This window comes from Scleromatobacter humisilvae, from assembly GCF_023231945.1.
GTDB classification, from domain to species: Bacteria; Pseudomonadota; Gammaproteobacteria; order Burkholderiales; family Burkholderiaceae_C; genus Scleromatobacter; species Scleromatobacter humisilvae.
This window is the reverse complement of record NZ_JAJLJH010000003.1, coordinates 169,126-280,086: the sequence shown is the minus strand read 5'-3', so window position 1 is coordinate 280,086 and position 110,961 is coordinate 169,126. Positions and strand designations below refer to the sequence as shown.

At 69.5% G+C, this 110,961-nt stretch carries 109 protein-coding genes (1 of these 109 only partly in view); 45 read left to right on the top strand and 64 right to left on the bottom strand.

The window, feature by feature from the left end:
- From map to LPC04_RS14310, 4 genes are all read right to left on the bottom strand, one after another.
- Positions 1-635 carry the 5' portion of a type I methionyl aminopeptidase gene (map, locus tag LPC04_RS14325; protein ID WP_275682928.1) on the bottom strand. 160 nt of this gene lie to the left of the window's left edge, so only the first 635 of its 795 coding nucleotides appear in the window; it begins with the start codon at positions 633-635; its stop codon lies off the left edge, out of view.
- Positions 632-901 (bottom strand): ParD-like family protein, encoded by a 270-nt coding sequence (locus tag LPC04_RS14320; protein ID WP_275682927.1) that lies wholly within the window; start codon positions 899-901, stop codon positions 632-634. The genes map and LPC04_RS14320 overlap by 4 nt, the downstream gene beginning before the upstream one ends.
- A 56-nt stretch (positions 902-957) precedes the next feature.
- Positions 958-1,965 (bottom strand): S1C family serine protease, encoded by a 1,008-nt coding sequence (locus tag LPC04_RS14315; protein ID WP_275682926.1) that lies wholly within the window; start codon positions 1,963-1,965, stop codon positions 958-960.
- 81 nt (positions 1,966-2,046) lie between these two features.
- A complete protein-coding gene (locus LPC04_RS14310; RefSeq protein ID WP_275682925.1) occupies positions 2,047-3,717 on the bottom strand; it encodes a hypothetical protein in 1,671 nt (556 codons plus the stop codon).
- Between the two features lie 175 nt (positions 3,718-3,892).
- On the opposite strand from LPC04_RS14310, the gene LPC04_RS14305 reads away from it, so the two are divergent.
- Positions 3,893-6,088 (top strand): hybrid sensor histidine kinase/response regulator, encoded by a 2,196-nt coding sequence (locus LPC04_RS14305; RefSeq protein ID WP_275682924.1) that lies wholly within the window; start codon positions 3,893-3,895, stop codon positions 6,086-6,088.
- On the opposite strand, the gene LPC04_RS14300 is transcribed toward LPC04_RS14305, so the two are convergent.
- From LPC04_RS14300 to metE, 3 genes are all read right to left on the bottom strand, one after another.
- Positions 6,085-6,624: a GNAT family N-acetyltransferase gene (locus LPC04_RS14300; protein WP_275682923.1), complete on the bottom strand. Its 540-nt coding sequence runs from the start codon at positions 6,622-6,624 to the stop codon at positions 6,085-6,087. The genes LPC04_RS14305 and LPC04_RS14300 overlap by 4 nt on opposite strands.
- Positions 6,621-7,139, bottom strand: coding sequence for an SRPBCC family protein (locus LPC04_RS14295; RefSeq protein WP_275682922.1), 519 nt, complete (start codon positions 7,137-7,139; stop codon positions 6,621-6,623). Before LPC04_RS14295 ends, LPC04_RS14300 begins: the two co-directional genes overlap by 4 nt.
- A 139-nt stretch (positions 7,140-7,278) precedes the next feature.
- Positions 7,279-9,567, bottom strand: a complete 2,289-nt coding sequence (gene metE / locus LPC04_RS14290) for a 5-methyltetrahydropteroyltriglutamate--homocysteine S-methyltransferase (RefSeq protein WP_275682921.1) — start codon at positions 9,565-9,567, stop codon at positions 7,279-7,281.
- 112 nt (positions 9,568-9,679) lie between these two features.
- On the opposite strand from metE, the gene LPC04_RS14285 reads away from it, so the two are divergent.
- Together LPC04_RS14285 and LPC04_RS14280 are read left to right on the top strand one after the other, a co-directional pair.
- On the top strand, positions 9,680-10,606 hold the full coding sequence (locus LPC04_RS14285) for a LysR family transcriptional regulator (protein WP_275682920.1): 927 nt from the start codon (positions 9,680-9,682) through the stop codon (positions 10,604-10,606).
- Positions 10,603-11,229 (top strand): phosphohydrolase, encoded by a 627-nt coding sequence (locus LPC04_RS14280; protein ID WP_275682919.1) that lies wholly within the window; start codon positions 10,603-10,605, stop codon positions 11,227-11,229. Before LPC04_RS14285 ends, LPC04_RS14280 begins: the two co-directional genes overlap by 4 nt.
- A 14-nt stretch (positions 11,230-11,243) precedes the next feature.
- Here LPC04_RS14280 and LPC04_RS14275 read toward each other — a convergent pair whose 3' ends face one another.
- Genes LPC04_RS14275 through prpC form a run of 4 tightly spaced genes read right to left on the bottom strand, consistent with a single transcriptional unit; the run spans position 11,244 to position 17,118 of the window.
- On the bottom strand, positions 11,244-12,104 hold the full coding sequence (locus LPC04_RS14275) for an isocitrate lyase/PEP mutase family protein (RefSeq protein WP_275682918.1): 861 nt from the start codon (positions 12,102-12,104) through the stop codon (positions 11,244-11,246).
- Positions 12,105-12,120: 16 nt separating this feature from the next.
- Positions 12,121-13,317: a 2-methylaconitate cis-trans isomerase PrpF gene (prpF, locus tag LPC04_RS14270; protein ID WP_275682917.1), complete on the bottom strand. Its 1,197-nt coding sequence runs from the start codon at positions 13,315-13,317 to the stop codon at positions 12,121-12,123.
- Positions 13,318-13,331: 14 nt separating this feature from the next.
- A complete protein-coding gene (gene acnD / locus LPC04_RS14265) occupies positions 13,332-15,929 on the bottom strand; it encodes a Fe/S-dependent 2-methylisocitrate dehydratase AcnD (protein ID WP_275682916.1) in 2,598 nt (865 codons plus the stop codon).
- A 31-nt stretch (positions 15,930-15,960) separates the two neighbouring features.
- On the bottom strand, positions 15,961-17,118 hold the full coding sequence (gene prpC, locus LPC04_RS14260; protein ID WP_275682915.1) for a bifunctional 2-methylcitrate synthase/citrate synthase: 1,158 nt from the start codon (positions 17,116-17,118) through the stop codon (positions 15,961-15,963).
- Between the two features lie 168 nt (positions 17,119-17,286).
- On the opposite strand from prpC, the gene LPC04_RS14255 reads away from it, so the two are divergent.
- Entirely contained in the window at positions 17,287-18,741 is a 1,455-nt protein-coding gene (locus tag LPC04_RS14255) for a short-chain fatty acyl-CoA regulator family protein (RefSeq protein WP_275682914.1), read from the top strand.
- 47 nt (positions 18,742-18,788) lie between these two features.
- The gene (locus LPC04_RS14250) at positions 18,789-19,208 is read left to right on the top strand and encodes a VOC family protein (RefSeq protein WP_275682913.1); all 420 of its coding nucleotides are present in this window, start codon (positions 18,789-18,791) and stop codon (positions 19,206-19,208) included.
- Positions 19,209-19,251: 43 nt separating this feature from the next.
- Here LPC04_RS14250 and LPC04_RS14245 read toward each other — a convergent pair whose 3' ends face one another.
- Positions 19,252-19,614 carry a translation initiation factor Sui1 gene (locus tag LPC04_RS14245; protein WP_275682912.1) on the bottom strand — a complete coding sequence of 121 codons (363 nt, stop codon included), beginning with the start codon at positions 19,612-19,614 and terminating at the stop codon, positions 19,252-19,254.
- Between the two features lie 60 nt (positions 19,615-19,674).
- Between LPC04_RS14245 and LPC04_RS14240 the strand changes: the two genes are divergently transcribed.
- The 3 genes from LPC04_RS14240 (at position 19,675) to LPC04_RS14230 (ending at position 22,166) form a co-directional block, all read left to right on the top strand.
- A complete protein-coding gene (locus LPC04_RS14240; RefSeq protein ID WP_275682911.1) occupies positions 19,675-20,190 on the top strand; it encodes a hypothetical protein in 516 nt (171 codons plus the stop codon).
- Between the two features lie 73 nt (positions 20,191-20,263).
- Positions 20,264-21,091 carry an isocitrate lyase/PEP mutase family protein gene (locus tag LPC04_RS14235; protein ID WP_275682910.1) on the top strand — a complete coding sequence of 276 codons (828 nt, stop codon included), beginning with the start codon at positions 20,264-20,266 and terminating at the stop codon, positions 21,089-21,091.
- Position 21,092: 1 nt separating this feature from the next.
- On the top strand, positions 21,093-22,166 hold the full coding sequence (locus tag LPC04_RS14230) for a PA0069 family radical SAM protein (protein ID WP_275682909.1): 1,074 nt from the start codon (positions 21,093-21,095) through the stop codon (positions 22,164-22,166).
- A 66-nt stretch (positions 22,167-22,232) separates the two neighbouring features.
- Here LPC04_RS14230 and LPC04_RS14225 read toward each other — a convergent pair whose 3' ends face one another.
- Positions 22,233-23,513: a hypothetical protein gene (locus tag LPC04_RS14225; RefSeq protein WP_275682908.1), complete on the bottom strand. Its 1,281-nt coding sequence runs from the start codon at positions 23,511-23,513 to the stop codon at positions 22,233-22,235.
- Between the two features lie 215 nt (positions 23,514-23,728).
- Here LPC04_RS14225 and LPC04_RS14220 point away from each other — a divergent pair, with 215 nt between their 5' ends.
- Positions 23,729-24,604: a helix-turn-helix domain-containing protein gene (locus LPC04_RS14220; protein WP_275682907.1), complete on the top strand. Its 876-nt coding sequence runs from the start codon at positions 23,729-23,731 to the stop codon at positions 24,602-24,604.
- Between the two features lie 27 nt (positions 24,605-24,631).
- Here LPC04_RS14220 and LPC04_RS14215 read toward each other — a convergent pair whose 3' ends face one another.
- A complete protein-coding gene (locus LPC04_RS14215; RefSeq protein ID WP_420854724.1) occupies positions 24,632-25,564 on the bottom strand; it encodes an aspartyl/asparaginyl beta-hydroxylase domain-containing protein in 933 nt (310 codons plus the stop codon).
- Positions 25,565-25,751: 187 nt separating this feature from the next.
- Here LPC04_RS14215 and dapC point away from each other — a divergent pair, with 187 nt between their 5' ends.
- The 9 genes from dapC to LPC04_RS14170 all read left to right on the top strand — a co-directional run bounded on the left by dapC (position 25,752) and on the right by LPC04_RS14170 (position 35,020).
- Positions 25,752-26,993: a succinyldiaminopimelate transaminase gene (gene dapC, locus LPC04_RS14210; RefSeq protein WP_275682906.1), complete on the top strand. Its 1,242-nt coding sequence runs from the start codon at positions 25,752-25,754 to the stop codon at positions 26,991-26,993.
- Positions 26,990-27,814: a 2,3,4,5-tetrahydropyridine-2,6-dicarboxylate N-succinyltransferase gene (gene dapD / locus LPC04_RS14205; protein ID WP_275682905.1), complete on the top strand. Its 825-nt coding sequence runs from the start codon at positions 26,990-26,992 to the stop codon at positions 27,812-27,814. The genes dapC and dapD overlap by 4 nt, the downstream gene beginning before the upstream one ends.
- A 96-nt stretch (positions 27,815-27,910) precedes the next feature.
- Positions 27,911-29,128 (top strand): PilT/PilU family type 4a pilus ATPase, encoded by a 1,218-nt coding sequence (locus LPC04_RS14200; protein ID WP_275682904.1) that lies wholly within the window; start codon positions 27,911-27,913, stop codon positions 29,126-29,128.
- On the top strand, positions 29,121-30,284 hold the full coding sequence (dapE, locus tag LPC04_RS14195) for a succinyl-diaminopimelate desuccinylase (RefSeq protein ID WP_275682903.1): 1,164 nt from the start codon (positions 29,121-29,123) through the stop codon (positions 30,282-30,284). The genes LPC04_RS14200 and dapE overlap by 8 nt, the downstream gene beginning before the upstream one ends.
- On the top strand, positions 30,281-31,171 hold the full coding sequence (gene prmB / locus LPC04_RS14190; protein ID WP_275682902.1) for a 50S ribosomal protein L3 N(5)-glutamine methyltransferase: 891 nt from the start codon (positions 30,281-30,283) through the stop codon (positions 31,169-31,171). Before dapE ends, prmB begins: the two co-directional genes overlap by 4 nt.
- Before the next feature lies 1 nt (position 31,172).
- Positions 31,173-33,254: an ABC-F family ATP-binding cassette domain-containing protein gene (locus LPC04_RS14185; protein ID WP_275682901.1), complete on the top strand. Its 2,082-nt coding sequence runs from the start codon at positions 31,173-31,175 to the stop codon at positions 33,252-33,254.
- Positions 33,255-33,389: 135 nt separating this feature from the next.
- Positions 33,390-34,076 (top strand): hypothetical protein, encoded by a 687-nt coding sequence (locus tag LPC04_RS14180; RefSeq protein WP_275682900.1) that lies wholly within the window; start codon positions 33,390-33,392, stop codon positions 34,074-34,076.
- A gap of 49 nt (positions 34,077-34,125) precedes the next feature.
- On the top strand, positions 34,126-34,749 hold the full coding sequence (locus tag LPC04_RS14175) for a tetratricopeptide repeat protein (RefSeq protein WP_275682899.1): 624 nt from the start codon (positions 34,126-34,128) through the stop codon (positions 34,747-34,749).
- A 64-nt stretch (positions 34,750-34,813) separates the two neighbouring features.
- Positions 34,814-35,020: a hypothetical protein gene (locus LPC04_RS14170; RefSeq protein WP_275682898.1), complete on the top strand. Its 207-nt coding sequence runs from the start codon at positions 34,814-34,816 to the stop codon at positions 35,018-35,020.
- Positions 35,021-35,031: 11 nt separating this feature from the next.
- On the opposite strand, the gene LPC04_RS14165 is transcribed toward LPC04_RS14170, so the two are convergent.
- The 9 genes from LPC04_RS14165 to glpD all read right to left on the bottom strand — a co-directional run bounded on the left by LPC04_RS14165 (position 35,032) and on the right by glpD (position 43,869).
- Positions 35,032-35,313, bottom strand: coding sequence for a hypothetical protein (locus LPC04_RS14165; RefSeq protein ID WP_275682897.1), 282 nt, complete (start codon positions 35,311-35,313; stop codon positions 35,032-35,034).
- Positions 35,310-36,026 carry a hypothetical protein gene (locus LPC04_RS14160; protein ID WP_275682896.1) on the bottom strand — a complete coding sequence of 239 codons (717 nt, stop codon included), beginning with the start codon at positions 36,024-36,026 and terminating at the stop codon, positions 35,310-35,312. Before LPC04_RS14160 ends, LPC04_RS14165 begins: the two co-directional genes overlap by 4 nt.
- 199 nt (positions 36,027-36,225) lie before the next feature.
- On the bottom strand, positions 36,226-37,959 hold the full coding sequence (locus LPC04_RS14155; protein WP_275682895.1) for an ABC transporter substrate-binding protein: 1,734 nt from the start codon (positions 37,957-37,959) through the stop codon (positions 36,226-36,228).
- A 166-nt stretch (positions 37,960-38,125) separates the two neighbouring features.
- A complete protein-coding gene (locus tag LPC04_RS14150; protein WP_275682894.1) occupies positions 38,126-38,434 on the bottom strand; it encodes a DUF2160 domain-containing protein in 309 nt (102 codons plus the stop codon).
- A complete protein-coding gene (locus LPC04_RS14145) occupies positions 38,434-39,246 on the bottom strand; it encodes a carbohydrate ABC transporter permease (RefSeq protein ID WP_275682893.1) in 813 nt (270 codons plus the stop codon). Before LPC04_RS14145 ends, LPC04_RS14150 begins: the two co-directional genes overlap by 1 nt.
- Positions 39,239-40,123 carry a carbohydrate ABC transporter permease gene (locus LPC04_RS14140; RefSeq protein WP_275682892.1) on the bottom strand — a complete coding sequence of 295 codons (885 nt, stop codon included), beginning with the start codon at positions 40,121-40,123 and terminating at the stop codon, positions 39,239-39,241. Before LPC04_RS14140 ends, LPC04_RS14145 begins: the two co-directional genes overlap by 8 nt.
- The gene (locus LPC04_RS14135) at positions 40,120-41,232 is read right to left on the bottom strand and encodes an ABC transporter ATP-binding protein (RefSeq protein ID WP_275682891.1); all 1,113 of its coding nucleotides are present in this window, start codon (positions 41,230-41,232) and stop codon (positions 40,120-40,122) included. Before LPC04_RS14135 ends, LPC04_RS14140 begins: the two co-directional genes overlap by 4 nt.
- Position 41,233: 1 nt before the next feature.
- The gene (locus tag LPC04_RS14130) at positions 41,234-42,298 is read right to left on the bottom strand and encodes an ABC transporter ATP-binding protein (RefSeq protein ID WP_275682890.1); all 1,065 of its coding nucleotides are present in this window, start codon (positions 42,296-42,298) and stop codon (positions 41,234-41,236) included.
- Positions 42,289-43,869: a glycerol-3-phosphate dehydrogenase gene (gene glpD, locus LPC04_RS14125; protein ID WP_275682889.1), complete on the bottom strand. Its 1,581-nt coding sequence runs from the start codon at positions 43,867-43,869 to the stop codon at positions 42,289-42,291. The genes LPC04_RS14130 and glpD overlap by 10 nt, the downstream gene beginning before the upstream one ends.
- 140 nt (positions 43,870-44,009) lie before the next feature.
- Between glpD and LPC04_RS14120 the strand changes: the two genes are divergently transcribed.
- From LPC04_RS14120 to LPC04_RS14110, 3 genes are all read left to right on the top strand, one after another.
- A complete protein-coding gene (locus LPC04_RS14120; RefSeq protein WP_275682888.1) occupies positions 44,010-44,789 on the top strand; it encodes a DeoR/GlpR family DNA-binding transcription regulator in 780 nt (259 codons plus the stop codon).
- A gap of 180 nt (positions 44,790-44,969) precedes the next feature.
- The gene (glpK, locus tag LPC04_RS14115; protein WP_275682887.1) at positions 44,970-46,469 is read left to right on the top strand and encodes a glycerol kinase GlpK; all 1,500 of its coding nucleotides are present in this window, start codon (positions 44,970-44,972) and stop codon (positions 46,467-46,469) included.
- A 76-nt stretch (positions 46,470-46,545) separates the two neighbouring features.
- Positions 46,546-47,055 (top strand): DUF1993 domain-containing protein, encoded by a 510-nt coding sequence (locus LPC04_RS14110; RefSeq protein ID WP_275682886.1) that lies wholly within the window; start codon positions 46,546-46,548, stop codon positions 47,053-47,055.
- 4 nt (positions 47,056-47,059) lie between these two features.
- Here the strand turns inward: LPC04_RS14110 and LPC04_RS14105 are convergent, their stop codons facing one another.
- Positions 47,060-47,770: a tRNA-uridine aminocarboxypropyltransferase gene (locus LPC04_RS14105; protein ID WP_275682885.1), complete on the bottom strand. Its 711-nt coding sequence runs from the start codon at positions 47,768-47,770 to the stop codon at positions 47,060-47,062.
- A 33-nt stretch (positions 47,771-47,803) separates the two neighbouring features.
- The gene (locus tag LPC04_RS14100; RefSeq protein WP_275682884.1) at positions 47,804-48,808 is read right to left on the bottom strand and encodes a zinc-dependent alcohol dehydrogenase family protein; all 1,005 of its coding nucleotides are present in this window, start codon (positions 48,806-48,808) and stop codon (positions 47,804-47,806) included.
- 109 nt (positions 48,809-48,917) lie between these two features.
- On the opposite strand from LPC04_RS14100, the gene LPC04_RS14095 reads away from it, so the two are divergent.
- Positions 48,918-49,763 carry a LysR family transcriptional regulator gene (locus tag LPC04_RS14095; RefSeq protein WP_275682883.1) on the top strand — a complete coding sequence of 282 codons (846 nt, stop codon included), beginning with the start codon at positions 48,918-48,920 and terminating at the stop codon, positions 49,761-49,763.
- A 128-nt stretch (positions 49,764-49,891) separates the two neighbouring features.
- Positions 49,892-50,977, top strand: a complete 1,086-nt coding sequence (locus LPC04_RS14090; protein ID WP_275682882.1) for a beta/gamma crystallin-related protein — start codon at positions 49,892-49,894, stop codon at positions 50,975-50,977.
- On the opposite strand, the gene LPC04_RS14085 is transcribed toward LPC04_RS14090, so the two are convergent.
- On the bottom strand, positions 50,974-52,161 hold the full coding sequence (locus LPC04_RS14085; RefSeq protein WP_275682881.1) for a GGDEF domain-containing protein: 1,188 nt from the start codon (positions 52,159-52,161) through the stop codon (positions 50,974-50,976). The genes LPC04_RS14090 and LPC04_RS14085 overlap by 4 nt on opposite strands.
- Before the next feature lie 134 nt (positions 52,162-52,295).
- Between LPC04_RS14085 and LPC04_RS14080 the strand changes: the two genes are divergently transcribed.
- Positions 52,296-52,805, top strand: coding sequence for a methyltransferase domain-containing protein (locus LPC04_RS14080; protein WP_275682880.1), 510 nt, complete (start codon positions 52,296-52,298; stop codon positions 52,803-52,805).
- A 3-nt stretch (positions 52,806-52,808) separates the two neighbouring features.
- Here the strand turns inward: LPC04_RS14080 and LPC04_RS14075 are convergent, their stop codons facing one another.
- The 4 genes from LPC04_RS14075 to minC are packed head-to-tail and all read right to left on the bottom strand — an operon-like array spanning position 52,809 to position 55,602.
- Positions 52,809-53,726 (bottom strand): CHAD domain-containing protein, encoded by a 918-nt coding sequence (locus LPC04_RS14075; RefSeq protein ID WP_275682879.1) that lies wholly within the window; start codon positions 53,724-53,726, stop codon positions 52,809-52,811.
- 45 nt (positions 53,727-53,771) lie between these two features.
- Positions 53,772-54,029, bottom strand: a complete 258-nt coding sequence (gene minE, locus LPC04_RS14070) for a cell division topological specificity factor MinE (protein WP_275682878.1) — start codon at positions 54,027-54,029, stop codon at positions 53,772-53,774.
- Positions 54,029-54,847 (bottom strand): septum site-determining protein MinD, encoded by an 819-nt coding sequence (gene minD / locus LPC04_RS14065; protein ID WP_275682877.1) that lies wholly within the window; start codon positions 54,845-54,847, stop codon positions 54,029-54,031. Before minD ends, minE begins: the two co-directional genes overlap by 1 nt.
- A 14-nt stretch (positions 54,848-54,861) precedes the next feature.
- Complete coding sequence (gene minC / locus LPC04_RS14060; protein ID WP_275682876.1) at positions 54,862-55,602, bottom strand: septum site-determining protein MinC; 741 nt, start codon at positions 55,600-55,602, stop codon at positions 54,862-54,864.
- Between the two features lie 97 nt (positions 55,603-55,699).
- Here minC and LPC04_RS14055 point away from each other — a divergent pair, with 97 nt between their 5' ends.
- The 3 genes from LPC04_RS14055 (at position 55,700) to pssA (ending at position 57,279) form a co-directional block, all read left to right on the top strand.
- Positions 55,700-56,056: a hypothetical protein gene (locus LPC04_RS14055; RefSeq protein WP_275682875.1), complete on the top strand. Its 357-nt coding sequence runs from the start codon at positions 55,700-55,702 to the stop codon at positions 56,054-56,056.
- Positions 56,057-56,130: 74 nt separating this feature from the next.
- The gene (locus tag LPC04_RS14050; protein ID WP_275682874.1) at positions 56,131-56,625 is read left to right on the top strand and encodes a DUF3237 domain-containing protein; all 495 of its coding nucleotides are present in this window, start codon (positions 56,131-56,133) and stop codon (positions 56,623-56,625) included.
- 36 nt (positions 56,626-56,661) lie between these two features.
- The gene (gene pssA, locus LPC04_RS14045; protein ID WP_275682873.1) at positions 56,662-57,279 is read left to right on the top strand and encodes a CDP-diacylglycerol--serine O-phosphatidyltransferase; all 618 of its coding nucleotides are present in this window, start codon (positions 56,662-56,664) and stop codon (positions 57,277-57,279) included.
- 330 nt (positions 57,280-57,609) lie between these two features.
- Here the strand turns inward: pssA and LPC04_RS14040 are convergent, their stop codons facing one another.
- Together LPC04_RS14040 and LPC04_RS14035 are read right to left on the bottom strand one after the other, a co-directional pair.
- Positions 57,610-58,086, bottom strand: coding sequence for an SRPBCC domain-containing protein (locus LPC04_RS14040; protein WP_275682872.1), 477 nt, complete (start codon positions 58,084-58,086; stop codon positions 57,610-57,612).
- Positions 58,083-58,487 carry an ArsR/SmtB family transcription factor gene (locus LPC04_RS14035; RefSeq protein ID WP_275682871.1) on the bottom strand — a complete coding sequence of 135 codons (405 nt, stop codon included), beginning with the start codon at positions 58,485-58,487 and terminating at the stop codon, positions 58,083-58,085. The genes LPC04_RS14040 and LPC04_RS14035 overlap by 4 nt, the downstream gene beginning before the upstream one ends.
- A gap of 116 nt (positions 58,488-58,603) precedes the next feature.
- On the opposite strand from LPC04_RS14035, the gene LPC04_RS14030 reads away from it, so the two are divergent.
- The 3 genes from LPC04_RS14030 (at position 58,604) to LPC04_RS14020 (ending at position 60,568) form a co-directional block, all read left to right on the top strand.
- Complete coding sequence (locus LPC04_RS14030) at positions 58,604-59,089, top strand: MarR family winged helix-turn-helix transcriptional regulator (RefSeq protein WP_275682870.1); 486 nt, start codon at positions 58,604-58,606, stop codon at positions 59,087-59,089.
- Positions 59,090-59,144: 55 nt separating this feature from the next.
- Positions 59,145-59,585, top strand: a complete 441-nt coding sequence (locus LPC04_RS14025; protein WP_275682869.1) for an organic hydroperoxide resistance protein — start codon at positions 59,145-59,147, stop codon at positions 59,583-59,585.
- Positions 59,586-59,692: 107 nt separating this feature from the next.
- On the top strand, positions 59,693-60,568 hold the full coding sequence (locus LPC04_RS14020; protein WP_275682868.1) for a hypothetical protein: 876 nt from the start codon (positions 59,693-59,695) through the stop codon (positions 60,566-60,568).
- Here the strand turns inward: LPC04_RS14020 and LPC04_RS14015 are convergent, their stop codons facing one another.
- Together LPC04_RS14015 and LPC04_RS14010 are read right to left on the bottom strand one after the other, a co-directional pair.
- Entirely contained in the window at positions 60,569-61,450 is an 882-nt protein-coding gene (locus tag LPC04_RS14015; protein ID WP_275682867.1) for a hypothetical protein, read from the bottom strand.
- A gap of 2 nt (positions 61,451-61,452) precedes the next feature.
- Positions 61,453-62,376, bottom strand: a complete 924-nt coding sequence (locus LPC04_RS14010; protein ID WP_275682866.1) for an asparaginase — start codon at positions 62,374-62,376, stop codon at positions 61,453-61,455.
- 99 nt (positions 62,377-62,475) lie between these two features.
- Here LPC04_RS14010 and lexA point away from each other — a divergent pair, with 99 nt between their 5' ends.
- The 4 genes from lexA to LPC04_RS13990 all read left to right on the top strand — a co-directional run bounded on the left by lexA (position 62,476) and on the right by LPC04_RS13990 (position 65,501).
- A complete protein-coding gene (gene lexA, locus LPC04_RS14005; protein WP_275682865.1) occupies positions 62,476-63,156 on the top strand; it encodes a transcriptional repressor LexA in 681 nt (226 codons plus the stop codon).
- A gap of 104 nt (positions 63,157-63,260) precedes the next feature.
- Positions 63,261-63,560, top strand: coding sequence for a helix-hairpin-helix domain-containing protein (locus LPC04_RS14000; protein ID WP_275682864.1), 300 nt, complete (start codon positions 63,261-63,263; stop codon positions 63,558-63,560).
- A 73-nt stretch (positions 63,561-63,633) separates the two neighbouring features.
- The gene (locus LPC04_RS13995; RefSeq protein WP_275682863.1) at positions 63,634-63,924 is read left to right on the top strand and encodes a hypothetical protein; all 291 of its coding nucleotides are present in this window, start codon (positions 63,634-63,636) and stop codon (positions 63,922-63,924) included.
- A gap of 56 nt (positions 63,925-63,980) precedes the next feature.
- A complete protein-coding gene (locus LPC04_RS13990) occupies positions 63,981-65,501 on the top strand; it encodes an amidase (RefSeq protein WP_275682862.1) in 1,521 nt (506 codons plus the stop codon).
- On the opposite strand, the gene LPC04_RS13985 is transcribed toward LPC04_RS13990, so the two are convergent.
- Positions 65,496-65,945, bottom strand: a complete 450-nt coding sequence (locus tag LPC04_RS13985) for a hypothetical protein (RefSeq protein ID WP_275682861.1) — start codon at positions 65,943-65,945, stop codon at positions 65,496-65,498. The genes LPC04_RS13990 and LPC04_RS13985 overlap by 6 nt on opposite strands.
- A gap of 209 nt (positions 65,946-66,154) precedes the next feature.
- On the opposite strand from LPC04_RS13985, the gene LPC04_RS13980 reads away from it, so the two are divergent.
- Positions 66,155-68,794, top strand: a complete 2,640-nt coding sequence (locus tag LPC04_RS13980; protein ID WP_275682860.1) for a glycoside hydrolase family 3 protein — start codon at positions 66,155-66,157, stop codon at positions 68,792-68,794.
- On the opposite strand, the gene LPC04_RS13975 is transcribed toward LPC04_RS13980, so the two are convergent.
- Entirely contained in the window at positions 68,778-71,249 is a 2,472-nt protein-coding gene (locus LPC04_RS13975; RefSeq protein WP_275682859.1) for a serine/threonine protein kinase, read from the bottom strand. The two genes, LPC04_RS13980 and LPC04_RS13975, sit on opposite strands and share 17 nt — an antisense overlap.
- A 61-nt stretch (positions 71,250-71,310) precedes the next feature.
- Complete coding sequence (locus LPC04_RS13970; protein ID WP_275682858.1) at positions 71,311-73,086, bottom strand: HDOD domain-containing protein; 1,776 nt, start codon at positions 73,084-73,086, stop codon at positions 71,311-71,313.
- Between the two features lie 290 nt (positions 73,087-73,376).
- Here LPC04_RS13970 and trxA point away from each other — a divergent pair, with 290 nt between their 5' ends.
- From trxA to LPC04_RS13950, 4 genes are all read left to right on the top strand, one after another.
- Entirely contained in the window at positions 73,377-73,721 is a 345-nt protein-coding gene (trxA, locus tag LPC04_RS13965; RefSeq protein ID WP_275682857.1) for a thioredoxin TrxA, read from the top strand.
- A gap of 385 nt (positions 73,722-74,106) precedes the next feature.
- Positions 74,107-75,369 (top strand): transcription termination factor Rho, encoded by a 1,263-nt coding sequence (gene rho / locus LPC04_RS13960; RefSeq protein WP_275682856.1) that lies wholly within the window; start codon positions 74,107-74,109, stop codon positions 75,367-75,369.
- A 213-nt stretch (positions 75,370-75,582) separates the two neighbouring features.
- Positions 75,583-75,864, top strand: a complete 282-nt coding sequence (locus LPC04_RS13955; RefSeq protein ID WP_275682855.1) for a type B 50S ribosomal protein L31 — start codon at positions 75,583-75,585, stop codon at positions 75,862-75,864.
- 208 nt (positions 75,865-76,072) lie between these two features.
- Positions 76,073-77,770, top strand: a complete 1,698-nt coding sequence (locus LPC04_RS13950; protein WP_275682854.1) for an ArnT family glycosyltransferase — start codon at positions 76,073-76,075, stop codon at positions 77,768-77,770.
- 30 nt (positions 77,771-77,800) lie between these two features.
- On the opposite strand, the gene LPC04_RS13945 is transcribed toward LPC04_RS13950, so the two are convergent.
- Positions 77,801-78,079 (bottom strand): VF530 family protein, encoded by a 279-nt coding sequence (locus LPC04_RS13945; protein WP_275682853.1) that lies wholly within the window; start codon positions 78,077-78,079, stop codon positions 77,801-77,803.
- 100 nt (positions 78,080-78,179) lie between these two features.
- On the opposite strand from LPC04_RS13945, the gene LPC04_RS13940 reads away from it, so the two are divergent.
- Positions 78,180-79,313, top strand: coding sequence for a hypothetical protein (locus LPC04_RS13940; protein WP_275682852.1), 1,134 nt, complete (start codon positions 78,180-78,182; stop codon positions 79,311-79,313).
- 9 nt (positions 79,314-79,322) lie between these two features.
- Here the strand turns inward: LPC04_RS13940 and LPC04_RS13935 are convergent, their stop codons facing one another.
- The 3 genes from LPC04_RS13935 to LPC04_RS13925 all read right to left on the bottom strand — a co-directional run bounded on the left by LPC04_RS13935 (position 79,323) and on the right by LPC04_RS13925 (position 81,736).
- Positions 79,323-79,874, bottom strand: a complete 552-nt coding sequence (locus LPC04_RS13935) for a hypothetical protein (protein ID WP_275682851.1) — start codon at positions 79,872-79,874, stop codon at positions 79,323-79,325.
- 478 nt (positions 79,875-80,352) lie between these two features.
- Positions 80,353-81,279 (bottom strand): SPFH domain-containing protein, encoded by a 927-nt coding sequence (locus LPC04_RS13930; protein ID WP_275682850.1) that lies wholly within the window; start codon positions 81,277-81,279, stop codon positions 80,353-80,355.
- A 25-nt stretch (positions 81,280-81,304) separates the two neighbouring features.
- Positions 81,305-81,736, bottom strand: a complete 432-nt coding sequence (locus tag LPC04_RS13925) for an NfeD family protein (RefSeq protein WP_275682849.1) — start codon at positions 81,734-81,736, stop codon at positions 81,305-81,307.
- Positions 81,737-81,823: 87 nt separating this feature from the next.
- On the opposite strand from LPC04_RS13925, the gene LPC04_RS13920 reads away from it, so the two are divergent.
- Positions 81,824-82,324, top strand: a complete 501-nt coding sequence (locus LPC04_RS13920; RefSeq protein WP_275682848.1) for a hypothetical protein — start codon at positions 81,824-81,826, stop codon at positions 82,322-82,324.
- Here LPC04_RS13920 and LPC04_RS13915 read toward each other — a convergent pair.
- Positions 82,309-82,797, bottom strand: a complete 489-nt coding sequence (locus LPC04_RS13915) for a DUF1203 domain-containing protein (RefSeq protein WP_275682847.1) — start codon at positions 82,795-82,797, stop codon at positions 82,309-82,311. The genes LPC04_RS13920 and LPC04_RS13915 overlap by 16 nt on opposite strands.
- A gap of 133 nt (positions 82,798-82,930) precedes the next feature.
- Between LPC04_RS13915 and LPC04_RS13910 the strand changes: the two genes are divergently transcribed.
- A complete protein-coding gene (locus LPC04_RS13910; protein ID WP_275682846.1) occupies positions 82,931-83,659 on the top strand; it encodes a hypothetical protein in 729 nt (242 codons plus the stop codon).
- 6 nt (positions 83,660-83,665) lie between these two features.
- On the opposite strand, the gene LPC04_RS13905 is transcribed toward LPC04_RS13910, so the two are convergent.
- The 12 genes from LPC04_RS13905 to LPC04_RS13850 form a co-directional block, all read right to left on the bottom strand.
- The gene (locus LPC04_RS13905; RefSeq protein ID WP_275682845.1) at positions 83,666-84,190 is read right to left on the bottom strand and encodes a GNAT family N-acetyltransferase; all 525 of its coding nucleotides are present in this window, start codon (positions 84,188-84,190) and stop codon (positions 83,666-83,668) included.
- A gap of 74 nt (positions 84,191-84,264) precedes the next feature.
- Positions 84,265-85,617 (bottom strand): phosphate regulon sensor histidine kinase PhoR, encoded by a 1,353-nt coding sequence (gene phoR, locus LPC04_RS13900; RefSeq protein WP_275682844.1) that lies wholly within the window; start codon positions 85,615-85,617, stop codon positions 84,265-84,267.
- A gap of 28 nt (positions 85,618-85,645) precedes the next feature.
- The gene (phoB, locus tag LPC04_RS13895) at positions 85,646-86,347 is read right to left on the bottom strand and encodes a phosphate regulon transcriptional regulator PhoB (protein WP_275682843.1); all 702 of its coding nucleotides are present in this window, start codon (positions 86,345-86,347) and stop codon (positions 85,646-85,648) included.
- Positions 86,348-86,467: 120 nt separating this feature from the next.
- The gene (gene phoU / locus LPC04_RS13890; RefSeq protein ID WP_275682842.1) at positions 86,468-87,175 is read right to left on the bottom strand and encodes a phosphate signaling complex protein PhoU; all 708 of its coding nucleotides are present in this window, start codon (positions 87,173-87,175) and stop codon (positions 86,468-86,470) included.
- Positions 87,176-87,254: 79 nt separating this feature from the next.
- Positions 87,255-88,040 carry a phosphate ABC transporter ATP-binding protein PstB gene (pstB, locus tag LPC04_RS13885; protein ID WP_275682841.1) on the bottom strand — a complete coding sequence of 262 codons (786 nt, stop codon included), beginning with the start codon at positions 88,038-88,040 and terminating at the stop codon, positions 87,255-87,257.
- Between the two features lie 8 nt (positions 88,041-88,048).
- Positions 88,049-88,918, bottom strand: coding sequence for a phosphate ABC transporter permease PstA (gene pstA, locus LPC04_RS13880; protein WP_275682840.1), 870 nt, complete (start codon positions 88,916-88,918; stop codon positions 88,049-88,051).
- Positions 88,915-89,919 carry a phosphate ABC transporter permease subunit PstC gene (gene pstC, locus LPC04_RS13875; RefSeq protein WP_275682839.1) on the bottom strand — a complete coding sequence of 335 codons (1,005 nt, stop codon included), beginning with the start codon at positions 89,917-89,919 and terminating at the stop codon, positions 88,915-88,917. The genes pstA and pstC overlap by 4 nt, the downstream gene beginning before the upstream one ends.
- Before the next feature lie 81 nt (positions 89,920-90,000).
- Positions 90,001-91,047, bottom strand: a complete 1,047-nt coding sequence (pstS, locus tag LPC04_RS13870; protein WP_275682838.1) for a phosphate ABC transporter substrate-binding protein PstS — start codon at positions 91,045-91,047, stop codon at positions 90,001-90,003.
- A gap of 198 nt (positions 91,048-91,245) precedes the next feature.
- Positions 91,246-92,580 (bottom strand): phosphoglucosamine mutase, encoded by a 1,335-nt coding sequence (gene glmM, locus LPC04_RS13865; protein WP_275682837.1) that lies wholly within the window; start codon positions 92,578-92,580, stop codon positions 91,246-91,248.
- 76 nt (positions 92,581-92,656) lie between these two features.
- On the bottom strand, positions 92,657-93,490 hold the full coding sequence (gene folP / locus LPC04_RS13860) for a dihydropteroate synthase (protein ID WP_275682836.1): 834 nt from the start codon (positions 93,488-93,490) through the stop codon (positions 92,657-92,659).
- 79 nt (positions 93,491-93,569) lie between these two features.
- Positions 93,570-95,468 carry an ATP-dependent zinc metalloprotease FtsH gene (gene ftsH / locus LPC04_RS13855; protein ID WP_275682835.1) on the bottom strand — a complete coding sequence of 633 codons (1,899 nt, stop codon included), beginning with the start codon at positions 95,466-95,468 and terminating at the stop codon, positions 93,570-93,572.
- 169 nt (positions 95,469-95,637) lie between these two features.
- Entirely contained in the window at positions 95,638-96,306 is a 669-nt protein-coding gene (locus LPC04_RS13850; protein WP_275682834.1) for an RlmE family RNA methyltransferase, read from the bottom strand.
- A 20-nt stretch (positions 96,307-96,326) separates the two neighbouring features.
- On the opposite strand from LPC04_RS13850, the gene LPC04_RS13845 reads away from it, so the two are divergent.
- The gene (locus LPC04_RS13845) at positions 96,327-96,794 is read left to right on the top strand and encodes a YhbY family RNA-binding protein (RefSeq protein ID WP_275682833.1); all 468 of its coding nucleotides are present in this window, start codon (positions 96,327-96,329) and stop codon (positions 96,792-96,794) included.
- Positions 96,795-96,811: 17 nt separating this feature from the next.
- Here the strand turns inward: LPC04_RS13845 and LPC04_RS13840 are convergent, their stop codons facing one another.
- The 4 genes from LPC04_RS13840 to carA form a co-directional block, all read right to left on the bottom strand.
- Entirely contained in the window at positions 96,812-97,252 is a 441-nt protein-coding gene (locus tag LPC04_RS13840) for a DUF4149 domain-containing protein (protein ID WP_275682832.1), read from the bottom strand.
- Positions 97,253-97,272: 20 nt separating this feature from the next.
- Positions 97,273-97,749 carry a transcription elongation factor GreA gene (gene greA / locus LPC04_RS13835; RefSeq protein ID WP_275682831.1) on the bottom strand — a complete coding sequence of 159 codons (477 nt, stop codon included), beginning with the start codon at positions 97,747-97,749 and terminating at the stop codon, positions 97,273-97,275.
- Between the two features lie 109 nt (positions 97,750-97,858).
- Positions 97,859-101,134, bottom strand: coding sequence for a carbamoyl-phosphate synthase large subunit (gene carB, locus LPC04_RS13830; RefSeq protein WP_275682830.1), 3,276 nt, complete (start codon positions 101,132-101,134; stop codon positions 97,859-97,861).
- An 11-nt stretch (positions 101,135-101,145) separates the two neighbouring features.
- Positions 101,146-102,309: a glutamine-hydrolyzing carbamoyl-phosphate synthase small subunit gene (carA, locus tag LPC04_RS13825; protein WP_275682829.1), complete on the bottom strand. Its 1,164-nt coding sequence runs from the start codon at positions 102,307-102,309 to the stop codon at positions 101,146-101,148.
- A gap of 332 nt (positions 102,310-102,641) precedes the next feature.
- Between carA and LPC04_RS13820 the strand changes: the two genes are divergently transcribed.
- A complete protein-coding gene (locus LPC04_RS13820; protein ID WP_275682828.1) occupies positions 102,642-103,340 on the top strand; it encodes a Bax inhibitor-1 family protein in 699 nt (232 codons plus the stop codon).
- Between the two features lie 61 nt (positions 103,341-103,401).
- Here the strand turns inward: LPC04_RS13820 and rlmD are convergent, their stop codons facing one another.
- From rlmD to surE, 6 genes are all read right to left on the bottom strand, one after another.
- On the bottom strand, positions 103,402-104,913 hold the full coding sequence (rlmD, locus tag LPC04_RS13815; RefSeq protein ID WP_275682827.1) for a 23S rRNA (uracil(1939)-C(5))-methyltransferase RlmD: 1,512 nt from the start codon (positions 104,911-104,913) through the stop codon (positions 103,402-103,404).
- Positions 104,914-104,994: 81 nt separating this feature from the next.
- Positions 104,995-106,542: a methyl-accepting chemotaxis protein gene (locus LPC04_RS13810; RefSeq protein ID WP_275682826.1), complete on the bottom strand. Its 1,548-nt coding sequence runs from the start codon at positions 106,540-106,542 to the stop codon at positions 104,995-104,997.
- Between the two features lie 121 nt (positions 106,543-106,663).
- The gene (locus tag LPC04_RS13805) at positions 106,664-107,026 is read right to left on the bottom strand and encodes an energy transducer TonB (RefSeq protein ID WP_275682825.1); all 363 of its coding nucleotides are present in this window, start codon (positions 107,024-107,026) and stop codon (positions 106,664-106,666) included.
- Positions 107,027-107,312: 286 nt separating this feature from the next.
- On the bottom strand, positions 107,313-108,230 hold the full coding sequence (locus LPC04_RS13800) for a peptidoglycan DD-metalloendopeptidase family protein (RefSeq protein ID WP_420854723.1): 918 nt from the start codon (positions 108,228-108,230) through the stop codon (positions 107,313-107,315).
- Between the two features lie 18 nt (positions 108,231-108,248).
- Positions 108,249-109,070, bottom strand: coding sequence for a protein-L-isoaspartate(D-aspartate) O-methyltransferase (locus LPC04_RS13795; RefSeq protein WP_275682823.1), 822 nt, complete (start codon positions 109,068-109,070; stop codon positions 108,249-108,251).
- Positions 109,067-109,840, bottom strand: coding sequence for a 5'/3'-nucleotidase SurE (gene surE, locus LPC04_RS13790; protein ID WP_275682822.1), 774 nt, complete (start codon positions 109,838-109,840; stop codon positions 109,067-109,069). Before surE ends, LPC04_RS13795 begins: the two co-directional genes overlap by 4 nt.
- 97 nt (positions 109,841-109,937) lie before the next feature.
- Between surE and LPC04_RS13785 the strand changes: the two genes are divergently transcribed.
- Complete coding sequence (locus LPC04_RS13785; RefSeq protein WP_275682821.1) at positions 109,938-110,933, top strand: NADPH:quinone oxidoreductase family protein; 996 nt, start codon at positions 109,938-109,940, stop codon at positions 110,931-110,933.
- Positions 110,934-110,961 lie beyond the last annotated feature (28 nt).

The following is a 110,961-nucleotide window of genomic DNA, read 5'->3' as shown; positions in this document are numbered from 1 at the left end:
CCGGCGTTGACCATGGGCTCGATCGTGAACACCATGCCCTCGCGCAGGGTCATGCCCTCGCCGCGGCGGCCGAAGTGGCAGACCTGCGGCTCGTCGTGGTAGATCTGGCCGATGCCGTGGCCGCAGTAGTCGCGCACGATGGAGAAGCCGGCCTTCTCCGCGACCTGCTGGATCGCCGCGCCGACGTCGCCCAGCGTCGCGCCCGGGCGCACCGTGCGGATGCCCGCGCGCATCGCCTCGTAGGTGGTGTCGACCAGCCGCTTCGCGAGCACGCTGGGCGCGCCCACGAAGTACATGCGGCTGGTGTCGCCGAACCAGCCGTCCTTGATGACGGCCACGTCGATGTTGACGATGTCGCCGTCCTTGAGCACCTTGTCGCCGGGGATGCCGTGGCAGACGACGTGGTTGACCGACGCGCACACCGTCTTCGGATAGCCGTGGTAGCCGATGTTGGCGGGAACAGCCTTCTGCACATTCACGATGTGGTCGTGGCACAGCTTGTCGAGCTCGTCGGTGGTGACGCCGGCCTTCACGTGGGGCGTGATCATCTGCAGTACCTCGGCGGCGAGCGCGCCCGCGGCGCGGGACAGCGCGATCTGCTCGGGCGTCTTGATGAGGTTCGCGCCGCGCCTCATCGGGCCGCCTTGCGGATGGCCTTGCGGGCCGTGACGGACGCCGCCGTCGCCGCCTCCGGCTTGACGAACGACAGCTCCGCCGCGCCCGTGCGCGCGCCCCGCAGCATCAGCTGGCAGATGTCGCCGTAGGTCAGCTCGGGGTGCAGCTCGGACAGCATGCCCACGCGCAGCCAGTGCTCGGCCTGCGCGTTGATCGAGCGGCTCAGCGCGTCGCTGGCGTCGCGCAGGTTGTCGTGCATGAGGTCGGAAATCTTGACGATGCCCATGTCGGGGCTCCTTATACGATCCATATACAGATCGTATATTACCCCACGAGCTTGCGTCAGGACCGGACGACCTCCAATGGACGCACCGTCAGGTACACCGGCACCGGCTGGCGCACGCCGCGGATCACCTTGAGCACGCAATCGCGGTTGACGCGGCTCGCGTCCAGCGTCTGGTGCAGCGCGTCGACCGTCGGGATCGCCACGCCGTCCAGCCCGACGATGACGTCGCCCTCGCGCACGCCCACCTGCGCCGCGGGGCTGCCGGGCTCGACGCTCATCACGCGCACGCCGGTCGATTGCGGCAGCTCGTAGGTGAGCACCACGCGGCGATGCAGCTCCTGCGTCTGCCCTGCGACGCCGAGATAGCCGCGCCGGACGCGCCCATGCTGCAGCAGCTGCGGGATCACCCAGTGCGCGATGTCGACCGCCACCGCGAAGCAGATCGCCTGCGCGCCGCGGATGATGGCGGTGTTGATGCCGATGACCTCGCCGTTGGAATCGAGCAGCGGGCCGCCCGAGTTGCCGGGGTTCAGCGCCGCGTCGGTCTGGATGACGTCGGGGATCAGGCGGCCGGTGCTGGTGCGCATGCTGCGGCCCAGCGCGCTGACGATGCCCGCGGTGACCGTGTGCTCGAAGCCCAGCGGGTTGCCGATGGCGATCGCGATCTGCCCGCGCCGGAGGCCGGCCGAGCGGCCCAGCGGCGCATGCGCGAGCGAGCCGCGCGACAGGCCGTCGATGCTCAGCACGGCAAGATCGGTGTCGGGATCGTCGCCGACCCAGCGCGCGTCGAACTCGCGGCCGTCGGCCAGCGAGACCTGGTGGCGCAGCTCGGGCCGCGCGCCGGATTTTCCATGGACGGGCGGCTTGCCCGCGCGCACCACGTGCGAGTTCGTCAGCACGTAGCCGTCCGGCGTGAACAGGAAGCCCGAGCCGCCGCCCAGGCGATCGTCGGCGCCGCCCGAGCCGTGCAGCCGCACCGCGGCCACGCTGGGCCCCAGGCGCTCCACCACCTCGCTCACCGTGCGCGAGTAGGCGTCCTGCAGGAAGGCATCGTTGGCACCCATGTCGTTCTCCTTCGAGCGCCAAGCTGCGGGCCGGGCCGGCCGATTTCAAGGGCGGCCGGCCCGGTTCCCCCTCCCTGCGACTCAGGACGGCTTGGTCACCGACAGGTAGATCACGTGCTTGGCCGGGTCGGCGCTCACGCTCGCGTTGATGCCGCTGCCCGTCATCGGCAGCTGCACCAGCGCGTTGCAGCCGCGCGCGCTGCCGTCGGCCTGCTGGCAGGCGTTCACGACGCGATGGCGCAGGCCGGCCGCCGGGTCGTTGAACGTCACCGTGTCGGTGTGGCCGTCGGAGCCGAACTTGCGCGTCTCGGTGGCGCTGGCCGCATCGACCGCGAGCGCGGTGTTGGTGTCGGCCGCGAATGCGCTCACGCTGGTTGGCGTGACGTCCACTTCCCAATACACGCCAGTCGTGCCGACCGTGGGCAGCGAGAGCGCGGCCTGCGGCGCCATCACCAGCACCGACTGGTCCGTGGTCGCGATGCTCCAGGTGTGGCCGTTGCCGTCGCGGTAGGCGAAGACGCGCGCGTCGACGGTGGGCTGGGCGTCGGTCTCGTCGTAGTAGTCGAAGCCGCCGGCGGCGTCGACCTGCAGGTGCGCGTGCAGGTCGGTGGCCGCGGCGCAGCCGCCGTAGCCGCCCGGGCATTGCTGCGCGGCGACGTGCTTGCCGTTCGCGTCGAAGGTCTCGGAGCCGAAGTCGCCCGAATCGATCGCCGTGCCGGCCCAGGTCACGCGGTTGAAGGTGCCGGCCAGCGCCGCCATGTCCAGCGTCTGCTCGGGCATCGTCATGCCGAAGTCGGGGTCGATGCCGTTGCCGCCCTGGCGCCACACGCCCATGCCCGACCTGGAGACGGCGAACTGCGTGTTGTACGGGTCGTCGATCGCGTAGAGGCACGGCTCGATCTGCGTCAGGTGCTGCGTCACGCCGTTGATGACCGCGGTCAGCGCGCGCGCATCGATGGTGACGATGCTGTCGGAGTGGTCGCCGAAGTCGATCGAGCGATGCTTGCCGCTCTTGAGCGACGGGCAGTCGGCGTTGGCGACGGCCAGCAGCGTGACGATCGTGGACTGGCCGGTGCTCGTGCCCACGCCGGCGGAGGTGGCGACCGCGGTGGTCAATTGCGCCAGCGTGGTGCCGGCGTCGCTCAACGAGGTCGACAGGTGCTGCAGCGCGGCGTCGTAGCCCGAGCCGCTGCCCGGCTGCAGCGGATCCGAGACCACGTTCGTGACGCCCGAGACGTCGACGTTCGCCTTGGCGAGCGACTGCAGCAGCGTCGCCTGCGACTGCTGCAGCGATGTCGCGCTGACGGCCGACGTGGCGCCGAAGTTCGACGCGTAGGTGCTCGGCGACGTGCCGGCGAACTGCGCGACGAGCAGCTCCGTCAGCGGCGTGACCTGGACGGTGGTGTCGGCCGCGCTCGTGCCCGGCGCGATGGCGTGCAGCACGGTGGCGCCGTCGGCGCTGGTGGCGGTCACGACGCACGGCAGCTGCCCGTCCTCGAGCTTCTGCGTGAAGACGCCCGAGGTGTCGGCCGTCGTGCTGCCGCTGCCGCGCGCGCAGCTCACCGCGACCGTCGAACCGGCGAGCGCCGCCCCCGACGCGACGGTGCCCGAGACCTGCATCGGCGTGGCCGCCGGCGGGGTGAGCGGAGCCACGGGGCCGTCGCCGTCGCTGCCGCCGCACGCGGCGAGCGCGAGGACGGACAGGGACGCGAGACGCGTGCGGAGCGATGGGTGGAACCTGCGATGTGTCATGGGCCTCTCCAGATGAAGTTCTTGTTCCCGGCTCGCGCAACGAGCGCGGCTACCGGGGCAAGTGGATTCTTCGGGCAGGCGATCCGCGTGTAATCATTCATGTGAATGACGTGCGCGTGGCCGCGACGTGCGGGCGCGTCGAGCCGGGATGGCCCGGGACGGTCACAATCGGCCGATGTCCGGCCCGCCACCCGCCCCCGCCCTGCCGACGCCGCACGCCCGGGCCCTGGTCGCGGCCACGGCGGCCGTCATCCTGCTGACGTGGGTCGCCCTCGCGTTCGCCGGCTGGCGCGGGCGCGAGGACGCGGTCGACGACTGGCGCTTCTTCCTGGCCAACCTGTCCGAGATGGCCGCGCAGCACGCGGACCAGACGCTTGCCGCCGCCGACGCCGTGCTCGAGCGCGTGGTCGACGACGTCAACAAGACCGCGCCGGTGGACGAGCCCGACCTCGTCCTCAAGGCCGGCACGCGCGAGATGTTCGAGCTGCTCAAGCGCCGCCAGGGCGACCTGCCGCAGATCGACGTGCTGTCCATCCTGGGTGCCGATGGCCGGCTGCTCAACTTCTCGCGCACGTTCCCGACGCCGCCGGTCAGCCTCAACGACCGCGACTACCTCCGGGCGCACCTGGCCGATGACTCGCTCAAGATGTTCCTGTCGGCGCCGGTCAGGAACCGCGGCACCGGGCGCTGGACGTTCTATCTCGCGCGCAAGCTGCGCAGCGTCGACGGTCACGCGATCGGCATCGCGCTGGTGGGCATCCAGTGCGAATACTTCCAGCGCTTCTACCAGTCCATCGATTCGGCGCGCGAAGGCGTGTCGGTGTCGCTGCTGCGCCGCGACGGCCTGCTGCTGGCGCGCCAGCCGCCCGTGGACGACTACATCGGCAAGAGCTTTGCCGGCGGCCCGATGTTCCAGCTGCTGTCGCAGGCGGGCGGCGTGGCGCCGCGCACCGCGCTGATCAAGGGGCCGCGCGTCGTCGACCCGGCCGACACGGGCACGCGCCTTGTCGCGCCGACGATCTCGCGCAGCTATCCGACCGTCGTCGACATCGTGGCCACGCAGGACCTGATCCTCGCCCACTGGCGCCGCACGATGGCGTGGATGGTCGTGGTCGCGCTCGCGTTCGACGGCGTGCTGGCGGCGCTCGCGTTCTGGATCTCGCGCCTGCTGCAGCGCCGGCGCGAGATCCTGCAGCAGCTCAAGTCCGCGCTCACCGCCGCCGATGCCGCGAACCAGGCCAAGACCTCGTTCCTCGCCAACATGAGCCACGAGATCCGCACGCCGATGAACGGCATCCTCGGCATGACCGAGCTGCTGCTGCAGACGCCGCTGGAGCCGCGCCAGCGCGAGCTGGCCGCGTCGGCCTACGCGTCCGGGCAGACCATGCTGCACGTGCTCAACGACGTGCTCGACGTCTCCAAGATCGAGGCCGGCAAGGTCCAGCTGGAGCTGGTGGACTTCGACTTCGTGCAATTGCTCGCCGACGAGCTCGCCCTCTTCCGCGCGACCGCCGCGGCCAACGGCATCGAGCTGTCCAGCGAGTTCGACCGCGGCTTGCCCGCGCGTGCCAACGGCGACCCGACGCGGCTGCGCCAGGTGCTCATCAACCTGCTGAACAACGCGATCAAGTTCACCGAGCGCGGTGGCCAGGTGCGGCTCGCGGCGTGGCGGGCGGGCGGCGACGCCGCGTCGCACCGGCTCGTGATCGAGGTGCGCGACGACGGCATCGGCATCAGCGAGGCCGCGCAGCGCCGCCTGTTCGAGCCGTTCACGCAGGCCGACGAGTCGACGACGCGGCGCTTCGGCGGCACCGGGCTCGGGCTGGCGATCAGCAAGGAGCTCGTCACGCTGATGGGCGGCGAACTCGGCGTGGAGAGCGCGCCCGGCGCCGGCTCGACCTTCCGCATCGAGCTGACGCTGGCCGCGGCGGCGGCTGCGCGCGACGCCGAGCCGCTCGCGGACGCGGTCGACGGCGAGGACCGCCGCCTCGCCGGCCTGCACCTGCTCGTCGCGGAGGACAACCCGGTCAACCTGCAGGTGGTCGTCGCGATGCTCGAGGGCATGGGCGCGCGCGTGTCCTGCGCCCCCGACGGCACGCAGGCCGTCGCGCAGTGCCGCAACGGCCACTTCGACGCGCTGCTGCTGGACATCCAGATGCCCGGCATGGACGGCTACGAGGCCGCGCGCCGCATCCGCGCCGAGGGCGCGCGCCGCCTGCCCGTCATCGCGGTGACCGCCAACGCGATGTCCACCGACCGCGACCTCGCGTTGGCCGCCGGCATGAACGACCACCTGCCCAAGCCGCTGACGCGCGATGCGCTGGCGGCGATGGTGTTGAAGTGGACGCGGCCGGAGCCGGCGGCGTCCTAGCCGGTCATTGCGGCGGCGCCATCGCGATGCCGCTCGAACAGCAGGCGGTCGAACCACTGCCCGCCCAGCTCGAAGCTGCGGCGCGAGTGGCCGAACTGCGTGAAGCCGTTGCGCTCGAGCACGCGGATCGAGCCCTGGTTCTGGGGCCGCGCGACGGCCTCGATGCGTCCGAGCCCGTGCGTGCCGAAGGCCTCGGCCAGGCACAGCGCCACCGCGCGCGACGCGATGCCGCGGCCGCCGTCATGCTCGCCGATGCGATAGCCCAGCTCGGCGCATTGGTAGTGCGTGCGTCGCACGGCGGTGAGATTGATGCGGCCGACGATGCGGCCGTCCTCGACGACCAGGTACTGGAACGCCTGGTCGTTGGCCCGTGCTGCCTCGGCCGCGGCGATCGCCGCAGCGACGCCCCGTTCGCTGTAGAAGCCCGGGTCGCGCGCGTTGACCCAGCGTTCGAAGTAGGCGCGGTGTTCCAGCTCGAATCGCAGCAGCGCCGCGGCGTCGGCGGCCACGACCGGGCGGATCGCGACGCCGCTCAAGTCGCCGATCCGAAGTGGCCGGCCTTGGCGTGCTCGACGAGCTGGTCGAGCGCCTTGCCCCAGCCCGCGTGGAAGCCCATCTGCTCGTGCGCCTGGCGCGACGGCACGTCGCCGTGGCGCACGAGGGCGGTGTACTTCGTGCCGCCGGCGACGTCCTCCAGCGCGATGATGGCCGACATCATGAACGGCACCGCCGCGAACAGCGCCTTGGCCTGCGGCCGGAAGCCCGGGCCCATCACGCCGGTCCACACGAGCAGTTCCTTGTCGACGACCTGCAGGAAGCAGCCGGTGTTCGTGAAGCCCGGGCCTTCGGGGCCCTGCATCGTCGTCTGGAAGATGCCGCCGGGCTGGAGGTCGATCTTGCAGTCGGTGGTCTTCCAGGGCAGCGGGCAGAACCACTTCACGAGATGCCCGGGCTCGGTCCAGGCGCGCCAGACGAGGGCGCGGGGGACGTCGACGACGCGTTCGAGCACGAGGTCGAGTTCGGGGTCGGCTTTCAGCGCGGCGTGCGGCATGGTTGGGTCCGGCGAGACGGCTTTGTCGAGTCAGGGTCGCAGTCTAGCTTCACGGCGGCGACGGGTGGCGCCTGCGGCACTTCTTTGCCGGCCGCGCAGCGCACGGCAACCGGCGCCGCACACCACGCACACGAAACGATCAGGCCGCGCGCAACGCCCTCGCCGCCGCCACCATGTTCGTCAACGCCGGAATCACCTCCTCCCAAGCCCGCGTCTTCAACCCGCAGTCCGGATTGACCCAAAGTCGCGAGGCAGGAATGCGCTCCGCCGCCTTGCGCATCAGCTGCTCGATGTGCGCCTGCGTCGGGATGTTGGGCGAATGGATGTCGTAGACCCCCGGCCCGATCTCGTTCGGGTACTTGAAGTGGTCGAACGCGTCGAGCAGCTCCATGTCCGAGCGCGAGGTCTCGATCGTGATGACGTCGGCGTCCATCCCGGCGATGGACTCGATGATGTCGTTGAACTCCGAATAGCACATGTGCGTGTGGATCTGCGTCTCGTCGCGCACGCCGTTGGCCGTGATGCGGAACGACTCGACGGCCCAGTCGAGGTAGGTCTTCCACTGCGACTTGCGCAGCGGCAGGCCTTCGCGCAGCGCGGCCTCGTCGATCTGGATCACGCGCACGCCCGCGCGCTCGAGGTCCAGCACCTCCTCGCGGATCGCCAGCGCCAGCTGGAAGCATGATCGCGAGCGCGGCTGGTCGTCGCGCACGAAGGACCAGTTCAGGATCGTCACCGGGCCGGTGAGCATGCCCTTCATCGGCTTGGCGGTCAGCGACTGCGCGTAGCGGATCCACTCGACCGTCATCGCCTTCGGGCGCGAGATGTCGCCGAACAGGATCGGCGGCTTGACGCAGCGCGAGCCGTAGGACTGCACCCAGCCGAACTCGCTGAACGCGTAGCCATCGAGCTGCTCGCCGAAGTATTCGACCATGTCGTTGCGCTCGGCCTCGCCGTGCACCAGCACGTCCAGGCCCAGCGCCTCCTGCTCCTTGACGCTGCGCGCGATCTCGCGCTGCATCGCCAGCTTGTAGCCGGCCTGGTCGAGGCGCCCAGCCCTGAACTCGCTGCGCGCGTGGCGGATCTCGGCGGTCTGCGGGAACGAGCCGATGGTCGTCGTCGGATACGCCGGCAGCTTCAGCAGCGCGGCCTGCGTGGCCGCGCGCTGCTCGTAGACGCTGTGGCGGCGTCCGAGGTCCAGCGTCAGCCCGGCGACGGCGGCCTGCACCGCCGGGTCGTGCACGCGCGGCGACACGCGCCGCGAATCCACCGCAGCCTGGTTCGCGGCCAGCGCGTCGCGCGCCCAGTCGCGGCCCATGTTCAGCGCCGTCGCCAGCACCTCGAGTTCATGCAGCTTCTGGAGCGCGAAGGCGAGCCAGGACTTCAGCTCGGCGTCCAGCTTCTTCTCGCTGCCCAGGTCGACGGGCACGTGCAGCAGCGAGCACGACGGCGCGATCCACAGGCGGTCGCCGAGGCGGTCGCGCAGCGGCTCGAGCCAGTCGAGCAGCCGATTCAGGTCGGTCTTCCAGATGTTGCGGCCGTTGATCACGCCCAGCGACAGCACCTTGTGCGTCGGCAGCATGTTGAGCAGCGGGACGACGTCCTCGCGGCCGTTGACGGCGTCGACGTGCAGGCCCGCGACCGGCAGGTTGGCCGCCAGGTACATGTTCTCCTGCAGCGGGCCGAAGTAGGTCGCCACCAGCAGCTTGACGCCGCAGCTCTTGAGCTGGTGGTAGGCCGCGTTGAAGGCGTGCTGCCAGTCGGCGTCGAGCTCGGTGACGAGCAGCGGCTCGTCGACCTGCACCCATTCGACGCCTTGCGCCCCGAGTTCGGCAAGCAGCTGCGCGTAGACGGGCAGCAGGCGCGGCAGCAGCGCGAGCCTGTCGGACTCGTCCTTGGCCTTGCCGAGCGCGAGGTAGGTGACCGGGCCGACGATGACGGGCTTGGCCTTGACGCCCTGCGCCTTCGCCTCGGCGAGCTGTTCCAGCAGGCGCGAAGAGTCCAACTGGAACTCGGTGCCCGCACTGAACTCGGGCACGATGTAGTGGTAGTTGGTGTCGAACCACTTGGTCATCTCGCCGGCGGCCACACCGCCGCCGCAGCATCCGGCGTGGTCGACGCCGTGCGCCGAGCGGCCGCGCGCGACGCGGAAATAGTTGTCGAGGGAGTCGCCGTGGAAGCCGCGCACGCGCCCGGGCAGGTTGCCGAGCGTGAAGCTCATGTCCAGCATCTGGTCGTAGAACGCGAAGTCGCCGACGGGCACCCAGTCGAGGTTGGCCTGGTTGATCCAGTGGCGCTGGCGCAGCTGCGCGCCGAGCGACTTCAGCTCGCTGAGCGACGACTGGCCCTTCCAGTAGGACTCGAGGCCGAACTTCAGTTCGCGCTTCGCGCCGATGCGGGGAAAGCCCAGGTTGTGCGTGGTGACCATGAGGATTGTTCGTTCGAAGTGAGGCGGAAGACCGCCATCGTAGGGACGGACATGCATGACGTAAAATGGTCATTTCTCAGGGATCGATCGATTCCGCTCATGGATCTCCATCATGCTTGAACGCATCCACCTGGCCATCGTCCAGCAGGTCGACAAGCTCGGCTCGCTGACCGCCGCGGCCGAGGCGCTGCACCTGACGCAGTCGGCGCTGAGCCATTCGGTCAAGAAGCTGGAGCAGCAGCTGGGCACCGACATCTGGCTGCGCGAGGGCCGCAGCCTGCGCCTGACGCAGGCCGGCGAGTACCTGCTGCAGGTCGCCAACCGCGTGCTGCCCCAACTCGAACTGGCCGAGACGCGCATCGGCCAGTACGCCGAGGGCGAGCGCGGCAGCCTGCGCATCGGCATGGAGTGCCACCCGTGCTACCAGTGGCTGCTGAAGATCGTCTCGCCCTACCTCGCGCGCTGGCCGGACGTCGACGTCGACGTCAAGCAGAAGTTCCAGTTCGGCGGCATCGGCGCGCTGTTCGGCTACGAGATCGACCTGCTCGTCACGCCCGATCCGCTGTACAAGCCGGGGCTGCGCTTCACGCCGGTGTTCGACTACGAGCAGGTGCTCGTCGTGAGCCGCGGCCATGTGTTGGCGAACGTGGCGTACGTCAAGCCCGAGCAGCTGACGAAGGAGGTTCTGATCACCTACCCCGTCGCGATCGACCGGCTCGACATCTACACGCAGTTCCTGATGCCCGCGGGCATCACGCCGCGGCGCCAGAAGTCCATCGAGACGACGGACATCATGCTGCAGATGGTCGCGAGCGAACGCGGCGTCGCGGCGCTGCCGCGCTGGCTGGCCGAGGAATACGCCGCCAGGATGCCCGTGGTGCCGCTGCGCCTGGGGCGCACCGGCATCGCCAAGCAGATCTTCCTCGGCTGCCGCGAGGCCGACGTCGACATCGACTACCTGAAGGCCTTCGTGGGCATCGCGCGCGAGCCCGTGCCCGCGCGCGCGTCACGCGCGCGGCGCAAGGAGGCCGCGCGATGAGCACCGACCGCGCCCCGCGTGCCTGGATCCGCCTGCCCTCGGGCGCCGCGCTCGACCTGATCAACCCGTCGCCGCAGGCGTGGACGGACGAGGACCTGGCCAAGCGCCTGGCGCGCACGTTCCGCTGGGGCGGCGAGTCGACCTGGGATTGGCCGCTGTCGGTCGCGCAGCATTCGTTGATGGTGCTGGCGCTGCGCCGGCAATGGGCCGACGTGCCCCTGACGGCCGGCGAGCAACTGGCCGAACTGCTGCACGACGCCGAAGAGGGCTTCCTCGGCTTCGACTGCATCTCGCCACTCAAACGCGTGTTGGGGCAGCCGTTCAGCGACGTGGCAAATCGCCTGATGCACGCGGTCTCGCTGCGCTACGCCCTGCCCGATTGGACGCCGGAGACGCACCGCATCCACAAGCGCGCGGACAGCATCGCCGCGGCCTCGGAGGCGGTGCATTGCACGGGCTGGTCGCGCGAGGAAGTGCGCGACGTGCTGGAGATCGAGTTCCCGGTGCTGGACGTCGACCCGCTGCAATCAATCCATGGCGGCGCGGCGTGGGCGCCGTGGCCGTCGGATGTGGCGGCGGCGAGGTTCCTCGACGAACTGGATCGTCTGACGAGGGAGCGCTGACCCCGCCGGTTCGCTCAGGTGTACTTCTTCTCCAGCGCATCCCAAGCCGGCTTGCCCACCAGCCGCTGCCGTTCCGCGAACGGCGCGACGAGGTTCGGATCCTCGTCGACGCGCCTGGTGTCGCGCAGCACGGTCAACGCCTTCTGCATGCCGGCCAGCGCGCCCTGCAGCGCCGCGTTGGCATACAGCACGATGCCGTAGCCCAGCGTGCCGAGCTCCTCGGCGCCGAAGATCGGCGTCTTGCCGCCGATGACCATGTTCATCAGCTGCGGCGGGCCCAGGCGCTGCGGCAGCGCGCGGATCTCCTCGGCCTTGGTCACGGCCTCGACGAACAGGATGTCGGCGCCCGCTTCCGCGAAACGCTGCGCGCGTTCGACGGCGGCCTCGAAGCCGTGCGTGGCGGCGGCGTCGGTGCGGGCCATGATCAGGAAGTCGGGGTCGGTGCGCGCGTCGACGGCGGCCTTGATCTTGCTGACCGCCTCCTCGGTGGAGATCACTTCCTTGCCCGAGAAGTGGCCGCAGCGCTTGGGCGCGACCTGGTCTTCGAGCTGGATGCAGTCGGCGCCGGCGCGCTCGAGGATGCGCACCGAGTGGTAGGTGTTGAGCGCGTTGCCGAAGCCAGTGTCCATGTCGACCAGCAGCGGCAGGCCGACCGCGTCGCGGATGCGGCTCGTGGCCTCGGCGATCTCGGCCAGGCCCATGAAGCCCTGATCGGGCAGGCCGAGGTTCATGTTGGTGACGCCGGCGCCGGTGACGTAGATCGCCTCGAAGCCGAGGTCTTCGATCACGCGCGCGGACAGCGCGTTGAAGGCGCCCGGCACGATCGCGCCGCGGCGCGCGTTGACGAGGGCTTTGAGGGTCTTGCGAGTGGACATCGAGGGATCCTGAAACTTAGAAACTGTCGCCCGGGATGCGGACGTTGCCTTCCATGAGCACGCGCGCGCTGCGGCTCATCAAGGCCTTGGCGACCTTCCATTGGCCGTCGACCTGCACGGCCTCCGCGCCGACGCGCAAGGTGCCCGACGGATGGCCGAAGCGCACCGCGGTGCGGTCCGAGCCGCCGCCGGCCGCGAGGTTGACCAGCGTGCCGGGGATCGCCGCCGCCGTGCCGATCGCGACCGCCGCCGTGCCCATCATCGCGTGGTGCAGCTTGCCCATGGACATTGCGCGCACCAGCAGGTCGATGTCCTTCGCGGCCACCTTCTTGCCGCTGGACGCGACGTAGTCGGCCGGCTTCGCGACGAACGCGATCTTGGGCGTGTGCGCGCGCGTGCGCGCCTCGACGAGTTGCTGGATCAGGCCCATGCGCAGCGCGCCGTGCGCACGCAGCGTCTCGAACATCGCGAGCGCCCTGGCGTCCTCGTTGATCGCGCCTTGCAGCTCGGTGCCGGTGTAGCCGATGGCCTCGGCATTGACGAAGATCGTCGGGATGCCGGCGTTGATCATCGTGGCCTGCAGCTTGCCGATGCCCGGCACGTCGAGCTCGTCGACGACGTTGCCGGTCGGGAACATCGCGCCGCCCGCGCCGTCGCCCTCGTCGGCCGCGGGGTCGAGGAATTCCAGCGGCACCTCGGCGGCCGGGAAGGTCACGCCGTCCAGCTCGAAGTCGCCGGTCTCCTGCACTTCGCCGTGCGCCATCGTCACGTGCGCGATGATGGTCTTGGAGATGTTGGCCTGCCAGATCCGCACGACGACTTCGCCGTCCTGCGGGATGCGCGCCGCATCGATGAGGCCGCTCGAGATCGCGAACGGCCCGACGGCCGCGGACAGGTTGCCGCAGTTGCCGCTCCAGTCGACGAAGGCCTGGTCGATGGCGACCTGGCCGAACAGGTAGTCGACGTCGTGGTCGGGCCGCGTGCTGCGCGACACGATCACCGTCTTGCTGGTCGACGACGTCGCGCCACCCATGCCGTCGATCTGCTTGGCGTACGGATCGGGGCTGCCGATCACGCGCATCAGCAGCTTGTCGCGCGCGGGGCCGGGCTGCTGCGCGGACAGCGGCAGGTCCTCCAGGCGGAAGAACACGCCCTTGCTGGTGCCGCCGCGCATGTAGGTCGCGGGGATCTTGATCTGCGGAACGTGGGACATCTGTTGGGTGTTCCTTAGACTGCTTCGGCGGCAGAGGCGAGGAAGTCCTGCGCGAAGCGCTGCAGCACGCCGCCGGCTTCGTAGATCGACACTTCCTCGGCGGTGTCGAGGCGGCAGGTGACCGGCACCTCGAGCTTCTCGCCGCTCCTGCGATGGATGACCAGCGTGAGCGTCGCGCGCGGGCTGCGCTCGCCGACGACGTCGAACACCTCGGTGCCGTCGATGCCCAGCGTCAGGCGGTTGACGCCCGGCTTGAACTCCAGCGGCAGCACGCCCATGCCGACGAGGTTGGTGCGGTGGATGCGCTCGAAGCCCTCGGCCACGATCGCCTCGACGCCCGCGAGGCGCACGCCCTTGGCCGCCCAGTCGCGCGACGAGCCCTGGCCGTAGTCGGCGCCGGCGACGATGATCAGCGGCTGCTTGCGCTGCATGTAGGTCTCGATGCCTTCCCACATGCGCACGACCTGGCCCTCGGGCTCCAGGCGCGTCAGCGAGCCCTTCTTCACCTTGCCGTCGACGACGGCCATCTCGTTGACCAGCTGCGGGTTTGCGAAGGTGGCGCGCTGCGCGGTCAGGTGATCGCCGCGGTGCGTGGCGTAGGAGTTGAAGTCCTCCTCCGGCAGGCCCATCTTCGTGAGGTACTGGCCTGCGGCGCTGTCGGCCAGGATCGCGTTGGACGGCGACAGGTGGTCGGTGGTGATGTTGTCCGGCAGCACCGCCAGCGGGCGCAGGCCGCGCAGCGTGCGCTCGCCGGCCAGCGCGCCTTCCCAGTACGGCGGGCGGCGGATGTAGGTCGATTGCGGGCGCCAGTCGTACAGCGGGCTGATCTGTTCGCCGGAGTCGACCTGCAGCTTGAACATCGGGTCGTAGACCTGGCGGAAGTGCGAGGGCTTGACGCTGCTCGCGACGATGGCGTCGATCTCCTCGTCGGTCGGCCAGATGTCCTTCAGCGTGACGGGCTGGCCGTTCGCATCGGTGCCGAGCACGTCCTTCTCGATGTCGAAGCGCACGGTGCCCGCGATCGCGTACGCGATGACCAGCGGCGGCGACGCGAGGAAGGCCTGCTTGGCGTACGGGTGGATGCGGCCGTCGAAGTTGCGGTTGCCCGAGAGCACCGCGGTCGCGTAGAGGTCGCGGTCGATGATCTCCTGCTGGATCTTCGGGTCGAGCGCGCCCGACATGCCGTTGCAGGTCGTGCACGCGAAGGCGACGATGCCGAAGCCCAGCTTCTCCAGCTCGGCCAGCAGGCCGGCCTCCTCGAGATACAGCTGCACCGCCTTCGAGCCCGGCGCCAGCGACGACTTGACCCACGGCTTGCGCACGAGTCCGCGCGCGTTCGCGTTGCGCGCGAGCAGGCCCGCGGCGATCACGTTGCGCGGGTTGCTGGTGTTGGTGCAGCTCGTGATGGCCGCGATGATGACGGCGCCGTCGGGCATCTGCCCGGGCGTCTCCGTCCATGGGCCGGCGATTCCGCGCGCCGCGAGGTCGGACGTCGGCAGCCGCTTGTGCGGGTTGGACGGGCCGGCCATGTTGCGCACCACCGTCGACAGGTCGAAGCGCAGCGTGCGTTCGTACGCCGCGGTCTTGAGCGCATCGGCCCACAGGCCGGCCTGCTTGGCGTAGATCTCGACCAGCTTGACCTGCTCGGCATCGCGGCCGGTCAGGCGCAGGTAGTCCAGCGTCTGGTCGTCGATGAAGAACATCGCGGCCGTGGCGCCGAACTCGGGCGTCATGTTGGAGATGGTGGCGCGGTCGCCGAGTGTCAGCGCCGCGGCGCCCTCGCCGAAGAACTCGAGGTACGCGCCGACGACCTTCTCCTTGCGCAGGAACTCGGTGATCGCCAGCACGATGTCGGTGGCCGTGATGCCCGGCTGCGGCTTGCCGGTCAGCTCGCAGCCGACGATGTCGGGCAACCGCATCCACGATGCGCGACCCAGCATCACGTTCTCGGCTTCGAGGCCGCCGACCCCGATCGCGATGACGCCCAGCGCGTCGACGTGCGGCGTGTGCGAGTCGGTACCCACCAAGGTATCCGGGAACGCGACGCCGTCCTTCGCGTGCACGACCGGCGACATCCGCTCGAGGTTGATCTGGTGCATGATCCCGTTGCCCGGCGGGATCACCTCGACGTTCTTGAACGCCTTCTTGGTCCACTCGATGAAGTGGAAGCGATCCTCGTTGCGGCGGTCCTCGATCGCGCGGTTCTTCTCGAACGCATCGGGATCGAAGCCGGCGAACTCCACCGCCAGCGAGTGGTCGACGATCAGCTGCGTCTGCACCACCGGGTTGACCTTGGCGGGATCGCCGCCCATGTCGGCGATGGCGTCGCGCAGGCCGGCGAGGTCGACCAGCGCGGTCTGGCCGAGGATGTCGTGGCAGACGACGCGCGCCGGGAACCACGGGAAGTCGAGGTCGCGGCGGCGTTCGATCAGCTGCGTCAGCGACACGGCGAGCATGTCCGGGGCGCAGCGGCGCACCAGGTTCTCGGCGTGCACGCGGGAGGTGTAGGGCAGCTTGTCCCACGCGCCGGCTTGCAGCGCGTCGACGGCCTCGCGGGCGTCGAAATAATCCAGCGCGGTGCCGGGCAGGTTCTTGCGGTAGTCGGTGTTCATGCGGCCTCTTCGCGCTGGCGGGTCAGGACGTTTACTTGCGGTCCTTGAGGGCGACGAACGGCTGGTCCTCGGGGCCGGTGTAGTTCGCGCTCGGGCGGATGATCTTGTTGTCGATGCGTTGCTCGATGATGTGCGCCGCCCAGCCGCTGGTGCGCGAGATCACGAACAGCGGCGTGAACATCGCGGTGGGCACGCCCATCATGTGGTAGCTGACGGCGCTGAACCAGTCGAGGTTGGGGAACATCTTCTTGGCGTCCGCCATCACGGTCTCGAGGCGCTCGGCGATGTCGAACATCTTGGTGGAACCGGCGTCCTTCGACAGCGATTTGGCCACACCCTTGATCACCACGTTGCGCGGATCGCTGACCGTGTAGACCGGGTGGCCGAAGCCGATGACGACCTCCTTGGCCTCGACGCGGCGGCGGATGTCGGCCTCGGCCTCGTCCGGGTTGTCGTAGCGCTTCTGGATCTCGAACGCGACTTCGTTCGCGCCGCCGTGCTTGGGGCCGCGCAGCGCGCCGATGCCGCCGGTGATGGCCGAGTAGACGTCGCTGCCCGTGCCGGCCACGACGCGGCAGGCGAAGGTCGACGCGTTGAACTCGTGCTCGGCGTACAGGTTGAGCGAGGTGTGCATCGCGCGTTCCCACGCGGCGCTGGGCTTCCTGCCGTGCAGCAGGTGCAGGAAATGCGCGCCGATCGAGTCGTCGTCGGTCTCGACGTCGATGCGCTTGCCGTTCTGGCTGTAGTGGAACCAGTAGAGCAGCATCGAGCCGAGCGACGCCATCAGGCGGTCGGCGATGTCGCGCGCGCCGGGCGTGTTGTGGTCGTCCTTCTCGGGCAGCACGCAGCCGAGCACCGAGACGCCGGTGCGCATCACGTCCATCGGATGCGCGGAGGCCGGCAGCTGCTCCAGCGCGGCCTTGACGGCGGCGGGCAGGCCGCGCAGCGACTTCAGCTTGTCCTTGTAGCCGCGCAGCTCGGCCGCGTTGGGCAGCTTGCCGTGCACCAGCAGGTGGGCGACCTCCTCGAACTCGGTCTGCTCGGCCAGCTCGAGGATGTCGTAGCCGCGGTAATGCAGGTCGTTGCCGCTGCGGCCCACCGTGCACAGCGCCGTGTTGCCGGCGGTCACGCCGGAGAGGGCGACGGATTTCTTGGGCTTGAAGGTCGGGGCGGTCTGGGTGTCGGCCATGAATCTCTTTCGGGAAGCAGTTCGAGGGGGCGCGAGCGATTGTCTCGGGGATCGCGGCGCGAGGGTGCGGCCATGATATTTGCAATCTTCGCAGTCAGGTATTGCTTTGCCGCAGCAATGATTGCGAACATGATGTCGAAAGTTGCAACGTTTGCGAAGCCGGCCGCCATGCGCAAGACCTTTCTGGGCATCAAGCTCAAGACCCTGCGCGAGCAGCGCGGCCTGACGCAGGCGGCGCTGGCGCAGCTGCTGGGCTTGTCGCCCAGCTACCTCAACCAGCTCGAGAACAACCAGCGGCCGCTCAGCGTGCCGGTGCTGCTGCGGCTGCAGTCGTCGCTGGGCGTCGACCTGCAGCTGTTCTCGGAGGACGACGAGGCGCGGCTGACAGCGCAGCTGCAAGACGTCGTCGCGCAGGCGCCCGACGGCGGCGCCGTCTCGCTCGCGGAGCTGCGCGCGATGGCCCAACAGATGCCGGCGCTGGCGCAGGTGCTGATCCGGCTGCACCGCCGCGGCCGCGACGCGCAGGATCGCCTCGACACGCTCGCCGCCAGCCTGGGCGAACGCGCCGGCGAACTTGCGCAGGCCGCGCGCCAGCCGCACGAGGAGGTGCGCCACTTCTTCTACGAGCGGCAGAACCACATCACGGCGCTCGACGAGCGTGCCGAGGCGCTGGCCACCGCCGTGATGGCGCTGAAGCTGCGCCCGCCCGCGGCGGCGGTCGCGTCCTCGGACGACCCGCGCGCACTCGCGACGCGCCTCGAGGCGTGGCTGCTCGACAAGCACGGCGTGCGCACCACCGACCTCGCCGCCGACTCCGGCATGCTGCGGCGCTTCGATGCATCGCAGAAGCGCGTGGCCATCAATGACGCCGTCGAGCCGGCGCAGCGCGCGTTCCAGCTGGCCACGCAGCTCGCGTACCTTGAGGCGGCCGCCACCATCGACGAGCTCGTCGCGCAGGGCGACTTCAGTGGCCCCGAGCCGCGCTCGCTCGCACGCATCGGCCTGGCGAGCTACTTCGCCGGCGCGCTGGTGCTGCCCTACGGCCGCTTCCTGGCCGCGGCCGAGAGCCTGCGCTACGACATCGAGCTGCTCGCGCAGCGCTTCGGCGTCAGCTTCGAGACGGTGTGCCATCGCCTGTCGACGCTGCAGCGCCCCGACGCCCGCGGCGTCCCGTTCTTCTTCGTGCGCGTCGACCGCGCGGGCAACATCTCCAAGCGCCAGTCGGCCACCGACTTCCACTTCTCGCACTCGGGGGGCACCTGTCCGCTGTGGAACGTCTACGAGGCCTTCGCGCAGCCGCACAAGGTGCTGACGCAGGTCGCGCGCATGCCCGACGGCCGCACCTACCTGTGGATCGCGCGCTGCATCGCGCGCACGACCGGCGGCTACGGCTCGCCGGAGCGCACTTTCGCGATCGGGCTGGGCTGCGACGTGCGGCACGCGTCGCGGCTGGTCTACGCCAAGGGGCTCGCGCTGTCCGACCCGGAGGCCGCGACACCGATCGGCGCGGGCTGCAAGGTCTGCGACCGCGAGGGCTGTCCGCAGCGCGCGTTCCCGGCACTCGGCAAGCGGCTGCGCATCGACGAGAACGAGCGCTCGCGCGAGCCGTACGCCGCGAACTGAGCGGCGCGCTTGGCATACTTCGACATCGCAGCAACGAGGATCCCGCCGTGGCCCTCCCCTTTTCCGCCGGCGCCGTCGTCTACGCCAAGGACATCCACCGCCTCGCCCGCTTCTACGCCGCCGTCGCCGACCTCGAGGTGATGCACGAGGTCGACGACCACATCGTGCTCGAGTCCGAGAGCGTCGAGATCGTCATCGTCGCGATCCCCGCGGACGTCGCGTCGCGCATCGTCATCAAGACGCCGCCCGACAAGCGCGAGGCCACCGCGTTCAAGCTCGTCTTCGCCGTGCCCAGCCTCGCGCAGGCACGCGAGGCCGCGAAGGCCAACGAGGGCGAGATCTACCCGAGCGGCAAGGAGTGGAGCTTCCAGGGGCTGCGCACCTGCGACGGCGTCGACCCGGAGGGCAACGTGATCCAGTTGCGCGAGCTGCCGGTCGATGCGGGGCTCGGGGACGTGGAGGACTGAGCGTCGCGCGCGCACGCGTCACGCGCGCCCGCGCGAGAGGCCGTCAGCCGCCCGCCTTCTTGACGTTCCTGAAGCCCAGCGTCTGCAGCAGCGCCATCACGCGATCGCGGTGGTCACCCTGCAGCTCGACGACGCCCTCCTTGGCCGTGCCGCCCACGCCGCACGCGGCCTTGAGCTTCTTGCCGAGCACGGTCAGCTCCGGGTCGGCCAGGCCCAGTCCGCGCACCACCGTCACGCCCTTGCCGCCGCGGCCCTTGGTCTCGAAGAAGACGCGCACGACGCCGTCGGTGGGCGGCGCGACGGCCTTCCTGCAGGCGCATTGCGCGATCGGCTGGCGGCAGTCGGGACACATGCGGCCGGCGTCGGTCGAATAGACGAGGCCGCCGTTCGGGTTCACGGATTTCATGCGCGTATTGGAACCGATCCGGCGCGCGGCCCGGCCGTGGCCAGATGTGAAAATCGCTGCATGACGACCCCGATCCGCATCCTGGCCACGACGCTTGCACTGGCCGCCACCTCCACCGCCCACGCCGTCCAGCCGCTGGCGCAGCACGACGTCGTCCTGCTGCAGAAGGGCGAGATCATCGAGCAGCGCGTCGACGGCGGCGCCGACGCGATGGCGGCCTACCTGAAGACGCTCGGCGCGGCCGAGACCGAGACGATGCGCGCCAACCCGTCGCAGATCCCGTCGGCGGGCTTCATCGTCGTGGCGGTGCGTCCGGGCAACCAGACGCGCACCTGGTTCGACTTCAAGCCCGCGCTGGCGGAGGCGACCATGACCGCGCTGCGCCGCACGGTCGAGACGACGCCGACGATGACCGTCAAGAGCGGCGAGATCGTCTTCGCGCTGCGCGTCAGCGTGTGGAGCGACAAGCCGCCGACGGCCTACGCGCCGGCGCCGCAGGAATGGAAGGACGCGACCAAGGGCATGAAGCCGAAGCCGGACGTCGACACGCTGGTCGACATGGTCTGGCCGCAGTGATTCGCTGGGCGGCGAAGCGTCGAGGCGCGGCCTGCGTTAGGCTGACGGCAGACATTCGCCGGAGACTTCGCCCATGACGCCCTCGCCTTCCGACATCGCCGCCCGCCGCCGCGCCTTCCGCGAGCTGCACGCCGCGGGCTGTTTCGTCATTCCGAATCCGTGGGACGCGGGCAGCGCGCGCTATCTCGCGTCGCTCGGCTTCAAGGCGCTGGCGACGACCAGCTCGGGCTTCGCGTGGTCGCACGCGCACGCCGACGGCGCGATGCCGCGCGACGCCGTGCTGGCGCACCTGCGCGAGATCGTGGCGGCCACCGACTTGCCGGTCAACGCCGACTTCGAGAGCGGCTACGGCGCGACGCCGCGCGACGTCGCCGGGAGCGTGGCACTGGCCGTGGCCACCGGGGTGGCGGGGCTGTCGATCGAGGATTCGACGGGCGACGCCGCGCAGCCGATCCACGATCTCGACGTGGCCGTCGCGCGCCTGCGCGCCGCGCGCGAGGCCATCGATGCCAGCGGCGGCGACACGCTGCTGGTCGGCCGCGCCGAGAACTTCCTGCACGGCCGGCCCGACCTCGCCGACACCATCGCCCGCCTGCGCGCCTATGCCGAGGCCGGCGCCGACTGCCTCTACGCGCCCGGCCTCAAGACGCGCGCGGACATCGCCGAGGTCGTGGCCGCCGTCGCGCCCAAGCCCGTCAACCTGCTCGTGGGCGGCACCAGCGACCTCACGCTGGCCGACATCGCCGCGCTCGGCGTGCGCCGGGTCAGCGTCGGCGGCGGCCTGGCGCGCAGCGCGTGGGGCGGCTTCATGCGCGCCGCCCGGTCGATCGCGGAGCAAGGCGTGTTCGACGGCTTCGCCGGCGCGGCCAGCGGCGCCGAGCTCAACGCGCTGTTCGGCTGAAATGCCCGACGCGCCCAAGCCTGCCGAGCACCCGGTCGTCTTCGTCAAGGGGCGCGGCGCCGGCTCGAACCGGCCGTCGCGCTATGTCCGCGACGAGTGGGACGCCGCGGCGGACTTCGACCCGTCGGTGCAGAAGACCGAGGTCACCGAGCGCGACGCGAAGTCCATCCTCAACAAGAACCAGTCGCCCGACCTCTCGTTCGACCACACGATCAACCCGTACCAGGGCTGCGAGCACGGCTGCGTCTACTGCTTCGCGCGGCCCACGCACGCGTACCTCAACCTGTCGCCGGGCCTGGACTTCGAGACCAGGCTGTTCGCCAAGGTCAACGCGGCGGAGGTGCTGCGCAAGGAATTGAGCCGCAAGGGCTTCGACCCGGGCGTCGTGGCGCTCGGCGCGTCGACCGACGCCTACCAGCCGATCGACCGCAAGTACGCGATCGCGCGCCAGGTGCTGGAGGTGCTGGCGGAGTTCGACGTCGCCGTCGGCATCACGACCAAGTCGGCGCTCGTCACGCGCGACCTCGACATCCTCGCGCCGATGGCGAAGAAGGGGCTCGTGCGCGTGCACATGTCGGTGCCGACGCTGGATCACGAGCTGTCGCGCCGGCTCGACCCGCGCGCCAATTCGCCGACCCGCCGGCTGCAGGCCATCGAGGAACTCACCGAGGCCGGCGTGCCGGTGGCGGTCTACATCGCGCCGGTGATCCCGCTGCTCAACGAGGACGAGATCGAAGCGATCCTGGAGGCCTGTGCGGCCCGCGGCGCGACGCAGGCGCTCTACACGATCCTGCGCCTGCCGCGCGAGGTGCGCGACCTGTTCGCCGAGTGGCTGCGGCGCTGGTATCCGGACAAGGCCGCGGACGTCTGGCGCGTGATCCAGACCCTGCACGAGGGCCGCGACTACGATCCCAGCTTCGTCAAGCGGATGATCGGCACGGGTGCCCGGGCCGAGGCGCTCGGCCAGCGCTTCGACGCCGCGGCCGCGCGCCTGGGCCTGACGTTTCCAGGCAGGACGTTGAACACCTCGCTGTTCGGATCCGGCCGGCAAGGGCCGCAGGCGAGCCTGTTTTGAGCCGGGGCTCGCGCGGCGTTCGCGTCCGCCCCGCAAGCCTGGCCGCATCGTGGCGCGCCCCGTCGATCAGCCACCCGGCGACGACCCCATCGCCGCCGCCGACCATCCCGCGCCGGGCCAGCCGCGGTAGTCGCGCAGGGGCGGCGTCTCCGTCTTGTCGATGCGCGAGCGGCGCTGGCCGAACTTGCCCGCGCGCGCGAGCACGCACACGGGGCATTCGATGATGCCGATCTTCTCGTCGTGCGCGAGGTGCACGACGCCGCACTTGGCGCAGTGGCCGAGATGGGTGTCGCTGCCCTCGCGCATCGGCGTGAACACGTCCTTGAGCATGCGGCTCAGCGAGACCCCGCACTCGGGGTCGTAGGTGCAGGCGTAGTAGTCGTAGGCCCACACCATGGCCTCGAAGGCCTCGACGCCCGCGTCGACCAGCCGGCGTTGCAGGCAGAAGATGGCCGTGGCGCAGAGGCGGCGGTGCGCGCTGCCCCACAGGTCGCGGTGGTCGCGCGTGCGGTCGCGCGGGGCGCCCTTGTCGCGCTTGGGCTTGGGGTGCAGCGCCTCGGCGATGCCGCGCAACTGCGCGGCGCGCACGTCGCTGGTGGCCAGCATGCGGTCCTCGACCTCCGTGGGCCGCATCTGGTGGCGCAGCATCGCCAGGATCAGGTTGGACGTGCCGGGCATCAGGAACGTGGCCGGCGGACGCCCGGAGCGCTTGCTGACCTCCGCGCGCTCGGCCAAGCGATACGCCGCGCCTTCCAGCTGCACGGCGTGGCGGATCAGCGCGAACTCCTGCTCGCAGCACTGCGTGAGCGCCAGCAGGCCGCGCAGGTTGTGCTCGACGCCGTCGTCGTCGGCGCGCAGCAGTCGGTCGATCAGCGCGTCGCTGAGCCGAGGCACCGCCAGCAGCGTTCCCGGGTTGCCGCCCCACTCGAGGAAGGCGAAGGCCGGCAGCTCCTGGAGCGCGCGGATGACCTCGCGGTCGGTGATGTCGCAGACCAGCGCCGCGCTGGCCGGATCGTCGGCGTAGCGCACGAACGTGGCCAGCGCCAGCCGGTTGATGCGCTTGACAAGCGGCCGGTAGACCTCGTGGTCGGGCGTGAGCATCGGCCGCCGCTCGGGCAGCCGGCGGACGAGCCGCTCGGTGAGCGCCGGGCGCCACAGCGCGACGGGCGTGGTGGCCAGGTCGTCGAGCTGCGCGTCGGGCATGGCGGCCAGCCGCATCGCCACGCCCAGCGGCACGCCGAACAGCTCGACCGCGTGCTGCGGATTGCGTCGAGCCACCTCGACCAGGCCTTCGATCAGTTCCTCGTTGAGCGTCTTCTGGTCGCTGGGCCCTTTGGCAACACCCATTTGTGTCATGTCTTTCCCCTCTCCAGTGTTTTGTTCGCGCCCTCGCCGGAATCCATTTGTCGTGATCGATCACAACATTCAGGATTCGATGGCTTGTTTGTTGGCGTTGAAAGACTGTGACACACAAGTTTTGCCACATCAATCCGAACTTTGTGGGCATTTTGCTGTGTTTGGCGCTAGACTGGACGCTCCCCCTAGCTTGGCAAACGGAGCCCATGGACGACATCGCGCAAACCCGCCCGCCGGCCGAGGCCGAGGCATCGACGGAGCCGGCCATCAGCCTCGGCGTCCGGCGCTTCCTGGTGGCACACGGGGTGAAGGAGCACAACCACGCCTCCGAGATCGCACGCATCATCAACGTCGATCGCTCGCAGTCGTACCGGCGCCTGAAGGGCGACGTGTCGTGGAGCCACACCGATCTGCGGGCCGTGGCCCATCATTTCGGCGCGCCCGACGACCACCTGCTGCCGCGCGACGATCTCGCGCGCTACGCCCACGCGGCCGGCGAGGCGGTGCCCGCGGTGATCCGCGTGGCGCACCTGCCGCCCACCGGGCTGCTGGTGCCGGGCGCGGAGCTGGCGCCGGGCGACAGCAGCGACCTGGTGGCGATCCGCAACGGCAGCTCGTGGGAAGTGCACGTCACCGGCGACGAACCCTTCGGCGCCAAGCGTCACGCGATCGAAGCGCTGACCATCCGCAGCCACCCGCACCTGCGCGTCGCGGTGCTGGAGGACGACACCCGTGCCGCCGAGGCGCTGGTCGAGGCCTTCCGTCCACTGGGCATCGTCGCCACGCCCTACGCCGACGCGGCCTCGCTGGAGGACGCCATCGCGCAGCGCCGCTTCGACGCCTACGTGCTCGACTGGCTGCTGACCGACGGCACCGCGGTGGGCATCGTCGAGGAGATCCGGCGCCACAACGCGCACATCCCGATCCTGGTCGTCACGGGGGCGCTGATGGCCAATTCGGCCATGGAGCAGAGCCTGCTGGAGCTGTCCGCCCAGTGGAATTTCTCGACGCTGGACAAGCCCGTCCGGCCGATGAACCTCGCCAACGCGCTCAAGCAGATGGTGAGTGCGTCGCGCGCCTGAGGCCGGACGCGAAGGACATCGCGAGGTCTACAGCAGCCAGGAGAAGAAGATCAGGTACAGGCCGCCGATGATCGCGACCCACTTCGACACGTAGTACGTGCGCCGGTGGTTGGCCTTGAGCTTCTTGGTCTGCAGGCGCACCTTGTAGGCGACCTGGAAGAAGCGGTTGATGCCGCCCACGTGCTCGCCGACCTCGTTGGGCGCTGCGGACGCCGCCATGATGTTGTTCGCGAACCAGCGGTTGATCGCGGCCAGGATGCGGCCGTGCAGCGGGCGCTCGACGTCGCAGAACAGGATCACGCGCTGCTGGTCGGTGGTGTTGGCGGCGTGGTGGATGAAGGTCTCGTCGAAGACGACGGCCTCGCCGTCCTTCCAGAAGTAGCGCTGGCCGTCGACCTCGATGTAGCAGTCCGGCGAGTTCGGCGTGAACAGGCCCAGGTGGTAGCGCAGCGAGCCGGCGTACGGGTCGCGGTGGCGCACCAGCTTGCCCTCGGGCGGCAGCGACGCGAACATCGCGCCCTTGACCGACGGGATCTTGTTGAGCAACTCCACCGTGCGCGGGCAGGACGCCTTCGCCGACGCCAGTTCCTCGCCGTACCACTTCAGGTAGAAGCGCTTCCAGCCCGAGCGGAAGAACGAGTTGAAGCCCATGTCGTTGTAGCCGGTGGCCACGCCGATGCGGCCGGCCTCGTTGAGGCTCAGCGCCTCCTCGCGGATTTCCTGCCAGTGCGCCTGCAGCACCGCGAGCTCGGGGAAGGCGGTCACCGGCGCGTAGGGCGTGGCCTTCACGCGCGAGAACAACACCATCAGCATGTTGTAGGGCGCCAGCAGCACCGTGTAGTCGGTGAAGGCCTTCATCAGGCCGAAGCGGGCGCGCCCCCGCAGGTGCACGAACAGGGCGGACCCCATCAGCAGCACGAAGATGCCGACGCGGAGCGCGATGGAGAACGGATGAGTCATCGGTGGGGCGGCGCTGCGCGAGCACAGCATCAGGAGGAACCCTGTATTTTGCCGGGTTCCCGCCGGCTTGTCCTTGGCCGTGTCATCTAGCTGAAGAAGTCATGCTCGACCGTGGATCCCCCGTCGCCGAAGGCTGGCCTGCCGAGTTCCAAAGCGGACACTGGCCTCCACGCTCGATAATCGGGCCATGAATCCGCTGCTAGGCAAGCTCCACCCCTACCCGTTCGAACGCTGGCGACTGCTGACGAAGGACATCGTCCCGTCGCCCGCCCACCGCCCCATCAGCCTGGGCCTGGGAGAGCCGCGCCATCCGACGCCGCAGCTGATCAAGGACGCCATCACCAGCCACCTGGCCGGCCTGGCCTCGTATCCGAGCACGCTGGGCGATGCCGGCCTGCGCCAGGCGATGGCCGACTGGGCGCACGGCCGCTACGGCGTCGCGCTCGATCCGGCGACGCAGCTGCTGCCGGTCATCGGCTCGCGCGAGGCCCTGTTCGCGTTCGCGCAGACCGTGGTCGATCCGACGTGGCGCGGGCGCCCGGGCGCCGACCTTGCAAAGGACGCGCCCATCGTCCTGTGCCCCAATCCGTTCTACCAGATCTACGAGGGCGCGGCCCTGCTGGCCGGCGCCGAGACGGCGTTCGCCAACAGCGATCCGGCGCGCAACTTCGCGGCCGACTGGTCCGCGGTCGACGCCGCGACCTGGGCCCGCACGCAGCTGATGTTCGTCTGCTCGCCCGGCAACCCGACGGGCGCCGTGATGCCGCTGGACGAGTGGCGCACGCTGTTCGAGCTGAGCGACCGCCACGGCTTCGTCATCGCCAGTGACGAGTGCTACTCGGAGATCTACTTCGCGCCCGAGGGCCAGGCGCCGCTGGGGGCGCTGGATGCCGCGCGACAGCTCGGCCGCGCCGGCTTCCGCAACCTGCTCGTCTTCACGTCGCTGTCCAAGCGTTCCAACGTGCCGGGGCTGCGCTCGGGCTTCGTCGCGGGCGACGCGGCGCTGGTCAAGGCCTTCCTGCACTACCGCACCTACCACGGCAGCGCGATGAGCCCGGTCGTGCAGGCGGCCAGCGAGGCGGCCTGGCGCGACGAGGCGCACGTGGTCGCCAACCGCGCGCAGTACCGCCGCAAGTTCGCCCGCGTCACGCCGATGCTTTCGGCCAGGCTCGACGTGCGCCTGCCCGACGCCGGCTTCTACCTCTGGGCGGGCATTCCGTCGCATTTGCACGGCGGCGACGACATCGCGTTCGCGCGGGGGCTGCTGGCTCAATACAATGTGACGGTATTGCCCGGCAGCCTGCTCGCCCGCGAATCGCGCGGCATCAATCCCGGCGCCGGCCGCGTTCGCCTCGCGCTGGTGGCCGACACCGACGAGTGCACCGAAGCCGCCGAACGCATCCTCGCCTACATCCAGAGCCTCTCATGACCTCCAGCCTGCAATCCCTGATCGACGCCGCGTGGGAAGACCGCGCCAAGTTCTCGCCCGCCGACGCGCCCGCGGACGTGCGCGCCGCCGTCACCTCGGTGATCGACGACCTGAACGCCGGCAAGCTGCGCGTGGCCGAACGCCAGGCGGTGGGCCAATGGACGGTGCACCAGTGGATCAAGAAGGCCGTGCTGCTGTCGTTCCGCCTGAACGACAACCGGGCGATGCACGCGGGCGGCCTGCAGTTCTTCGACAAGGTCGAGCCCAAGTTCGCGAAGCTCGACGAGGCCGAGCTGCGCGCCACCGGCGTGCGCATCGTGCCGCCGGCGGTCGCCCGCCACGGCTCGTTCATCGGCCGCAACGCGGTGCTGATGCCGTCGTACGTCAACATCGGCGCCTACGTCGACGAGGGCACGATGGTCGACACCTGGGTCACCGTGGGCTCCTGCGCGCAGATCGGCAAGAACGTGCACCTGTCCGGCGGCGTGGGCATCGGCGGCGTGCTGGAGCCGCTGCAGGCCAACCCGACCATCATCGAGGACAACTGCTTCATCGGCGCGCGCTCCGAGATCGTCGAGGGCGTGATCGTCGAGGAAGGCTCGGTCGTCTCGATGGGCGTCTACATCTCGCAGAGCACCAAGATCTTCGATCGCGCCACCGGCGAGGTCACGTACGGCCGCATCCCGGCGGGGTCGGTGGTCGTCAGCGGCTCGCTGCCGGCGGCCGACGGCTCGCACAGCCTCTACTGCGCCGTCATCGTCAAGCGCGTGACGGCCGAGACGCGCGCCAAGACAAGCATCAACGAGCTGCTGCGCGCTTGACGCAGCCGCCGGCAGGCCGATAGACGAAGTTGGGAGCCGCGACCCGCGGCGACGAATCGAACCCGCGCCGCACCACGGCGCCACCAGGAGAGCTCGATGGACGGCGGAAACATGGAACGCGTGCTGCATCTGATGGCCGACAAGGGCGCATCGGATGTCTACCTGACGGCCAACTCGCCGATCCAGCTGAAGATCAACGGGCAGCTGGTGCCGGTGTCCGACCAGATCCTGACGCCGGGCCAGCCGCGCGCGCTGCTGGCCGAACTGCTGACGCCCGTGCAGCTGGAAGAGCTCGACCAGACCGGCGAGCTGAACCTGGGCATCGGCATCCGCGCGGTCGGCAGCTTCCGCCTGTCGGCATTCAAGCAGCGCGCGTCGATCGCGGCGGTGATCCGCTGCATCCCGCACAAGATCCCGTCGATGGACACGCTGAACCTGCCGCCCGTGCTGGCGTCGCTGGCGCTCGAGCGCCGCGGCCTGGTGCTGATGGTGGGCGCGACCGGCAACGGCAAGAGCACGTCGCTGGCGTCGATGATCGAGTGGCGCAACACGCAGCTGTCGGGCCACATCCTCACCATCGAGGAGCCGATCGAATTCCTGTTCTCCAACAAGCGCTCGATCATCAACCAGCGCGAGGTCGGCCGCGACACCGCCTCGCTGCACATCGCGCTGAAGAACGCGCTGCGCCAGGCGCCCGACTGCATCATGATCGGCGAGATCCGGGATCGCGAGACGATGTCGATGGCGATCTCGTACGCGCTGTCGGGCCACCTGGTGCTCGCCACGCTGCACGCCAACAACAGCTCGCATACCCTTGGCCGTATCCTGTCGTTCTACACGCCGGAAGCCCGTCCCGCGCTGCTGGGCGACCTGGCCGCGGCGCTCAAGGCGATCGTCTCGCAGCGCCTGCTGCGCTCCACAGCCGGCGGCCGCGTGCCGGCCGTCGAGGTGCTGCTGAACAGCCGCTTCATCGCCGAGCTGATCGAGAACGGCGACATCACCGGCGTGCGCGAGGCGATGGACAAGTCGCTGGCAGAGGGCTCGCAGATGTTCGAGGCGGACATCGCCCGCCTGATCGGCATGGGGCTGGTCACGCAGGAAGAAGGCCTGCTGGGCGCCGATTCGCCCACCAACCTGCTGTGGCGGCTGCAGAACGACATGGCGCCGGTGTCGCGCATCCAGGCCGTCAAGGCCGAGTCCGACGCGCCCTCGTTCACCGAGATCACGCTGGACGTGCTGCCCGAGGCCCCGCCCGCCGCTCCGCGCCAGCGCCTGGCCGGCACCGAGCACCTGCACCGATCGAAGCATGGGTGACGCCACGCTCCTCCTGCTCGAGCAGCTGATCGCCCGCGCGTCCGTGACGCCGGACGACGCCGGCTGCCAGGCGCTGATCGCGCAACGGCTGGAGGCCATCGGCTTCGTGTGCGAGCACCTGCCGTTCGGGCCGGACGACGCGCGCGTCGACAACCTGTGGGCCGTGCGCCCGGGCGCGCGCCCGGGGCCGACGCTCGTGCTCGCGGGCCACACCGACGTCGTGCCCACCGGCCCGCACGAGCAGTGGCACAGCGCGCCCTTCGTGCCGACCTACCGCGAAGGCCGGCTGTACGGACGCGGCACCGCCGACATGAAGACCTCGCTGGCTGCGATGGTGGTCGCCGCGGAGGAATTCGTCGCCGCCCATCCGGCCCACGCCGGCCGCCTCGCCTTCCTGCTCACGAGCGACGAGGAAGGCCCGTCCGTCGACGGCACCGTGCGCGTGGTCGACACGCTCGAGGCGCGCGGCGAGAAGCTCGATTGCTGCATCGTCGGCGAGCCGACCTGCGTCGACACGCTGGGCGACATGATCAAGAACGGCCGCCGCGGCAGCCTGTCCGCGAAGTTGACGGTGATCGGCGTGCAGGGCCACGTCGCCTATCCGCACCTGGCGCGCAACCCGATCCACGTCGCCGCCCCCGCGATCGCCGAGCTCGCCGCCACGTCTTGGGATGCCGGCAACGACCATTTCCCGCCGACCAGCTTCCAGATCTCCAACATGCGCGCGGGCACCGGCGCGACCAACGTCATCCCGGGCGAGGCGCAGATCGACCTCAACTTCCGCTTCTCGACGGAGTCGACGCCGGAGTCGTTGAAGGCGCGCGTCGCCGAGATCCTGGGCCGCCACGGCGTCGAGCACCGCGTCGCCTGGACGCTCGGCGGCTCGCCCTTCCTCACGCGGCCCGCCACGCTGAGCGCCGCGCTCGTGCAGGCGATTCGCGAGGAGACCGACGTCGAGGCCGAGCTGTCGACCACCGGAGGCACTTCCGACGGCCGTTTCATTTCCCGCATCTGCCCCCAAGTGGTGGAGTTCGGCCCTGTCAACGCCACGATCCACAAGATCGACGAACATGTGGCCGTGGACGCCGTCCCCCGCCTGAAGAACATCTACAAACGCACCATGGAGCGCCTGCTGGCGTCCGAAACGCCATCATGAAGCTCATCGACTATCTCACCCGGGCAAGCGCCCGCCTCGACGAGGCGGGCGTTTCGTTTGGGCACGGCACCACGAATTCGCACGACGAGGCCGCCTGGCTCGTGCTGTGGCGCCTCGGCCTGCCGCTGGACGACCTCGACAGCGTCGCTGACCGCGCGCTCAAGAAGTCCGAAGTCGCCACGCTGGACGCGCTGATCGCCCAGCGCATCGAGACGCGCAAGCCCGCCGCCTACCTCACCGGCGAGGCCTGGCTGCAGGGCGTGCCGTTCACCGTCGACGAGCGCGTGATCGTGCCGCGTTCGCTGATTGCCGAGGTGCTGGCCGAGGGCGTGATCGACGCCTGGATGCCCGTCGAGATCCATCGCGTGCTCGACCTGTGCACCGGCAACGGCAGCCTGGCCGTGCTCGCCGCGATGGCCTGGCCGGACGTGGCCGTCGATGCGGCCGACCTGTCGCCCGACGCGCTCGCCGTGGCCAAGGTCAACGTCGAGCGCCACGAACTGGCCAGGCGCATCACGCTGCTGCAGGGCAACGGCCTGGCCGCGGTGCGGCGCGATCGCCGCTACGACGTGATCCTGTGCAACCCGCCCTACGTCAACGCGGCCTCGATGGCGGCGCTGCCGGCGGAATTCCGCGCCGAGCCCGAGATGGCGCTGGCCGGAGGCGCCGACGGCATGGACTTCATCCGCACGCTGCTGGCCGGCGCCGTCGCTCACATGACGCCCGACGCGGTGCTGGTGCTGGAAATCGGCAACGAGCGCGAGCATTTCGATGCCGCCTTCCCCGAGCTCGACGTCGTCTGGCTGCCCACCCAACTGACCGACGACGCCGTGCTGCTCGTCACCCGCGCCATGCTGGCCGCGGGTCTACCGAAATCCCCGACCTGACATGATCACGCTCCGAAACCTGCAGCTGCGCCGCGGCACCAAGATCGTCCTCGATGGCGTCAACGTCAACGTCAATCCGGGCGAGAAGGTGGGCCTGGTCGGACGCAACGGCGCGGGCAAGTCCAGCCTGTTCGCGCTGCTGGCCGGACGCCTGCAGGCTGACCAGGGCGACTTCGAGATCCCCGCGCGCTGGCGCCTCGGCGAAGTCGCGCAGCACATGCCCGAGACCGACGACTCGGCCACCGACTTCGTGCTCGAGGGCGACCTTCCGCTGATGGAGGCGCAGCGCCAGCTGGCCGCCGCCGAGGCCGCCGAGGACGGCGAGGCGATGGCGCACGCGCACATGATGATCGGCGAGGCCGGCGGCTTCGACGCGCGCGCCCGCGCGCAGGCGCTGCTACTGGGCCTCGGCTTCAAGGCGGCCCAGGTCGACGAGCCCGTCAACAGCTTCTCCGGCGGCTGGCGCATGCGCCTGCAGCTGGCGCGCGCGCTGATGTGCCCGGCCGACCTGCTGCTGCTCGACGAACCGACCAACCACCTGGACCTGGACGCGCTCGTCTGGCTCGAGGCCTGGCTGCAGCGCTTCCAGGGCACCATCGTGATGATCAGCCACGATCGCGAGTTCCTCGACGCGATCACCGGCGTGACGATCCATCTCGACGAAGGCACGCTGACGCGCTACGGCGGCAACTACTCGACGTTCGAGGAGATGCGCGCCGAACGCATGTCGCAGCAACAGGCCGCGCACGGCCGCCAGCAGGAGCGCGTGGCGCAGCTGCAGCGCTTCATCGACCGCTTCAAGGCCAAGGCCAGCAAGGCCAAGCAGGCACAGAGCCGCGTGAAGGCGCTGGCGCGCATGGAACGCATCGCGCCGGTGCTGACGTCGGCGGATTTCTCGTTCGAGTTCAAGGAGCCCAGGAGCCTGCCCAATCCGATGCTCGCGATGAGCAACATGGAGGTCGGCTACCTGGTGCAGGACGACGTGGATCCGGACACGGAGCCGGTGCGCAAGGTGATCGTGCGCAACATCAACAAGAGCGTGCTGGCCGGCCAGCGCATCGGCATCCTGGGCGCCAACGGCCAGGGCAAGTCGACGCTGGTCAAGACGATCTCGCGCAGCATTGCCGCGCTCGGCGGCGAGGTGACCGAGGGCAAGGGCCTGTCGATCGGCTACTTCGCGCAGCAGGAGATGGACGTCGTGCACGCCGACGACACGCCGCTGCAGCACATGGTTCGCCTCGCGAAGACGGTCGGCCCCGAAGGCCGCGAGCAGGAGCTGCGCGACTTCCTCGGCCAGTTCCGCTTCGTCGGCGACATGGTGCACCAGGTCATCGGCACGCTGTCCGGCGGCGAGAAGGCGCGCCTCGTGCTGGCCTCGCTGGTGTGGCAGCGGCCCAACCTGCTGCTGATGGACGAACCGACCAACCACCTGGACCTGACCACCCGCGAGGCGCTGTCGATGGCGCTCAACGAGTTCGAGGGCACGGTGATGCTCGTGAGCCACGACCGCGCGCTGCTGCGCGAGGTGTGCGACGAGTTCTGGCTGGTGTCGCACGGCGCCGTGCTGCCGTTCGACGGCGACCTCGACGACTACCAGAAGTGGCTGCTCGAGACCTCGCGCGCCATCGCTCGCGGCCAGCCCGCGCCGCCGCTGCCGGGCAATCTCGCCAGCCTGCTGCCGGGCGCCTCGGCACCGGCCCCGACGCCGGCCAGGCCCGCCAAGGCCGACAAGAAGGCCGAGGCCGCGCCGGTGCCCGTCGCGAAGCCGGCACCGGCCGTCGCCAACACCAGGCCCGGCGCCGCGCGCAACGACGATCGCAAGCAGTCGGCGCAGCAGCGCTCGCAGGTCGCCGCGCAGACGCGCCCGCTGCGCGTCGAGGTGCAGCAGATCGACACGCGCATGGAGAAGCTCGCCGCCGAGAAGGCCGAGCTCGAGGCGAGCATGGCCACGGGCAAGCTGTCCGGCGCCGAGATCGCCGACGCGGGCCGGCGCCTGGCGCACGTGGGCGCGGAAGTTGCCAAGCTGGAAGAGCGCTGGCTGGAACTCACGGAGCAGATCGAGGCGCTGCAGGCGGGGGCTTGACCCGCGGCGCGAGGCCGCGCCACCGCCGGGCAACGAGTCCCTGGAAACGCTGCCGCGGGGTCGACGAACGATTGGTTTCAGTTCGCTTCCTGGCTGGCCGACAATGACACGACCAACTGCCCGGCCACGCCCTCGATGAAACGACTCCAACGCCTGCTGCCTGCCGCGATGCTCGGGGTCCTGCTTTGCGCCGGAGCCCAGCAGGTACCGCAGGGCCCGGGGCCGACGTATCGCATCATCGGCCCCGACGGCAAGGTCACCTACTCCGACCGCATGCCCACCGACCCGCAGGTGCGAACGCGCGAGCTGGGCCGCACGGTCACCGCCCCGCTGCTGGCGCCGTCGACCGCGCCGTTCGACCTGCACCCCGCCACCGCGCTGCCGCCGCCCGCGCGCCCGGTGGGTGGCGATGCGCCGCCGGTGGACATCAGCGGCAAGCCGTTCCCGCCGGGGCTGCCGGAGGCGGTGCTCGACGTCCTCGTGCACCAGTTCTTCATGCAGACCCTCACCGAGACCTGCGACCGTCTGCGCCCCGCCTTCGCCGAGCGCTATCGCGGCGGCGTGCGCAACTGGCGCGACCGCAACGCCGACATCCTCGCCAAGAGCAACCACATCAGCTTCACGCGCTTCACGGGCGAGCAGCGCGACACGCTGCGCGCGACCGCCCGCGTGCGCATGGCGCAGCTGCTGCCTGCCGCCGACGCATCGGCCGAAGACCGGATGACATGGTGCGACCGCATGAGCACCGACCTCGCCCGCCGCCAGTTCGAGCTCGTGGGCGACATGCGCGTCGCGCCGATCCTCTACTTCGACGCGCCGTAGCCAAGTCGGCTTGCGACCGCATGGCCGCGTGGGGCGCTACGATCCACGCATGGCCACCCCGCACATCGCCGATCTCGTCACCCTTGCCGTCCGGCTCGTCAACGCGAACCAGCCGCAGCGCGCGCGCATCGTGTGCGAGCAGGCCGTTGCCGCCTGGCCGCCGCACCCGGCCGTGCACCAGCTGCTCGCCGTGCTGGACATGCAGGCCGGCCAGCCCGCGGGCGCGCTGTCGCACGCGGCGCTGAGCCTGAAGCTGCGGCCCGACCATGTGCCCACGTTGCTGGTGCTGGGCGACGCCGCGCTCGCACAGCGCGACCTGCCCGCGGCCTCCAAGGCGCTGGAGCGCGCCGTGGCGCTCGCGCCCGAGAACGCCGATGCGTGTTTCAAGGTGTCGCTGGTGCGCCAGGACCTGCGCGACCTCGACGGCGCCATCGCCGCGCTGGAGCGCGCGATCGCCCTTCAACCGGAACGCGTCGACGCGCTGGTCAACCTCGGCATCGTGCTGCAGGAGGCCGGCCGCATCGACGACGCCCTGCGCGCGTACGGGCGCGCGTACCGCCTGCGCGCGCAGACCTTCGGACGCATCGCGCACGCGCTCGCGACGCCCGGCGCGGGCCGGCTGTGGCTGAACCTGGACGACCTGCGCGCGGAACTCGCGGCAACGCCGGCCTGACCTCCCCGCGCCCGCGCCGTCCTGGCCGTCGATCGGCGAGGCGCAGGCCGCGGTGCTGGGCGCGATGCCCGATTCGATCCTGTTCAGGAGCCTCTCGCCGTCGCCGCGCGGCGACCGGCTGCAGGAGCATGCCGACAACGCCCGCGCCGTGGCGCAGTTCCTGGAGCGACTGGCCAGGGATGGCGCGTTCGCCGCATATCCCGCCACGGCCGACCGGGTGCCGCTGCGCGCGGACGGCTCCTTCGAGCTGGAGCTGACCCCGCACAAGTAGAGACGGCTCCGCTACGGCCGAGGCTTGCAGCGAAAGTCGATCTCGGCCGACGGCGCCTGGCCGGGCGGCGGTGCGGCGGCGACGGTCTTGATCACGTCGACACCCGCGCCACGCTCGTTGCAGAACGCCGTGGCCTGCGACGTCGCGCGCAGGCGCTCGTCCTCCACGCGGCCGTTGACGTCGTTGCTGCGCACGACGGTCATGTAGGCGCCGTCGCCGATGGGCGTGACGTTCGAGAGGACGGCGCAGCCCCCGCAGGCCAGCATGGCGACGATGACGAACGTTCCTCTCATGCTCGGCCGCGGCCTTCCTTGTCGCGAAAGCCTTTGCGGTACACGCCCGGCCCGGCCATGATCTTCGAGGCCACGTCGGCGTAGCCTGCGATGCGCTCGTCCGACATCGGTTCGAACGCCAGCGCCGGCGCCTCGCGCGGCACGACGCAGCATTGCGCGATCGGCGTGCCGCGCGGCAGCACGCCGCTGAAGCCTTCGTCCAGCCAGACGGCCGGGAAGTTGATGCCGACATCGTTGAAGCGGTCGGCGTCGACGAGTCCCGTGACCGTGCGGAACGGCAGGTCGTCGCGATTGGCCGGATGCATCGCGAGCAGCGACCAGCCCGGCTCGAGCTCGATGGTCCAGAAGCTGTTGAACTTCAGTGCCGACTGCACGCCGTGCGCCAGCGGCGAGCCGGCGACCTGCTCGGGCACGTGGAAGCTCAGCGGCGCGCGCGGATGGCCCGGCACGCTCAGCTCGGGCAGCGGCCAGTCCCAGCTGAAGCGCATGCCGGGAGCGACCGCCACGTCGCACGGCAGCACCAGCATGACGCCGTGGCGCATCGCGTCGACGAACGGCGGGCATTGCTTGACGGTGCGGATCTCGCGGCCATGCACGGCCGACTCCACGCGCGGCGCCATCGCGCGCAGCCAGCCGGGCAAGGCGGCGCGAGCGGGCACGGGCCGCGGCAGCAGGTCGATCAGCGCGGGGTCGCAGCGAAAGATGATCTTCATGGGTCGCCAAGAATAACGCCCCGGAAGCCTTGCGGCGACCGGGGCGTCGAAGAGTCCGGCCAAGCAACCGGACTGAGGAGACAACTGTGCCAAGGTCGCGCGCACCGCATGCTTCGCGCAGCCGCCGCGCTCGGCCGCTCCGGAGCAAGGATGCGCGCCCCCTCGGGGGCCGTCCGCGGCAACCCGCGGACGGGGGCCACTACCTGACCTTGCCGGCCTTCCAGGCGTTCAGCAGCGTGTCGTACGCGATCGTCTCGCCCTTGGGCTTCTCGTTGGACAGCTTGGCCCAGGGCGCTTCCTTCGTGCCCAGCCACTTCGACGGCGCGCTCTTCGGATTGAGCTTGGGCGCGCAATGCGCCATGCCGGCGCGCTGCAGGCGGGCCATCACGTCGTCCATCTCGTTGGCGAGGTTGTCCATCGCCTGCTGCGGCGTCTTCTCGCCGGTGACGGCCACGGCGACGTTCTTCCACCAGAGCTGCGCGAGCTTCGGGTAGTCGGGCACGTTGTTGCCGGTGGGCGTCCAGGCGACGCGCGCGGGGCTGCGGTAGAACTCGATCAGGCCGCCGTACTTGGCCGCGTTCTTGGTGAAGTAGTCGGCGTGGATGTCCGAGTCGCGGATGAAGGTCAGGCCGGTGATCGACTTCTTCAGCGACACCGTCTTCGACGTCACGAACTGCGCATACAGCCAGGCGGCGATCTCGCGGTTCGGATCGGCGGCTTTCAGGAACGTCCACGAGCCGACGTCCTGGTAGCCGTTCTGCATGCCCTGCTTCCAGTACGGGCCGTTGGGGCCGGGCGCCATGCGCCACTTCGGCGAGCCGTCGGCGTTGACCACCGGCAGGCCCGGCTTGATCATGTCCGCGGTGAACGCCGTGTACCAGAAGATCTGCTGCGCGATCTGGCCCTGCGCGGGCACCGGGCCGGCTTCGCCGAAGGTCATGCCGGTGGCTTCCTTCGGGGCGTAGGCCTTCATCCAGTCGATGTACTTCGTGAGCGCATAGACCGCGGCCGGCGAGTTCGCACCGCCACCCCGCTCGACGGAGGCGCCCACCGGCGTGCACTTGTCGTCGGCGACGCGGATGCCCCATTCGTCCACGGGCAGCCCGTTGGGGATGCCGACGTCGGCTTCGCCGGCCATCGACAGCCACGCATCGGTGAAGCGCCAGCCCAGCGACGGATCCTTCTTGCCGTAGTCCATGTGGCCGTAGATCGGGTGGCCGTCGATGGTCTTGACGTCCTCGCTGAAGAACTTGGCGATGTCCTCGTAGGCGCTCCAGTTCAGCGGCACGCCCAGGTCATAGCCGTACTTGGCCTTGAACTTGTCCTTCAGGTCCTGGCGCGCGAACAGGTCGGCGCGGAACCAGTAGAGGTTGGCGAACTGCTGGTCGGGCAGCTGGTACATCTTGCCGTCCGGCGCCGTCGTGAAGCTGGTGCCGATGAAGTCCTTCAGGTCCAGGCCCGGGTTCGTGTAGTCCTTCCACGCGCCGGTGATCTGGTCGGAGATCGCCCACGCGGTGCCGTAGCGGTAGTGGGTGCCGATGTGGTCCGAGTCGTTGATCCAGCCGTCGTAGATCGACTTGCCGGACTGCATCGAGGTCTGCAGCTTCTCGACGACGTCGCCTTCCTGCATGATCTCGTGCTTGACCTTGATGCCGGTGATCTCCTCGAAGGCCTTGGTCAGCGTCTTCGACTCGTACTCGTGCACCGTGAGCGTCTCGGACACCACCGAGATCTGCGTCACGCCCTTCGCCTTCAACTTGGCGGCGGCGTCGATGAACCATTTCATCTCGGCCATCTGCTGATCCTTGTTCAGCGTCGACGGCTGGAATTCGGAGTCGATCCACTTCTTCGCCTCGGCTTCGCCGGCCCATGCGCCATGGCCCATGGCCAGCGCAGCGGCAGCAAAGGCCACGGCATGCATGCGTTGTTTCATCTTGGTCTCCTGTGTGCCTTCCCGTTTTCTCCCACGACTCCGGCTGGGAAGGATTAGCCGGCGCCTCAAATCCGATATGCGCGCTAGCCGGTGAGCGCTCGGCCGCTCCGGAGCGAGCCGGCCAGCCCCTCGGGGGCGCCGAGTGAAGCGAGCGGGGTTGTCATGTCTAGCCCTTGCGCATGATCAAGGCGAGCAGAAGCATCGACGCGACCAGCGCGATCCAGATCGACGGCTCCTCCGACAGGTTGAACCACGCCATCGCCTTCTCGCTGAACGCGACGAAGCCGAGGTTGACCCAGGCGGCGGCCATCAGGCCGATGAACAGGCGGTCGCCGCGCGTCGTGGCGATCGGCAGCCAGCCGCGGCGCAGCGTCGTCGGGGACTTGATCTCCCACACAGTCATGACGACCAGCATCAGTGCGATGCACGTGAAGAACACCGCGACGGGAAGCGTCCATGCCATCCACTCGAACATCACACTCTCCCCATCGCGAAGCCCTTGGCGATGTAATTCCTGACGAACCAGATCACGATCGCGCCCGGAACGATGGTGATCACGCCGGCGGCCGCGAGCGTGCCCCAGTCCATGCCCGAGGCCGACACCGTGCGCGTCATCACCGCCACGATGGGCAGCGCGTTGACGCTGGTCAGCGTGCGCGCCATCAGCAGCTCGACCCAGCTGAACATGAAGCAGAAGAACGCCGCCACGCCGATGCCGGCCTTGATCAGCGGCACGAAGATCGTCAGGAAGAAGCGCGGGAACGAGTAGCCATCGATGTAGGCCGTCTCGTCGATCTCGCGCGGGATGCCGCTCATGAAGCCTTCCAGGATCCAGACGGCCAGGGGGACGTTGAACAGCAGGTGCGCGAGCGCCACCGCGATGTGCGTATCCATCAGGCCCAGCGTGGTGTAGAGCTGGAAGAACGGCAGCAGGAACACGGCCGGCGGCGTCATCCGGTTGGTGAGCAGCCAGAAGAACACGTGCTTGTCGCCGAGGAACGAGTAGCGCGAGAACGCGTAGGCCGCGGGCAGCGCCACGGTCAGCGAGATCACCACGTTGATGGCCACGTACTCGAGCGAGTTGATGTAGCCCGAGTACCAGGACTCGTCGGTGAAGATCAGCTTGTAGTGCTCGAACGTGAAGTGCTTGGGAAACAGGCTGAAGGCCGCCAGGATCTCCTCGTTCGTCTTGAACGACATGTTGATCATCCAGTAGACCGGGAGGATCGCGAAGACCAGGTAGGCCAGCAGGAACAGCGTCCGCTTCTTGAAGCGCTTGTCATCCATGAGCGGTCTCCCCTTCGCTGACGGTTCCGACGCGCTGCATCCACGTGTAGAGGATGAAGCACAGCAGCAGGATGATGAGGAAGTAGATCAGCGAGAACGCCGCGGCCGGGCCGAGGTCGAACTGGCCGACGGCCTTCTGCGTGAGGTACTGCGACAGGAAGGTGGTCGAGTTGCCGGGGCCGCCGCCGGTGAGCACGAAGGGCTCCGTGTAGATCATGAAGCTGTCCATGAAGCGCAGCAGCACCGCGATCATCAGCACGCCGCGCATCTTGGGGAGCTGGATGTAGCGGAACACCGCGAACTTGCTGGCGCCGTCGATGCTGGCCGCCTGGTAGTAGGCGTCGGGGATCGCGCGCAGGCCGGCGTAGCACAGCAGCGCCACCAGCGGCGTCCAGTGCCAGACGTCCATCGTCAGCACCGTGAGCCACGCGTCGCGCGGGTTGCCGGTGTAGTCGTAGGCCAGGCCCAGGCCCTTGAGCGTGGCGCCCAGCAGGCCGATGTCGGTGCGGCCGTAGATCTGCCAGATGGTGCCCACCACGTTCCACGGGATCAGCAGCGAGATCGCCACCAGCACCAGCACCAGCGACGCGCGCCAGCCCTTGGCGGGCATGGCCAGCGCCAGGCCGATGCCCAGCGGGATCTCGACCAGCAGCACCGACAGCGAATAGACGATCTGGCGCACCAGCGCCTCGTGCAGGTCGTCGTCGCGCATCACCGACTTGAACCAGTCGGTGCCGACGAAGACGCGGCGATCGGGCGAAATGATGTCCTGCACCGAGTAGTTCACCACCGTCATCAACGGCAGGATGGCCGAGAACGCCACGCAGACCACCACGGGCAGGATCATCAGCCAGGCCTTCTGGTTGACGGGCTTCATGCGGCGACTCCTCGTGCAGGTTGGCCGCCGGACTCGATCAGCAGCTCGTTCTCGTACAGGCAGGTGTGCGGGCCGTTGACCTGCAGCCACGTCGTCTCGCCGGCGCGCGGGATCGCCTGGTGCGGATGCAGCCGCGCGCGGATCTGCGTGCCGTCGGCGGCGTGCGTGGTCAGCAGCCAGTAGGTGCCGATGTCCTGCGCCTGGTCGACGGTGACGGGCACCGCGCCGGGGGTGTCGGGCACGGCGATCGTCACGTACTCGGGCCGCACGCCCAGCAGCGTCGCGGCCTGCGCGACGCCCGCGGCGGCGCGGCCGACGACGGTGCGGCCCGCGACCTCCAGCCCCTGCTCGCTCCAGCGCGCGGCCAGCAGGTTCATGCCCGGCGAGCCGATGAAGTGGCCGACGAAGGTATGGCGCGGGCGCTCGAACAGGTCGGACGCGCTGCCCACCTGCACCGCGCGGCCGCGGGTCATCACGATCACCTGGTCGGCGAAGGTCAGCGCCTCGACCTGGTCGTGCGTCACGTAGATCAGCGTCAGCTTCAACTCGTGGTGGATCTGCTTGAGCTTGCGGCGCAGCTGCCACTTCAGGTGCGGGTCGATCACGGTCAGCGGCTCGTCGAACAGCACGGCGCTGACGTCCTCGCGCACGAGGCCGCGGCCCAGCGAGATCTTCTGCTTGGCGTCTGCGGCCAGGCCGGCGGCGCGGGCGTCGAGCTGGTGGCTCATCTCCAGCATCTCGGCGATGCGGCCGACGCGCTCCTTGATGCGCTCCGGCGCGACGCCGCGATTGCGCAGCGGGAACGCGAGGTTCTGCGCCACGGTCATCGTGTCGTAGATCACCGGGAACTGGAACACCTGCGCGATGTTGCGCTGCTGCGGCGTGCGCGCGGTGACGTCGACGCCGTCGTATTTCACGCCGCCCTGCGAGGGCTTGACGAGGCCGGAGACGATGTTGAGCAGCGTCGTCTTGCCGCAACCCGACGGGCCCAGCAGCGCGTAGGCGCCGCCGTCCTCGAAGGTCATCTTCAGCGGCAGCAGCGCGTAGTCGTCGTCCGTCTTCGGATCGGGCTTGTAGGCGTGGGCGAGGTCGAGATCGATTCTTGACATGTCAGTGCCCTCCCGGAGCGACGAGGAGGTTGCCGTCGGCGCCGAACACGAAGACCTGACGCGGCGGCAGATGCAGCGTGATCGTCGAGCCGAGCGCGAACACGTGCACGCCGGTCAGCTGCGCGACGAGCTCGCCGACGGCGGTCTTGACGTGCACGAAGGTGTCGGAGCCCGAGATCTCGGCGAGTTCGACGACGCCCGGCAACGCGAGGTCGCCCGCGCGCTCGCGCACGCCCAGCGCGCCCGCGCGCATGCCAACGGTCACTGCGCCCGATGTGCCTGCCGGCAACGCGCAGGCGAGCACGACGCCGCCGGGCAACGCGACGCCGTTGGGCGAGGCGTCGCCCGCGACGAGGTTCATCGGTGGATCGCTGAACGCGCGCGCCACGCGGATCGACTTCGGCCGGTGGAACACCTCGGCCGTCGGCCCGTACTGCAGCAGCTCGCCCGCGTCCATCACGGCGGTGTAGCCGCCCAGCAGCAAGGCCTCGGTCGGCTCGGTGGTGGCATAGACGACGGTGGAGCGGCCCGCGGCGAACAGCGCGGACAACTCGTCGCGCAGCTCCTCGCGCAGCTTGTAGTCGAGGTTGACGAGCGGCTCGTCGAACAGCATCAGCGGCGCGTTCTTCGCAAGCGCGCGGGCCAGTGCGACGCGCTGCTGCTGGCCGCCCGACAACTCGCCCGGCATGCGCTTCAGGAAGGGCTCGATGCGCAGCTTCCGCGCGATCTCCAGCACGCGCGCCTCGATGTTCGCCTCCTTGCGCAGCTTCAGCGGCGAGGCGATGTTGTCGGCCACCGTCATCGACGTGTAGTTGATGAACTGCTGGTAGACCATCGCCACGTTGCGCTCGCGCACCGATGTGTCCGTCACGTCCACGCCGTCGACCTTCACGCGCCCCGCATGCGGCTTGTCGAGCCCGGCCATCACGCGCATCAGCGTCGTCTTGCCGGCCTGCGTTGCGCCCAGCAGCACGGTGATCGCGTTGGGCACGAGCACCAGGTCGAGCGGATACAGCAGGCTCTGCGCCCCCGCGCGTTGTTCGATGCGTTCGAGCATCAGTTCCATGAAGTCTCCGGAGTCGGTGTGACGGCCGCGCCGTCCCAGTGCTCGGCGCACCAGGCGGCGACGGCGGCGCGCTCTTCGGCGCTGTAGTGCAGGCCCAGCTTGCTGCGGCGCCACAGCACGTCGTCGGCACCGCGGGCCCATTCGTGGTCGTGCAGGTAGCGCAGCTCGCAGTCGTAGAGGCCCGGCGCGACCTGCGCGCCCGGCGTGTCGCCGATGACGCGGTCGATGCGCGAGCCATAGGCCCGCGCGAGGCGGTGCAGCACCGCGGCGTCGAACTGCGGATAGCGCCGGCGCACGGTCTGCTCGAAGCGTTCGAAGTCGGTGTCGGGCCGGCGCGCGGGGCCGATCCACTTGTTCAGGTCGCCGCCGGGCAGGAAGGCGCCGTGCGTCCACGCGCCGCGCGCGGCGTCGACGCCCAACGGCTGCATCAGCAGGTCGGCCGCGTCCTCCGCGAGCTTGCGGAAAGTGGTGATCTTGCCGCCCCACACGGTCAGCAGCGGGGCCTGCGCGGTGTCGAGTTCGAGCGAGTAGTCGCGCGTGACGGCCGACGGGTCGCCCGACTCGTCATCGAGCAGCGGGCGCACGCCGGAGTACGTCCACACGACGTCGGACTTCGCGATGGGCTTCGCGAAATAGCGGCTCGCCTGCTCGCACAGGTAGTCGATCTCCGACTCGTCGATCCTCGCGGCGCCGATCGGGCCGTGGTGCTCGACGTCGGTGGTGCCGATCAGCGTGAAGTCGTGCTCGTACGGGATCGCGAAGATGATGCGCTTGTCCGGGTTCTGGAAGATGTAGGCGTGGCCGTGGTCGAACAGCCTGGGCACGACGATGTGGCTGCCCTTGACCAGCCGCAAGGCCTTCGGATGACTGAGATGCGCGTGCTCCGACAGGAACTGCGCGGCCCACGGACCGGCGGCGTTGACGAGCGCGCGTGCGTTGAGCGTGTGGAAGGCACCGCTCGCGCTGTCGAGCGTCACCTGCCAGGCGTCCGCCGACCGCTGCGCGTCGCGGCAACGCCAGCGCGTGAGCACCGTGGCACCGCGCTCCATCGCGTCGATCGCGTTGAGCGCCACCAGCCGCGCGTCGTCCACCCAGCCGTCCGAATAGACGAAGCCCTTGGTGAAGCGCGGCTGCAGCGGCGCGCCGGAGGGGTGGCGGCGCAGGTCGACGGTGCGCGAGCCGGGCAGCACCTCGCGCCGCGCCAGGTGGTCGTACAGGAACAGGCCGATGCGGATCATCCACACCGGACGCATGCCCGGGTCGTGCGGCATCACGAAGCGCAGCGGCCACATGATGTGCGGCGCGCTGCGCAGCAGCACCTCGCGCTCGGCCAGTGCCTTGCGCACCAGCGAGAACTCGTTGTATTCGAGGTAGCGCAGGCCGCCGTGGATCAGCTTGGTGGAGGACGAGGACGTCGCCTGCGCCAGGTCGTCCTTCTCGCACAGCACCACCTTCAAGCCGCGGCCGGCGAGGTCGCGCGCGATGCCGGCGCCGTTGATGCCGCCGCCCACCACCAGCACGTCGCACTGGGACGGAATGGCGCTCGACGGGCGTTGGACGGGGCTTGGCACAGCTTGCACGGCTCTTTCTTGGCGCTGACTTTTCAGCAAGGTTCTGTTCGATCGGGAGCGATTCTGTTCGTTTCGTTTTCGTTTGACGTCAAGGTAAACCCTCGAATGGATTCGTATGTGATCGTTTAGATTCGCTCGCCATGAACCCCTCACCGCGCCAGCTCGAGCTGATCGAGGAAGTGCGCCGCCTGCAGAACGTGACGGTCGAGGCGCTCGCCGAGCGCTTCGGCGTGACGCTGCAGACGGTGCGGCGCGACATCCGCCAACTCACCGACGCCGGCCTGCTGACCCGCTTCCACGGCGGCGTGCGCATGCCCGGCTCGACCACCGAGAACATCGAGTACCGCAAGCGCCAGCAGCTCAACGCGCAGGCCAAGCAACGCATCGCGCAGCACGTGGCGCGACGCGTGCCGCACGGCTCGTCGCTGCTGATCAACATCGGCACCACCACCGAGGCGATCGCCCGCGCGCTGCTGCACCACAAGGGCCTGCGCGTGATCACGAACAACCTCAACGTGGCCGCGATCCTGTCCGACAACGCGGACTGCGAGGTCATCGTCGCGGGCGGCGTGGTGCGAGCCAAGGACAAGGGCATCATCGGCGAGGTGACGGTCGACTTCATCGAGCAGTTCAAGGTGGACATCGGCCTGATCGGCATCTCCGGCATCGAGTCCGACGGCACGCTGCGCGACTTCGACTACCGCGAGGTGAAGGTGGCGCGTGCGATCCTGGCGCACTCGCGCGAGGTCTGGGTCGCCACCGACCACAGCAAGTTCAACCGGCCCGCGATGGTGGAGATGGCGCGCTTCGACCAGGTCGAGATGCTGTTCACCGACGGCCCGCCGCCCGACCCGTTTCCCGCGCTGCTGTCGCAGGCCGGCGTGACGCTGGTCAACTGCAACGAAGTATTGGAGCCGTGAGTTGAGAATTCGTTGAAGAATCCCGCCCAAAACGCCCGCATCCGTCGTTGCGCCCGCTCGCGAGGCGCCCCGGCATCGTGTCGCGGGCGCGCCTAGTCTGCGAACGTCTTGGACGGGATTCGGCACCGCTTCGTCTTCGCTCAAGACCTCTTCAACGAATTTCCAACTCACGCCTCCACCATGACGAAGACCCATCTGCTGGCCCTCGACCAGGGCACCTCCAGCTCGCGCAGCATCGTGTTCGATGCGCAGGGCCGCATCCTCGCGATGGCCCAGCGCGAGTTCCGCCAGATCTATCCGCAGCCCGGCTGGGTGGAGCACGATCCGAAGGAGATCCTCGAGTCGCAGCTCGCCACCGCGCGCGAGGCGCTGGCCAAGGCCGGCCTCACCGCCGCGGACATCGCCTCCATCGGCATCACCAACCAGCGCGAGACGACGCTGGTGTGGAACCGCGCGACGGGCGAGCCGGTCTACAACGCGATCGTCTGGCAGGACCGCCGCGCCGAACCCACCTGCGCGTCGCTGCGCGAGCAGGGCCTCGAGGCGACGTTCCGCGCGAAGACGGGGCTGATCGTCGACGCCTACTTCTCCGGCACCAAGCTCAAGTGGATCCTCGACAACGTCGACGGCGCGCGCGCCGCGGCGGCGCGCGGGGAGCTCGCGTTCGGCACCGTCGACACCTGGCTGATGTGGCACCTGACCGGCGGCCGCGTGCACGCGACGGACGTCAGCAACGCGTCGCGCACGCTGATGCTGGACGTGCACGCCAACACGTGGAGCGACGAGCTGCTCGCGATCCTCGACGTGCCGCGCGCGCTGCTGCCGGACGTGCATCCGTCGAGCCACGACTACGGCGCGACGCTGCCCGAGCTGCTCGGCGCGGCCATCCCGATCGGCGGCGTCGCGGGCGACCAGCAGAGCGCCCTGTTCGGCCAGGCCTGCTTCCGGCCCGGCCTGGCGAAGAACACCTACGGCACCGGCTGCTTCATGCTGATGCACACCGGCGCGACGTTCCAGAGCTCCACCAACGGCCTGATCACGACCAGCGCCGCGCAGCTCCATGCGACGCCGGAGTTCGCGCTCGAGGGCAGCGTGTTCATCGGCGGCGCCGTCGTGCAATGGCTGCGCGACGGCCTGCGCGCGATCCAGGGCTCGGGCGAGGTGCAGCGCCTCGCCGAGAGCGTGCCCAGCTCGGGCGGCGTGATGTTCGTGCCGGCCTTCACGGGCCTGGGCGCGCCGTACTGGGACGCGGACGCGCGCGGCGCGATCGTCGGCCTGACGCGCGGCAGCACGGTGGCGCACATCGCGCGCGCCGCGCTCGAGAGCATCGCGTTCCAGAGCGCGGCCTTGCTGGGCGCGATGAGCCGCGACGCCGTCGCCGCCGGCGCCGCGCCGGTGGCCGAACTGCGCGTGGACGGCGGCGCCTGCGTCAACGACCTGCTGATGCAGTTCCAGGCCGACCTGCTGGGCATCCCGGTCGTGCGGCCCAAGGTGATCGAGACCACCGCGCTCGGCGCCGCCTACCTCGCCGGCCTGTCGTGCGGGCTCTACCGCAACCTCGACGAGCTCGCCGCGCAGTGGCAGGTCGAGCGGCGCTTCCTGCCGACGATGTCGCGCGAGCAGGCCGGCGCGCTGATGGCCGACTGGGAGCACGCGGTGCGGCAGGCGACGGCGCGCTGACGCGCAGCGGCGACAATGGCGGCATCCGGCGCGTGCCTTCGAGGCCCGCGCCGTTTTTCACTCCCGAGGAACCGCCATGACCAGCCCGATGTACACCCACTCCGTCCCCGTCTTCAAGCAACTGCTGACGGCCATGAAGTCGATCCTGGCGACGACCAGCGCCCAGGTGGCTGCGAAGTCGATGGACGCGGACGCGTTCCTGCAGGCGCGCCTGTTCCCCGACATGTTCCCGCTGGTCAAGCAGGTGCAGATCGCCTGCGACTTCGCGCGCGGCATCTCGGCGCGCCTCGCGGGCGTCGACGTCCCGGCGCACGAGTCCACCGAGACGAGCTTCGCCGACCTCGACGCGCTGATCGCGAAGACGCTGGCCTTCATCGACGGCCTGGACGCCGCGGCCTTTGACGGCAGCGAAGGCAAGGAGATCGTGCTGCGACCCGGCACGCCGAAGGAGAAGAAGCTGAGCGGCCAGGCCTACCTGTCCAACTACGGCCTGCCGCAGTTCTTCTTCCACGCCACGACGACGTACGCGATCCTGCGCCACAACGGCGTCGCGATCGGCAAGAAGGACTACATGGGCGCGTACTGAGGCGTCAGAGCCCGCGCAGGCGCCGGTGCGCCTCGCATTGCGGATCCACCGGCAACTGGTTGCGCGCCTGCACGTAGTGGTGCGTGAAGACGTCCAGCCACGCGCCCAGCACGGCCGCTGCGCGCGCCTCGCCCGCGAGCTCCAGGCACAGCGCGGCCACCTCGCTGGTGCAGAAGTGATCGTCGCGGCGCGAGCGCCGCAGCACGTAGCGCGACACCTGCTCGGGCCGCAGGCTCAGGACCGGGAAGCGATCCAGAGCCGGGCTCTTGCGGAACATCTTGCGCGCCTCGCTCCACGTGGCGTCGAGCAGGACGAACAGCGGCCGCTTGCCGGCGTCGACCGCCACGTCGTGCACGACTCGCGCGGGCGCCGCGTACTCGCCCGGGAACACGACGAACGGCTGCCACTGCGGATCGCCGAGCAGGGCGAGCAGCGCCGGATCCGTCTCGGTGCGCGCCCAGCCGAAGGCAAAGGTGTCGGGCACGACGTCGGCGACCAGCCAGCCGGTGTTGGTGGGCTTGAGCGGCTCGATGTCGGCCATCAGCAGGCAGACGCCCGCGCGCGTGGGCACGCTCGCGCGTGACGCGCACAGGCAGTGCGTGCGCGCGAGCCGGCAGCCCTCGCACTTCTCGCGCGTCGAGCCGCCGCGGGCGAGGAAGGGCTTGGCGCTGCGGGCGAGGCGGGCGGCGCGAAGTTCGGAGACGGCGTGGGGCATGCGGGCCAGTGTCGCACCCGGCGCCCCGCTCGCTCACGCGTGCACGTCGACGACGACCTTGCCGCGCGCGCTGCCGCTCGTGACTGCCCGGTGGGCGTCGCCCGCCGAGCCCAGGTCGAAGCGGCGCTCGTCCATCCGCGGCAGCAGCTTGCCCGCCTCGACCAGCTTCGCCGCCTCGGCAAGGATGTGGCCGTGGTTCGCGCGCCCGCGGCCCGTGAGCATCGGGATCAGCGTGAACACGCCCGAGTACGTGGCCGCGCGGAACGACAGCGGCGCCAGCGCATGCGTGCCCCAGCCCAGGCAGCTGACGACGTGGCCGCCGTACATGCGCGCCGCCTTGAACGAAGCGTCGAGCACGGCGCCGCCCACGGTGTCGTAGACGATGTCGAAACCGGCGCCGTCCGTATACCGCTCCACGTATTGGTCGACGGTGGTCGCCGCATGGTCGATCGGCGTCGCGCCGAGGCCGCGGATCGCGTCCGACTGCGCGGCGGAGCCCGTCGCGAAGACCTCGGCGCCGAAGGCCGCCGCGATCTGCACCGCCACGTGGCCGACGCCGCCCGCGCCGCCGTGCACCAGCACCTTCTGCCCGGCGCGCACCTGGGCGCGGTCGACCAGGCCTTCCCACGCGGTGATGACGATCAGCGGCAACGCGGCCGCCTCGCGCATGGACAGGTTCGCCGGCTTGAGCGCCAGCAGGTCGGCGTCGACCGCGGCGTATTCCGCCAGCGTGCCCTGCAGGCCGCCGATGCCGCCGGCCAGGCCGTAGACCTCGTCGCCGACGCGAAAGCGCGTGACGCCGGGGCCGACGCGTTCGACGACGCCGGCGAGATCCATGCCCAGCACGGCGGGCAGCGGATGGCGCGCGTGGGCGGCGGCGCCGGCGCGGATCTTGGTGTCCAGCGGATTCACGCCGCTGGCGTGGATGCGCACCAGCACCTCGCCCTCGCGTGCGACGGGTCGCTCGACTTGCGCGTCGGTGAAGTCGGCGTTGACGTCGCGGACGATCAGGGCGCGCATCGAGGCTGGGTTGGTCATGTCGGTCTCCGGTGGATGGTGGGTGGATGGCTCCATTGTTTGAATTTCACTTGTGAATGTAAATCGACACAATAGAATGCCACGCATTCACTTTTGAATGACCTGAACCATGGAGTGGAGCGACGTCCGCATCTTCCTGGCCGTGGCGCGCGCGGGCTCGCTCGGCGGCGCCGCGCGCCTGACGGGCCAGTCGCAGCCGACGATGGGCCGGCGGTTGCGCGTGCTGGAACGCGAGGCGGGCCAGGCGCTGTTCCAGCGCGGCGCGCAGGGCTTCGTGCTCACCGACGAAGGCGCCGCGGTGCTGGCGCACGCCGAGCGCATGGAGGAGGAAGCGCTCGGCTTCGAGCGCCGCCTCGCCGGCCAGCCGGGCGAGATGGAGGGCATGCTGCGCGTGTCGTCGTCCGACTGGTTCGGCGTGCACGTCCTCACGCCGATCTTCGCGGGCTTCGCGGCACGCCACCCCAAGGTCACGATCGAGCTGATCACCGATTCGCGCCTGTTCAGCCTGGCGCGGCGCGAGGCCGATCTCGTGTTCCGCATCCGGCGCTTCGAGGAGGCCGGCGTCGTGCAGCGCAAGGCCGTGCACATCGACTACCGCGTCTACCGCGCGGTCGGCACGACGCACGGCGAGACGCGCGACGACGTCCCGCTGATCACGCTCGACACCGCGTACCAGGACTTCCCGGACGTGGCGTGGATGCGCAAGAAGCGGCCCACGGCGCGCATCGCGTTCGGCAGCAACAGCCGCGAGGCGCAGGCGCGCATGTGCGCCGCGGGGATCGGCCTCGCGGTGCTGCCCGCGCCGCTGGGCGACGCGATGCCCGGGCTCGAGGCGGTCGACCTCGGCGACGCGCCGCCGGGGCGCGACGTCTGGGTCGGCTTCCACCAGGACATGCGGCGCCTCGGCCGCCTGCGCACGCTGGTCGACGAGACCATCGCCGCGCTGGCACGCTGACGTTCGCGAACGCGACGGAAACCTGCCGTTACCGAATACGCTGTCCCGCCGATCGCGCGCTCGCGCGTTGAACACTCAGGGCGCCGCGCAACGACGCGACGCCAGCCCACGAACAACCGAGGAGAGTCATGAGATCCATCCTTCCACGCGCGCTCGCGCTCGCCGCCATCGTCGCCGCGGGCCAGGCGTCCGCCGCCATCACGCTGTTCAGCCACGACGGCTTCCACGGCAAGCGCGTCACGCTCGTGCAGCCCGCGCACGACTTCCGCGACTTCGACTTCAACGACCGCGCTTCCTCGGTGATCGTCGAGGGCGAGCCGTGGGAGGTCTGCCAGGACGTCGGCTTCCGCAACCGCTGCGCGATCCTCGTGCCGGGCAGCTACCCCGACCTCGCCGCGGTCGGCCTGGGCGACACGCTCTCGTCGGCCCGTCCCGCGCGCCGCGAGCCGCCGCCTCCGCCGCCCGTCCCGGTCGCGCCGCCGCAGAACGGCGACATCGTGTTCTTCGAGCATCCCGGCTTCCACGGCCGCGATCTCGGCACCACGGGCGAGATCGACAACCTGATGCGCTACGGCTTCAACGACCGCGCCTCGTCGGTGATCGTGTTCGAGGGCCGCTGGGAGGTCTGCGAGAACGCCGGCTTCAATGGCCGCTGCATGATCCTGCGCCCCGGCCGCTACCCCGACCTGCGCGCGATGGGCCTGAACGACAGCATCTCGTCGGTGCGCCGCGTCCATCGCGAGGCGCAATACGACGACAACCGCTATGCGCCGCCGCCGCTGCCGGTCTACGACTGGCGCCGCCGTCCGCAGGAATACGTCGAGGCGGTGCCGATCGAATCCGTGCACGTCGTGTACGCGGCGCCGCAGCAGCAGTGCTGGGTCGAGCAGTCGGCCGCGCCCGCGAACGCGCGCACGGGCGGCGCGGTCGTCGGCGGGCTGATCGGCGGCATCCTGGGCCACCAGATCGGCGACCGCGGCAGCCGCGACGGCGCCACCATCGCGGGTGCCGTCGGCGGCGCGGTGATCGGCTCGCAGCTCGCGCGCGGTGCCGAGCAGCCGCAGGACGTCACGCGCTGCACCAGCGTGCCGCCGCAAGGCCCCGACCACTACGACGTCTCGTACTGGTACCACGGCGTGCACCACCACGTGCAGACGACGCAGGCGCCCGGCCCGACGATCGTCGTCAACGCGGACGGCGAGCCGCGGATCTAGGCGGACAGCGCGTCGCGCCCGTGCACCGTCGTGCGGGCGCGACCGGCCTCCTTGGCCAGGTACATCGCCTGGTCGGCCCGCTCGATGGCCACGTGGCTGTGCTCGTCCGGCGCGCACTCGGTGACGCCGGCCGAGAAGCTGATCCGCAGCCCGGGCAGCACGTGGTCGAACGACATGCGCGCCACCGCGTCGCGCAGGCGATCGACCAGCACCGCGGCCGCCGCGGCGCTGGTATCCGGCAGCAACAGCAGGAACTCCTCGCCGCCCCAGCGGCCCGCGGCGTCCGACTCGCGCAGGCCGCCGCGCAGCGCATCGGCGAAGGCGCACAGCACGGCGTCGCCCACCGCGTGGCCGTGCTGGTCGTTGATCGCCTTGAAGTGGTCGAGGTCGATCAGCACCACGCTCAGCGGCCGGCCCGAGCGCAGGCAGCGCACCTGCTCGGCCGCCAGCGCCTCGATGACGTGGCGCCGGTTGCTCAGGCGGGTCAGCTCGTCGACCTGCGCCAGCTCGCGGATCGTCGCGAGCGCCTGCTGCAGCTCGCCCTTGCGCTGCGCGAGCCGCATGCGAAGCGTGCCCATGCGCATCGACACCACCGCGGCGGCCACCAGCACGATGGCGGCGAAGGCGAAGTTGAGCATCTCGATGCGCGGCGGAAACAGGTCGGGGCGCGTCGCGATCTTCCAGCCCATCGTCGCCGCCAGCAGCGCGAGGCCGAACGCGCACAGGCCCAGCGTCTGCCGATCGCGCAGCACGAACATGCCCCACATGAGATTGAGCACCATGATGGCGATGACCGCGCCGCGCATCGGCGGGTCGATGGCATAGCCATACACGGTCGCCAGGCTGCTGAACGTGATCTGCGGGAACGTCATCGACGGGTCGCTGCCCAGGCGCCGGCTCAGCCCCGTGCGGATCAGCGCGTAGAAGCCGAGGATGCCGCTGAGGCCGATGGCCGACCACGTGGCGGCATCGCGCGCGTCCATCAGGCCCATGCGCGCCTGCCAGTTGACGACCAGCGCGAACAACGCGTAGACGAGGACCGACAGCAGCGTCAACGTCAGCGGGCCGCGGCGCTCGGGGACGTCGCCGAACAGCAGGCGGGACAGCGGCCCGACGGCGGCGGCCTTGCGCGCCGGCGACGTCGCGGCGCGGATCGGGTCGGTGGGCGTGGGCGGGGTCGACATGTTGGGGCTGTCTGGCGCCGATTATGCGGGTTGCCGCATGTCAGCCCGACGGCACGGCGGAGCCGGCGATAGACTCGACTGCGCGCGGGCCCGTCCGCCGGGTTGGCCGCGATCGCTACCGACGAGGACACCGCATGGTCGAGACGAGCATCGAATTCTGGCGCCGCATGGCCTCGCAATTCGGCGGCCCGGTGCTGGCGCTGTGCTGCGGCGCCGGCGCGCTTGCGATCCCGATCGCGGCGATGAGCCTGTCGGTCACCGGCGTCGACCGCGATGCCGCCGCACTCGCGAGGGCCGCGGCCAACGACGTCGACGTGCGCTGGGTCGAGGCCGACGTGCGCAACCTCGCGCTGCCGCGCCGTTTCGGCCTCGTGATCCTGGCCGACGGCGCGTTCCATGCCTTCCTCGCGGCCGGCGAGCAGGACGCGCTGCTCGCAGCGGTGCGCCGCCACCTTGCGCCCGAAGGCGTGTTCGGTTTCGACATCGAGCAGCGCGCCGGTCAGCCGCTGGCCGAGGACGTCGAGCACCTGCTGGAGATCGCCGGCTTCGAGATCGCCGCGCAATACGGCGACTGGGACTTCGGCCGCGTGCGTCGCACCAGCGAGCGCGTGATCACGCTGTGCCGCCTCGCGGCCGCGGCCTGATCCTCACCAGAAGGTCCTGGCGCGGCGCAAGCGTCGCAGCGACTTGCGCGCCTTGCGCGTCGACGCCTCGGCCTTCGCGCGCAGCCAGCGGGCCGCGAAACCGGCGCCGGGATCCGTCCTCGCGGCCGAGGCGAAGCGCTGCGCGGCGAGCGTGAGGTCGATATGCCTGCCCAGGCGTTCCTGCGCGCGCGAGGCCTTGGCCATCCACGCGTCGACGGCGTCGCGATCGAACGCCGGCGCCGCGAACTCCGCGAGATAGCGCAGGCGCTTGAGGCGCTTGCGCGCGCGGTGCTGGCGCGCGAACGACAGCTCGTCGAAGCGACGCGCGGCGCGCGTCACCTGGCGCGTCAGCCTGCGCAGTTGTCGCTTCAGGCGTGCCATGCCGGAACCCGCATCGCCGCGCGTGGGCTCGTCAGGTTCGGTACAGGACTGCATTTGCCGCAGCACGGACTGGAAACCGTCGCCGCGCACGAGCGCGCGCAAGCGCCGCGCGTCCTCCTCGGAGGGCCCGTCCAGCTCCGCGACGGGCGCGCCAGCCTCACGAAGCCGGGGCGCGAGCGTCGTGGCCCGCACGTGCTTGTCGCGCACGTCGCCCAGCGCCTCGAAGACTGGCAGGATCGCCGACCCCCAGCCGGACGGCAGGCAGGCCGCGAAGGGCCGCATGCCGCGCGCGGCCGAGCGCAGCCGGCGCAGGCCGACGCGCAACTGGTGCACGTGCTCGGGATCGTCGCTGCCGCGCGCGATCCCGGCGGCGTTGGGCACGATCTGGGCGAGGCAGTTCGCGAGCATCGCGCGCAGCATCGCCTCGCCGTCCATCGCGCGCGCCTGCCTCGCGCTCCACGCGGGCGCGCTCGCCTTGACCGCGGGCGCGAGGCGGCCGCGGCGGCCGGCGTCCCCATGCTTGATCTCGCGAACCTTCATGCATCCCCCGCGGCAACAGGCGTGCCCCCAACGGCGCCGCCGCGATCAGCGGCCCGGGTCGGGCAGCTCGATCTTGACCTCGAGCACCTCGAGATCTTCCTGGCGCTCGAGATTGACCTTGATGTCGTCAGGATTGATGGACACGTACTTCGAGATCACCGCGATCAGCTCGCGCTGCAGCGCCGGCAGGTAGTCGGCCTTCGAGCGGCCGCCGCGCTCGTGCGCGAGGATGATCTGCAGGCGCTCCTTGGCGACCGACGCGGTCTTCTTCTTCTCGCCGAGCAGGAAGGAGAACAAGGACATCACTTGCTACCTCCGAACAGCCGCTTGAAGAAGCCCGGCTTCATCGCGTCGACGAAGCGCATCGGCTTGTCCTCGCCGAGGAAGCGGGCGACGAGGTCGGTGTAGGCCTCGGCCACGTCCGATTCCTTCAGGTGGATCGCCGGCAGGCCCTGGTTGGAGGCCTGCAGCACGCTCTCCGACTCGGGGATCACGCCCATCAGCGGGATGCGCAGGATCTCCTGGATGTCGGACACCGACAGCATCTGCCCGTCCTCGACGCGCGACGGGTTGTAGCGCGTGATGACCAGGTGCTCCTTGATCGGCTCCGCGCCGTCGATCGCGCGTTTCGTCTTGCTGCCCAGCATGCCGATGATGCGGTCGGAGTCGCGCACCGACGAGACCTCGGGGTTGGTCACGACCAGCGCCTCGTCGGCGAAGTGCATCGCCAGCAGCGCGCCCGTCTCGATGCCGGCCGGCGAGTCGCAGACGATGTACTCGAAGCCCATCTCGGCGAGCTCCTTGAGCACGCGCTCGACGCCGTCCTTGGTCAGCGCTTCCTTGTCGCGCGTCTGCGAGGCCGGCAGCACGAACAGGTTCTCGCACTGCTTGTCCTTGATCAGCGTCTGGTGCAGGTTGGCCTCGTTGTTGATCACGTTGATCAGGTCGTAGACCACGCGGCGCTCGCAGCCCATGATCAGGTCGAGGTTGCGCAGGCCGACGTCGAAGTCGATCACGGCCGTCTTGTGGCCGCGCAGCGCGAGGCCGGACGAGAAGCTCGCGCTGGTGGTGGTCTTGCCGACCCCGCCCTTGCCGGAGGTGACGACGACGATCTTTGCCATTTGAATTGCAGTCCTTAGATTTTCAGGGGTGTCATGACGAGGACGCCGTCGACCAGCCGCACCTGCGCGGGCTTGCCGGCCACGTCCTTGGGCAGCGGCGTCTCCGTGGTGCGGTAGACGCCGGCGATGGCGATGAGTTCGGCCTCGAGGCAGGTCGTGAAGATACGGGCCTCGGTATTGCCGCGCGATCCGGCGACGACCTTGCCGCGCAGCGGTCCGAGCACGGTGACGTTGCCGTCGGCCAGCACCTCGGCGCCGGCGTTGACGGCCGCGTGCACGACCAGGTCGCCGCCCTTGGCATAGGCCTGCTGGCCGGAGCGCAGCGGCTTGTCGACGATCAGCGTGGGCACGTGCACCGGCACCTCGCGCACGACTTCGACTTCGCGGACGACTTCCACTTCGACGGTGCGCGGCTTCAGCGGCGGCGCGGCGTCGGGCGCGGCGGCCAGACCCGCGGCGAGCGCGTCGGCCATCTGCTCCGCGCTGCCGCCGGTGACCAGCGACGGGCGCATGCGGTGCTTGCGCAGCGCGGCGACGATGTCGTCGAACGCGATGGGCTCCTCGCGCTCGCGCACGGGCGCGAGATCGATCACGACCGGGTCGTCGTCGAAGAAATTGGGCGTCTCGCCCAGGCGCTGCTGCAGTTCCTCGGCGAGGACGGCGGCGTCGGCCTGGTGCAGCAGCACGGTGACCAGCGGCAGGCTGGTGTCCTTCAATTCGAACGCAAACGGAATCACTGTCGAGTCGGCAACCATCGGCCTGCGGAAACGCGCAAAGCGGCGGAGTGTACCGGGTCGGCATGTCCGCCCTGTAACCGACGGGCCTGATCCGCTTGCGCCATGATGCGGCCCCATGAAGAAAGCCGCTCCCGCCGCGCCCGAGCGATGGCGCATCGATGCCGGCGACGGCGACGTCGCCACGCTCGTGATTCCGCCCGACTCGTTTCGAACGAGACATTTCGAGATCGACTGCCGCCTCGTCGTCGCGGCGCTCGGCGCGGGCGCGCAGCACGCGATGCGCGTCGACGTCGACGGCGGCCTCGAATGGACGCGCAGCGCCCCGACCCACAACCCGGGCCACACCGACTCGATGGACTACCACTTCCGCCGCGAGCTGCCGGTGGGCCAGCCGCTGCGCATCGTCGTCAAGACGCAGGCCCGCCAGGCACGCCGCGTGCGGCTGCTGATCGAGGCCGAGGAACAGGGCTGAAGCCCCTGGCGCGGCCGCGGAACGAGGGCGCGCGTATCGTCGAGCACGACCTCATTCGACCGGAGTGCTTGCCGATGCCCGCCCCCATCACCGATTCCCTGCCGCCCGGCCTGCGCGAGCTGCGCACGCGTCCGCTGCTGGCCGTCCGCCTCGACGTGCGCGGCCCGATGCCCGTCATCGCCACGCCCGGCGCCGGCCGCCGCATCGGCGTCGTCACCGGCGGATCGTTCGATGGCGAGAGGCTGTCGGGCGTCGTGATGGACGGCGGCAGCGACTGGCAGACGCTCAAGGCCGACGGCAGCGTCTTGCTCGATGTCCGCCTGATCCTCAAGACCCGCGACGACGCCTTCGTCGCGATGACCTACCGCGGCATCCGCCACGGCACGCCCGACGTAATCGCGCGCGTGGATCGCGGCGAGGTGGTCGACCCGTCCGAGATCTACTTCCGCACCATCGTCCAGTTCGAGACGGCCGCGCCGCAATACAACTGGCTCAACCACGTGGTGGCGGTCGGCGTAGGACAACGGCGCGCGGACGGGCCGGTCTACAGCGTGTTCGAGGTGCTCTGAATTCCTCGCCGCGCCGGACTGCACTATCCTGCGCCCATGGACAAACCGAAACCGTTCTCGATGATCCGCGAGTTCCACCTCGCGGACTGGTTCACGCTCGCCAACGCGTTCTGCGGCGTCGGCGCCCTCTTCTCCGTGATGACGTTCCTGCAGACCGGCGACGTGCGCCACATCTGGTTCGCGTGCTGGCTGATCCCCGCGGCGCTCGTCTTCGACGTGCTCGACGGCCGCGTCGCGCGCTGGCGCCAGCAGAGCTCCGAGCTGGGCCGCGAACTCGACTCGCTGGCCGACGTCATCTCCTTCGGCGTCGCCCCCGCCGCGATCGCCTACGGCTGCGGCATGCAGGGCCTGTGGGATCGCATCGTGCTCGTGTTCTTCGTCGTCTGCGGCGTGTCGCGCCTGGCGCGCTACAACATCACCGCCGAGAAGAACTCCGAAGGCGGCGACAAGGTCAAGTTCTTCGAGGGCACGCCGATCCCGACGTCGCTGCTGCTGGTCATCGTGCTGGGCATCGCGGCCTGGCAAGGCAGCGTGGGCGACGCGCTGTGGGGCGGCGTCATGAACATCGGCGGCTTCCGCTTCCATCCGCTGGTGCTGATGTTCGCGGTGTCCGGCTCGTTGATGATCTCGCGGATCCGGATTCCGAAGCTCTAGACAAGGGCGACGTGTCGTTCCCTGGCTGGGGTCGCTCCCCGGCTGGGGTCAGGTCTTGCCTTTTGCCCGCAGGTTGGGGTCACGCAGGTTGGGGTCAGGTCTTGCCTTTTGCCTCCATTTCGCGCGCTCCTTCCACAGGGAAAATCGCCGCAACGTGACGCTTGGGGCCGCCCGAAACGCATGTCGTCAAGGCCATTGCCTTCACGCGCATTTGGGCACTCGCCACGAGCAGGATGGCAGGCAAAAGGCAAGACCTGACCCCAACCTGCGGGCAAAAGGCAAGACCTGACCCCGATCGGAGACCCCGATCGGACCCCGATCGAAGTCGACTCAAAGCACGCCGGCAATGCGCTCCAGATGCGCCGAGGTCCCCCGCTTGCGCGACAACGTGCCGTCGCGGCCGTCGGTGCCGTCGACGAACGTCACCTGCTCCGTGAAGCGCAGCCGCGTGCCTTCCGGATCGCCGATGAATTCGACCGTCGCGATCGACACCGAATGGTGGCGGCCGCTCAGGAGCATGTCGTAGACGTAGACCAGCCGCGCCTGTGGCTCGACGAGGTGGTAGCGGGCGCTGAACAGCGTCTCGAGGCCGTTGCTCGCGAAGCGGCCATGCAGGATCTCGCTGCCGCCGACGCGCATGTCCAGCGTTCGCTCGACCTCGCTCCAGCCCTCGGGGCCGATGAACCAGCGCGCCTTGGTCGCGGGGTCGGCCCAGGCGGTCCAGACATCCGCCGGCGAGGCGTCGTAGACGCGGTTGATCGAGAAGTCGCCATGCGTCGTGATCGGCGCGTTGAGCGGTGAAGTCATGTCGGTTTCCTTTGGCGACGCGGAGTCGCGGGGGTGGTCTTCGTCGGATCGATGCAAGCCGCGGCGCGCGCCCGCTCGGCCTTCTGCTGCGCCAGCACCTCGCCCAGGCGGTCGAGATTGCCTTCCCACATCGCGCGCCGCTGCGACAGCCAGGTCTCGGCCTGCGACAGCACGTCGCGGTCGAGGTGGCAGCTGCGCACGCGGCCCGTCTTCTGCGTGCGGATGAGCCCGCTTGCCTCGAGCAGCTGGATGTGCTGCACGACCGCCGCGAGCGACATCGCGAAGGGCTTCGCCAGTTCGCTCACCGACGCGTCGCCCTGAGACAGGCGGTCGACGATGGCGCGGCGGGAGGGATCGGACAGCGCCTGGAAGACGCGATCCAGCGTTTGATGCTGAAGCATGTGCTTTAGCTTATGCGCGGCCCGGAAGATAGTCAAGTAATTACTTTAGTATTTGCGCCCAAGCCGAATACCCATTTCGATTGTGCACAATTGATTAGTGCGCTACATTTCATCCCATGCCCCGCGCCAAGACCCCAACCCCGACCGCTGCCGACACCCGCGCCGACGCCTGGCTCGCGCTCGACAAGCAGCTGTGCTTCGCGCTGTACTCAGCCTCGCTGGCGATGACCAAGGTCTACAAGCCGCTGCTCGCGCCGCTGGGCCTGACCTACCCGCAATACCTGGTCATGCTCGCGCTGTGGGAAGAGGATGCGCAGTCGGTCAGCGGCCTGGGCGACAAGCTCGCGCTCGACTCCGGCACGCTGACGCCGCTGCTCAAGCGCCTCGAGGCGCAGGGCCAGCTCAGCCGCGAGCGCGACGCCGACGACGAGCGCCGCGTCATCGTGCGCCTGACCGATGCCGGCCGCAAGCTGAAGATCGCGGCACGCGCCGTGCCGCCCGCCATCGGCCGCGCGAGCGGCTGCGAGCTCGGCGAGATCGTCGAGCTCACCCGTCAACTCACCACGGTGCGCGACTCGCTCGCGCGCCACACGCAGCACTGACTGCACTTCCCCCTTGCGACCCGACGGTCGCCTCAACCCACCCAAGGAGCACACCATGGCCTCGCCCGAAAAGATCCTCTACACCGCCACCGCCACCGCCACCGGCGGCCGTTCCGGCACCGCCAAGTCGTCCGACGGCGTCCTCGACGTCACGCTGACCACGCCCAAGGAACTCGGCGGCGACGGCAAGACCGGCACCAACCCGGAACAGCTGTTCGCGGCCGGCTACTCGGCCTGCTTCATCGGCGCGATGAAGGCCGTCGCCTCCGGCATGACGGGCGCTCCGAAGGTCGCGCTGCCGGCCGAGGTGTCGATCACGTCGGACGTGGGCATCGGCCAGATCCCCGGCGGCTTCGGCATCAAGGTCGACATGCGCATCTCGATCCCGGGCATGGACAAGGCCGCCGCCCAGGCGCTGGTCGACGCCGCGCACAAGGTGTGCCCGTACTCGAACGCGACCCGCGGCAACATCGACGTCTCGCTGACGGTGGTCTGAACCCCGCTGCGCCGAGTGCGCAGTAAGTCACCGAACAGGCCCGCCCGCGCGCGGGCCTGCGCGCATTCCCACGCGGCTGCGCCGTGGGCGTCCCCTATCATCGCGCCGTGATCGTTCGCCGGCCCTTTCTCGTTACCACTACGCTGGCGGCCGCCATGGTGGTGGTCGCGCTGGTGTATGGCGTGGACCACGGCGCCACCGCCGCGTCCGTCGCGGCGCCGGCACCCGTGGCGACGCCGCCGACGCCCGACGCCGCGCCCCTGCCCGCGACGCCGGCCCAGGTTGTCGCGCTCGCGCCGCCGGCGCCCGCGTCGGCCGCGCATCGGCCCGATCCCTACGAATCGCTCGCGCAGAAGGTCGACCGGCTCAGCCGCTCCGCCAACCCGGTCGACGCGTTCGCGGCCTACCAGCTCGTCACCGCCTGCGTCTGGGCGCGCGACCACGAAGGCTGGATGGCGCACCACATCCTGCCCAGCGACCGCGAACTGCTGCCGACGACGCAGCAGGCCTGCGGCGACATCGCCTCCGACCAGATCCAGAGCCGCCTGCGCTGGCTCGAACGCGCGGCGCTCGCCGGCGTGCACCACGCGGCCTCCGAGATGCTCAAGGAAGGCCCGGACGGCCTCGGGATCAGCGGCAACTCCGACATCGACGCGCCCGAGAACGCGTCGTGGAAGCAGCGCGTCGAGGCCGCGCTCGACGCCGGCGTGCGCACCTGCGACTCCGACTCGCTGGAAAGCCGCGTCAACAGCTACGAGAGCGGCCTGGGCGTCGCGCAGGACCGCGCCAAGGCGCTGACCTACTGGGTCGCGTACATGGAGTGCCGCCAGCGCCAGGTCGGCGGCAACAGCGCCATCCTGGCCAACGGCGACAGCGTCACGCAGCGCATGGGCACGACGCTCAGCGCCGACCAGATCGCGCAGGCGGTGCGCGACGGCCAGCGCCTCGCGCACGACGCGCAGCCGCTGCCGGGCGACCCGTAGTCAGCGCCAAGTCGCTTCTTCGTAGATCCGCGCGTAGTCGTCCACCGCGACCGGCTCGATGCCGACGCCGCGCAGGAAGAACGCCTTGCCCGCATCGAGCGCGCCGACGTGCACGTACCAGCCGTCCTTGCGCCGATGGGGATACTTGCTGAAGTAGCGCGCCCGCTCGATCAGCAGCCAGCGCAGGAACACCTCGTCCTGCTCCAGCCCGAGGCCCATGAACAGCAGCGGCTTGTGCAGGAAGGGCTGCAGCCACGTGAGCGCGCCCGCCCACTTTCGGATGTCCGACGCGCCGAACAGCCGCGTGCCGGAGCTGTAGAGCCAGCCGCGCGCCTTGTTGACCGAGCCCATGTAGTCCGCCAGCCCGAGCCGGATGCTCTGCCGGTACTGCTGGAAGCCGTTGACGTGCCAGATCGCGAACGTGGCCAGCGGGTCGGCGACGTCCTGCGTGGAGAAGCACTTGAACCACGGATAGAACGCGTTGCCCCGCTCGGTGCCGCAGCGGCGCAGCGTGGCCGAACAGGCGGCGGCGAGCGTCGCCTCGAAGTTGGTCGTCAGCACCGGCACCGACCCGCGTCGCGCCCAGTCCATGATCCAGGCGTGCTGCGGCAGCGGCTTCCAGCCGGACATCAGCTTGCAGAACTCCGCCTGCAGCTTCGGCGCGCCCGATGCGCGGCCGATCGCCAGGTCGACGATGTCGTAGAACTCCGTCGGCGATACCCCTGGGGGCACCGGGCCGTGCCTCGGGTCGATGTAGTTGCGGGCCAGGCTCTGCAGCAGGCCCTCCCACGAGTTGGTCGCCGCGGGCGCGTCGAAGCGGTTGATGCCGTTGCCGATGACCAGCGCCAGGTCGCCGCGGTTCGCTTCGAGCAGCGCGCGCATCCTCAGGCCAGCAAGGCGAGCTGCAACTCGATGCGCGCCTGCACCGCACTGAGCTCGCCGGCGGCCTCGACGTCGCCGTCGCCGTGCGGCAGCACCGGCCCGAACGCGCAGCGGCTCGCGCGGCGCACGCGCACGCCCGCGTCGCGCGCCCGCGCGAGGGCCGCGTCGAGCCGATCGCTGACGGTGCCGTGGCCGGTGCCGGCGACGACGATGCCGGCGGCGCCCGAGGCGACCGCCGCGTCCACGAGGCGCCCGTCGGCGCCCGAGTGGTTCAACACGATCTCGACGCGCGGCCACGCGTCGGCGTCCGCGGCGATCCGCGCCAGGCCCAGCGGCTCGCCGGCGGGCCAGTCGCGGAACCGGCGCATCGCGCCGCCCTCGAGCCGCGCGACGGGCCCACAGTCGCTGCCGGCGAACGCGCTCGTCTGCAGCGTGTGGATCTTGCGCAGCCCCACGGCGGCCCAGAGCGCGCCCGCGAACACGAGGCCGACGCCGCGCGCGCCCGGCGTGCCGGCCACCGTCACCGCGTCGAGCAGGTTGGCCGGGCCGTCGGCCGACAGCGCGCTGGCCGGGCGCATCGCGGCGGTCAGCATCACCGGCTTGGAAGGCGCCAGCACGCGGTGGAGGAAGTAGGCGGTCTCCTCCAGCGTGTCGGTGCCATGCGTGATGACGACGCCGGCGACCTCGGGCCGCGCGACGTGGTGCGCCACGCGCCCGGCCAGGCGCTGCCAGGTGGCGATGTCCATGTTCTTGCTGTCGATGGCGGCGACGCTTTCCGACTCGAGACGATGTTCGGCGAGCGCGGGCACCGCGGCGATCAGCGCGTCCACGCCGAGCGCGCCGGCGCGGTAGCCGGTGGTGTCGGTGGCGGCGGCGGCGGTGCCGGCGATCGTCCCGCCCGTGGCGAGAATCACGACAAGCGGCATGGGGCTTTGCATTCTTGGCAACCTTGGATAAAAATACAGACCTGTATGAACAACCAGATGCCGGCGGCGAGACGCGAGTCTCCTGACGGCGAGGACGCCATGGAAGTCGAATCGCCGAAGCTCACCGCCCGCCAGCAGCAGATCCTCGATCTGGTGCAGAGCGCGATCGAACGCACCGGCGCTCCGCCGACCCGCGCCGAGATCGCGAACGAACTCGGGTTCAAGTCGGCCAACGCCGCGGAGGAACACCTCCAGGCGCTGGCCCGCAAGGGTGTCATCGAGCTGGTGGGCGGCACGTCGCGCGGCATCCGGCTGAAGTCTGACACATTGCGCGCGCTCAACGAGGCGCGCGGTAAGCAGTTCTCGCTGCCGCTGCCCAGCCTGTCGCAGCTCACGCTGCCGCTGGTCGGCCGAGTCGCGGCGGGCTCGCCCATCCTCGCGCAGGAGCACGTCGAGCAGACGTATCTGCTGGAAGCCACGATGTTCCCGCGCCGGCCCGACTACCTGCTCAAGGTCAAGGGCATGAGCATGCGCGACGCCGGCATCATCGACGGCGACCTGCTGGCGGTGCAGAAGAGCCGCGAGGCGCGCAACGGCCAGATCGTGGTGGCGCGGCTGGGCGACGAAGTCACCGTCAAGCGCTTCCGCCGCACCCGCACCACCATCGAGCTGCTGCCCGAGAACCCCGACTTCCAGCCCATCATCGTGCCCTTCGGCGATGTCGACTTCGAACTCGAAGGCATCGCGGTGGGCCTGGTGCGCAACAACATGATGAGCTGAGCATGCGGCGCGGCGGGCAAGCCCTGGCCTCGCGCGTCACGCACGCGCGCGGGCGAGGCTGACGGGCGCGTGCCATGGGGTCGCGAACGCCGTCACGCCAGGCCATGAAGTCGCCGAAGGCCGCGACGGCCGACGAGTGCCTGACGCTGGAGCAACTGCCCAACGTCGGCCCGGCGATGGCCGCCGACCTGCGGCTGCTGGGCGTGCACTCGCCGCAATCGCTCAAGGGCCGCGACGGCCTGCAGCTCTATCGCGCGTTGTGCACCACGACGGGCCAGCGCCACGATCCCTGCGTGCTCGACACGCTGCTGGCCGTCGTCGACTTCATGAACGGCGCACCGCCGGCGCCGTGGTGGGCCTACACCAAGCAGCGCAAGGCGATGGTCGGGCAATTGCGCGACTGATCGATTTCCACGGCGGCCCGGCGTAGGATGGCGACGGCCACCGCGACTCGAACAGGCGCGCTGGAAATCGCACATGAGCCACGGTTTCGGAAACGAGGTCCCCCACGCGCACGGCAACACTTCGCCGCGCCCGCACACGCGCTACCTGGTCGTCATCGACTCGGGCGGATTCATGGTCGCCCGGCTGTTCCTCGAATCGCGCGAACAGGTCGCCGAGTTCGACGCCGGCACGGAGGAAGTCGCGCAGATGATCATGCACCTGCAGCCCACCGGCGATGCCGGCGACCCGCCGTGGGATCGCGCCCTCGCCGGACACAGCGCCGCCGAACGGGCCGACGCGCGGGTCTATCAACTGGCTATCTGACGCTGCCCGGCGCGCGTGGGAACGCAGCCCGGCCACATCGGTTCAGGAGAACAGGAATGACGCTCTCGATGAGCTGGAGCGAATGGGCCGACCACGACGCGACCGCACTCGCCGAACGCGTGCGCCAGGGCGACGTGACGCCCGCCGAGCTCGCGGCCCAGGCGGCCGCCGCGATCGCGCGCGTCAACGGTGCGCTGGACGCCGTGGTGGAGGTCTTCGACGACCTCGTGGCCGATCCGCTGGCCGATGGCATGCGGCCCGAGGGCGTGTTCGCCGGCGTCCCCTACCTGATGAAGGATCTCGGGCCGACGCTCAAGGGCCGGCGGCAGGAATTCGGCTCGATGCTGATGCAGGGCCATCGCCCGGCGGACGACAGCTTCCTGACCCGCCGCATCCGCCGGGCCGGCCTGAACATCCTCGGCCGCACGACCACGCCGGAGTTCGGGGTCTGCAGCGCGGCCGAGAACCGGCTGCACGTCACGCGCAACCCCTGGAACACCGGCTTCACGACCAACGGCTCTTCCGCGGGCACGGCCGCCGTGGTGGCCGCGGGCGTGCTGCCGATGTCGCATGCGACCGACGGCGGCGGCTCGATCCGCATCCCGGCAGGCGCGACAGGCAACATCGGCCTGAAGGTGTCGCGCGGCGTGTTCTCGCTGGCGCCCGGGCTGTCGGACCTCTCCGGCCTGGTGTCGATCCAGGGCTGCCACAGCCGCTCGGTCCGCGACACGGCCGCCTTCGTCGATCATTGCCGCGGCGGCGCTCCCGGCGAGTTCATGCCGTTCTGGACGCCGGCGCAGTCCTGTTGCGACCTCATCCGAACCGACCCGAGCCCGTTGCGCATCGCGATGTCGCACGAGTGGGGCGACCATCGCGCGACACCCCATTTCGTCGCCGAGCTCGAGCGTGTCGGCCGCCTTCTCGAAGGCCTGGGGCACCACGTCGAATGGAGGCTGCCGCCGGTGGACTTCCGCGCGGCCTTCGCCGCCCAGACCACCTGCTACATCAGCAACTTCGCCCAGGTCATCGCCGGCCATCTCGCGCGCCTGGGCCTCGAGCGCCCGCCGGAAGAGCTTCTCGAGCCGATCAACATCAAGATCTGGGAGGCCGGCCTGGGCCTCTCCTACAGCGAGCGCGCCGCCATGCAAGCCGTATTCAACACCACCTCGCGAGCCTTCGGCGCGTTCTTCGAGGACTGGGACATCGTCCTGACGCCGATCACCGCCCTGCCCACGCCCAGGATCGGCGCCGTCGACTACCTCACCAGCAGCACGAATCCTTCGGTGCACGACTGGTTCGACCACCTCTGGCGGAACTTCGCCTACACCCCGCTGGCCAACCTCTGCGGCATACCGGCGATCTCGCTACCGCTGGCCATGCAGGAAAGCGGACTGCCCCTGGGCATCCAGGCACAGGCGCGGCAGGCCGACGACGGGCTGCTGCTGCAACTGGCCGCGCAGATCGAGCGGGCGCTGGGCGGCCAGTGGAACGGCGGCATGCGACCCACGGTGCATGTCCCATCCGACCGTCCGGAAGTCGCGGCGACGAGGCGTGGCCCGGCTTCTTCGCCGCTATAGCTTGCGGAGTACCGCCGCGAGCAGCCTCTGGCTCGCGTCCCAGTCGCCGGCGATGCCTGCCGAAGCGTCCCCGACCCACGCCAGCACCAGCACGTCCCCTTTGATGCCCGGCGCCTCGGCGTGGCGCTTCACGTAGAAATCGCTGGCCTCCTGGAGCTTGGCCTGGGGTGCCCACATCAGCGAGAACTTCGCGCCGCGACCCTTCGCGAGGTGTCCTGCCGCGTCCTTCAGCACATAGGTGCAGGTCGACACCGTGAGGTCTCCACGCACCGCAGGCGTCGACAGTTCCGGAGCAAATATCGAAACGGGCGCGCCGACCAGGGCCCGCACGTCGTCCAGTGTCAGCAGGTCGCACGCCGTGCGAGGCGCGGCAATCGTGGGGCCGCTGGACAACAGGAGAACGAGGACGGCGACCGACGAGGCCGAGAGACCGGAAGACGACATTTGATATTCCTCGTTCGCTCGGTGGAAAGCCGTCCGACGACTATCCGCCCGGTTTCCCGCGGGCGGCTAGGTGTCTACCCTTTGCGGCTCTCGCGCCAGCGCGCTCGCCCGCATGGGTAGTTGCACCAGTGGCGATCCCGGGCCCCCGCTCCTAAAGTCGCATTCCTGTTGGAATCGGTTCCACTCCGTCGGGAATTCAGGAAGCTTCGATGCCGCAATCCTCCCTGCGGCGCGCGCTGTCGAGCGCCGCACCGCTGTTCGCCGTGCTCGTGGCGCTCGCCGGCGCAGGCTGCGCCACTCAGCCGCGCATCTTCCCGCCGGACGCCGCCCAGGAAGCGCAGATCCGCGACATCGTCGCGCACATGACGCTGGCCCAGAAGATCGGCCAGATGACGCAGCCCGACATCCGCGCCATCACGCCCGACGAGGTGCGCCGCTTCTACATCGGCTCGGTGCTCAACGGCGGCGGCGCCTGGCCGCACGACGACAAGCACGCGCCCGTCGCCGACTGGCTGGCGATGGCCGACGCCTGGTGGGACGCGTCCATGCACACCGACATGGCGGTCAAGGTGCCGGTGATCTGGGGTACCGACGCCGTCCACGGCCACAACAACGTCTACGGCATGACGCTGTTCCCGCACAACATCGGCCTGGGCGCGGCGAACGATCCGGCGCTGGTCGAGCGCATCGGCGAGGCGGTCGCGCGGCAGGTGCGATCCACCGGCATCGACTGGACCTTCGCGCCCACCGTGGCCGTGCCGCGCGACGACCGCTGGGGCCGCACCTACGAAGGCTTCTCCGAGGATTCCGCCATCGTCGCCGCATACGCCGGACGGTATGTGACCGGGTTGCAGGGCCGCTTCGATCCCGCGGGCCGGCCGACGATCGTCGCCACCGCCAAGCACTTCATCGGCGACGGCGGCACCGACTTCGGGCTGGACCAGGGCGAGAACAAGGCCGGCTTCGACGAGCTGCTGCGCGTGCACGGCGCGGGCTACGTCTCGGCACTCGGCGCGGGCGTGCAGACGGTGATGGCGTCGTTCAACAGCTGGACCTTCACCGGCCGGGACGACAGCGGCCGCGCGCTGGCCTTCATCGATGCGAAGACCACCGGCAACGGCTATCTGCTGACCGACCTGCTGAAGACGCGCTGGGGCTTCGACGGCCTGGTCGTCACCGACTGGGACGCGATCGGGCAGGTCCGCGACGTGGACGCCAACGGCAGGACGAAGTCGTGCACGACCTCGTCCTGCCCGGCGGCCATCAACGCCGGCGTCGACATGGTGATGGTGCCGTACGCCTGGAAGGACTTCATCGCGCACACGATGGCCTCGGTGCGGGCCGGCGAGATCCCGCTGGCGCGCATCGACGACGCCGTCACCCGGATCCTGCGCGTGAAGATGCGCGCGGGGCTGTTCCGCGTCGTCGACGGCGCGAGCGTGTCGACGCGGCCGTCGGATCGCGCGGGCGCGCGGGACGCGGCGGCCGCGCACCCGCGCGCGCTCGCGCGCGAGGCGGTGCGCGAGTCGCTGGTGCTGCTGAAGAACGACCGCGGCACGCTGCCGCTGGCGCGTGCCGGCCGCGTGCTGGTCGTCGGTCGCAGCGCCGACTCGATCGCCGACCAGGCCGGCGGCTGGTCGCTCACTTGGCAAGGCACGGGCAACACGAACGCCGACTACCCCGTCGGCGACTCGGTGCTCGCCGGCGTGCGCGATGCCGTCGGTGCCGGCAACGTCGTGTACTCGGCCGACGCGCAAGGCGTCGACGTGAAGGCGTTCACGACGGTGATCGCGGTCATCGGCGAGTCGCCTTATGCCGAGGGCGCGGGCGACATCCGCCGCTCCAGCACGCTGGAGCACGCGCGCCGCCATCCGGAGGACCTGGCCGTGCTGACCCGAGTCAGCGGCCACGGCGTGCCCGTCGTCACCGTGCTGCTCAGCGGCCGGCCGCTGTGGGTCAATCGCGAAATCGACCGCAGCGACGCCTTCGTCGCCGCGTGGCTGCCGGGCACCGAAGGCAAGGGCATCACGGACGTGCTGTTCCGCCACGCCGACGGCAGCGTCGTCGATTTCAAGGGCCGGCTGTCGTACTCGTGGCCGCGCGGCGCGTGCCAGGCGACCGTCAACAAGGGCGACGCGAGCGACGACCCGCTGTTCGCCTACGGATACGGCCTCACGTATGCGGCGCCGCATGCCGCGCTGGGCCGGCTCGACGAGTCGCCGCAGCCGCAGCGCTGCGGCCCGGCGCCCGCGGCCGCCGCCGACGATCTCGTGATCTTCCGGCAGGTCGAGGGCCCCGTGCACCACCTGGCCATCGGCTCGCCGGCCAACTGGCGGATGCCGCTCGGCGACGACCTCAACGCCGTCGCGGCCAGCATCGACGGCAACATCCAGGCCGAGACGACCCAGGTCAACGTGCAGCAGGATGCGCGCCGCATCACCTTCGCCGGCGACGGCCAGTTCTCGGCGTATTCGACGACCAGCCAGGACTACAGCGGCTACGCGGGCACGCACGCGGCGCTGGTGTTCGACATCGTGGTCGACCGGCCGCCGGCAGGCTCGGTGAACGTGCGCGTCGATTGCGGCTACCCGTGCGGCGGCGCGGTCGACGTGACGAAGGCCGTGGCCGCCCTGTCCCTGCACGCAAGGGCCACGTTGAAGATCGCGCTGCAGTGCTTCGTCGACCAGGGGCTGGACATCGCGTCCGTGACCGCGCCGTTCGCGATCGACACGCGGCAGCCTTTCGTCGCGAGCTTCGCCGACATCCGCTGGCAGGTCGGCGCCGACAGGGATGCCGACGTGCTGCCCTGCACGCCCGTCGCGAAGGAGCCGGCTACGCCGCCGTCTTGAACGCCATCACCGCCTGGTTGCGCAGCGTGCGCAGCAGGCTCAGCTCGCGGTCGCCTAGCACGATGCCGCCCGGCGTCGCGCAGTCGGCGTAGATCAGCGCGAAGGGCGCGCTCTTCATCGTCATCGGCAGCAGCACGAAGCTGCGCGCGTCGGCCTCGCGCTGCAGCCACGTGGGCAGGCGCGAGCGGACGTTGTCGGCGGCGGCATCCGAGATCAGCGTGTCGGCCGCCTTCTTGCAGGCCACCGTCAGCAGGTCGACCGGGCCGTTCGGATTGACGTCGACGCGGAACTGCGCCGACAGCGCCGACGCCGGCGCGCCGAGGCCGAGGCGGCCCGTGATCATGCCGGTCTTCGGGTCGCGCAGGCCGAACACGACGCAGCGGAAGCCGAGAGCGCCGTGCATCGTCTGCAGGATCGTGCGCAGCACCTCGTTCAGCTTGAACGAGTCGCCGGCGAGCGCGCTCGTCACGCTGGAGATGCCTTCTTCCAGCGCCAGCATGCGGGCACTCGATTCCGCCGGAGCCGCAGATTGCGCGTGCGCCGCGGCCGCGCCGGGGCGCTCGGACGCCGGCATCGCGATGGTCGCGTCGTTGGGCACGGCGGCGGCCTGCGCCGGCGGCATCGGCAGCGTGGCCGGGTTGACGTTGCCGGTGGGCACCTCGAGCGCCTGGGGCAGCAGGCGGCGCGCCTGGGAGTCGGCCTTGAGGTCGATGCCCAGGGCGCTGGACATCGACTGCAGGTGCGACTGCGCGCTGCGCACCGCGGTCTCGAACTGGTCCTTGGGCAGGTTCAGCGCGCGCGCGAAGCGGTCGCCGATGGCCGAGATCCGGCTGCCGGCGGCCTCCGCCGGCGCCTGCATCAAGGCCTGCGCCAGCTCCGACGACGCCTGCACGCACCAGCGCAGCCGGTCGGCGACGGAGTCGACGGCGCGCGTCGGCGCGTCGCCCTCGGGCCGCGTGATCGCGCGGCGCAGCGAGTCGGGCAGGCCCCAGACCTTGGTCACGCCCACGCCCAGCTGTTCGTAGGACAGGCCCAGGACTTCGCCGACGGCGCGATCCTCGATGGCCTGCGACCACTCGCCGCGCTGCCACGACGGCTCGACGCGGCGGCGGATCAGCGCGGCCTCCTCGGGGAAGTAGAACTCCGTGAGCATGCGGCCCAGCTGCGACATCATGCCGGCCAGGAAAGGCTCGTCGTGCGCCTTGGCGAGCGGCGTCAGCTCGTCGCACAGCGTGCCCGTCATCATCGCCATCAGGAACATCTCCTTCAGGCGGGCGACGTGCGCCTTGTCCTGCATGTGTTCCAGCAGCACCAGCGACAGCGCCATCGTGCGGATGCCGGCCAGCCCGACCAGCGATACGGCACGGGGTACCGACGCGATCGTGCCGGCGCCGGCGTTGCGGAAGTGCGCGGTGTTGACCATGCGCAGCAGCTTGTTCGTGAGCGCCACGTCGCGCACGATCTCGTCGGTCACGCCGGCGATGCTCGCGTTCTCCGACTGCGTCACGCGCTGGATGCGCACCACCGCGTCCGACAGCGCCGGAAAGTCGCTCTTGTGGCGCATGCGGCGCAGCAGGAATTCCAGCGTCGCGCGGTCGCCGCCCTCGGCGCCGACGGGCGCCGGATCGAGCCATTCGTGCAGCGCGTTGCGGAACGCGGCGGCCGACTCGGGCCGGCGCGACGCGTCGCGCGAGACCGCGCGCATCACGAGCGCGCGCAGCGCGTCGTCGGTAGAGTCCTTGCCCGACTTGGCGTCCACCATCTCGGGCGGCCAGACCATGTCTTCCTTCTGCGTGCGCTCGAGCGCGCGATACGGGTCGCGCTCGATCAGCAGCGGGCGGCCGCAGATCATCTGGCCCAGCATCATGCCGGCCGCGAAGACATCCATCAGCGGATGCGGCGCGGCCCCGCCGATGGCCTCCGGCGCGATGTAGCCCGGCGTGCCGGCGATGCGGCCGTCGTGCTTGTCGGACAGCCGCGCCGCGATGCCGAAGTCCATCACGCGCGGGCGGCCCTGCGCGTCCAGCAGGATGTTGGACGGCTTGAGGTCGCGGTGCACGATGCCCTGCGCATGCGCGGTGGCGATCGCGTCCAGCACGTCGCGCATCAGCGTCGCGGCCTCGCGCTGCGGCAGCTTGCCGCGCTTCTTCAGCAGGTCGGTCAGCGTGGCGCCGGTGACGTACTCGAACACCATGAACGAGACGTTGCCGTCCTGGTCGGCCTCGAACACCGGCACGATGTTCGGGTGCGCGAGGCGGCTGACGGCGCGCGCCTCGTCCAGCCACTGCGCGACGGAGGCCGCGTCGGCATCGGGATTGATGACCTTGACCGCCACTTCGCGTTGCAGGCGCGGGTCGTAGCCCAGCCACACCGTGGCCTGCGCGCCGCGCCCGAGCTCGCCGCGAAGTTCGAAGCGGCCGACGCGCCGGCGCGACGGGGCGGGCAAGGCGCTCATAAAGCAACCTCCGGCCTGCGGCCTGCGGTGCGAGCTACCTTCGGAGCGGCCGGGCGTACGCTCATTCGGCGGTCCGATCCGGCTTGGTCGAGGGCGGCTGCAGCGCGTCCTGGATGTCCTTCAGCGAGATGTCGAGCGCGCGGCCGTAGCGCTGCGCGACGCGCTGCACCGCGGGCACCGCCTGGCGCGACGGCAGCGCGACGGCGTCGAGCACGTCGTTGGCGCAGCTGGCGACCAGGCGCAGCATGTCGACGTCGGAGGTCGGCGTGTGGATCGGGCCGCTGGGCGGCGCGCGCCGCACCATGTGCTGCACGCCGTCGTCCAGGCCCCAGTGGTGCATCACGGCGGAACCGAGCGCGTCGATGTCGATGCCCAGCACCGCGAAGGACGCGGCCTCGGCGCTCATGCCCTGCTCGTCCGGCTCGCCCTCCTTCTGCGCGGCCACCGGCGCCATCAGGCGGCGGATCTGCGCGGCCTCGTCGGGGAAGTGGTACTGCACGACGAGCCAGCCGAGGTTCTGCAGCGCCGTGATCAGGTAGACGACTTCCTGGTCGTAGCCCGCCGGCTGCAGCGCGCGCGCCATGTTGCCGGCGCGCTTGACGCGCAGCATCAGCGCGGTCAACGCGTTGGCCGCCTCGTCGTTCAACGGGCCGGGCCAGGCGCGCAGCGACAGCGCCGCCTGGCGCACGCCGTCCAGCCCCACCATCGCGATCGCGCGATGGATGGCCAGCACCGCGCCGCTGCCGCTGTTGCCGGCCTGCGACTGCGCGAAGTTGACCATGCGGATCAGCTCGAACGACAGCGCGAAGTCCTGCAGCACGACGCTCGAGAGCTCGTGCGTGTGGCCCGTCTCGAGCAGAGCGACGCGCGCCGCGCGGTCGGCGCCGCCCGGGCTCGCCGGCAACAGGCCGACGCTGCGCATGCGTCCGAGCAGCAGCGTGATCGGGCCGGCATCCTGGTCGCGGCTCGCCTGCAGCCAGCCGTCGAGAGCCCGCTCGAAGGTTCTCGCGCTGCGGTAGCGCTGGCGCTCCTGGCGGTCGGTGGCGCGGTTGACGATGGCGCGCAGCGGCTCGGCGATCGGATGCGGCACCGTCCACGGCAGGCGCACCATCTCGTGGCCGAACGGCGGCAGGCGGCCCACCACGGCGGCGACGTCGGCCTCGTCCAGCGGCGCGTTGCCGGCCAGCACCTGGTGCATCACCAGGCCGAAGGCCAGCACGTCGATCTCGGCGGCCAGGCGCTGCATGCGGCGCTCGTCCATCGCGGCCTGGTGGCCGTCGGCGTCCGTGGCGAGGTGCGTGAAGGCCTGCGAGAACGAATGCGCGTCGACGATCTCCAGGCCCAGCAGCCTGGCGTTGCCGTTGTCGTCGACCAGCAGCGAATACGGCTGCAGGTCGCGGTGCGCGGAGCCGGCCTCGTGCGCGAACGCGAGGCCCTGCAGGATCTGCACGCACCACTGCGTCAGCTCGAGCCCGGGCAGGCCCTTGGACGTGAGCCTCTCGCCCCAGGTGACGAATGCGCCGCGCTCGTAGACCGCATACGGCCAGCGCTCGTGCTCGCCGACGTGCAGCACGGAGGCGATCTTCGGGTGCTTCAGGCGGCTGGTGCGGCCCACGCGGGCCAGCCAGGCACCCAACGCATCGGGATCGGGCGGCTGCACGCGCGGCAGCGCGACCATCACCTCGGTGTCGCCGTTGGTGTCGAGCGCGAGCCACAGCATGGTCTGCGCGCTCTTCCCGAGCAGGCGCAGCAGCTGGTAGCGGCCGAGCATCCGCACCGCGCGGTTGGGCGTGGCGGGGCGGGCGGCAGCAGCGGTGGATGGAACGGTGGCGACCATGAACGCAGTAACGGAAGAATCGCTCGATTGGAACCCCGGACAAAGGGCCTCGACGGGCGGAAGAACGGCCAAAACGGGACGTAATTCACTGCCGGCGAGCCCTTCAGATTTCAAAAAGCTGTCAGCCGCCCCTACCAATCGATCGATCAGCCCCCATCTCGGCGATGAAGCGGGAGTTCCCGCCGGCCCCACCACGGCTGGGGCCAGGCGGATGTGTCAGAATCTTTTCACCGACCCGGGCCACCGGTTTCCCGACGAATTCCCGTCACCGGCGCCCCCAAGGAATACGCATGAGCAGCGAAGCAATCAAACATATCTCCGACGCGTCCTTCGAGGCCGACGTCCTCAAGTCCGGCACCCCGGTGCTCGTCGACTACTGGGCGGAGTGGTGCGGCCCGTGCAAGGCGATCGCCCCGATCCTCGAGGAAGTGGCCAAGGACTACGGCGCGCGCCTGCAGATCGCCAAGATGAACGTCGACGACAACCGCGACGTGCCGGCCAAGTTCGGCATCCGCGGCATCCCGACGCTGATGCTGTTCAAGGACGGCCAGCTCGCGGCGACCAAGGTCGGCGCGCTCTCCAAGTCCCAGCTGACGTCCTTCCTCGAAGGGCACCTCGGCACCACGGCCGCCTGATGTCGCTCGCGGACGACCAACTCGGGCGCCTGCGCGCGCCCCAGTTGACGTCCTTCCGCGGCGGGCCTCTATAATCAACGCCAGCCAGTGATTTCCACGGCGCCTCGCTCTGACGAGCAACGGCGCCGGCACTGAGCCAAGGTTGCGCCCCCGCGCCCAGTCTTCCGCTTCTTTCTGGCGGATCGCGGCGCGCGGTTTCGGCGATTCGTCCCAAGCCCCTACCGTTTCACGTCGCCACGACGGCCCTCGCTTCGGCCAAGGCACGCAAATCACGCGTGACCTGAGTTTCCGCAAGCCGGCTCGTCCGACGCATGCCCCGCAACAACACGGGCACGCCGGCGCGACCTGACACAGCCGCGGCTCACACCCCAGGGTGAACAAACAAATGCATCTTTCCGAACTGAAGGCCATGCACATCGGTGCACTGATCACGATGGGCGAAGCCCTCGAGATCGACAACGTGGCCCGCCTGCGCAAGCAGGAGCTGATGTTCGCGATCATGAAGAAGCGCGCCAAGGGCGGCGAACAGGTGTTCGGCGACGGCGTGCTCGAAGTGCTGCCGGACGGCTTCGGCTTCCTGCGCGCCATCGACGAGAGCTACATGGCGTCGACCGACGACATCTACCTCAGCCCCAGCCAGATCCGCCGCTTCAACCTGCACACCGGCGACATGATCGAGGGCGAAGTGCGCGTCCCCAAGGACGGCGAACGCTACTTCGCGCTGGTCAAGGTCGACCGCGTCAACGGCGTCACGCCCGAGGAGAGCAAGCACAAGATCATGTTCGAGAACCTGACGCCGCTCTTCCCGAAGGAGTGCTTCAAGCTCGAACGCGACATCCGTGGCGAAGAGAACATCACCAGCCGCATCATCGACCTGATCGCGCCGATCGGCAAAGGCCAGCGCGCCCTGCTCGTCGCCCAGCCCAAGACCGGCAAGACGGTGATGATGCAGCACATCGCGCACGCGCTGGTGGCCAACCATCCCGAGATCCACCTGATCGTGCTGCTCGTCGACGAGCGCCCGGAAGAAGTCACCGAGATGCAGCGCACCGTGCGCGGCGAGGTGATCAGCTCCACCTTCGACGAGCCGGCCGCGCGCCACGTGCAGGTCGCCGAGATGGTGATCGAGCGCGCCAAGCGCCTGGTCGAGATGAAGAAGGACGTCGTCATCCTGCTCGACTCCATCACCCGCCTGGCCCGCGCGTACAACAACGTGCTGCCGTCGTCGGGCAAGGTGCTGTCCGGCGGCGTCGACGCCAACGCGCTGCAGCGCCCCAAGCGCTTCTTCGGCGCGGCGCGCAACGTCGAGGAAGGCGGCTCGCTGACCATCATCGGCACGGCACTGATCGACACCGGCTCGAAGATGGACGAAGTCATCTACGAGGAGTTCAAGGGCACCGGCAACTGCGAGATCCACCTGGATCGCCGCATGGCCGAGAAGCGCGTCTACCCGTCCATCCAGATCAACCGCTCGGGCACGCGCCGCGAGGAGATGCTGCTCAAGCCGGAGATCCTGCAGAAGACCTGGATCCTGCGCAAGCTGCTCTATCCGATGGACGAGATCGAGGCGATGGAGTTCATGCTCGACAAGATGAAGGCGAGCAAGACCAATCTCGACTTCTTCGACATGATGCGTCGGGGCGGTTGAGGCAGCGTCTGCTTCCTTCAGTTCGAAAGGCCCGTTCGCGGGCCTTTCGTTCGTCTGGGCCTGCTTTACGCGGCGAACTAGACAATCCCAGCCGTTGCATCCTATAATCCAAGGTTTTCCGCTTTCGGAAAGTGCTGGGCATGGTGCCCACGTGGCTTCCGACGACGTCTCGGGTCGCAAGATCCCCGGCAAAGCGAGATAGAGGGCATCCCCATGAAGCAAGGCATTCACCCCAACTACCGCGAAGTCTGCTTCGTGGACCTGTCGAACGGTTTCAAGTTCGTGACGCGCTCGTGCGCCACCAGCAAGGAAACGATCAAGATGGACGACGGCAAGGAACTGCCGCTGTTCAAGCTGGAAACCACCAGCGAGACCCATCCGTTCTACACCGGCACGCAAAAGAGCGTCGACAGCCTGGGCGGTCGCGTCGAGAAGTTCCGCAACAAGTTCGCGCGCGTGGGCCTCAAGAAGTCCTCGACCGCCGCGGCGGAATAAGGCGCGGCTTCGGCCTCGTCACCTGGAAAGGCAGCTTCGGCTGCCTTTTTTGTTACCATCTCCGAGCGCCAACCCGCCTCGGCGCTGCCGCTCACTCGCCCCAAACGAAGTCCAAGGGAGCGGCGGAACCGGCTCTGCCGGGCCGCTCGCGGCCGGCCCCTCGGGGGCAGGGAGCGCCAGCGACCGTGGGGCCGTCAATTCCTCCTCCGTGAATCTGCCAACCCCCGCCCTCGTCACCCAGCGCGCGGCCCAGCGACTGCCGCGCTGGGCCCTGATGCTCCTGTGCGCCGCCTACCTGCTGCCCGGACAGTTCGGGCGCGAGCCCTGGAAGAATGCCGACATCACCGCGTTCGGCTACATGTCGTCGCTGGCCGAGGGCCGCAGCCCGTGGACGGCGCCCGCGCTGGCCGGGCTGCCGGGCGACGGCGCGCTGCTGCCCTACTGGCTGGGCGCGCTGTCGATCAAGGCCCTGCCCTTCATCGACGCCGCCAACGCCGCACGCGTGCCCTTCGCGCTGCTGCTGGCCGCCACGCTGGCGCTGATCTGGTACAGCACCCAGCACCTCGCGCGCACGGAGGCCGCGCAGCCGGTGGCGTTCGCCTTCGGCGGCGAGGCGTCGCCGCTGGACTACGCGCGCGCGCTGGCCGACGGCGCCGTGCTGGCGACGATCGCCAGCGTCGGCCTGCTGCAGCTGGGGCACGAGACGACGCCGGAGCTGGTGCAGCTGAGCGGCGTCGCGCTGTTCATGTGGGTGCTCGCCGCGGCGCCAACGCGTCCGCGCGTGGCGGCCGGTGCCGCGGTCGTGGCGCTGACGGTCGTCGCGGCCAGCGGCGCGCCCGCGATCGCGCTGGGCCTGGGCGCGAGCGGCTTCGTCATCTGCCAGTTCTCGCGCTATCCCGGCGCACTGGGGCTGCGGGCCTGGCTGGTGCTGGGCATGCTGGCCGGCGCGCTGGTCGCCTGGGAGGGGCACGCCTGGGCCTGGCGCGCGGCCTTCCACTGGAACTCCTTCTGGCAGTTGCTGCGGCTGGGCGCCTGGTTCCTGTGGCCGGGCTGGCTGCTGGCGCTGTGGACGCTGTGGCGCTGGCGCCATCACCTCACCTCGCGGCACATCGCGGTGCCCAGCGTCGGCGTGGCGGTCGCGCTGGTGGCGTCGCTGAGCATGGGCGGCTCCGACCGCGCGCTGATGCTGGCGGTGCCCGGCGTGGCCGTGCTGGCGGCTTTCGCGCTGCCGACCCTCAAGCGCTCGGCCGGCTCGGCCATCGACTGGTTCTCGGTGTTCTTCTTCACCGCGCTGGCCATCTTCATCTGGGTGTTCTACGTCGGCATGATGACCGGCACGCCCGCCAAGCCAGCACAGCGCATCGCCGCGCTGCTGCCCGGCTTCGAGCCGCACTTCTCGCCGTCGCTGCTGGTGCTGGCCGTGCTGGGCACGGCCGCATGGCTGGCGCTGGTGCGCTGGCGCACGGCACGGGTGCAGCACGCGCTGTGGAAGTCGCTGGTGCTGCCGGCCACCGGCGTGACGCTGAACCTGCTGCTGTTGCTCACGCTCGGACTGCCCGCCATCGACTACGCCCGCAGCTACCGGCCGTGGGTCTACCTCGTCGCGCAGCACGTTCCCAACGGCGTGTGCGTGGCCGCCCAGCTCCCGCGTTCGGCGCTGGCCGCGCTGGAGAACTACTCGAACTGGCGCATCGACGCACAGGGCGACGTCGCCAGGAACAGCGAGTGCCCGTACCTGCTGATCGACGAGAACCGCCACGCGCTGGTGTCGGCGCCTCCGGGCTGGACACTGGTCGCGCACCTGCACCGGCCGTCCGAGCGCGAGGAGTCGACCGCGGTGTTCAGGAAGACGACCGCGCCCACGCCGCGGCCGGCGGACTTCGGCCGCGTCGCGCTCGCGCGCTGACGCCCGCGCGCGCGGGACGCGGGCGCGCGCTCACCCGCGGCCGCGGCCCTGCTCGTCGCGCCGCTGCTCGCGCAGCATGAACAGGTAGAGCCCCTCGACCTTCTCGCGCGCCCACGGCGTCTTGCGCAGCAGCTTCAGGCTGGACTTGATGCTGGGCTCGAACGCGAAGCAGCGCAACGGGATGCGCTCGTCCAGGCCCTGCCAGCCGTAGGCGTCGACCAGCGCGGTGAGGATGGCCTCCAGCGTCATGCCGTGCAGCGGATTGCGGGGCTGCGCCGGCGACGCGGGAGGCGGGGCGGAATCGGTCATGCGCGATTGTCGCCGGCCGCGGCGGATCGGCCTCGAAGGCGTGACATTGTTGTCGGACGCCAGCCAGGCCGCGCCTTGTCGCCGTCTATAGTTTCGCAGGATGCAACGCCTCTTCCTTCGACCCGTCGCCGGCGCCCTCGCCGCCCTGATCGCCGCATCCGCCCACGCGCAGACGCTGTCCGACGCCGACCGCGCCAATCTGCAGATCCACACGGCCCACGGCAACCCGGTGCACATGGGCGACACTCTGGACCAGGTGCGCGCCGCCCTGCCCTCCGCGCCGGCGCCGCAGATCGTGCTGGGCCATCTCGGAACGCTGTGGGACCAGGTCGACGGCATCATCCTGCGGCTGTACGACAACGTGGTCACCGATGTCCTGTACGACCGCAAGTCGCAGGCGAAGCTGCCCGGGCTCGACGTCGGCATCGAGTCGCCACTGGCCGACCTCGAGCAGGCGCTGGGCGCGAGCCAGCCCGGCGTGATGCCGGGCACGCGCGCGTGGCCGCTGAACGCGAAGCATCAGCTCGTCGCCAACGTGAGCGCGACCGGCATCGTGACCAACCTCGAGGTCCAGTTCATCCCCAAGCCGACGCCGCGACCGACCACGGGCGTGATCAACTGGGCCGACTCGAGGGGCGTGCCCGCGTCGGGCGCTTCGGCGGCGCCCACGCCGGTGCTCACGGGCGACGAGCGTCGCGCGAAGCTCGACGAGCTGCTCGCGCAACGCGACGACCTCGGCCTGCTGCAGCTGATGTTCCCGCAACTCGCGCGCCAGCCCGTGCTGCCGCACGAGTTGCAGGTCGCCGATCTCGCGTGGCTCGAGGCGCATGCCGGCGAAAGCCGCCCGAGCGTCCTCTACGCGCTGTCGTGGAAGCTCATGCCCGCGGACCGCGAGCGCGCCCGCGACTTCAACGCACGCGCACGCGTCCAATGGCAGATGGCCGCGGCGCAATGCGCGCGACCCGCGCAAGGCGGCCCGCTCTGGGCCATCTTCGAAGGCGGCGCCGTGGCCGACGCCAGTCCGCTGCGTGACGAGAAGCCGGCCTGGCCGATCGCGTTCGAGCAGGCGCTGGCGTGGGATCGCGCGCTGCCCGCGCACGCCGAGGCGGACTGGTTCTGCGGCGCCGGCAACGTCAAGGCGCCGGCCGATGCCGCGGCGGCGCGCCAGGCCGCGTGGCAGCGCAGCTGGGACATCAACCATCCGAAGACCACGGCCCCGGGCATCGTGCCCTGAGCGCAGGGATCAGTTCGCGGCGGCGTTGTCGAAGATGCCGTCCTTGTGCATCGCCGCGATCACGCTGGTCAGGAACTTGTCCACGTCCGCGGCCTCGAAGCCCGACGCGCCGCCGGCCAGGGTGGTCTCGCCGCTCCAGAGCGTGTCGTGCGTGCGGCGATCGACCAGCAGCAGGCGCGCCTTCTCGTTGTGATAGCCCCGCGTGGCGGACGCGCTCGCCTGCGAGAACGTGACCACCAGCATGTAGCGGCACGCGGCGGCCGCCGGATCGACCGGCGCGCCCGGGTTCTCGTCGAGCACCGCCGCCGCCACCTGCGCGCGCGCGAACACGCGAGGCGTCACGTCCTTGGCGACCGACGTGAGCTGCTTCCATTCGACCAATGCGGCCTTCGCGGCGATGTTGGTCGAATCGAACCTGGGCGTCACGTATTCGACGGCCACCGCGGACAGCGAGGTCGGCGCGATCGAGGACTTCTGGCTGGTCGTCGCACCGATGTGCGTGCAGCCCGCGGCGAGCGCGGCGATCACCAGGGCGGAGAAACGGAACAGGGCGTGGCACATGAAGACTGGGGCGGAAGGATCGGTGGCGAGACTCTAGCGGCGACCGGCGCAGGGCGCCAGGGCAGATGTCACGCGCGGGGCCGGATCGGCCGGGATACGGCCCGGCGTATCCCGCTCGGACGGGTGCACGGCGATGCCGCCAATAAACGCGTGCCCCGACCTATCGACCGTTCAAGCCATTTCTTGAGTCCGCGGACACGAAGTCGCGAAAAGATTCCGTGACCGGATTGGCGCCGGCCATCTGCTCGATCTCGCCACGGGTCCGCGAAAACGTGACGCAATGTCCAGTGATTTCGAGACCTGCAAATCGAGCGTCACGAGTTTCCGAGTCGACCAACATGGCTTCGATGCTGGCCGGCATGGGCCTGCTGGGCGTCGCCGCCCGCCGCCGCAAGGCCTGAGCACGACTCTTCGCCGGTTGAACCCTGCCGGCGATCGAGAGGCCACCTTCGGGTGGCCTTCCTGTTGCCGGCCGGACTCAACCCGGCTTGACCGCGCTGCTCTTGATCAACGCCATCGAGGTCGCGATCAGCGACGCGACCTCCGTCATGTTGCCCGGCACGATCATCGTGTTGTTGGTCTTGGCCAGCGACTGGTAGGCATCGACCGCGCGCTCGGCCACCTTCAGCTGCACCGCCTGCTCGCCGCCCGGCGCGCGGATGGCCTCGGCGATCTTGCGGATGGCGTCGGCGGTGGCGTCGGCCACCGCGACGATGGCCGCCGCCTCGCCCTGGGCCTTGTTGATCTCGGCCTGCTTCTCGCCTTCGGAGCGCGCGATCGACGCCTCGCGCTGGCCGGTGGCGATGTTGATCTGCTCCTGGCGCCGGCCCTCGGACGCCGCGATCAGCGCGCGCTTCTCGCGCTCCGCGGTGATCTGCGCCTGCATCGCGCGCAGGATCTCGGCCGGCGGCGTCAGGTCCTTGATCTCGTAGCGCAGAACCTTCACACCCCAGTTGGACGCCGCTTCGTCGAGCGCGTTGACGACGAGGCCGTTGATCATGTCGCGTTCCTCGAAGGTCTTGTCCAGCTCCATCTTGCCGATGACGCTGCGCAGCGTCGTCTGGCACAGCTGCGTGATCGCGACGACGTAGTTGCTGGAGCCGTAGCTCGCGCGCATCGCGTCGGTGACCTGGAAGTACAGGATGCCGTCGACCTGCAGCTGCGTGTTGTCGCGCGTGATGCAGACCTGGCTCGGTACATCCAGGGGGATCTCCTTGAGCGAGTGCCGGTAGGCGACGTTGTCGACGAACGGGATCAGGATGTTGGGCCCCGGCGGCAGCACCGCGTGGAACTTGCCGAGGCGCTCGACCACCCACGCGTTCTGCTGCGGCACGACCTTGAGCAGGCGGTACAGGAAGATGATCGCGGCGATGATCAGGATGAGGGCGAGAACCTGGAATTCCATGAGGTGTGTCCTTGATCGGAGATGTTCAGGCGCGCCGCAGCGCGAGTTCGTTGTGGCGGACTTCGGCGATCACGTGCGGGCCGGGCGCGGCGGCGCCGTCGCCGATGTAGCGGACGTTCCACGCCGACCCGCGGTACGGCACGCGCGCGGTGCCGTCGGCGTTCCAGCCGTCGACGTGCACCTGCTCGCCGATGTCGAGATTGATGTTGCGATTGGCAGCCGGCTTCGGATGGCCCGGGCCGCGCTTGCGCTTGCGATCCCACGTCAGCACCGCCGCGCCGCCGACCACGACCGCGACGGCCACCTGCGCGAAGAACGAGATCTGCGCGTAGCCGGCCAGCGCGCCGAAGACGCAGCCGATGGCCAGCATCAGCACGTAGAAGGTGCCGGTGGCCAGTTCGCCCGCCACCAGCACGCCGGCGGCGATCCACCACCAGGTCGATGCACTCCAGTCCATGTCTTGTCTCCAGTCGCGGCGCGGTCCGGCCCCTTTTGAGTCGCTTCGGCGCCGGCTTGTTCCGCGCCCGACCCGTATCATGCACGCATGGATTCGAATATCGAGAACGGCGCTGTCGACGGCAGCGCGGACGAGCCCGTGCACGAGCCGCGGCTGTGGGTCGACAACGGCTGGACGGCCAGGGTCATCAAGAACGAGGACGACGACGGCTGGGCCGTCGCGATGACGCGCGACGGCGAGCGAGAGCCCGCGCTGGTCGGCCCGTGGACGATGGGCCGCGACAAGAAGAACCCGAAGCCGCTGGACGTCAACGCCTTCAACACGCTGGTGAAGACGGCCTCGGAAGTGATCCGCCGCCACGAGCAGGCGCTGCACGCCGCGATGCACAAGCAGTTCCAGGTCGGCACCGACTCGGGTCGCGTGCTGGTGACGCTGGACATCGTGCCCGATGAGTTCGACCCGCACGCGCTCCTCGCCGCGCAGGACGAATTCGGCGAGCAGATCGCACAGGTCAAGGTGCGGCCGGACTTCAAGCTGACGATGGCCAGCGCGACGGCCTGGATCGAGTCCGGCTACGCCAGGCCCTGACCGGCGACGCGCTCGACGCGGCAGGAGAAGCAGCCGCGCTTGGCGTTGTGCAGGTGGACGAAAGCGACCGCCGGATCGGCGATGAAGCGCGCGAGGACGCCGCGCACGTCGCTGCCGTCGCAGACGTCGGCCGCGATCATCATGTCGTCCGCATCGTAGGCGCGCGCGGACATCCAGCGCCGGGTGACGTACGGCGGGATCTCGCCCGGCTCAAGCACCGCGCGCCGCGCGCCCTTGCGCACGAAGACCGGCCCGCTGGCGCGGTACGGCGAGCGCGTGAGCAGGTGGTCGAACGGCAGCAGCAGCAACTCGTCGCCGACCTCGGCGTCGGCCAGCGACACGCGGCACGGGAAGCCGAAGGCCTCGTCGGCGACGACGCGGCGCGCGCCGAGGGCGTGCAGCTCGTCGTCGCTCATCGCGAAGAAGGGCTCGAAGTTCTCGGCGCTGAGGCCGACCAGTCGGAACGAGGACATGGTGTGGAATGCGGCAGTGAAGATGGCCTCAGTGTCGGCCGCGCCCCGGGGGCCGTCCCGCCGCTTTCGGACATCGAATTCGGCGCCGGCCATCTGCCAGAATCGCTCACCTTCTCGCCTCGAACGACACGCCATGCACGTGGAACCTCTCGAAAAGCTGCCGCGCTCGGTGCGCGAGTTCCTGTCGCACTACGCGATGATCGTGCTGTCGATCCTGACGGCGCTGGCCCTCGAGCAGGTGGCGCTGGGCCTCGAGCATCGCCATGAGGGCGCGCGCGCCAAGGAGGAGATCGAACAGGAGATCGCATCCAATCGCGCGAACGTGGAAGGCTCGCTCAAGGTGACGCGCGAGTACCGGCGCGACTGGCAGGTCCTGCTGGCGCGCGCCGCCGCCGAGGTGAAGGACGGCACGAGCACGAACGAGAGCCGCCTCGCCATCCTGGCCCAGGCCGGGCACCGGTTCGGCGATGCGACGCCTGCGCTGAAGACCGCGGCCTGGGACGCGGCGGTCGCCTCGCACGCGGTGGACTACCTCGATCATGAGGACCTCTCGCGCTACAGCCAGACCTACGCGCTGCAGCGCTTCTTCTCGCAGGCGGCCTGGGACACCATGCGCGACAACGCCGCGCGCAACATGTCCGATCTCTCGCTGCCCGCCCTGACCGGCACGGCCGACGCGGTGCCGACCCTCGCGATCCTCAACTCGCGCGTTCGCGCCCTGTCCATCCTCGAATCGCAGTTGTCGCAGACCGCCGATGCGTTGCAAGGACGCGCGCCGCCGGCGGTTTCGGCGGTCGAACCCGCCTCTTCGGCGTCGTCGACGCCGATCGCGACATCGGCCGCCTCGCCGGTCTCGCGCTGACGCCCGTCAAGCCGCCGGCTTGCCCGGCCGCGGAATCCGGAACAGCTCGCGCTCGTTGCCGTCCGGCGCGACGAAGCGTTCGACCGACTCGCCATTGAGGCGGCGCACCAGCGCGCGCGCGGTGTCGTTGGTGTCGACCATGTACGTCTCGACGGTCGTCCAGCCGAAGACGTCGTAAGCATGCGCCACCGCGGCCTCCGAGGCCTCCTGCGCAAAGCCGCGGCTGCGGTGGCGCGGCAGCAGCCACCACGTGAGCTCGCGGCGCCAGCCCGGCGCCTGCCAGAAGCCGCAGACGCCGACGAGCTCGTCGCGCTCGCGGTCGCGCATCACCCAGACGCCGAAGCCCTGCAGGTGCCACGAACCGAGATCGCTTGCGAGCCGCGTCCACGACCCGACCACGGACAACGGGCCGCCGTACGACGCCGACGCGTCGGCGTCGGTGTAGAACGTGCGGTACAGGTCGGCGCAGGCCGCGCTCGGCGGCACCAGGTCGAGGCGCTCGGTGCGCAGCGTGGGGATGTCGAAGGCCATGGCGGACAGTCTAGAGCCTCGCCGCCACGAGTGGGCGCGGTGGAAACCACCACGGGATTGCCCCAAGCGGGACGTCAGCGGACGGTCGACGGTTCCTCGGCCGCGGGCAACGCCGAGGCCAGCGGGCGCACCCGCGCGGCCGGCACGACGATGCGGAACGTCGAGCCGCGCCCCATTTCGCTCTGGATGTCGAGCTCGCCGCCGTGGCGCTGCACCACGTGCTTGACGATGGACAGGCCCAGGCCGGTGCCGCCGGTGTCCCGCGAACGGCTGCCGTCGACGCGATAGAAGCGTTCGGTGAGGCGGCCGATGTGCTCGCGCGCGATGCCGGGGCCGGTGTCCTTGACCTCGATCTCGGCGTTGCCGTCGGCGCGGTGCGTCCAGCCGACGGTGATGGTGCCGCCCGACGGCGTGTAGCGCACCGCGTTGCTGACGAGGTTGGCGACGGCGCTGGTCCACTCGCTCTCGTTGCCGGCGAGTTCGTCGCTGCCCTGCACGTTGAAGCGGAAGGTGTGGCGCCCCGCGGACAGCCCGCGCGCCTCGCTCTCGACCTGCGCGAACAGGCGCGCCACCGGCGTCCAGCGATCGCAGGTCGGGCGCGGGCTGCCCTCGAGCTTGGCCAGCGTCAGCAGGTCCTCGACCAGCGTCGTCATGCGCGAGGTCTGCTGCGTCATCAGCGCGAGCACGCGCTCGCGCTCGACGTCGGTCAGCGGCAGCGTGGCGATCGTCTCGACGAAGCCGGCCAGCACGGTCAGCGGCGTGCGGATCTCGTGCGAGACGTTGGCGACGAAGTCGCGCCGCATCGCCTCGGTGCGCTCGCGCTCGGTGATGTCCTGCGTCAGCACCAGGCGCATGCCCTCGCCGTAGCGGCTGACGATCACGCTGAGCGTCGAATCGCCGCCGGGCGTGGAGAACACGACGGGGTCGTCGAACACGCCAGCCTGCAGGTAGGCCACGAAGGTCGGCGAGCGCACGAGGTTGGTCACGCGCTGCAGGCGGTCGCGCACCGGGTCGAGCCCGAAGTGCGTGGCGGCGACGGCGTTGAGCCACAGGATCTGGTCGGCCGCGTCGAGCAGCAGCACGCCGTTGGGCGACGCCTCGATGGCGGACATGAATTGCGCGAAGCGCTCCTGCTCCTGCACGAACGCGCGGTCGCGCTGGCGCAGCGCGCGCTCGATGCGGTACGACGCCTCGCCCCAGAAGCCGCGGTCGCGCGGCGCCTCGCGCTCGAGGTCGCCGCGCAGCCAGTCCATCAGGTGCAGCGCCCGCACGCCGTCCACCAGCACCCAGATGCCCACCGCGACGGCCGCGCCGATCGCCGGGCCGAGCTGGCGCACGCCGACGAGATCGCCGACGATCGCGCCGATCCCCGCGCCCACGAGCGTGAGCACGATGGCCAGCATGGCGCGGTTCAGCAGCCAGCTCACGTCGCGCTCCTGAGAATCCGGCCCGGGTTCAGACGGACGTCGCCGCGGCCTGCTGCGTCAGGCGATAGCCCGCGCCGCGCACCGTCTCGATCAGCGTGGAGCACTGCACCGGCGCGAGCGCCTCGCGCAGGCGCTTGACGTGGACGTCCACGGTGCGCTCCTCGATGAACACATGGTCGCCCCAGACGCGATCGAGCAGCTGCGTGCGGCTGTGCACGCGCTCGGTGTGCGTCATGAAGAAATGCAGCAGGCGGAACTCGGTCGGACCGATCTTGACTTCCTGGTTGCCGCGCGTGACGCGGCGCGTGGCCGGATCCAGGCGCAGCCCCGAGACCTCGACGGCCGAGTCCAGCGCCTCCGGCGCCTTGCGGCGCAGCACCGCGCGGATGCGCGCCAGCAGTTCCTTGGTGGAGAACGGCTTGGTCAGGTAGTCGTCGGCGCCGGCGTCGAGGCCCGACAGCTTGTCGGCCTCTTCCGAGCGCGCGGTCAGCATGATGATGGGCAGGTCCCGTGTGCGAGCCTCTGCCCTCCAGCGCTTGGCCAAGGCGAGGCCGGTCTGGCCCGGCAGCATCCAGTCGAGGACGACCAGCTCCGGCAGGACGCGGTCGACCTCGGCCTGGGCCGCGTCCGCCGTCTCGGCGACGGAGACTTCGAAGCCGGCGTGGCGCAGGTTGATCGCGACCAGCTCGGCGATCGCGGATTCGTCTTCGACGACGAGGATACGGCTCATGCTGTTGTTCTTTCCAGGTTCACGTTGCTGATCGGACAAACCGCGCGGCGCCGCGCTCGGCCGCTCCGGAGCAAGTCGCGCACGGCCCCTCGGGGGCGGCGGGCGAAGCGAGTGGGGTTGTCATCTCACGGCGTCTTCGACGGCTTCCACCGTGTGGTGGCGGACGTCGGTGCCCTTGACGATGTAGATGATCTGCTCGGACAGGTTCTTCGCGTGGTCGCCGACCCGCTCGATGGCCTTGGCCACGAACACGAGGTCGATCGACGACGAGATCGTGCGCGGGTCTTCCATCATGTAGGTGATGAGCTTGCGCAGCAGGCCGTCGAATTCCTTGTCGATCTCGTCGTCCTGCTTGAGGACTTCGAGCGCGCGGTTGACGTCCAGGCGCGCGAACGCGTCGAGCACCTTGCGCAGCTGCGCGGTGGCCAGGTTGGCGCCGAAGGCGATGTCGGCCACCGGCAGGCGCAGGCGGCTGGAGACGCCGGAATTCATCAGGCGCTGCACCGTGCGGGCGATGCGGGTCGCCTCGTCGCCGATGCGCTCGAGGTTGCCGATCGTCTTGGAGATGGCGATCAGCAGGCGCAGGTCGCGCGCGGTGGGCTGGCGGCGCGCGATGATCGCGGACAGGTCGCGGTCGATCTCGACTTCCATCTGGTTGACGCGCAGCTCGCGATCGAGCACCAGGCTGGCCGTCTCGCCGCTGAAGTTCGTCAGCGCGTAGACCGCCTGGGCGACCTGCGACTCGACGAGGCCGCCCATCTCGAGGACGCGGTTCGAGATCTCGCTCAGTTCGGCGTCGAATTGCGTGGACAGGTGCTTGTCGGTCATGGTCTTTTCCCTGGAAACAGTGCAGGCCTCGCGGCGCTTGATACGGTACTGGGTATCTCTGAAGAATGGCTGAGGACGGTCAGCCGAAACGGCCGGTGATGTAGTCCTCGGTGTCCTTCTTCTTCGGCTTCATGAACAGGTCCGTCGTCTTGCCGAACTCCACCAGGTCGCCCAGGTACATGTAGGCCGTGTAGTCGGAGCAGCGCGCCGCCTGCTGCATGTTGTGGGTGACGATCACCACCGTGTAGTCGGACTTCAGCTCGTGGATCAGCTCCTCGATCTTGCCGGTGGAGATCGGATCCAGCGCGGAGCACGGCTCGTCGAGCAGCAGCACCTCGGGCTTGATCGCGATGCCGCGGGCGATGCACAGGCGCTGCTGCTGGCCGCCGGACAGCGCGGAGCCCTGCTGCGTGAGCTTGTCCTTGACGTCGTTCCACAGCGCGGCCTTCTTCAGCGCCCACTCCACGCGCTCGTCCATCTCCACGCGCGGCAGCGTCTCGAACAGGCGCACGCCGAAGGCGATGTTGTCGTAGATCGACATCGGGAACGGCGTCGGCTTCTGGAACACCATGCCGACCTTGGCACGCAGCAGGCTCACGTCGAGCTTGGTGTCGAGCACGTTCTCGCCGTCCAGCATGATCTCGCCCACCGCGCGCTGCTCGGGATAGAGCGCGTACATGCGGTTGAAGGTGCGCAGCAGCGTGGACTTGCCGCAGCCCGACGGCCCGATGAAGGCGGTGACCTTGCCTTCGGGGATGTCGAGGTTGATGTTCTTCAGCGCGTGGAAACCACCGTAATAGAAGTTCAGGTTGCGGATGGAAAGCTTGGCTTTCTCGTTGACCGGCAGATCGACCTTGGCGTCCATGTGATGACTCAATTCTTGTTGCGGAAGAAGACCCGTGCGGCCACGTTCAGGCCCAGCACGCCCAGCGTGATCAGGAACACGCCGGCCCACGCGATGCGCTGCAGGTTCGGGTACGCCGAGTTCGCGAAGTTGAAGATGACCACCGGAATGCTGGCCATCGGCTTGGCGAGGTTCGAATTGAAGAACTGGTTCGACAGCGCGGTGTAGAGCAGCGGCGCGGTCTCGCCGGCGATGCGCGCGACGGCCAGCAGGATGCCGGTGATGACGCCCGCGCGGGCGGCCGTCAGCGTGACCGTGGAGATCACCTTCCACTTCGGCGTGCCGAGCGCGTAGGCGGCCTCGCGCAGCGCGTGCGGCACGAGGTTGAGCATGTTCTCGGTGGTGCGGATCACGACCGGGATGACGATCAGCGACAGCGCGACCGAACCGGCCCAGCCCGACGCGCCGCCCGACGGCACGACGATCAACTCGTAGATGAACAGGCCGATCACCAGCGACGGGGCGGACAGCAGCACGTCGTTGATGAAGCGCGTGACCGCGGCCAGGCGCCCCTTCGCGCCGTACTCGGCCAGGTAGATGCCCGAGAAGATGCCGATCGGCGTGCCGATCACCGTCGCGACCACGACCATGATGACCGAGCCGTAGAGCGCGTTCGCGAGACCTCCGCCGTCGGACATGGCCGCCGGCGTCGACTCGGTGAACAGCGCCCAGTTCAGGCCGCCGCCGCCCAGGCGGATGGTCTCGAACAGGATCCAGATCAGCCAGAACACGCCGAACGCCATTGCGCCGAAGGCGAGCGTCAGGGCAACGGTGTTGACGCGCTTGCGGCGGTTGTGCATCGCCATGCGCTTGCCGGACATCGAAGAAATGGCGGTCATGTCTTGGCTCCCTCGCCGCGCTGCAGGCGCATCAGCAGCACCTTCGCGAGCGACAGGACGATGAACGTGATGACGAACAGCACCAGCGCGAGGTACAGCAGCGACGCGCGGTGCAGCCCCTCGGCCTCGGCGAATTCGTTCGCCAGCACGGAGGTGATGGTGTTGGCCGCGTTGAACAGCGTGAGCTGCGACAGCTGGCTCTGGTTGCCGATGACGAAGGTGACGGCCATCGTCTCGCCGAGCGCGCGGCCCAGGCCCAGCATGATGCCGCCGATGACGCCAGTCTTCGTGAACGGCAGGACGATCTTGTAGACGACTTCCCAGGTGGTCGAACCCAGGCCGTAGGCCGATTCCTTGAGCATCGGCGGCGTCACTTCGAACACGTCGCGCATCACCGAGGCGATGAACGGGATGATCATGATGGCCAGGATGATGCCGGCGCACAGGATGCCGATGCCCACCGGCGGCCCGGAGAACAGCGTGCCCAGCACCGGCACGTTGGCGAAGGCGGACTGCAGCGGCTGCTCGACGTAGGTGGCCAGGATCGGGCCGAACACGGTCAGGCCCCACATGCCGTAGACGATGGACGGCACGCCGGCCAGCAGCTCGATGGCCACGCCCAGCGGGCGCTTGAGCCAGGCCGGCGACATCTCGGTGAGGAACAGCGCGATGCCGAAGCTCACCGGCACCGCGATCAGCAGCGCGATGGCCGACGTGGCGAGCGTGCCGTAGATCATCGCCAGGCCGCCGTAGTGGTCCTGCACCGGGTCCCACTCGCTGTGCCACAGGAACGAGATGCCGAACTGGCGCATCGCCGGCATCGCGCCGATGATCAGCGAACCGATGATTCCCGCCAGGATCGCCAGGGTCAGCCACGCGGCCGAATGCGCGAACACCGAGAAGAGCGCGTCGCCCCAGGGCGCGTTGTGGCGTCGCTCGGGCGGACGGCCGGAATCCTTCGCGTTGCTCAAGGCGGGTTCGACGGGCAATGTGGCAGCCAAGGAGGCCTCCGGTGATGTGAGAACTCCGCCGGCCGTCGACATCGGCGGCGCGGCGGAAGCCTTTTCAGGCGACTTGCTTTCTTACTTCGAGGCGACGGCCTTGCCGGCCGTGTCCTTGATGGACGCGTCCCACGCCTTGTGGATCATCGCCTTCAGCGAATCCGGCAGCGGCACGTAGTCGAGGTCGGCAGCCGACTTGTCGCCGTTGGCGTACGACCAGTCGAAGAACTTCAGCACGGCGGTGGCCTGGGCGGGCTTGTCCTGGGCGGTGTGCATCAGGATGAAGGTCGCGCCGGTGATGGGCCACGAATCCTTGCCCGGCTCGTCGGTCAGCACCTGGTAGAACGACTTGGACCAGTCGGCGCCGGCGGCGGCGGCCTTGAAGGCGCCTTCGACGGGTTCGACGAACGAGCCGGCCTGATTCTTCAGCTGGACGTAGTCCATCTTGTTCTGCTTGGCGTAGGCGTACTCGACGTAGCCGATCGAGTTCGGCAGGCGCTGCACGTACTGCGACACGCCTTCGTTGCCCTTGCCGCCGACACCGTTCGACGGCCAGTTCACGGCGGTGCCTTCACCGACCTTGGACTTCCACTCGGCGTTCACCTTCGACAGGTAGTTCGTGAAGATGAAGCTGGTGCCCGAGCCGTCGGCGCGGTGCACGGTGGAGATCGTCGTGTCCGGCAGCGTGACGCCCGGGTTCAGCGCGGTGATGGCGGGATCGTTCCACTTGGCGACCTTGCCCAGGAAGATGTCGGCCAGGACGGCGCCGGTCAGCTTCAGCTGGCCGGGCTTGACGCCCGCGACGTTGATGACGGGAACCACGCCGCCGATGACGGTCGGGAACTGCATCAGGCCGGAGGTCTTGAGCTCTTCGTCCTTCAGCGGCATGTCCGACGCGCCGAAGTCGACCGTCTTCGCATTGATCTGCTTGATGCCCGCGCCCGAACCGACGGACTGGTAGTTGATCTTGTTGCCAGTGGCCTTGTTGTAGGCCTCAGCCCACTTCGAGTAAATCGGGGCCGGGAACGACGCGCCGGCGCCGGTCACTTCGTCGGCGGCATGCGCGGAGAACGCCAGAACGCTCATGGCGGCAGCGACGCTCGCCAGACGAATCGGTTGGAAACTCATGTCTAGGCCTTTCAGGGGCAGTTTAATGGGACTGCGCCAATGTAGAAGGCCCGTATGACAAGACTATGACACTACCGTGGCGCTTTGCCACATCGCCTTGCGCCAGGGAAAATACCCTGAAAAATCAGCAGCTTGCACGTGCAGTCGAGCAAGCTGCCCGCGATTGTGACAGTCGACACGCCGACTGTCACATCACTGTCATGAAGCCTTGGCGGCCGTCGCCAGCCGTTCGGCGAAGGCTTGTGCGGCCTGTCGGTCGGCGGTTTCGACCATGACCCGCAACACCGGCTCGGTGCCCGACGCGCGGATCAACACGCGCCCATCGTTGCCCAGCTCGCGCTCGACCTGCGCCTTCTCGGCGACCAGCGTCGCGTTCTGCTGCCAGTCCGAACGGACTGCCAGGCGGACATTGATCATCACCTGGGGGAACAGGTGGACGCCGTCCAGCAGCGCCGGCAACGTCTGGCCGGTGCGACGGATCGCCTGCAGCACCTGCAGCGCGCTGACGATGCCGTCGCCGGTGGTATGGCGGTCCAGCACCAGCAGGTGGCCCGAATTCTCGCCGCCGAGCTGCCAGCCGCGCGCCAGCAGCTCTTCCAGGATGTAGCGATCGCCCACCTTCGCGCGGACGAGCGGCACGCCACGGCCTTGCAGCGCCTGCTCGACCGCCATGTTGGTCATCAGCGTGCCGACGACACCGGGCACGGCCTGGCCGCGCGCCAGCCGATCGGCCACGACCGCGTAAAGCAGTTCGTCGCCGTCGTAGCAGCGGCCGCGGCCGTCCACCATCTGCAGTCGGTCGGCGTCGCCATCGAGAGCGATGCCGTAGTCCGCGCCATGCTGCAGCACGGCCTCGACCAGCGCCTGTGGTGCGGTCGCACCGACCTTGTCGTTGATGTTGAAGCCGTTGGGCTCGCAGCCGATGGTGACGACCTCGGCGCCCAGTTCGTGGAACACGCTCGGCGCCACGTGATAGGCGGCGCCATGCGCGCCGTCGACGACGATCTTCAGGCCCTTCAGCGACAGTTCCTGCGAGAACGTGCTCTTGCAGAACTCGAGATAGCGACCGGCGGCGTCGTCCAGACGGCGCGCCTTGCCGAGTGCGGCGGAGTCGACCCACTGCGCCGGCTCGGTCAGCGCGGCCTCGACATCCATCTCCCACTGGTCGGGCAGCTTCTCGCCGGACGCGGAGAAGAACTTGACGCCGTTGTCGCCGAACGGATTGTGCGAGGCGCTGATGACGACGCCGAGGTCGACGCGCAGCGCGCGCGTGAGGTAGGCGACGCCCGGCGTGGGCAGCGGGCCGGTGAGCAGCACGTCGACGCCGGCCGACGCGAAGCCGGCCTCCAGCGCGGACTCGATCATGTAGCCCGACACGCGGGTGTCCTTGCCGATCAGCACCGTCGCCTTGGCCGACTTGCGCCGCAGGACGCGTCCGACCGCGTGGCCGAGGCGCAGCATGAAGTCGGCGGTGATCGGGGCGGTGCCGACGGTGCCACGGATGCCGTCGGTGCCGAAGTGGGTTCTGCTCATCGCGAATGTCTCTCCTGAGGTCGTGCGCCTGCTGACCGGGATGCGGATGCGGGCGTCGTCGTTGGGTTGGATGGGTTCAGGTGGGGTTCAAGGCGCGCCATGTCTTCAGCGCGTCCACGGTCTCGGCCACGTCGTGCACCCGCACGATAGCAGCGCCTTGTTGCATGGCCGCCAGCGCGGCCGCGACGCTCGCCGCTGTGCGCTCGCCGACCGGCCGCCCGGTGATCTGGCCCAGCGTCGACTTGCGCGACCAGCCCAGCAGCAACGGACAACCCAGTGCCAGCAGGCGTCGCTGCTGGCGGGCCAGGGCGAGATTGTGCTCCGGCGTCTTGCCGAAGCCGATGCCGGGGTCCAGCACGATGCGATCCCGCGCGATGCCGGCGGCCAACGCCGCGTCGCGCCGCCCGGCGAGGAACGCCTCGACCGCGGCCACGACGTCGTCGCCGTCGTAATGCGGCGCAACCTGCATCGAGCCGGGCTCGCCCTGCATGTGCATGAGGCAGACGCCCGCGTCCGGATGCGCGGCGGCGACCTCGAGTGCGCCTGGCGCCTGCAGCGCGCGCACGTCGTTGAGGATGTCGACGCCCAGCGCCAGCGCCTCGCCCATTACCACCGGATCGGCCGTGTCGACCGACACCGGCACGCCCAGCGTGACCGCGTGCCGCAGCACGGACACCACGCGCGCCAGTTGCTCCGCGGTGTCGGGCAGCCGCGCGCCGGGACGGGTCGACTCGCCGCCGATGTCGAGGATGTCGGCGCCCTGCGCCACCAGCCGGTCGCAGTGCGCACGCGCCGCGTCCGCCTGGGCATAGCGGCCGCCGTCCGAGAACGAATCGGGCGTCACGTTGACGATGCCCATCACCTGGGGCCGCGTCAGGGCGATGCGGAAGCGGCTGGTCTGCCAGATCATTGGGAAGCGCGAGGAGGAAATGCAAAACGGGGCACGAGGCCCCGTTGGTTCCGACGGCTGTCGGCTGGACGCAAAGGCGTCAGGCCGCGGCCGGCGCGTTGTCGACCTTGACCGGCGGCGGATTGTTCTGCCGGTTCATCGTCGGCGTCCAGTCCTTGGGCGGACGCGGCGGACGGCCTTCCATGATGTCGTCCATCTGCTCGCGGTAGATCGTCTCCCACTCCAGCAGCGCCTGGGCGATGGCCTCGACCTTGTCGCGCTCCGTCTCGATCAGGTGGCGCGCCAGGGCGTACTGCGTGTCGAGGATGTTGCGGATCTCGGCGTCGACCTTCTGCATCGTCGATTCGCTGATGTTGGTGGTGCGCGTGACCGAGCGGCCCAGGAAGACCTCGCCCTCGTTCTCCGCGTAGACCATCGGCCCCAGCGACTCGGACATGCCGTACTTCATCACCATGTCGCGCGCGATCTGGGTGGCCCGCTGGAAGTCGTTGGACGCGCCCACCGTCTGCTGGTTCATGAACACCTCTTCCGCGATGCGCCCCGCGTACAGCGCGGCGATGTTGGCGAGCATGTATTCCTTGTCCGGCGCGTTGTTGTCCTTCTCGGGCAGGTAGAACGCGACGCCCAGCGCGCGGCCGCGCGGGATGATGGTGACCTTGTGCACCGGATCGTGCTTGGGCAGCTTGAGCATCACGAAGGCGTGGCCGGCCTCGTGGTACGCGGTGTTCTTCAGGTCTTCCGGATCGATCACCGCGCTGCGGCGTTCCGCACCCATGAAGATCTTGTCCTTGGCCTTCTCGAAGTCGATCATCTCGACGACGCGGCCGCTGCGGCGCGCGGCCATCAGCGCGGCCTCGTTGACCAGGTTGGCCAGGTCGGCGCCCGACATGCCCGGCGTGCCCCGCGCGATGACGTTCGCATTCACGTCGGTGCCGATCGGCACCTTGCGCATGTGCACGCCCAGGATCTGCTCGCGGCCGCGGATGTCCGGCAGCGTGACATAGACCTGGCGGTCGAAGCGGCCTGGACGCAGCAGCGCCGGATCCAGGATGTCCGGACGATTGGTGGCCGCCATCACGATGACGCCCAGGTTCGTCTCGAAGCCGTCCATCTCGACCAGCATCTGGTTGAGGGTCTGCTCGCGCTCGTCGTTGCCGCCGCCCAGGCCGGCGCCGCGATGGCGGCCGACCGCGTCGATTTCGTCGACGAAGATGATGCAGGGCGCGCTCTTCTTGGCCTGCTCGAACATGTCGCGCACGCGGGCCGCGCCCACGCCGACGAACATCTCGACGAAATCGGAGCCCGAGATCGAGAAGAACGGCACCTTGGCCTCGCCGGCGATCGCCTTGGCCAGCAGCGTCTTGCCGGTGCCCGGAGGGCCGACCAGCAGCACGCCGCGCGGGATACGGCCGCCCAGCTTCTGGAACTTCTGCGGGTCGCGCAGGAAGTCGACCAGTTCCTTGACCTCTTCCTTGGCCTCGTCGCAACCGGCGACGTCGGCGAAGGTGACCGAGTTGTTGGCCTCGTCGAGCATCTTGGCCTTGCTCTTGCCGAAGCTGAACGCACCGCCCTTGCCACCGCCCTGCATCTGGCGCATGAAGTACACCCAGACGCCGATCAGCAGCAGCATGGGCGCCCACGACAGCAGCAGCGTCGTCAGCATGCCTTGCTCTTCACGCGGCTTGATGTCGAACTTGACGTTGTTGTTCAGCAGGTCGCCGGTCAGGCCGCGGTCGAGCAGGCTACCGGTGGTGTGCTCGGTCTTGCCGTCGGTCGTGCGGGCGGTGATGTCGATGCCGCCGCTGCCTTCGGTGATCTCCACGCTCTGGATGTGCTTGCTGCGCACTTCCTCGAGGAAATCGGAGTACGCCACGCGTCCGCTCTGCGTCTGCGCCGTGTTGAACGATTTGAAGACCGTAAACAGTACGAGCGCGATCACGAGCCAGACTGCGATCTTCGAAAACCATTGATTGTTCACCGCGGCTCCTTCTTAGAAAATGCCACTTCCCACGGCAGATGGGGATGATTCTAGGCCAGTCAATACCCTGGGAACCCGATTGCTGAGGTCGGGAAAGCCGCCAATCGCACATTTCGGGGCCGAAATGCGCCGTCCGCGCCACGCTGGATGCCGGGCAGGCGTCGTGCCATCAGCGCGCCGCGGGATTCTTCAGACCGAAACCCACCAGGAAAGTTTCGGCGGACTTGTCCCGCGACGCCTTGGGCTTGACGGCCTTGACCGTCCGAAAATTGGCGCGGAACAGCTCCACCAGTTCACTGTAGCCGCTTCCGTGAAACACCTTGGTGACGAGGGCGCCCTCCGGCTTCAGGTGCTGCAGCGCGAAGTCGACCGCCAGTTCGACAAGGTGCGCCACGCGGGCGGTGTCGGTCACCGTCACGCCGGTCAGGTTGGGCGCCATGTCGGAGACAACGACGTCCACCGGCTCGTTGTCGACGGCCGCGTTGAGCTTGGCCAGCACCTCGTCCTCGCGAAAGTCCCCCTGGATGAAGGTGACGCCTTCGATCGGCTCCATCTCGAGGATGTCCAGCGCGACGATGCGCCCATTGAGCTCGCCCACCGCCGCCCCGCCCGCGGCGAACTTGCGGCGGATGTACTGGCTCCACGCCCCCGGCGTCGAGCCGAGGTCGACCACCAGCTGGCCCGGGCGCAGCAGCCTGAACTGCTCGTCGATCTCGGACAGCTTGTAGGCCGCGCGGGCCCGGAAACCCTCGCGCTGCGCGAGCTTCACATACGGGTCATTGGCGTGATCCTGCAGCCACTGCTTGTTGACCTTCTTGCTTTTCGTCTTGATTTTCATGACTACGGGATAATACGGGCATGGCCCTGATTCAACTGACCCCTGCCGAACGCAAAGAAAAGCGCGGCGACGCCCACCATCTCGACCCCGTGGTCATGATCGGTGCCGACGGACTGACGCCCGCCGTCCTCAAGGAGGCCGAGGTCGCGATCCGTTCGCACGGCCTGATCAAGGTGCGCGTCTTCTCGGACGACCGCGCGGCCCGCGAGGCGATGTTGACCGAAATGGCCGACAAGCTCAACGCGGCACCGATCCAGCACATCGGCAAGCTGCTGGTGCTGTGGCGGCCGATGGAAGAGGTCGAGCCGGAGCGCGTGTCCGACACCAACCTCGGCCCGCGCGTCGTCAAGATCCTGAAGTTCTCCAAGCGCGGCAGCCACCGGCCGCAGATCAAGAAGGTGACCGTGCTCGGCAACGAGCGCGTGACGGCCGGTGGGCAGGTCAAGCGCGCCAAGAAGCGCGTGACGAGCATCAAGAAGAAAGTCTGACGGGTGCGCGACGCGGCTCACCGCGTCGCCTTCCACGCCAGCGCGAGCACCAGCAGGCCCTTGAGGCCGAAGAACGCCAGGCTCAGCGCGTGCAGCTGCAGGAAGCTGAGCTGCGTCGGACCACCCAGGCGCGCCTGCTCCATCGCCGGCAGCAGCCCGTAGTAACCGGCGACGGTGCAGAACAGCGCGCCCGCCGCCAGCAACATCTCCGACGAAAACTGCGTGACGCCCGTCGTCAGATGGCGCGCAAGGGCGTCGCGGCGTTCGATCACCAGGATCAGCACGCCCAGGATCAGGCTGGTCGGCGCCTCGCGGGCGAATATCGCGCGCGCCACGGCACCGAAGGACGCCTTGTCGAGCGACACCGACGCCGCCGGCGTCGCGATCAGCGCGATCGCCAGCAGCACGCCGAACCACAGGCCGGGCAGCAGCCGGCGCAGGCTCTCGGTGAACTTCATGCCGGCAGCCGACGCCACGCTCAGATGTATTTGACTTCGACGATCTCGTAGCGCTTCGCGCCGCCGGGTGCATGCACGTCGGCCGTGTCGCCGGCTTCCTTGCCAATCAGCGCGCGCGCGATCGGCGAGCTGATCGAGACCAGGTTCTGCTTGATGTCGGCCTCGTCGTCGCCGACGATCTGGTAGGTCACTTCCTGGCCGGTCTCTTCCTCTTCCAGCACCACGGTGCTGCCGAAGACGATGCGGCCACCGGCGTCGACATCGGCCGGATTGATGATCTGCGCCGCGGCCAGCTGGCCGTCGATGTGCAGGATGCGGCCTTCGATGAAGGCCTGCTTGTCCTTGGCGGCTTCGTACTCGGCGTTCTCGGACAGGTCGCCCTGCGCGCGCGCCTCCGCGATGGCCTGGATGACGGCATGGCGCTCCACCGTCTTGAGTCGGTGCAGCTCTTCCTTCAGTTTTTCGGCGCCGCGGCGGGTCAGGGGAATCGTGGCCATATCGGGAGTCTCAGAGGAGAAAAGCAAACCGCCGCCCCGAAGCAATCTGGCGACTGCTGGCGGGCGGCGGGTCCAGTCGAACTGGAAGAATCGCCAGTTTAGATCAGATTCAGGGCAGTTCCGCGTGCAGTTCCTGCAGGGAAACCACCGTGAGGTCGTCCTCGTGCTTCAACGCCTCGGTGGCGGCCTCGCAGCCGGCCATCGTGGTGTAGTAGGTCACGCGGTTGGCGATCGCGGCCGTGCGGATGTAGCGCGAGTCGGCAATCGCCGTGCGCGTCTCGTCCACCGTGGTGAAGACGAGCTGGACTTCGCCGGCCTTGATCATGTCGGCGATGTGCGGGCGGCCGTCCTTGACCTTGTTGCACAGCTTGACCGGGATGCCAGCCTCGGCGATCGCCGCCGCCGTGCCCTTGGTGGCCGAGACCGTGAAGCCGAGGTTGACCAGGTCGCTCGCGATCTTCACCGCGCGCGCCTTGTCGGCGTTCTTCACCGACAGCACCACGTTGCCCTTGGTGGGCAGCTTGGAGCCCGCGCCCAGCTGGCTCTTGAGCATGGCTTCCGCGAACGTGCGGCCCGTGCCCATCACCTCGCCCGTCGAGCGCATCTCGGGGCCCAGCACCGGATCGACGCCCGGGAACTTGTTGAACGGAAAGACGGCTTCCTTGACCGAGAAGTACGGCGGCACGACCTCGACCGGCGGCTTGCCGTGCAGGCCCACCTGGTCGGCCAGCTTGGTGCCGGCCATGCAGCGCGCGGCGATCTTGGCCAGCGCCTGGCCCGTGGCCTTCGACACGAACGGCACCGTGCGCGAGGCGCGCGGGTTGACCTCGAGCACGTAGACGACGGCCTCGTCGCCCTCGCCCTGGATCGCGAACTGCACGTTCATCAGGCCGACGACCTTCAGCGCCTTGGCCATCAGCGATGTCTGGCGGCGCAGCTCGTCCTGCATCGCGGGCGACAGCGAGTACGGCGGCAGCGAGCACGCCGAGTCGCCGGAGTGCACGCCGGCCTGCTCGATGTGCTCCATGATGCCGCCGATCATCGTGTCGGTGCCGTCGCTGATGCAGTCGACGTCCACCTCGATCGCGTCGTCGAGGAAGCGGTCGAGCAGCACCGGCGACTTCGCGCTGACCTTGACGGCCTCGCGCATGTAGCGCTCCAGATCCTTGTCGCCGTGCACGATCTCCATCGCGCGGCCGCCCAGCACGTAGCTCGGGCGCACGACCAGCGGGTAGCCGATCTCCTGCGCCAGCGCGATCGCCTGTTCGTCGGTGCGCGCGGTGCGGTTGGGCGGCTGCTTCAGGCCCAGCGTGTGCAGCAGTTGCTGGAAGCGCTCGCGGTCCTCGGCGACGTCGATCGAGTCGGGCGTGGTGCCGATGATGGGCACGCCGTAGGACTCGAGATCCAGCGCGAGCTTCAGCGGCGTCTGGCCGCCGTACTGCACGATCACGCCGTGCGGCTTCTCGACGTCGACGATCTCGAGCACGTCCTCCAGCGTCACCGGCTCGAAGTACAGGCGATCCGAGGTGTCGTAGTCGGTCGAGACCGTCTCGGGGTTGCAGTTGACCATGATGGTCTCGTAGCCGTCCTCGCGCATCGCGAGCGCGGCGTGCACGCAGCAGTAGTCGAACTCGATGCCCTGGCCGATGCGGTTCGGCCCGCCGCCCAGCACGATGATCTTCTTCTTCGACGTGGGCGCGGCCTCGCACTCGCCGTCGACGTTCTCGTAGCACGAGTACATGTAGGCCGTCTGCGTCGCGAATTCGGCGGCGCAGGTGTCGACGCGCTTGTAGACCGGGCGCACGCCCAGCGCATGGCGCGCCTTGCGCAGCTCGTGCTGGTTGCTGCCCATCAGCAGGCCCAGGCGCTTGTCCGAGAAGCCCTTCTGCTTGACGAAGCGCAGCTCGGCGGCCGACAGCGAGTCGACCTTGCGGCCGCGCAGCGACTGCTCGATCTTGATCAGTTCCTCGATCTGCGCGAGGAACCACGGGTCGATCTTCGTGGCCTCGAAGATCTCGTCCAGCGACATGCCGATGCGGAACGCGTCGCCCACGAACAGGATGCGCTCGGGGCCGGCGTTGGTGATCTGCTCGACGATCTCCTCGCGGTCGACCTCGCGGCACTGCGTGCGCTCGGTCAGGCCGTCGATGCCCGTCTCGAGGCCGCGCAGCGCCTTCTGGAAGCTTTCCTGGAACGTGCGGCCCATGGCCATCACCTCGCCGACCGACTTCATCTGCGTGGTCAGGTGCGAATCGGCGGCCGGGAACTTCTCGAACGCGAAGCGCGGGATCTTGGTGACGACGTAGTCGATGGACGGCTCGAACGACGCCGGCGTGGCGCCGCCGGTGATGTCGTTGCGCAGCTCGTCGAGCGTGTAGCCGATGGCCAGCTTGGCCGCGATCTTGGCGATCGGGAAGCCGGTGGCCTTGGACGCCAGCGCCGACGAACGCGACACGCGCGGGTTCATCTCGATGACCACCATGCGCCCGTCGTCCGGGTTGATCGAGAACTGCACGTTGGAGCCGCCGGTGTCGACGCCGATCTCGCGCAGGATCGCGACGGACGCGTTGCGCAGCAGCTGGTATTCCTTGTCGGTGAGCGTCTGCGCCGGCGCGACGGTGATCGAGTCGCCGGTGTGGATGCCCATCGGGTCGAGGTTCTCGATCGAGCAGATGATGATGCAGTTGTCCGCGCGGTCGCGGACGACTTCCATCTCGTACTCCTTCCAGCCCTTGAGCGACTCCTCGATCAGCAGCTCGTTGGTCGGCGAGAGGTCGATGCCGCGCTTGCAGATCTCCTCGAACTCTTCCGGGTTGTAGGCGATGCCGCCGCCGGAGCCGCCGAGCGTGAACGACGGGCGGATCACGACCGGGAAGCCGTTGGTGCCGATCTGCGCCGCGATCTGTTTCTGGACGGCCCACGCCTCTTCCATCGTGTGCGCGATGCCGGACTTGGCCGAGCCCAGCCCGATCTTGGTCATCGCGTCCTTGAACTTCAGGCGGTCTTCCGCCTTCTCGATCGCATGCTCGTTGGCGCCGATCATCTCGACGCCGAACTTCGCGAGCACGCCGTGCTTGTGCAGGTCGAGCGCGCAGTTCAGCGCGGTCTGGCCGCCCATGGTCGGCAGGATCGCGTCGGGGCGTTCCTTCTCGATGATCTTCTCGACCACCTGCCACGTGATCGGCTCGATGTAGGTGACGTCGGCCGTGGCCGGGTCCGTCATGATCGTGGCCGGGTTCGAGTTGACGAGGATGACCTTGTAGCCTTCCTCGCGCAAGGCCTTGCAGGCCTGGGCGCCGGAGTAGTCGAACTCGCAGGCCTGGCCGATGATGATCGGGCCGGCCCCGATGATGAGGACGGACTTGATGTCGGTGCGCTTTGGCATTCGGCTCTGCTTCAGTTCTGGGTCTTGTTCGCGGTCATCGAGTCGATGAAGCGGTCGAACAGGTAGGCGATGTCGTGCGGGCCGGGCGAGGCTTCCGGGTGGCCCTGGAAGCAGAACGCCGGCTTGTCGGTGCGGGCCAGGCCCTGCAGCGTGCCGTCGAACAGCGAGACGTGCGTCGGCACGAGGTTCGCGGGCAGCGTCGCGGCGTCCACAGCGAAACCGTGGTTCTGGCTGGTGATGGAGACGCGGCCCGAGCTGGTCTCCTTGACCGGATGGTTCGCGCCGTGGTGGCCGAACTTCATCTTGAAGGTCTTCGCGCCCGAGGCCAGCGCCATGATCTGGTGGCCCAGGCAGATGCCGAAGGTCGGCGTGCCCGTCTCGATGATGGTGCGCGTGGCCTTGATGGCGTAGTCGCAGGGCTCCGGGTCGCCAGGGCCGTTGGACAGGAACACGCCGTCCGGCTTCATCGCCAGCACGGCGGCGGCGGGCGTCTGCGCCGGCACCACCGTGACGCGGCAGCCGCGCTCGGCCAGCATGCGCAGGATGTTGAACTTGACGCCGTAGTCGAACGCGACGACGTGGAACTTCGGCGCGTCCTGCGTGCCGTAGCCGCTGCCGAGCTTCCACTCGCTCTGCGTCCACTCGTAGGTCTTCGCGCAGCTGACGACCTTGGCCAGGTCGAGGCCCGCCATGTTCTCGCCGGCGCGCGCGCGGCGAACCGCGTCGGCGCGGTCGGCCTCGGTGATCTCGTGACCCACCGGGAACGCGACGATGCAGCCGTTCTGCGCGCCGTCGGTGCGCAGGATGCGCGTCAGCTTGCGGGTGTCGATGCCGGCGATGGCGACGGTGCCCTCGCGCGCCAGGTAGGCGTCCAGCGACGTGGAGGCACGGAAATTGGAGTGTCGCAGCGGCAGATCCTTGATGATCAGGCCGGCGGCATGGACCTTCGACGCCTCGACGTCCTCATCGCTGACGCCGTAGCTGCCCACGTGCGGATACGTCAGGGTGACGATCTGCTTGCAGTAGCTGGGGTCGGTGAGGATTTCCTGGTAGCCAGTCAGCGCGGTGTTGAACACCACTTCGCCGACCGTGTGGCCGGCGGCGCCGATCGAGGTGCCGGAGAAGACCGTGCCGTCTGCGAGTGCAAGGATTGCGGGGGGCAGGACAGGCAGCAAAGGGAACTCCGGAGTAGCGGTGCCCAGTTTCGCGAGACTCCCGCCGCGTGGCTGTCGAGCAGCGTCGACAGGCTTGGGGCGGGGATTTCGAACTGCGGTAGACGGTACCGGAGAAGCGTCGCTGTTCAGGCGCTCGCGGGTTTGTGTCGCTCGTCTGGGCTGGTTGCGGGTAAACCTGTAAATTATAGCCGTCGGCGGCGTGCTTGTCACCCCCTTGTCATCCGAGGCGCGCATCACCACCTGCGTGAAGTCAATCCCGCGTCGGCGATGCGGAACTAGAATGACTCAACCGTCTCCAACCAGGCGGGGATTTCCCAAGAACGGAGTTTTTCATGGATCGCAATGTGCAACGCCTCGACGTCCTGAACGGCGGATCGGCCTACGGGGTCGATTCGCAGCGGGTCCTTCGCAACACCTATTGGCTGCTCGCCCTGTCGATGCTGCCCACGATCGGCGGCGCCTGGGTCGGCCTGACGACCGGCATCGTTGCCCACATGGCGCCCGGGATGTCGATGATCCTGTTCCTCGTCGGCGCCTACGGCCTCATGTTCGGCATCAACGCCACCAAGAATTCGCCCACCGGCGTGTTCATGCTGCTGGGCTTCACGTTCTTCATGGGCCTGATGATGTCGCGCCTGCTGGGCGTGGTGCTGGGCGGCTACAGCAACGGCGCCAGCATCGTCATGACCGCGTTCGGCGGCACGGCGGGCGTGTTCTTCGGCATGGCCACGCTGGCCACCGTCGTCAAGCGCGACCTCTCCGGGCTGACCCGGTTCCTGATGATCGGCGCGATCATCGCGATCGTCGCCAGCCTGATCAACGTCTTCGTCCAGTCCACGGCCGCGATGCTCGCGATCTCGACGGCCGTGATGGTGATCTTCTCGATCTTCGTGATGGTCGACATCAAGCGCGTGATCGACGGCGGCGAGACGAACTACGTCATGGCCACGTTGAGCATCTATCTGGACCTGTACAACGTGTTCCAGTCGCTGCTGATCCTGCTGACCTCGCTCACTGGCGATCGTCGCTGAGCCCGCGTCGACTCAATGAAAACGGCGCCCGCGGGCGCCGTTTTTCATGGCCGGGCGAAATTCACTCGCCCGCGTCTTCCTCGACAGCCGCCGGCTCGACGTCCTCGACGATCTCCACCGGCTGCGCCCGCGGCTTCCACTCCGGATCCCACTCGAACACCGCCATGCTCTCGACGTGCGCCGTGTGTGGGAACATGTTGACGGCACCGGCGGCCACGCAGCGGTAGCCCGCCATGTGCACGAGCAGCCCCGTGTCGCGCGCCAGCGTCGCCGGGTTGCAGCTGACGTAGACGATGCGCTTCGGCGCCGTCCAGCCCTCGCGCGGATTGGCCTTCAGCTCGGCCAGCGCCTTCGCCAGCGCGAACGCGCCCTCGCGCGGCGGGTCGACCAGCCACTTGTCGACGCTGCCGAGCGCGACGAGGTCGTCCGCGCCCAGCTCGAACAGGTTGCGGGCGTCGAAGCGCGTGTGCGCGTCCAGGCCGTTGAGCCTGGCGTTGGCCAGCGCGCGGTCCACCAGCGTCTGGCTGCCTTCGATGCCCAGCACCGTCTTCGCCATCGTGGCGAGCGGCAGCGTGAAGTTGCCCAGGCCGCAGAACCAGTCGATGACCGTCTCGTGCTTCTGGACATCGAGCAGGCGCAGCGCGCGGCCGACCAGCACCGTGTTGATCTGGTGGTTGACCTGCGTGAAGTCCGTCGGCTTGAACGGCATGCGCACGCCGAACTCGGGCAGCGTGTAGGCGAGGTCGGGGCCGACGTCGTCGATGCGCACGACGGTGTCCGGGCCCTTGGGCTGCAGCCACCATTGCACGTCGTGCTCGACGCCGAACGCGCGCAGCAGGGCCATGTCGTGGTCGGACATCGGCTCGAGGTTGCGCAGCACCAGCGCGGTGACCTGGTCGCCGATGGCCACCTCGATCTGCGGCAGCCGCTCGCGCGCCTGCATGGACTCGATCAGCGCGCGCAGCGGCATCAGCATGTCGGAGATGCGCCTGGGCATCACGTGGCATTCGCGCATGTCGGCCACGTAGCTGGACTTGCGCTCGTGGAAGCCCACCAGCACCGTGTTCTTCTTCGCGACCCAGCGCACCGACAGCCGCGCGCGCAGCCGGTAGCCCCACGGCGGCCCCTCGATCGGCCGCAGCACGAGCTCGGGCTTGACCTTGCCGAGGTGCCAGAGGTTGTCCTCCAGCACCCGCTGCTTCATCGCCACCTGCGCCGACGGCGCGAGATGCTGCATCTTGCAGCCGCCGCACGCGCCGGCATGCAGGCCGAAATGCGGGCAACGCGGCGTGACGCGCTGCGAACTCTCCTTGCGGATCGCGACCAGGTCGGCCTTCTCGTAGCTCTTCTTGCGCTTGACGACCTTGACCCGCGCCTCCTCGCCCGGCAGCGCGCCGTCGATGAACACGACGATTCCTTCGCTGTTGTGCGCGATCCCTTGCGCGTCGAGGTCGATGCCGGTGACCTTCAGCCACTCGTTGTCGGACACGCCCGGTGCAGGCCCCGCGTTGCGATCGCGCCGATGGCGCCCACGGCCGGACTTGCCGCCGGCCTTCTGTTGTTCAGTACTCATCCCCCGATTATCGGTGGCCCAATGGATTCGGCCCCGGATCGCGCGTGGCGACCCGGGGCCGAGGCATGGAAAAAGCGAAGCTCAGAGGCGGAAGACGGACACGTCCGAGACGAGGCGCTGCACCTGCGTGCTCATCGAGTCGGCGGCGGCGGCCACCTGCTCGACCAGTGCGGCGTTCTGCTGCGTGACCTGGTCCATCTCGGTGACGGCGACGTTGACGAGGTCGATGCCCGCGCTCTGTTCGACGGTGGCGGAGGTGATCTCGGAGACGATGCCGGCCACGTGCTGCACCGACTGGACGATCTGGGCGATCGTGCCGGCGGCGATGTCCACCAGGTGCGTGCCCTCCTCGACCTTCTCGACGGACTCGCCGATCAGCGTCTTGATTTCCTTGGCGGCCGTCGCGCTGCGCTGGGCCAGCGTGCGCACTTCGGTCGCCACCACCGCGAAGCCGCGGCCTTGCTCGCCGGCACGGGCCGCCTCGACGGCGGCGTTCAGGGCGAGGATGTTGGTCTGGAACGCGATGCCGTCGATCACGCTGATGATGTCGGAGATCTTCTTCGACGACGTGGCGATGTCGCCCATCGTGCGCACGACCTTGCCCACCGCCTCGCCGCCCTCCTGGGCCTTGGAGGCCGCGTCGTTGGACAGCTGGCGGGCATGCGTGGAGTTGCTGGCGCTCATCTTGACGGTGCTCGAGAGCTCGTCCATCGACGACGCCGTCTGCTGGATGCTCGAGGCCTGGCGCTCGGTGCGGTTGGACAGGTCGGCGTTGCCCGACGCGATCTCGCTGGCGGCGCTCGCCAGGCTGTCGCTGCCGTTGCGCACGCTGGAGACGACCGTGACCAGGCTCTCGGTCATCGCGGCCAGGGCCTTCAGCAACTGGCCCGTCTCGTCATTGGAATGCGAGCTCACCTTGACGCTCAGGTCGCGGTTGGCGACGCGGCGGGCGATCTCCACGGCCTGCGAGATCGGCACGGTGATCGAATGCGTGACGGCGTAGCCGATGAACGAGGCGAACACCAGCGCGACGATCGAGATCGCCAGCACGATGTTGCGGGTGTTGCCGTAGGCGTCCTCGGCGTTGGCGACCGCCGCGGCGGTCAGCTTCTCGTTGAGGGCGACCATCTCGTCGACGGCAGCCATCCACTTGGCCTGCGCCGGGTTGGCCTTGTCGCCGAGCAGGCCGCGGGCCGGGAACTTGTGGTTGTCGAGCGCCATCTGCACGACCTGGTCGGCGAGGTCGCGCGCTTCCTTCTCGGTGCCGTCGATGTGGCCCAGGATGGTCTTCTTGCGGGTGTCCGAGTCGGCCGCGATCATCTTGGCCAGCTTGCCCTTGGCGACCTCGTAGGTCTTGATGTCGGCCTTGAGCAGTTCGTTCTCGGCAGCCATCTCCTCGGGTTCCGACACCATCAGGATGTTGCGCACGCGCACCGCCTGCTGGGTGGCGGCCAACCGCATCTGGTCGGCCAGCGACGACTCGACCGCGATGCCGCCGGTGACGGCATTCATGTCGTTGCGCATGCCGCTCGTGCGGGCCAGCGCGATGATCGACAGCGTGGCCAGCAGCGCCAGCACGATGCCGAAGGCCAGCGCCAGTCGCACGCCGATTTTCAGGTTGGTCAGCATTTGGATTTCCGAGTTGGCTGTTGAATTTGTTGGTCAGTCCCGGTTCGCCGCACCCCCCAACGGGTACGACGGCCCTTCAATCAGTTCCAGTCCCGGCGACAGCGCCGGGCACGACGACGTCTTAGTTCAGCTTCCAGACGAATTCGGTCTTGACCCATTGCTGGGCCGGCTTGGAGTCCGCGGGCTGCGGCTTGAACGAGCACTCCATCAGCGCGCGCTGCGCGGCCGAGTCTAGCTTGCGGGAATGGCTGGAGGTCTCGATCTCGCTGTCGATGGCCTTGCCGTCGGCGCCCACGAGGATGCGCAGGCCCGTGGTGCCCTGCTCGCCCTTGCTCAGGGAATCGCGCGGGTACTCGGGAGCGGCGCAGCTCTTGGCGTCTTGCACCCACTTGCCGTCGCCGGCCATCGCGACGCCGCTGGCGAGCGCGCAGATCGAGACAACGAGGGCGCCACGAATCGTGGTCAGGCGAGCAATGCGGTTCATGTCTTGAACTCCTTGAGCAGGTCAAAAGTTGGCTGATTCGACTCCCCGGCAGGCTCCAGCTCCTCAGATGGAGTTCTCCTGACAGGGGTCATGGCGGGATTTCGACCTGGCAGACGCATTCTTGAGTGCACTCTGTCACGCCGATCCGGAGATCAATGGCCTGAATTGGTCATAGATCCACTCGGGCCGTCCGGCTGACACCGCGTTATCGGACGTCCGCGCGCCGACTGCAGGCCAAAAAAAACGCGCCTCGAGGGCGCGTCTTCAGTGCGGGAGCGGGGCGGCTTCAGCGCGGCGGCAACAGGCGCGACGGATCGATCGGCTTGCCCTGCTTGCGGATCTCGAAGTGCAGCTGGACGCGATCGGCGTCGGTCGAGCCCATCTCGGCGATCTTCTGGCCGCGCTTGACGATCTGGTCTTCCTTGACCAGCAGCGCCTGGTTGTGCGCGTAGGCGGTCAGGTAGTTCGCGTTGTGCTTGACGATCACGAGGTTGCCGTAGCCGCGCAGGCCCGAGCCGGCGTAGACGACCCGGCCGTCGGCCGCGGCGTAGACCGGGTCGCCGGCCTTGCCGCCGATGGCCAGGCCCTTGGTCTTGGCATCGTCGAACGGCGCGACGACCGGGCCGGCGGCCGGCCAGGCCCAGGTCAGGTCGTCGTCGCCCTCGCGCACGGCGGGCTGCGGCGTGGCGACGCCGGTCAGCGGCACCGCGCTGGCGGTCGCGGGCGCCGACGACGGCGTGGCCGCCGCGCCGCTGGCCTTGGCCGGGATCGGCGGCAGCGGCTTGAAGGTCGCGGCCGAGGCGGCACCTACCGTCGTGGTCGTGGTCGTCGTGGTGACGGTGCTGCCGGGCGCGACGTCGCCGGCCGGCGGCATCACGCGCAGCACCTGGCCCACCTCGAGGTGGTTGGGGTCGGCCAGGTTGTTCCAGCGGGCGAGGTCGCGCCAGCTCTGTCCGGTGTCCATGCCGATCTTGGTGAGCATGTCGCCCGGCTGGACGGTGTAGGTGCCCGCGCGGCCCTCGGCAGCCGGCACCGGCGTCGCCGCGGTGGGCTTGGTCTCGACGACCGGGACGACCGGACGCGCCGTGCGCGCCGAATGATCCTCAACGGGTGCCTGATTCGGGGTAGCGCACCCGATCAAGGCCCAGGCGGACGCCACGCAAACCGTCGTCACGAGCGTTCGTCGACCCCAAAGCGATGCCATATGTTCCCTGTACTTGTTTCAACCAATCCCCGATTTTAAGGGAACAAACGTTACCGACTCTCCGACCTGCCGGACGAAGCCGTCCGGCGTCCGGTCGACGATGACCAGCGCCTGCCCGGCCAGCCCCGGCATCGCGGTGGGCGCCACCAGGCGTCCGCCGAGCGCCAGCTGCGCCAGCCAGGCTTCGGGGATGGCCTCGCCGCCGGCCGCGGCGACGATGCTGTCGTAGGGCGCGTTGGGCGGATGGCCGACGCGGCCGTCGCCGTGCACCAGGCGCACGCCGGGCACGCCCAGCGCGTCGAGGTTGCGCCGCGCCATCTGGTGCAGCGGCTGCAGGCGCTCGATCGAGATGACGGTGGGCGCGAGACGGGCGAGCAGCGCCGTCTGGTAGCCGCAGCCGGTGCCGATCTCCAGCGTGCGCCCGAGGTGGCCCTGGCGCGACGCGTTGGCGCCGTCGAACAGCCACTGCAGCTGGCGCGCGACGACCGACGGCTTCGAGATCGTCTGGCCGAGGCCGATCGGCAGGCTCGTGTCCTCGTAGGCCTGGATGGCCAGCGCGGTGTCGACGAAGCGATGCCGCGGCACGGCGGCGAAGGCAGCCAGCAGCGACGGCGTCGAGATGCCCTCGCTGCGCAGGCGCGCGACCATGCGCTCGCGCATCGGGCCGTTGTCCAGGCCCAGCCCGGTGGGCACGACGTGCCGGGCGGCGTCCTGCGCGGCCTGGTGCAGCAGCGCCTGCGGCCGCAGCGGGTTGCGCGCGGTGCCGCTGGGCGCGGTGGCCCTGCTGCCGCTGGACCACTGCGCCGGAAAGCGCTTCGCGCGCGGCGCGTCGCCGGTCATTCCAGGCCCAGCCGGGCGGACCAACCCGCCAGGTTCGCGTGATCGGTGAGATCGACCTGAAGCGGCGTGATCGACACCCGCCCGCTGGCGACCGCATGGAAATCGGTGCCGGCGCCGCCCTCGCGCGCGTCGCCCGACGGCCCGATCCAGTAGATCGGCTCGCCGCGCGGGTTCTTCTGCATGATGACGGGCTCGCTCGCGTGGCGCCGACCCAGCCGCGTGGTCGACCAGGGCACCGTGTCGGCGTCGGGCCGGCTCGGAAAGTTGACGTTCAGCAGCCACGGCGCCGCGCCGGGCTGGCCGAAGCCGGGATGGGCGATGAGGGACTCGACCACGCGGCGCGCGCCGCGCGCGGCCGCCTCGATGTGCGCCCAGCCCTTGTGCTGGATCGAGAACGCGACCGCCGGCACGCCGAACAGGAAGCCCTCCATCGCGGCCGCGACGGTGCCCGAGTAGAGCGTGTCGTCGCCCATGTTCTCGCCGTTGTTGATGCCCGACAGCACCAGGTCGGGCTTGTGTTCGAGCAGCCCGGTCAGCGCCACGTGCACGCAGTCCGACGGCGTGCCGTTGACGACGCGAAAGCCGCTCGACGGGCCGCCCCGGGCCTCGAACACCGACAGCGGCCGGCCCAGCGTCAGCGAGTTCGACATGCCGCTCGCGTTCTGCTCGGGTGCGATGACGTCGACGTCGCCGAGGCCGCGGCAGGCCTCCACGAGGGCGACCAGGCCCGGGGCGAGGTAGCCGTCGTCGTTGGCGATGAGGATGCGCATGGCCGCATTGTAGGCAGCGCGACAGCGTCACCCGGGCGACTCGCGCGGCGCGGCGGCTTCCTTATGATCGTCGTTCCTTCAAGAACCGGATGACGCCATGCACGCCTGGATGTGTGAAACGCTGGACGGCCCCGCGGCCCTGCAATGGCGCGAGCGCCCCACGCCGCAGCCCGCGGACGACGAGGTGCTGATCGCGATCCACGCAGCCTCGCTCAACTTCCCCGACCTGCTCATCGTGCAGGGCAAGTACCAGATGCGCCCCGAGCTGCCGTTCGCGCCGGGCGCGGAGTTCGCCGGCGTGGTCGAGGCCGTCGGCAGCGCCGTCAAGCACCTGCAAGTGGGCATGCCCGTGGCCGCGCTGGGTGGCCATGGCGGCTTCGCGACGCACGCGTGCGTCAAGGCGATGCAGGTCATGCCGCTGCCCGCCGGCTTCCCGCTGCGCGACGCCGCGGCCTTCGCGTTCACGTACGGCACCGCGCACCACGCGCTGATCGATCGTGCTGCGCTGCAGGCCGGCGAGACGGTGCTGGTGCTGGGCGCGGCCGGCGGCGTCGGCACCGCGGCGATCCAGATCGCGAAGGCCGCCGGCGCGACGGTGATCGCCGCCGCGTCGACCGACGCCAAGTGCGATCTCTGCCGCGAGATCGGCGCCGATGCGACGATCAACTACGCGACGACGCCGCTGCGCGACGCGCTGAAGGACGTCACCAAGGGCAAGGGCGTCGACGTCGTGTTCGACCCCGTCGGCGGTTCACATGCCGAACCCGCGTTCCGCGCGATCGCGTGGCGCGGGCGCTACCTCGTCATCGGCTTCGCCGAAGGCCAGATCCCCGCGCTGCCGTGGAACCTGCCGCTGCTCAAGGGCGCATCCATCGTCGGCGTGTTCTGGGGCGACTTCGTTCGTCGCGAACCTGCCGCGAATGCGCGCATGCTGGGCGTGTTGGCCTCACAATACGGCCATGGGTTGATCAAGCCCGTGATCGACGAGGTGCTGCCGCTGTCGAAGCTGTCGGACGCCTATCGTCGACTCGAGAACCGACAGATCCTGGGCAAGCTCGTGATGGTGCCGGACGAACTGCTCGCCAAGGCCTGAGACGTTTCGCGAAATGGCCTTGCACGAC

Coding starts and splice junctions, on each gene's coding strand:
- LPC04_RS14085 (WP_275682881.1), bottom strand. CDS start 52,161: ATGTCGACCCCGCCCACGCCCACCGACCCGATCCGCGCCGCGACGTCG.
- LPC04_RS13820 (WP_275682828.1), top strand. CDS start 102,642: ATGGATCGCAATGTGCAACGCCTCGACGTCCTGAACGGCGGATCGGCC.
- LPC04_RS14130 (WP_275682890.1), bottom strand. CDS start 42,298: ATGGAACTGATGCTCGAACGCATCGAACAACGCGCGGGGGCGCAGAGC.
- LPC04_RS14155 (WP_275682895.1), bottom strand. CDS start 37,959: ATGAAACAACGCATGCATGCCGTGGCCTTTGCTGCCGCTGCGCTGGCC.
- glmM (WP_275682837.1), bottom strand. CDS start 92,580: ATGAGCAGAACCCACTTCGGCACCGACGGCATCCGTGGCACCGTCGGC.
- LPC04_RS14320 (WP_275682927.1), bottom strand. CDS start 901: ATGGGCATCGTCAAGATTTCCGACCTCATGCACGACAACCTGCGCGAC.
- LPC04_RS14280 (WP_275682919.1), top strand. CDS start 10,603: ATGAGCACCGACCGCGCCCCGCGTGCCTGGATCCGCCTGCCCTCGGGC.
- LPC04_RS13945 (WP_275682853.1), bottom strand. CDS start 78,079: ATGACCGATTCCGCCCCGCCTCCCGCGTCGCCGGCGCAGCCCCGCAAT.
- LPC04_RS13810 (WP_275682826.1), bottom strand. CDS start 106,542: ATGCTGACCAACCTGAAAATCGGCGTGCGACTGGCGCTGGCCTTCGGC.
- LPC04_RS14080 (WP_275682880.1), top strand. CDS start 52,296: ATGGTCGAGACGAGCATCGAATTCTGGCGCCGCATGGCCTCGCAATTC.
- LPC04_RS13850 (WP_275682834.1), bottom strand. CDS start 96,306: ATGAAAATCAAGACGAAAAGCAAGAAGGTCAACAAGCAGTGGCTGCAG.
- LPC04_RS14185 (WP_275682901.1), top strand. CDS start 31,173: ATGATCACGCTCCGAAACCTGCAGCTGCGCCGCGGCACCAAGATCGTC.
- glpK (WP_275682887.1), top strand. CDS start 44,970: ATGACGAAGACCCATCTGCTGGCCCTCGACCAGGGCACCTCCAGCTCG.
- dapD (WP_275682905.1), top strand. CDS start 26,990: ATGACCTCCAGCCTGCAATCCCTGATCGACGCCGCGTGGGAAGACCGC.
- LPC04_RS14035 (WP_275682871.1), bottom strand. CDS start 58,487: ATGCTTCAGCATCAAACGCTGGATCGCGTCTTCCAGGCGCTGTCCGAT.
- LPC04_RS13940 (WP_275682852.1), top strand. CDS start 78,180: ATGCAACGCCTCTTCCTTCGACCCGTCGCCGGCGCCCTCGCCGCCCTG.
- phoU (WP_275682842.1), bottom strand. CDS start 87,175: ATGACCGACAAGCACCTGTCCACGCAATTCGACGCCGAACTGAGCGAG.
- dapE (WP_275682903.1), top strand. CDS start 29,121: ATGGGTGACGCCACGCTCCTCCTGCTCGAGCAGCTGATCGCCCGCGCG.
- LPC04_RS13785 (WP_275682821.1), top strand. CDS start 109,938: ATGCACGCCTGGATGTGTGAAACGCTGGACGGCCCCGCGGCCCTGCAA.
- LPC04_RS14000 (WP_275682864.1), top strand. CDS start 63,261: ATGAAGTCGCCGAAGGCCGCGACGGCCGACGAGTGCCTGACGCTGGAG.
- LPC04_RS14015 (WP_275682867.1), bottom strand. CDS start 61,450: ATGCGCGCGCTGCTCGAAGCGAACCGCGGCGACCTGGCGCTGGTCATC.
- LPC04_RS14105 (WP_275682885.1), bottom strand. CDS start 47,770: ATGCCCCACGCCGTCTCCGAACTTCGCGCCGCCCGCCTCGCCCGCAGC.
- lexA (WP_275682865.1), top strand. CDS start 62,476: ATGGAAGTCGAATCGCCGAAGCTCACCGCCCGCCAGCAGCAGATCCTC.
- LPC04_RS14230 (WP_275682909.1), top strand. CDS start 21,093: ATGCCCGACGCGCCCAAGCCTGCCGAGCACCCGGTCGTCTTCGTCAAG.
- LPC04_RS14220 (WP_275682907.1), top strand. CDS start 23,729: ATGGACGACATCGCGCAAACCCGCCCGCCGGCCGAGGCCGAGGCATCG.
- surE (WP_275682822.1), bottom strand. CDS start 109,840: ATGCGCATCCTCATCGCCAACGACGACGGCTACCTCGCCCCGGGCCTG.
- LPC04_RS13970 (WP_275682858.1), bottom strand. CDS start 73,086: ATGGTCGCCACCGTTCCATCCACCGCTGCTGCCGCCCGCCCCGCCACG.
- LPC04_RS14160 (WP_275682896.1), bottom strand. CDS start 36,026: ATGAAGATCATCTTTCGCTGCGACCCCGCGCTGATCGACCTGCTGCCG.
- folP (WP_275682836.1), bottom strand. CDS start 93,490: ATGATCTGGCAGACCAGCCGCTTCCGCATCGCCCTGACGCGGCCCCAG.
- LPC04_RS14165 (WP_275682897.1), bottom strand. CDS start 35,313: ATGAGAGGAACGTTCGTCATCGTCGCCATGCTGGCCTGCGGGGGCTGC.
- LPC04_RS13840 (WP_275682832.1), bottom strand. CDS start 97,252: ATGAAGTTCACCGAGAGCCTGCGCCGGCTGCTGCCCGGCCTGTGGTTC.
- LPC04_RS13805 (WP_275682825.1), bottom strand. CDS start 107,026: ATGAACCGCATTGCTCGCCTGACCACGATTCGTGGCGCCCTCGTTGTC.
- pstB (WP_275682841.1), bottom strand. CDS start 88,040: ATGGACGCCAAGGTCGATCTGCCGGTCAACGAGAAAGCCAAGCTTTCC.
- rho (WP_275682856.1), top strand. CDS start 74,107: ATGCATCTTTCCGAACTGAAGGCCATGCACATCGGTGCACTGATCACG.
- minD (WP_275682877.1), bottom strand. CDS start 54,847: ATGGCAAAGATCGTCGTCGTCACCTCCGGCAAGGGCGGGGTCGGCAAG.
- pssA (WP_275682873.1), top strand. CDS start 56,662: ATGGACAAACCGAAACCGTTCTCGATGATCCGCGAGTTCCACCTCGCG.
- dapC (WP_275682906.1), top strand. CDS start 25,752: ATGAATCCGCTGCTAGGCAAGCTCCACCCCTACCCGTTCGAACGCTGG.
- LPC04_RS13920 (WP_275682848.1), top strand. CDS start 81,824: ATGGATTCGAATATCGAGAACGGCGCTGTCGACGGCAGCGCGGACGAG.
- LPC04_RS13795 (WP_275682823.1), bottom strand. CDS start 109,070: ATGACCGGCGACGCGCCGCGCGCGAAGCGCTTTCCGGCGCAGTGGTCC.
- metE (WP_275682921.1), bottom strand. CDS start 9,567: ATGGTCACCACGCACAACCTGGGCTTTCCCCGCATCGGCGCGAAGCGC.
- LPC04_RS14145 (WP_275682893.1), bottom strand. CDS start 39,246: ATGGATGACAAGCGCTTCAAGAAGCGGACGCTGTTCCTGCTGGCCTAC.
- LPC04_RS14255 (WP_275682914.1), top strand. CDS start 17,287: ATGCGCAAGACCTTTCTGGGCATCAAGCTCAAGACCCTGCGCGAGCAG.
- LPC04_RS14200 (WP_275682904.1), top strand. CDS start 27,911: ATGGACGGCGGAAACATGGAACGCGTGCTGCATCTGATGGCCGACAAG.
- trxA (WP_275682857.1), top strand. CDS start 73,377: ATGAGCAGCGAAGCAATCAAACATATCTCCGACGCGTCCTTCGAGGCC.
- LPC04_RS13935 (WP_275682851.1), bottom strand. CDS start 79,874: ATGTGCCACGCCCTGTTCCGTTTCTCCGCCCTGGTGATCGCCGCGCTC.
- LPC04_RS14090 (WP_275682882.1), top strand. CDS start 49,892: ATGAGATCCATCCTTCCACGCGCGCTCGCGCTCGCCGCCATCGTCGCC.
- LPC04_RS13955 (WP_275682855.1), top strand. CDS start 75,583: ATGAAGCAAGGCATTCACCCCAACTACCGCGAAGTCTGCTTCGTGGAC.
- LPC04_RS14135 (WP_275682891.1), bottom strand. CDS start 41,232: ATGTCAAGAATCGATCTCGACCTCGCCCACGCCTACAAGCCCGATCCG.
- LPC04_RS14030 (WP_275682870.1), top strand. CDS start 58,604: ATGCCCCGCGCCAAGACCCCAACCCCGACCGCTGCCGACACCCGCGCC.
- rlmD (WP_275682827.1), bottom strand. CDS start 104,913: ATGAGTACTGAACAACAGAAGGCCGGCGGCAAGTCCGGCCGTGGGCGC.
- LPC04_RS13975 (WP_275682859.1), bottom strand. CDS start 71,249: ATGAGCGCCTTGCCCGCCCCGTCGCGCCGGCGCGTCGGCCGCTTCGAA.
- LPC04_RS14240 (WP_275682911.1), top strand. CDS start 19,675: ATGACGACCCCGATCCGCATCCTGGCCACGACGCTTGCACTGGCCGCC.
- LPC04_RS14120 (WP_275682888.1), top strand. CDS start 44,010: ATGAACCCCTCACCGCGCCAGCTCGAGCTGATCGAGGAAGTGCGCCGC.
- LPC04_RS13905 (WP_275682845.1), bottom strand. CDS start 84,190: ATGGCCTTCGACATCCCCACGCTGCGCACCGAGCGCCTCGACCTGGTG.
- acnD (WP_275682916.1), bottom strand. CDS start 15,929: ATGAACACCGACTACCGCAAGAACCTGCCCGGCACCGCGCTGGATTAT.
- LPC04_RS14055 (WP_275682875.1), top strand. CDS start 55,700: ATGAAGAAAGCCGCTCCCGCCGCGCCCGAGCGATGGCGCATCGATGCC.
- LPC04_RS13985 (WP_275682861.1), bottom strand. CDS start 65,945: ATGTCGTCTTCCGGTCTCTCGGCCTCGTCGGTCGCCGTCCTCGTTCTC.
- LPC04_RS14150 (WP_275682894.1), bottom strand. CDS start 38,434: ATGTTCGAGTGGATGGCATGGACGCTTCCCGTCGCGGTGTTCTTCACG.
- prpC (WP_275682915.1), bottom strand. CDS start 17,118: ATGGCCGACACCCAGACCGCCCCGACCTTCAAGCCCAAGAAATCCGTC.
- LPC04_RS14275 (WP_275682918.1), bottom strand. CDS start 12,104: ATGTCCACTCGCAAGACCCTCAAAGCCCTCGTCAACGCGCGCCGCGGC.
- LPC04_RS14175 (WP_275682899.1), top strand. CDS start 34,126: ATGGCCACCCCGCACATCGCCGATCTCGTCACCCTTGCCGTCCGGCTC.
- LPC04_RS14315 (WP_275682926.1), bottom strand. CDS start 1,965: ATGGGTGCCAACGATGCCTTCCTGCAGGACGCCTACTCGCGCACGGTG.
- LPC04_RS14110 (WP_275682886.1), top strand. CDS start 46,546: ATGACCAGCCCGATGTACACCCACTCCGTCCCCGTCTTCAAGCAACTG.
- LPC04_RS14215 (WP_420854724.1), bottom strand. CDS start 25,564: ATGACTCATCCGTTCTCCATCGCGCTCCGCGTCGGCATCTTCGTGCTG.
- LPC04_RS14095 (WP_275682883.1), top strand. CDS start 48,918: ATGGAGTGGAGCGACGTCCGCATCTTCCTGGCCGTGGCGCGCGCGGGC.
- LPC04_RS14010 (WP_275682866.1), bottom strand. CDS start 62,376: ATGCCGCTTGTCGTGATTCTCGCCACGGGCGGGACGATCGCCGGCACC.
- LPC04_RS13800 (WP_420854723.1), bottom strand. CDS start 108,230: ATGGCATCGCTTTGGGGTCGACGAACGCTCGTGACGACGGTTTGCGTG.
- LPC04_RS13845 (WP_275682833.1), top strand. CDS start 96,327: ATGGCCCTGATTCAACTGACCCCTGCCGAACGCAAAGAAAAGCGCGGC.
- LPC04_RS14235 (WP_275682910.1), top strand. CDS start 20,264: ATGACGCCCTCGCCTTCCGACATCGCCGCCCGCCGCCGCGCCTTCCGC.
- LPC04_RS14025 (WP_275682869.1), top strand. CDS start 59,145: ATGGCCTCGCCCGAAAAGATCCTCTACACCGCCACCGCCACCGCCACC.
- LPC04_RS14305 (WP_275682924.1), top strand. CDS start 3,893: ATGTCCGGCCCGCCACCCGCCCCCGCCCTGCCGACGCCGCACGCCCGG.
- LPC04_RS13995 (WP_275682863.1), top strand. CDS start 63,634: ATGAGCCACGGTTTCGGAAACGAGGTCCCCCACGCGCACGGCAACACT.
- prpF (WP_275682917.1), bottom strand. CDS start 13,317: ATGTCCCACGTTCCGCAGATCAAGATCCCCGCGACCTACATGCGCGGC.
- LPC04_RS14140 (WP_275682892.1), bottom strand. CDS start 40,123: ATGAAGCCCGTCAACCAGAAGGCCTGGCTGATGATCCTGCCCGTGGTG.
- LPC04_RS13910 (WP_275682846.1), top strand. CDS start 82,931: ATGCACGTGGAACCTCTCGAAAAGCTGCCGCGCTCGGTGCGCGAGTTC.
- pstS (WP_275682838.1), bottom strand. CDS start 91,047: ATGAGTTTCCAACCGATTCGTCTGGCGAGCGTCGCTGCCGCCATGAGC.
- LPC04_RS14050 (WP_275682874.1), top strand. CDS start 56,131: ATGCCCGCCCCCATCACCGATTCCCTGCCGCCCGGCCTGCGCGAGCTG.
- carB (WP_275682830.1), bottom strand. CDS start 101,134: ATGCCAAAGCGCACCGACATCAAGTCCGTCCTCATCATCGGGGCCGGC.
- minC (WP_275682876.1), bottom strand. CDS start 55,602: ATGGTTGCCGACTCGACAGTGATTCCGTTTGCGTTCGAATTGAAGGAC.
- LPC04_RS13925 (WP_275682849.1), bottom strand. CDS start 81,736: ATGGACTGGAGTGCATCGACCTGGTGGTGGATCGCCGCCGGCGTGCTG.
- LPC04_RS14075 (WP_275682879.1), bottom strand. CDS start 53,726: ATGAAGGTTCGCGAGATCAAGCATGGGGACGCCGGCCGCCGCGGCCGC.
- LPC04_RS14170 (WP_275682898.1), top strand. CDS start 34,814: ATGCCCGATTCGATCCTGTTCAGGAGCCTCTCGCCGTCGCCGCGCGGC.
- LPC04_RS13930 (WP_275682850.1), bottom strand. CDS start 81,279: ATGGAATTCCAGGTTCTCGCCCTCATCCTGATCATCGCCGCGATCATC.
- phoB (WP_275682843.1), bottom strand. CDS start 86,347: ATGAGCCGTATCCTCGTCGTCGAAGACGAATCCGCGATCGCCGAGCTG.
- LPC04_RS14245 (WP_275682912.1), bottom strand. CDS start 19,614: ATGAAATCCGTGAACCCGAACGGCGGCCTCGTCTATTCGACCGACGCC.
- LPC04_RS14100 (WP_275682884.1), bottom strand. CDS start 48,808: ATGACCAACCCAGCCTCGATGCGCGCCCTGATCGTCCGCGACGTCAAC.
- pstA (WP_275682840.1), bottom strand. CDS start 88,918: ATGACCGCCATTTCTTCGATGTCCGGCAAGCGCATGGCGATGCACAAC.
- LPC04_RS14180 (WP_275682900.1), top strand. CDS start 33,390: ATGAAACGACTCCAACGCCTGCTGCCTGCCGCGATGCTCGGGGTCCTG.
- LPC04_RS14295 (WP_275682922.1), bottom strand. CDS start 7,139: ATGCCGCACGCCGCGCTGAAAGCCGACCCCGAACTCGACCTCGTGCTC.
- LPC04_RS14040 (WP_275682872.1), bottom strand. CDS start 58,086: ATGACTTCACCGCTCAACGCGCCGATCACGACGCATGGCGACTTCTCG.
- LPC04_RS14285 (WP_275682920.1), top strand. CDS start 9,680: ATGCTTGAACGCATCCACCTGGCCATCGTCCAGCAGGTCGACAAGCTC.
- LPC04_RS13915 (WP_275682847.1), bottom strand. CDS start 82,797: ATGTCCTCGTTCCGACTGGTCGGCCTCAGCGCCGAGAACTTCGAGCCC.
- LPC04_RS14225 (WP_275682908.1), bottom strand. CDS start 23,513: ATGGGTGTTGCCAAAGGGCCCAGCGACCAGAAGACGCTCAACGAGGAA.
- LPC04_RS13980 (WP_275682860.1), top strand. CDS start 66,155: ATGCCGCAATCCTCCCTGCGGCGCGCGCTGTCGAGCGCCGCACCGCTG.
- LPC04_RS14310 (WP_275682925.1), bottom strand. CDS start 3,717: ATGACACATCGCAGGTTCCACCCATCGCTCCGCACGCGTCTCGCGTCC.
- prmB (WP_275682902.1), top strand. CDS start 30,281: ATGAAGCTCATCGACTATCTCACCCGGGCAAGCGCCCGCCTCGACGAG.
- minE (WP_275682878.1), bottom strand. CDS start 54,029: ATGTCCTTGTTCTCCTTCCTGCTCGGCGAGAAGAAGAAGACCGCGTCG.
- greA (WP_275682831.1), bottom strand. CDS start 97,749: ATGGCCACGATTCCCCTGACCCGCCGCGGCGCCGAAAAACTGAAGGAA.
- LPC04_RS13990 (WP_275682862.1), top strand. CDS start 63,981: ATGACGCTCTCGATGAGCTGGAGCGAATGGGCCGACCACGACGCGACC.